Source organism: Shinella zoogloeoides (assembly GCF_033705735.1).
GTDB lineage: Bacteria > Pseudomonadota > Alphaproteobacteria > Rhizobiales > Rhizobiaceae > Shinella > Shinella zoogloeoides_A.
Genome location: NZ_CP131130.1, coordinates 2,851,812 through 2,959,852 on the forward strand (window position 1 = coordinate 2,851,812; position 108,041 = coordinate 2,959,852).

123 protein-coding genes, 3 pseudogenes and 1 riboswitch (2 of these 127 cut by a window edge) are annotated in these 108,041 nt (G+C 62.6%); of the genes and pseudogenes, 40 read left to right on the plus strand and 86 right to left on the minus strand.

Annotated features, from left to right (window positions below; translation table 11 throughout):
• Both ShzoTeo12_RS14090 and cueR read left to right on the plus strand, forming a co-directional pair.
• Positions 1–601, plus strand: the final stretch of a protein-coding gene (locus tag ShzoTeo12_RS14090; protein WP_024899654.1) for a heavy metal translocating P-type ATPase. It extends 1,907 nt beyond the left edge of the window; the window shows 601 of its 2,508 coding nt (coding positions 1,908–2,508); the start codon falls outside the window, past its left edge; the stop codon is at positions 599–601.
• 61 nt (positions 602–662) lie between these two features.
• Positions 663–1,112 carry a Cu(I)-responsive transcriptional regulator gene (gene cueR / locus ShzoTeo12_RS14095; RefSeq protein WP_003500188.1) on the plus strand — a complete coding sequence of 150 codons (450 nt, stop codon included), beginning with the start codon at positions 663–665 and terminating at the stop codon, positions 1,110–1,112.
• Positions 1,113–1,190: 78 nt separating this feature from the next.
• Here cueR and ShzoTeo12_RS14100 read toward each other — a convergent pair whose 3' ends face one another.
• Positions 1,191–2,375: an MFS transporter gene (locus ShzoTeo12_RS14100; RefSeq protein WP_024899653.1), complete on the minus strand. Its 1,185-nt coding sequence runs from the start codon at positions 2,373–2,375 to the stop codon at positions 1,191–1,193.
• 116 nt (positions 2,376–2,491) lie between these two features.
• Here ShzoTeo12_RS14100 and ShzoTeo12_RS14105 point away from each other — a divergent pair, with 116 nt between their 5' ends.
• Genes ShzoTeo12_RS14105 through ShzoTeo12_RS14115 form a run of 3 tightly spaced genes read left to right on the plus strand, consistent with a single transcriptional unit; the run spans position 2,492 to position 4,056 of the window.
• Positions 2,492–2,767 (plus strand): metal-sensitive transcriptional regulator, encoded by a 276-nt coding sequence (locus ShzoTeo12_RS14105; RefSeq protein WP_003500186.1) that lies wholly within the window; start codon positions 2,492–2,494, stop codon positions 2,765–2,767.
• Positions 2,768–2,784: 17 nt separating this feature from the next.
• Positions 2,785–3,546, plus strand: a complete 762-nt coding sequence (locus ShzoTeo12_RS14110; RefSeq protein WP_003500183.1) for a glutaredoxin family protein — start codon at positions 2,785–2,787, stop codon at positions 3,544–3,546.
• A gap of 21 nt (positions 3,547–3,567) precedes the next feature.
• Positions 3,568–4,056, plus strand: coding sequence for a DUF305 domain-containing protein (locus ShzoTeo12_RS14115; RefSeq protein ID WP_024899651.1), 489 nt, complete (start codon positions 3,568–3,570; stop codon positions 4,054–4,056).
• Positions 4,057–4,078: 22 nt separating this feature from the next.
• Here ShzoTeo12_RS14115 and ShzoTeo12_RS14120 read toward each other — a convergent pair.
• The 6 genes and pseudogenes from ShzoTeo12_RS14120 to ShzoTeo12_RS14140 form a co-directional block, all read right to left on the minus strand.
• Positions 4,079–4,515: pseudogene (locus tag ShzoTeo12_RS14120) on the minus strand (YqaA family protein).
• A 257-nt stretch (positions 4,516–4,772) separates the two neighbouring features.
• Positions 4,773–4,988 (minus strand): annotated as a pseudogene (locus ShzoTeo12_RS14125) (MFS transporter); the annotation flags it as partial.
• Positions 4,989–4,995: 7 nt separating this feature from the next.
• Entirely contained in the window at positions 4,996–5,277 is a 282-nt protein-coding gene (locus ShzoTeo12_RS14130) for a metal-sensing transcriptional repressor (protein WP_024899650.1), read from the minus strand.
• Between the two features lie 57 nt (positions 5,278–5,334).
• The gene (locus tag ShzoTeo12_RS28255) at positions 5,335–5,463 is read right to left on the minus strand and encodes a helix-turn-helix domain-containing protein (protein ID WP_003500177.1); all 129 of its coding nucleotides are present in this window, start codon (positions 5,461–5,463) and stop codon (positions 5,335–5,337) included.
• Between the two features lie 31 nt (positions 5,464–5,494).
• The gene (locus ShzoTeo12_RS14135) at positions 5,495–6,916 is read right to left on the minus strand and encodes an MFS transporter (protein ID WP_003500174.1); all 1,422 of its coding nucleotides are present in this window, start codon (positions 6,914–6,916) and stop codon (positions 5,495–5,497) included.
• Positions 6,917–6,941: 25 nt separating this feature from the next.
• Positions 6,942–7,304 carry a DoxX family protein gene (locus tag ShzoTeo12_RS14140; protein ID WP_003500172.1) on the minus strand — a complete coding sequence of 121 codons (363 nt, stop codon included), beginning with the start codon at positions 7,302–7,304 and terminating at the stop codon, positions 6,942–6,944.
• A gap of 150 nt (positions 7,305–7,454) precedes the next feature.
• Here ShzoTeo12_RS14140 and ShzoTeo12_RS14145 point away from each other — a divergent pair, with 150 nt between their 5' ends.
• The 3 genes from ShzoTeo12_RS14145 to ShzoTeo12_RS14155 all read left to right on the plus strand — a co-directional run bounded on the left by ShzoTeo12_RS14145 (position 7,455) and on the right by ShzoTeo12_RS14155 (position 9,455).
• Positions 7,455–8,054 (plus strand): TetR/AcrR family transcriptional regulator, encoded by a 600-nt coding sequence (locus tag ShzoTeo12_RS14145; protein ID WP_003500170.1) that lies wholly within the window; start codon positions 7,455–7,457, stop codon positions 8,052–8,054.
• Positions 8,055–8,148: 94 nt separating this feature from the next.
• Positions 8,149–8,784, plus strand: a complete 636-nt coding sequence (locus ShzoTeo12_RS14150; protein WP_024899649.1) for a LysE family translocator — start codon at positions 8,149–8,151, stop codon at positions 8,782–8,784.
• 125 nt (positions 8,785–8,909) lie between these two features.
• Positions 8,910–9,455, plus strand: coding sequence for an AAA family ATPase (locus tag ShzoTeo12_RS14155; protein ID WP_024899648.1), 546 nt, complete (start codon positions 8,910–8,912; stop codon positions 9,453–9,455).
• 35 nt (positions 9,456–9,490) lie between these two features.
• On the opposite strand, the gene ShzoTeo12_RS14160 is transcribed toward ShzoTeo12_RS14155, so the two are convergent.
• From ShzoTeo12_RS14160 to ShzoTeo12_RS14185, 6 genes are all read right to left on the minus strand, one after another.
• On the minus strand, positions 9,491–10,114 hold the full coding sequence (locus ShzoTeo12_RS14160) for an ATP-dependent Clp protease proteolytic subunit (protein WP_024899647.1): 624 nt from the start codon (positions 10,112–10,114) through the stop codon (positions 9,491–9,493).
• Between the two features lie 44 nt (positions 10,115–10,158).
• A complete protein-coding gene (locus ShzoTeo12_RS14165; protein ID WP_024899646.1) occupies positions 10,159–10,518 on the minus strand; it encodes an SRPBCC family protein in 360 nt (119 codons plus the stop codon).
• Positions 10,515–10,829, minus strand: coding sequence for an ArsR/SmtB family transcription factor (locus tag ShzoTeo12_RS14170; protein WP_003500156.1), 315 nt, complete (start codon positions 10,827–10,829; stop codon positions 10,515–10,517). Before ShzoTeo12_RS14170 ends, ShzoTeo12_RS14165 begins: the two co-directional genes overlap by 4 nt.
• A gap of 48 nt (positions 10,830–10,877) precedes the next feature.
• Positions 10,878–11,723 (minus strand): DUF3363 domain-containing protein, encoded by an 846-nt coding sequence (locus tag ShzoTeo12_RS14175; protein WP_080600487.1) that lies wholly within the window; start codon positions 11,721–11,723, stop codon positions 10,878–10,880.
• Between the two features lie 457 nt (positions 11,724–12,180).
• On the minus strand, positions 12,181–12,525 hold the full coding sequence (locus ShzoTeo12_RS14180; protein WP_035243485.1) for an ArsR/SmtB family transcription factor: 345 nt from the start codon (positions 12,523–12,525) through the stop codon (positions 12,181–12,183).
• Positions 12,526–12,572: 47 nt separating this feature from the next.
• Positions 12,573–13,550 (minus strand): cation diffusion facilitator family transporter, encoded by a 978-nt coding sequence (locus tag ShzoTeo12_RS14185; RefSeq protein WP_024899644.1) that lies wholly within the window; start codon positions 13,548–13,550, stop codon positions 12,573–12,575.
• 207 nt (positions 13,551–13,757) lie between these two features.
• Between ShzoTeo12_RS14185 and ShzoTeo12_RS14190 the strand changes: the two genes are divergently transcribed.
• Positions 13,758–14,702 carry a LysR family transcriptional regulator gene (locus ShzoTeo12_RS14190; protein ID WP_003500137.1) on the plus strand — a complete coding sequence of 315 codons (945 nt, stop codon included), beginning with the start codon at positions 13,758–13,760 and terminating at the stop codon, positions 14,700–14,702.
• Here the strand turns inward: ShzoTeo12_RS14190 and ShzoTeo12_RS14195 are convergent.
• From ShzoTeo12_RS14195 to ShzoTeo12_RS14365, 35 genes are all read right to left on the minus strand, one after another.
• Positions 14,683–14,916 carry a DUF2274 domain-containing protein gene (locus ShzoTeo12_RS14195; RefSeq protein ID WP_003500135.1) on the minus strand — a complete coding sequence of 78 codons (234 nt, stop codon included), beginning with the start codon at positions 14,914–14,916 and terminating at the stop codon, positions 14,683–14,685. The genes ShzoTeo12_RS14190 and ShzoTeo12_RS14195 overlap by 20 nt on opposite strands.
• A 3-nt stretch (positions 14,917–14,919) precedes the next feature.
• Positions 14,920–16,068, minus strand: coding sequence for a TrbI/VirB10 family protein (locus ShzoTeo12_RS14200; protein ID WP_024899643.1), 1,149 nt, complete (start codon positions 16,066–16,068; stop codon positions 14,920–14,922).
• Positions 16,065–17,084 (minus strand): P-type conjugative transfer protein TrbG, encoded by a 1,020-nt coding sequence (gene trbG, locus ShzoTeo12_RS14205; RefSeq protein WP_003500131.1) that lies wholly within the window; start codon positions 17,082–17,084, stop codon positions 16,065–16,067. The genes ShzoTeo12_RS14200 and trbG overlap by 4 nt, the downstream gene beginning before the upstream one ends.
• Complete coding sequence (gene trbF, locus ShzoTeo12_RS14210) at positions 17,081–17,770, minus strand: conjugal transfer protein TrbF (RefSeq protein WP_003500130.1); 690 nt, start codon at positions 17,768–17,770, stop codon at positions 17,081–17,083. The genes trbG and trbF overlap by 4 nt, the downstream gene beginning before the upstream one ends.
• Positions 17,767–19,143, minus strand: a complete 1,377-nt coding sequence (gene trbL, locus ShzoTeo12_RS14215; protein ID WP_003500129.1) for a P-type conjugative transfer protein TrbL — start codon at positions 19,141–19,143, stop codon at positions 17,767–17,769. Before trbL ends, trbF begins: the two co-directional genes overlap by 4 nt.
• Positions 19,144–19,149: 6 nt before the next feature.
• Entirely contained in the window at positions 19,150–19,437 is a 288-nt protein-coding gene (gene trbK-alt / locus ShzoTeo12_RS14220) for a putative entry exclusion protein TrbK-alt (RefSeq protein ID WP_003500127.1), read from the minus strand.
• A gap of 21 nt (positions 19,438–19,458) precedes the next feature.
• Complete coding sequence (gene trbJ, locus ShzoTeo12_RS14225) at positions 19,459–20,223, minus strand: P-type conjugative transfer protein TrbJ (protein ID WP_003500125.1); 765 nt, start codon at positions 20,221–20,223, stop codon at positions 19,459–19,461.
• A gap of 3 nt (positions 20,224–20,226) precedes the next feature.
• The gene (gene trbE, locus ShzoTeo12_RS14230) at positions 20,227–22,677 is read right to left on the minus strand and encodes a conjugal transfer protein TrbE (protein ID WP_003500123.1); all 2,451 of its coding nucleotides are present in this window, start codon (positions 22,675–22,677) and stop codon (positions 20,227–20,229) included.
• Positions 22,678–22,687: 10 nt separating this feature from the next.
• The gene (locus tag ShzoTeo12_RS14235; RefSeq protein ID WP_003500121.1) at positions 22,688–22,969 is read right to left on the minus strand and encodes a VirB3 family type IV secretion system protein; all 282 of its coding nucleotides are present in this window, start codon (positions 22,967–22,969) and stop codon (positions 22,688–22,690) included.
• Complete coding sequence (locus ShzoTeo12_RS14240; RefSeq protein WP_234825348.1) at positions 22,969–23,241, minus strand: TrbC/VirB2 family protein; 273 nt, start codon at positions 23,239–23,241, stop codon at positions 22,969–22,971. The genes ShzoTeo12_RS14235 and ShzoTeo12_RS14240 overlap by 1 nt, the downstream gene beginning before the upstream one ends.
• Before the next feature lie 122 nt (positions 23,242–23,363).
• Complete coding sequence (gene trbB / locus ShzoTeo12_RS14245; protein WP_003500105.1) at positions 23,364–24,296, minus strand: P-type conjugative transfer ATPase TrbB; 933 nt, start codon at positions 24,294–24,296, stop codon at positions 23,364–23,366.
• A 299-nt stretch (positions 24,297–24,595) separates the two neighbouring features.
• Positions 24,596–25,042, minus strand: a complete 447-nt coding sequence (locus ShzoTeo12_RS14250; RefSeq protein ID WP_003500104.1) for a hypothetical protein — start codon at positions 25,040–25,042, stop codon at positions 24,596–24,598.
• Between the two features lie 8 nt (positions 25,043–25,050).
• On the minus strand, positions 25,051–27,036 hold the full coding sequence (locus ShzoTeo12_RS14255) for a conjugal transfer protein TraG (RefSeq protein WP_003500103.1): 1,986 nt from the start codon (positions 27,034–27,036) through the stop codon (positions 25,051–25,053).
• A 31-nt stretch (positions 27,037–27,067) separates the two neighbouring features.
• Positions 27,068–28,807 carry a relaxase/mobilization nuclease domain-containing protein gene (locus ShzoTeo12_RS14260; RefSeq protein WP_024899641.1) on the minus strand — a complete coding sequence of 580 codons (1,740 nt, stop codon included), beginning with the start codon at positions 28,805–28,807 and terminating at the stop codon, positions 27,068–27,070.
• Between the two features lie 244 nt (positions 28,808–29,051).
• Positions 29,052–29,777 carry a lytic transglycosylase domain-containing protein gene (locus ShzoTeo12_RS14265; RefSeq protein WP_003500099.1) on the minus strand — a complete coding sequence of 242 codons (726 nt, stop codon included), beginning with the start codon at positions 29,775–29,777 and terminating at the stop codon, positions 29,052–29,054.
• Positions 29,778–30,113, minus strand: a complete 336-nt coding sequence (locus ShzoTeo12_RS14270) for a DUF736 domain-containing protein (RefSeq protein ID WP_024899640.1) — start codon at positions 30,111–30,113, stop codon at positions 29,778–29,780.
• Positions 30,114–30,160: 47 nt separating this feature from the next.
• The gene (locus tag ShzoTeo12_RS14275) at positions 30,161–30,703 is read right to left on the minus strand and encodes a S26 family signal peptidase (RefSeq protein ID WP_003500095.1); all 543 of its coding nucleotides are present in this window, start codon (positions 30,701–30,703) and stop codon (positions 30,161–30,163) included.
• A complete protein-coding gene (locus tag ShzoTeo12_RS14280; protein ID WP_003500094.1) occupies positions 30,700–31,218 on the minus strand; it encodes a DUF2840 domain-containing protein in 519 nt (172 codons plus the stop codon). Before ShzoTeo12_RS14280 ends, ShzoTeo12_RS14275 begins: the two co-directional genes overlap by 4 nt.
• Positions 31,215–31,469 (minus strand): hypothetical protein, encoded by a 255-nt coding sequence (locus tag ShzoTeo12_RS14285; RefSeq protein ID WP_003500093.1) that lies wholly within the window; start codon positions 31,467–31,469, stop codon positions 31,215–31,217. Before ShzoTeo12_RS14285 ends, ShzoTeo12_RS14280 begins: the two co-directional genes overlap by 4 nt.
• Positions 31,466–32,224: a DNA-methyltransferase gene (locus tag ShzoTeo12_RS14290; RefSeq protein WP_003500092.1), complete on the minus strand. Its 759-nt coding sequence runs from the start codon at positions 32,222–32,224 to the stop codon at positions 31,466–31,468. The genes ShzoTeo12_RS14285 and ShzoTeo12_RS14290 overlap by 4 nt, the downstream gene beginning before the upstream one ends.
• Positions 32,221–32,874, minus strand: coding sequence for a ParA family partition ATPase (gene parA / locus ShzoTeo12_RS14295; protein ID WP_003500091.1), 654 nt, complete (start codon positions 32,872–32,874; stop codon positions 32,221–32,223). The genes ShzoTeo12_RS14290 and parA overlap by 4 nt, the downstream gene beginning before the upstream one ends.
• On the minus strand, positions 32,871–34,067 hold the full coding sequence (locus ShzoTeo12_RS14300) for a replication initiator protein A (RefSeq protein ID WP_003500090.1): 1,197 nt from the start codon (positions 34,065–34,067) through the stop codon (positions 32,871–32,873). The genes parA and ShzoTeo12_RS14300 overlap by 4 nt, the downstream gene beginning before the upstream one ends.
• 12 nt (positions 34,068–34,079) lie before the next feature.
• Positions 34,080–34,367, minus strand: coding sequence for a helix-turn-helix transcriptional regulator (locus ShzoTeo12_RS14305; protein WP_003500089.1), 288 nt, complete (start codon positions 34,365–34,367; stop codon positions 34,080–34,082).
• A gap of 134 nt (positions 34,368–34,501) precedes the next feature.
• The gene (locus ShzoTeo12_RS14310; protein WP_107327474.1) at positions 34,502–35,035 is read right to left on the minus strand and encodes a DUF2285 domain-containing protein; all 534 of its coding nucleotides are present in this window, start codon (positions 35,033–35,035) and stop codon (positions 34,502–34,504) included.
• The gene (locus ShzoTeo12_RS14315) at positions 34,968–35,276 is read right to left on the minus strand and encodes a transcriptional regulator domain-containing protein (RefSeq protein ID WP_174005926.1); all 309 of its coding nucleotides are present in this window, start codon (positions 35,274–35,276) and stop codon (positions 34,968–34,970) included. Before ShzoTeo12_RS14315 ends, ShzoTeo12_RS14310 begins: the two co-directional genes overlap by 68 nt.
• A 122-nt stretch (positions 35,277–35,398) precedes the next feature.
• Positions 35,399–35,665, minus strand: coding sequence for a DNA -binding domain-containing protein (locus ShzoTeo12_RS14320; RefSeq protein WP_003500087.1), 267 nt, complete (start codon positions 35,663–35,665; stop codon positions 35,399–35,401).
• 115 nt (positions 35,666–35,780) lie between these two features.
• A complete protein-coding gene (locus tag ShzoTeo12_RS14325; RefSeq protein WP_003500086.1) occupies positions 35,781–36,035 on the minus strand; it encodes a helix-turn-helix domain-containing protein in 255 nt (84 codons plus the stop codon).
• A gap of 212 nt (positions 36,036–36,247) precedes the next feature.
• Entirely contained in the window at positions 36,248–36,412 is a 165-nt protein-coding gene (locus ShzoTeo12_RS14330; RefSeq protein ID WP_167666299.1) for a hypothetical protein, read from the minus strand.
• A 622-nt stretch (positions 36,413–37,034) separates the two neighbouring features.
• Positions 37,035–37,544: a hypothetical protein gene (locus tag ShzoTeo12_RS14335; protein WP_003500079.1), complete on the minus strand. Its 510-nt coding sequence runs from the start codon at positions 37,542–37,544 to the stop codon at positions 37,035–37,037.
• 447 nt (positions 37,545–37,991) lie between these two features.
• Entirely contained in the window at positions 37,992–38,540 is a 549-nt protein-coding gene (locus ShzoTeo12_RS14340) for a hypothetical protein (protein WP_035242850.1), read from the minus strand.
• Positions 38,541–39,081: 541 nt separating this feature from the next.
• Complete coding sequence (locus ShzoTeo12_RS14345) at positions 39,082–39,486, minus strand: single-stranded DNA-binding protein (protein ID WP_003497247.1); 405 nt, start codon at positions 39,484–39,486, stop codon at positions 39,082–39,084.
• 722 nt (positions 39,487–40,208) lie between these two features.
• Positions 40,209–40,625, minus strand: a complete 417-nt coding sequence (locus ShzoTeo12_RS14350; protein ID WP_003497248.1) for a hypothetical protein — start codon at positions 40,623–40,625, stop codon at positions 40,209–40,211.
• A gap of 165 nt (positions 40,626–40,790) precedes the next feature.
• A complete protein-coding gene (locus tag ShzoTeo12_RS14355) occupies positions 40,791–41,729 on the minus strand; it encodes a DUF2493 domain-containing protein (RefSeq protein WP_024897978.1) in 939 nt (312 codons plus the stop codon).
• A 328-nt stretch (positions 41,730–42,057) separates the two neighbouring features.
• Positions 42,058–43,104, minus strand: coding sequence for a toprim domain-containing protein (locus tag ShzoTeo12_RS14360; RefSeq protein WP_003497251.1), 1,047 nt, complete (start codon positions 43,102–43,104; stop codon positions 42,058–42,060).
• Positions 43,104–47,462, minus strand: coding sequence for a strawberry notch family protein (locus ShzoTeo12_RS14365; protein ID WP_003497253.1), 4,359 nt, complete (start codon positions 47,460–47,462; stop codon positions 43,104–43,106). The genes ShzoTeo12_RS14360 and ShzoTeo12_RS14365 overlap by 1 nt, the downstream gene beginning before the upstream one ends.
• A 259-nt stretch (positions 47,463–47,721) precedes the next feature.
• Here ShzoTeo12_RS14365 and ShzoTeo12_RS14370 point away from each other — a divergent pair, with 259 nt between their 5' ends.
• Entirely contained in the window at positions 47,722–48,120 is a 399-nt protein-coding gene (locus ShzoTeo12_RS14370) for a hypothetical protein (protein ID WP_003497254.1), read from the plus strand.
• Between the two features lie 81 nt (positions 48,121–48,201).
• On the opposite strand, the gene ShzoTeo12_RS14375 is transcribed toward ShzoTeo12_RS14370, so the two are convergent.
• The 10 genes from ShzoTeo12_RS14375 to ShzoTeo12_RS14420 form a co-directional block, all read right to left on the minus strand.
• On the minus strand, positions 48,202–48,624 hold the full coding sequence (locus tag ShzoTeo12_RS14375) for an antirestriction protein (RefSeq protein WP_003497256.1): 423 nt from the start codon (positions 48,622–48,624) through the stop codon (positions 48,202–48,204).
• 97 nt (positions 48,625–48,721) lie between these two features.
• Positions 48,722–49,021, minus strand: coding sequence for a hypothetical protein (locus ShzoTeo12_RS14380; RefSeq protein WP_003497258.1), 300 nt, complete (start codon positions 49,019–49,021; stop codon positions 48,722–48,724).
• Positions 49,018–49,287 carry a DUF6117 family protein gene (locus ShzoTeo12_RS14385; RefSeq protein WP_003497260.1) on the minus strand — a complete coding sequence of 90 codons (270 nt, stop codon included), beginning with the start codon at positions 49,285–49,287 and terminating at the stop codon, positions 49,018–49,020. The genes ShzoTeo12_RS14380 and ShzoTeo12_RS14385 overlap by 4 nt, the downstream gene beginning before the upstream one ends.
• Before the next feature lie 77 nt (positions 49,288–49,364).
• Positions 49,365–49,559: a hypothetical protein gene (locus ShzoTeo12_RS14390; RefSeq protein ID WP_024897976.1), complete on the minus strand. Its 195-nt coding sequence runs from the start codon at positions 49,557–49,559 to the stop codon at positions 49,365–49,367.
• A gap of 9 nt (positions 49,560–49,568) precedes the next feature.
• Complete coding sequence (locus tag ShzoTeo12_RS14395) at positions 49,569–49,970, minus strand: hypothetical protein (RefSeq protein WP_024897975.1); 402 nt, start codon at positions 49,968–49,970, stop codon at positions 49,569–49,571.
• 65 nt (positions 49,971–50,035) lie between these two features.
• A complete protein-coding gene (locus ShzoTeo12_RS14400) occupies positions 50,036–50,233 on the minus strand; it encodes a hypothetical protein (RefSeq protein WP_003497264.1) in 198 nt (65 codons plus the stop codon).
• Positions 50,230–50,895: a hypothetical protein gene (locus tag ShzoTeo12_RS14405; protein WP_024897973.1), complete on the minus strand. Its 666-nt coding sequence runs from the start codon at positions 50,893–50,895 to the stop codon at positions 50,230–50,232. The genes ShzoTeo12_RS14400 and ShzoTeo12_RS14405 overlap by 4 nt, the downstream gene beginning before the upstream one ends.
• A 97-nt stretch (positions 50,896–50,992) precedes the next feature.
• Positions 50,993–53,161 (minus strand): ParB/RepB/Spo0J family partition protein, encoded by a 2,169-nt coding sequence (locus tag ShzoTeo12_RS14410; protein ID WP_024897972.1) that lies wholly within the window; start codon positions 53,159–53,161, stop codon positions 50,993–50,995.
• A gap of 109 nt (positions 53,162–53,270) precedes the next feature.
• Positions 53,271–53,612, minus strand: coding sequence for a hypothetical protein (locus tag ShzoTeo12_RS14415; RefSeq protein ID WP_003497267.1), 342 nt, complete (start codon positions 53,610–53,612; stop codon positions 53,271–53,273).
• Complete coding sequence (locus ShzoTeo12_RS14420; RefSeq protein ID WP_003497268.1) at positions 53,609–54,565, minus strand: ArdC family protein; 957 nt, start codon at positions 54,563–54,565, stop codon at positions 53,609–53,611. The genes ShzoTeo12_RS14415 and ShzoTeo12_RS14420 overlap by 4 nt, the downstream gene beginning before the upstream one ends.
• 276 nt (positions 54,566–54,841) lie before the next feature.
• Here ShzoTeo12_RS14420 and ShzoTeo12_RS14425 point away from each other — a divergent pair, with 276 nt between their 5' ends.
• From ShzoTeo12_RS14425 to ShzoTeo12_RS14435, 3 genes are all read left to right on the plus strand, one after another.
• Positions 54,842–55,441 carry an SOS response-associated peptidase gene (locus tag ShzoTeo12_RS14425; RefSeq protein ID WP_003497270.1) on the plus strand — a complete coding sequence of 200 codons (600 nt, stop codon included), beginning with the start codon at positions 54,842–54,844 and terminating at the stop codon, positions 55,439–55,441.
• 170 nt (positions 55,442–55,611) lie between these two features.
• Positions 55,612–56,574, plus strand: a complete 963-nt coding sequence (locus tag ShzoTeo12_RS14430; RefSeq protein WP_003497272.1) for a hypothetical protein — start codon at positions 55,612–55,614, stop codon at positions 56,572–56,574.
• Positions 56,571–57,098, plus strand: coding sequence for a hypothetical protein (locus ShzoTeo12_RS14435; RefSeq protein WP_003497274.1), 528 nt, complete (start codon positions 56,571–56,573; stop codon positions 57,096–57,098). Before ShzoTeo12_RS14430 ends, ShzoTeo12_RS14435 begins: the two co-directional genes overlap by 4 nt.
• 82 nt (positions 57,099–57,180) lie before the next feature.
• Here the strand turns inward: ShzoTeo12_RS14435 and ShzoTeo12_RS14440 are convergent, their stop codons facing one another.
• From ShzoTeo12_RS14440 to ShzoTeo12_RS14470, 7 genes are all read right to left on the minus strand, one after another.
• Positions 57,181–58,392 (minus strand): AAA family ATPase, encoded by a 1,212-nt coding sequence (locus tag ShzoTeo12_RS14440; protein ID WP_003497275.1) that lies wholly within the window; start codon positions 58,390–58,392, stop codon positions 57,181–57,183.
• 205 nt (positions 58,393–58,597) lie between these two features.
• A complete protein-coding gene (locus ShzoTeo12_RS14445) occupies positions 58,598–60,343 on the minus strand; it encodes a DUF2326 domain-containing protein (protein WP_003497277.1) in 1,746 nt (581 codons plus the stop codon).
• Positions 60,340–60,567: an ABC-three component system middle component 6 gene (locus tag ShzoTeo12_RS14450; protein WP_003497278.1), complete on the minus strand. Its 228-nt coding sequence runs from the start codon at positions 60,565–60,567 to the stop codon at positions 60,340–60,342. Before ShzoTeo12_RS14450 ends, ShzoTeo12_RS14445 begins: the two co-directional genes overlap by 4 nt.
• Positions 60,564–61,307, minus strand: coding sequence for an HNH endonuclease (locus ShzoTeo12_RS14455; protein WP_003497280.1), 744 nt, complete (start codon positions 61,305–61,307; stop codon positions 60,564–60,566). The genes ShzoTeo12_RS14450 and ShzoTeo12_RS14455 overlap by 4 nt, the downstream gene beginning before the upstream one ends.
• Positions 61,297–61,680: an XRE family transcriptional regulator gene (locus ShzoTeo12_RS14460; protein WP_003497282.1), complete on the minus strand. Its 384-nt coding sequence runs from the start codon at positions 61,678–61,680 to the stop codon at positions 61,297–61,299. Before ShzoTeo12_RS14460 ends, ShzoTeo12_RS14455 begins: the two co-directional genes overlap by 11 nt.
• Position 61,681: 1 nt before the next feature.
• The gene (locus ShzoTeo12_RS14465) at positions 61,682–62,050 is read right to left on the minus strand and encodes a type II toxin-antitoxin system RelE/ParE family toxin (RefSeq protein WP_003497284.1); all 369 of its coding nucleotides are present in this window, start codon (positions 62,048–62,050) and stop codon (positions 61,682–61,684) included.
• A gap of 12 nt (positions 62,051–62,062) precedes the next feature.
• Positions 62,063–62,365, minus strand: coding sequence for a helix-turn-helix domain-containing protein (locus tag ShzoTeo12_RS14470; RefSeq protein ID WP_024896899.1), 303 nt, complete (start codon positions 62,363–62,365; stop codon positions 62,063–62,065).
• Positions 62,366–62,610: 245 nt separating this feature from the next.
• Between ShzoTeo12_RS14470 and ShzoTeo12_RS14475 the strand changes: the two genes are divergently transcribed.
• From ShzoTeo12_RS14475 to ShzoTeo12_RS14490, 4 genes are read left to right on the plus strand one after another with little or no spacing between them, the layout of a single operon-like run.
• Positions 62,611–63,204: a DUF6088 family protein gene (locus ShzoTeo12_RS14475; RefSeq protein WP_003497286.1), complete on the plus strand. Its 594-nt coding sequence runs from the start codon at positions 62,611–62,613 to the stop codon at positions 63,202–63,204.
• Positions 63,197–64,213, plus strand: a complete 1,017-nt coding sequence (locus ShzoTeo12_RS14480) for a nucleotidyl transferase AbiEii/AbiGii toxin family protein (protein WP_003497288.1) — start codon at positions 63,197–63,199, stop codon at positions 64,211–64,213. Before ShzoTeo12_RS14475 ends, ShzoTeo12_RS14480 begins: the two co-directional genes overlap by 8 nt.
• A gap of 14 nt (positions 64,214–64,227) precedes the next feature.
• Positions 64,228–65,109, plus strand: a complete 882-nt coding sequence (locus ShzoTeo12_RS14485) for a hypothetical protein (RefSeq protein ID WP_024896898.1) — start codon at positions 64,228–64,230, stop codon at positions 65,107–65,109.
• Positions 65,099–66,421 carry a hypothetical protein gene (locus ShzoTeo12_RS14490; protein ID WP_003497293.1) on the plus strand — a complete coding sequence of 441 codons (1,323 nt, stop codon included), beginning with the start codon at positions 65,099–65,101 and terminating at the stop codon, positions 66,419–66,421. The genes ShzoTeo12_RS14485 and ShzoTeo12_RS14490 overlap by 11 nt, the downstream gene beginning before the upstream one ends.
• Before the next feature lie 33 nt (positions 66,422–66,454).
• Here the strand turns inward: ShzoTeo12_RS14490 and ShzoTeo12_RS14495 are convergent, their stop codons facing one another.
• From ShzoTeo12_RS14495 to ShzoTeo12_RS14530, 9 genes are all read right to left on the minus strand, one after another.
• On the minus strand, positions 66,455–67,339 hold the full coding sequence (locus tag ShzoTeo12_RS14495) for a DUF4231 domain-containing protein (RefSeq protein WP_024896897.1): 885 nt from the start codon (positions 67,337–67,339) through the stop codon (positions 66,455–66,457).
• A gap of 17 nt (positions 67,340–67,356) precedes the next feature.
• Entirely contained in the window at positions 67,357–67,824 is a 468-nt protein-coding gene (locus ShzoTeo12_RS14500) for a TIR domain-containing protein (RefSeq protein WP_024896896.1), read from the minus strand.
• 1 nt (position 67,825) lies between these two features.
• Positions 67,826–68,416 carry a 7-cyano-7-deazaguanine synthase gene (locus ShzoTeo12_RS14505; RefSeq protein WP_024896895.1) on the minus strand — a complete coding sequence of 197 codons (591 nt, stop codon included), beginning with the start codon at positions 68,414–68,416 and terminating at the stop codon, positions 67,826–67,828.
• A complete protein-coding gene (locus tag ShzoTeo12_RS14510) occupies positions 68,413–69,120 on the minus strand; it encodes a hypothetical protein (RefSeq protein ID WP_024896894.1) in 708 nt (235 codons plus the stop codon). Before ShzoTeo12_RS14510 ends, ShzoTeo12_RS14505 begins: the two co-directional genes overlap by 4 nt.
• Complete coding sequence (locus ShzoTeo12_RS14515; RefSeq protein WP_003497299.1) at positions 69,117–70,520, minus strand: toll/interleukin-1 receptor domain-containing protein; 1,404 nt, start codon at positions 70,518–70,520, stop codon at positions 69,117–69,119. The genes ShzoTeo12_RS14510 and ShzoTeo12_RS14515 overlap by 4 nt, the downstream gene beginning before the upstream one ends.
• A 44-nt stretch (positions 70,521–70,564) precedes the next feature.
• Complete coding sequence (locus tag ShzoTeo12_RS28260) at positions 70,565–71,743, minus strand: carbohydrate kinase family protein (RefSeq protein ID WP_003497300.1); 1,179 nt, start codon at positions 71,741–71,743, stop codon at positions 70,565–70,567.
• A gap of 15 nt (positions 71,744–71,758) precedes the next feature.
• Entirely contained in the window at positions 71,759–72,532 is a 774-nt protein-coding gene (locus tag ShzoTeo12_RS14520) for a hypothetical protein (RefSeq protein ID WP_199777866.1), read from the minus strand.
• A gap of 87 nt (positions 72,533–72,619) precedes the next feature.
• Positions 72,620–73,114: a TIR domain-containing protein gene (locus ShzoTeo12_RS14525; RefSeq protein WP_024896892.1), complete on the minus strand. Its 495-nt coding sequence runs from the start codon at positions 73,112–73,114 to the stop codon at positions 72,620–72,622.
• 518 nt (positions 73,115–73,632) lie between these two features.
• Positions 73,633–75,036 (minus strand): tyrosine-type recombinase/integrase, encoded by a 1,404-nt coding sequence (locus ShzoTeo12_RS14530; RefSeq protein WP_003497302.1) that lies wholly within the window; start codon positions 75,034–75,036, stop codon positions 73,633–73,635.
• 464 nt (positions 75,037–75,500) lie between these two features.
• On the opposite strand from ShzoTeo12_RS14530, the gene ShzoTeo12_RS14535 reads away from it, so the two are divergent.
• From ShzoTeo12_RS14535 to ShzoTeo12_RS14555, 6 genes are all read left to right on the plus strand, one after another.
• Positions 75,501–75,917 (plus strand): hypothetical protein, encoded by a 417-nt coding sequence (locus ShzoTeo12_RS14535; RefSeq protein WP_318910133.1) that lies wholly within the window; start codon positions 75,501–75,503, stop codon positions 75,915–75,917.
• A 525-nt stretch (positions 75,918–76,442) separates the two neighbouring features.
• Positions 76,443–76,598 (plus strand): helix-turn-helix transcriptional regulator, encoded by a 156-nt coding sequence (locus tag ShzoTeo12_RS28265; RefSeq protein WP_413251152.1) that lies wholly within the window; start codon positions 76,443–76,445, stop codon positions 76,596–76,598.
• Between the two features lie 83 nt (positions 76,599–76,681).
• Complete coding sequence (locus ShzoTeo12_RS14540) at positions 76,682–76,942, plus strand: hypothetical protein (RefSeq protein WP_318910134.1); 261 nt, start codon at positions 76,682–76,684, stop codon at positions 76,940–76,942.
• A 429-nt stretch (positions 76,943–77,371) separates the two neighbouring features.
• Complete coding sequence (locus tag ShzoTeo12_RS14545; protein ID WP_318910135.1) at positions 77,372–78,103, plus strand: hypothetical protein; 732 nt, start codon at positions 77,372–77,374, stop codon at positions 78,101–78,103.
• Between the two features lie 875 nt (positions 78,104–78,978).
• Positions 78,979–79,173 carry a hypothetical protein gene (locus tag ShzoTeo12_RS14550; protein ID WP_162911541.1) on the plus strand — a complete coding sequence of 65 codons (195 nt, stop codon included), beginning with the start codon at positions 78,979–78,981 and terminating at the stop codon, positions 79,171–79,173.
• A 64-nt stretch (positions 79,174–79,237) separates the two neighbouring features.
• Positions 79,238–79,441: a hypothetical protein gene (locus ShzoTeo12_RS14555; protein ID WP_119258942.1), complete on the plus strand. Its 204-nt coding sequence runs from the start codon at positions 79,238–79,240 to the stop codon at positions 79,439–79,441.
• Positions 79,442–79,454: 13 nt separating this feature from the next.
• Here ShzoTeo12_RS14555 and ShzoTeo12_RS14560 read toward each other — a convergent pair whose 3' ends face one another.
• Positions 79,455–79,685, minus strand: coding sequence for a hypothetical protein (locus ShzoTeo12_RS14560; RefSeq protein WP_318910136.1), 231 nt, complete (start codon positions 79,683–79,685; stop codon positions 79,455–79,457).
• 335 nt (positions 79,686–80,020) lie between these two features.
• Between ShzoTeo12_RS14560 and ShzoTeo12_RS14565 the strand changes: the two genes are divergently transcribed.
• Positions 80,021–80,461, plus strand: coding sequence for a hypothetical protein (locus ShzoTeo12_RS14565; protein ID WP_318910137.1), 441 nt, complete (start codon positions 80,021–80,023; stop codon positions 80,459–80,461).
• A gap of 404 nt (positions 80,462–80,865) precedes the next feature.
• Here the strand turns inward: ShzoTeo12_RS14565 and ShzoTeo12_RS14570 are convergent, their stop codons facing one another.
• A complete protein-coding gene (locus ShzoTeo12_RS14570; protein WP_318910138.1) occupies positions 80,866–81,432 on the minus strand; it encodes a recombinase family protein in 567 nt (188 codons plus the stop codon).
• A gap of 273 nt (positions 81,433–81,705) precedes the next feature.
• On the opposite strand from ShzoTeo12_RS14570, the gene ShzoTeo12_RS14575 reads away from it, so the two are divergent.
• The 3 genes from ShzoTeo12_RS14575 (at position 81,706) to ShzoTeo12_RS14585 (ending at position 84,994) form a co-directional block, all read left to right on the plus strand.
• The gene (locus tag ShzoTeo12_RS14575; protein ID WP_162911543.1) at positions 81,706–82,602 is read left to right on the plus strand and encodes a transferrin-binding protein-like solute binding protein; all 897 of its coding nucleotides are present in this window, start codon (positions 81,706–81,708) and stop codon (positions 82,600–82,602) included.
• Entirely contained in the window at positions 82,602–83,771 is a 1,170-nt protein-coding gene (locus tag ShzoTeo12_RS14580) for a tetratricopeptide repeat protein (protein WP_318910139.1), read from the plus strand. Before ShzoTeo12_RS14575 ends, ShzoTeo12_RS14580 begins: the two co-directional genes overlap by 1 nt.
• A 125-nt stretch (positions 83,772–83,896) precedes the next feature.
• Complete coding sequence (locus ShzoTeo12_RS14585; RefSeq protein ID WP_318910140.1) at positions 83,897–84,994, plus strand: helix-turn-helix transcriptional regulator; 1,098 nt, start codon at positions 83,897–83,899, stop codon at positions 84,992–84,994.
• Positions 84,995–85,335: 341 nt separating this feature from the next.
• Here the strand turns inward: ShzoTeo12_RS14585 and ShzoTeo12_RS14590 are convergent, their stop codons facing one another.
• Positions 85,336–85,569, minus strand: a complete 234-nt coding sequence (locus tag ShzoTeo12_RS14590; protein WP_119258948.1) for a BrnA antitoxin family protein — start codon at positions 85,567–85,569, stop codon at positions 85,336–85,338.
• Between the two features lie 144 nt (positions 85,570–85,713).
• Here ShzoTeo12_RS14590 and ShzoTeo12_RS14595 point away from each other — a divergent pair.
• Positions 85,714–85,818 (plus strand): annotated as a pseudogene (locus tag ShzoTeo12_RS14595) (Maebl); the annotation flags it as partial.
• Positions 85,819–85,930: 112 nt separating this feature from the next.
• On the opposite strand, the gene ShzoTeo12_RS14600 reads toward ShzoTeo12_RS14595, so the two are convergent.
• The 5 genes from ShzoTeo12_RS14600 to ShzoTeo12_RS14620 all read right to left on the minus strand — a co-directional run bounded on the left by ShzoTeo12_RS14600 (position 85,931) and on the right by ShzoTeo12_RS14620 (position 90,874).
• On the minus strand, positions 85,931–86,605 hold the full coding sequence (locus tag ShzoTeo12_RS14600) for a hypothetical protein (protein WP_318910141.1): 675 nt from the start codon (positions 86,603–86,605) through the stop codon (positions 85,931–85,933).
• A gap of 73 nt (positions 86,606–86,678) precedes the next feature.
• A complete protein-coding gene (locus tag ShzoTeo12_RS14605) occupies positions 86,679–87,866 on the minus strand; it encodes a tyrosine-type recombinase/integrase (protein WP_318910142.1) in 1,188 nt (395 codons plus the stop codon).
• Between the two features lie 292 nt (positions 87,867–88,158).
• Positions 88,159–88,953 carry an outer membrane protein gene (locus ShzoTeo12_RS14610; protein ID WP_318910143.1) on the minus strand — a complete coding sequence of 265 codons (795 nt, stop codon included), beginning with the start codon at positions 88,951–88,953 and terminating at the stop codon, positions 88,159–88,161.
• Positions 88,954–89,156: 203 nt separating this feature from the next.
• A complete protein-coding gene (locus ShzoTeo12_RS14615; RefSeq protein ID WP_318912460.1) occupies positions 89,157–90,044 on the minus strand; it encodes a LysR family transcriptional regulator in 888 nt (295 codons plus the stop codon).
• Between the two features lie 2 nt (positions 90,045–90,046).
• On the minus strand, positions 90,047–90,874 hold the full coding sequence (locus ShzoTeo12_RS14620) for an acyl-CoA thioesterase (RefSeq protein WP_318910144.1): 828 nt from the start codon (positions 90,872–90,874) through the stop codon (positions 90,047–90,049).
• Positions 90,875–90,971: 97 nt separating this feature from the next.
• Positions 90,972–91,177: riboswitch (cobalamin riboswitch) on the minus strand.
• A gap of 327 nt (positions 91,178–91,504) precedes the next feature.
• Here ShzoTeo12_RS14620 and ShzoTeo12_RS14625 point away from each other — a divergent pair.
• The 5 genes from ShzoTeo12_RS14625 to ShzoTeo12_RS14645 all read left to right on the plus strand — a co-directional run bounded on the left by ShzoTeo12_RS14625 (position 91,505) and on the right by ShzoTeo12_RS14645 (position 96,584).
• The gene (locus tag ShzoTeo12_RS14625) at positions 91,505–92,488 is read left to right on the plus strand and encodes a DUF1852 domain-containing protein (RefSeq protein ID WP_318910145.1); all 984 of its coding nucleotides are present in this window, start codon (positions 91,505–91,507) and stop codon (positions 92,486–92,488) included.
• A gap of 27 nt (positions 92,489–92,515) precedes the next feature.
• Positions 92,516–93,544: a methionine synthase gene (locus tag ShzoTeo12_RS14630; RefSeq protein ID WP_318910146.1), complete on the plus strand. Its 1,029-nt coding sequence runs from the start codon at positions 92,516–92,518 to the stop codon at positions 93,542–93,544.
• Positions 93,545–93,670: 126 nt separating this feature from the next.
• Positions 93,671–94,186 (plus strand): flavin reductase, encoded by a 516-nt coding sequence (locus tag ShzoTeo12_RS14635; protein WP_318910147.1) that lies wholly within the window; start codon positions 93,671–93,673, stop codon positions 94,184–94,186.
• A gap of 411 nt (positions 94,187–94,597) precedes the next feature.
• Positions 94,598–94,861, plus strand: a complete 264-nt coding sequence (locus tag ShzoTeo12_RS14640; RefSeq protein WP_318910148.1) for a BON domain-containing protein — start codon at positions 94,598–94,600, stop codon at positions 94,859–94,861.
• 73 nt (positions 94,862–94,934) lie between these two features.
• Positions 94,935–96,584, plus strand: coding sequence for an AMP-binding protein (locus ShzoTeo12_RS14645; protein WP_318910149.1), 1,650 nt, complete (start codon positions 94,935–94,937; stop codon positions 96,582–96,584).
• 51 nt (positions 96,585–96,635) lie between these two features.
• Here ShzoTeo12_RS14645 and ShzoTeo12_RS14650 read toward each other — a convergent pair whose 3' ends face one another.
• The 3 genes from ShzoTeo12_RS14650 to secA all read right to left on the minus strand — a co-directional run bounded on the left by ShzoTeo12_RS14650 (position 96,636) and on the right by secA (position 102,175).
• Entirely contained in the window at positions 96,636–97,907 is a 1,272-nt protein-coding gene (locus ShzoTeo12_RS14650) for a GNAT family N-acetyltransferase (protein WP_119258960.1), read from the minus strand.
• Complete coding sequence (locus ShzoTeo12_RS14655; RefSeq protein ID WP_318910150.1) at positions 97,897–99,324, minus strand: oligosaccharide flippase family protein; 1,428 nt, start codon at positions 99,322–99,324, stop codon at positions 97,897–97,899. The genes ShzoTeo12_RS14650 and ShzoTeo12_RS14655 overlap by 11 nt, the downstream gene beginning before the upstream one ends.
• 130 nt (positions 99,325–99,454) lie before the next feature.
• Positions 99,455–102,175, minus strand: a complete 2,721-nt coding sequence (gene secA / locus ShzoTeo12_RS14660) for a preprotein translocase subunit SecA (protein WP_318910151.1) — start codon at positions 102,173–102,175, stop codon at positions 99,455–99,457.
• A 237-nt stretch (positions 102,176–102,412) separates the two neighbouring features.
• On the opposite strand from secA, the gene ShzoTeo12_RS14665 reads away from it, so the two are divergent.
• The 6 genes from ShzoTeo12_RS14665 to ShzoTeo12_RS14690 all read left to right on the plus strand — a co-directional run bounded on the left by ShzoTeo12_RS14665 (position 102,413) and on the right by ShzoTeo12_RS14690 (position 106,516).
• On the plus strand, positions 102,413–103,312 hold the full coding sequence (locus ShzoTeo12_RS14665) for a peptidylprolyl isomerase (protein ID WP_119258963.1): 900 nt from the start codon (positions 102,413–102,415) through the stop codon (positions 103,310–103,312).
• A 50-nt stretch (positions 103,313–103,362) separates the two neighbouring features.
• On the plus strand, positions 103,363–104,601 hold the full coding sequence (gene argJ / locus ShzoTeo12_RS14670; RefSeq protein WP_318910152.1) for a bifunctional glutamate N-acetyltransferase/amino-acid acetyltransferase ArgJ: 1,239 nt from the start codon (positions 103,363–103,365) through the stop codon (positions 104,599–104,601).
• Positions 104,602–104,681: 80 nt separating this feature from the next.
• Positions 104,682–105,440, plus strand: coding sequence for a GNAT family N-acetyltransferase (locus ShzoTeo12_RS14675; protein WP_318910153.1), 759 nt, complete (start codon positions 104,682–104,684; stop codon positions 105,438–105,440).
• A complete protein-coding gene (locus ShzoTeo12_RS14680) occupies positions 105,437–105,859 on the plus strand; it encodes a (deoxy)nucleoside triphosphate pyrophosphohydrolase (RefSeq protein WP_318910154.1) in 423 nt (140 codons plus the stop codon). The genes ShzoTeo12_RS14675 and ShzoTeo12_RS14680 overlap by 4 nt, the downstream gene beginning before the upstream one ends.
• Positions 105,860–105,972: 113 nt before the next feature.
• Positions 105,973–106,293, plus strand: coding sequence for a hypothetical protein (locus tag ShzoTeo12_RS14685; protein ID WP_119258966.1), 321 nt, complete (start codon positions 105,973–105,975; stop codon positions 106,291–106,293).
• Between the two features lie 46 nt (positions 106,294–106,339).
• Positions 106,340–106,516, plus strand: coding sequence for a Flp family type IVb pilin (locus ShzoTeo12_RS14690; protein ID WP_119258967.1), 177 nt, complete (start codon positions 106,340–106,342; stop codon positions 106,514–106,516).
• Between the two features lie 3 nt (positions 106,517–106,519).
• Here ShzoTeo12_RS14690 and ShzoTeo12_RS14695 read toward each other — a convergent pair whose 3' ends face one another.
• Positions 106,520–107,389, minus strand: a complete 870-nt coding sequence (locus ShzoTeo12_RS14695; RefSeq protein ID WP_119258968.1) for a methyltransferase domain-containing protein — start codon at positions 107,387–107,389, stop codon at positions 106,520–106,522.
• A 61-nt stretch (positions 107,390–107,450) separates the two neighbouring features.
• Here ShzoTeo12_RS14695 and ShzoTeo12_RS14700 point away from each other — a divergent pair, with 61 nt between their 5' ends.
• A protein-coding gene (locus ShzoTeo12_RS14700; RefSeq protein WP_318910155.1) for a ComF family protein crosses the window boundary here: on the plus strand, positions 107,451–108,041 show its 5' portion. It continues 201 nt past the right edge of the window; 591 of the gene's 792 nt are visible here — the first part of the coding sequence; its start codon is at positions 107,451–107,453; its stop codon lies off the right edge, out of view.

Below are 108,041 nucleotides of genomic sequence, written 5' to 3' on the forward strand. Positions count from 1 at the left end.
CGCGATCGAGGGCAGGCTCGCGACGATCATTGCCGTGGCCGACCCGATCAAGGCGACGACGCCGGCCGCGATCAAGGCGCTGCACGATCTCGGGCTGAAAGTCGCGATGATCACCGGCGACAACCGGCGGACGGCCAAGGCCATCGCCGCGCGTCTCGGCATCGACGAGGTGGTGGCGGAAGTGCTGCCGGACGGCAAGGTCGAGGCGATCCGTCGCCTCAAGGCCGAGCACGGTAAGGTCGCCTTCGTCGGCGACGGCATCAACGACGCTCCGGCGCTCGCCGAGGCGGATGTGGGCCTCGCCATCGGCACCGGCACGGATATCGCCATCGAGGCGGCGGACGTGGTGCTGATGTCGGGCAGCCTGACCGGGGTGCCGAACGCCATCGCACTGTCGAAGGCGACGATCGGAAACATCCGGCAGAACCTGTTCTGGGCCTTCGCCTACAACACGGCCCTGATCCCGGTCGCCGCCGGCGCGCTCTATCCGGCCTACGGCATCCTGCTGTCGCCGGTCTTCGCCGCCGGCGCCATGGCCCTGTCGAGCGTCTTCGTGCTCGGCAATGCGTTGCGGCTCAAGACCTTCAAGGTCCCAACCTAATGAACCGAAGCAGCCGACCCTATATTCGGGGTCGGCTGTCGTACCTTACGGGAGAAAACGCATGAATATCGGACAAGCTTCGAAAGCGTCCGGCGTCTCGGCCAAGATGATCCGCTACTACGAACATACCGGCCTCATTCCGGCCGCCGATCGGACGTCTTCCGGCTATCGCGACTATTCGGACACGGACGTTCACATGCTGCGCTTCATCCGGCGCGCGCGTGATCTCGGCTTCTCGGTGGCCGAGATCGGCGATCTCCTCGGCCTCTGGCGCGACGAGTCGCGGCAGAGCGCGGAGGTCAAGCGTCTGGCGCAGGGCCACATCGACGCGCTGGAGAAGAAGATCGCGGACTTGCAGGACATGGCGCACACGCTCACGATGCTGGTGAAAGCCTGCACGGGCGACCATCGCCCGCATTGCCCGATCCTCCAGCGTCTGGAAACCGATCAGGACGATGAGGACCTCACGGTCCAGCCGCGCAGCGGTGCGATTACTCGTTCCGTGCAGTAGAGTAACACTCGGCCCGTTCGCCTAACCGAAGCGGCCTGATGTTTTCGTCCCTGCCAGATATGGCGGGGACTTGTCGTTTCAGGCTTGGGGTTTGCGCGCCGCCTGCCAGAGCAGCGGCACGAGGATCAAGGCGACCGGCGGAAACAACAGCCAGTTGATCGCCGCCCAGCCCGAGTTGTGCAGGACGCTGCCAGCCAGAAACGATACGGCGGCGGTCGTGCCGAAGACCATGAAGTCGTTCGCGCCCTGCGCCTTGGCGCGCTCGCCCGGCGTATGGCAGTCCGTGACCATAGCCGTCGCGCCGATGAAGCTGAAATTCCAGCCGAGCCCCATGATGGCGAGAGATCCCCAGAAATTGATCAGCTCAAGCCCGGCCAGTGCGACCACGGCCGAGACGGCGATGAGCAGCATCCCCGCAGCGGTGACCCGCTCCTTGCCGAAGCGTGTCATGAGACGGCCGGTGACGAAACTTGGCGCGAACATCGCCAGTAGATGCCACTGGATTCCGAGTGCTGCACTGTTGACCGAATGGCCGGTGTTGACCATCGCGATCGGAGCCGCCGTCATGACGAAAGCCATGAGGCCGTAGGAGACGACGCCGGCTGCGACGGCGAGCATGTAGCGGGGCATCATCAGGATCTGAATCAGGGAACGGCCGGAGCTTTCGGACTCGGATTGCGAACCAGATTGCGGCGCGCGTAGCATCAACAGAATCGGGATGGACAACAGCGGAAGCGCCGCCTGGCTGAGAAAGCTGCCGACATAGGGCGTGCCGGGGAAGGAATCGCGTGTCCAGATGACGAGCTGGGGACCGATGACAGCCGCGATCAGTCCGCCGACCATCACCCAGGAGATTGCGCGTGCCTTCAACGCGCCTTCGGCAGCGTCGGCGGCGGCGAAGCGATAGCTTTGAACGTAGGAGCCGTAGAGACCGGCGGTAAAGCAGCCAACGCAGAACAGCAGAAACGATGCCACAAAGATACCAAGTGCTGCGATGAGACCCGCCGCGAGGCCGAAGAAGGCGCCGAACAAGTAACCGCTCCGGCGTCCCCAAGCGCGCATGACGAACGCGGCGGGCAGCGTGCCGATCGCCAGGCCGACGCCGAACAGGCTGACCGGCAGCGTCACCCATGCGGGGTTGTCGGCGAGCTGCTGGCCGACCAGGCCGCCGAGCGACATGACGATTGGCGCGCTCGATCCGCCGAGCGCCTGAGCGGCGGTCAGCACGGTGATGTTGCGCCGGACAGTTGCAGTATCGTCCATGGGAACTCCCACAATTATTTGCTTCGACGTTGACATGCCGGCAAAACTTTTGGGTTTTGCGGGAACGAAACCTTTCCTGAAACGTATATATACCCATACCGGGTAGGGGTAGCTGGATGTGCAATAAAAACTCGAAGCAGATCATTGCGTCACTCAACCGGATCGCCGGCCAGGTTCGCGGCGTCGGTCAGATGGTGGAGGACGAGCGATACTGCATCGACATTCTCAACCAGATCCACGCGGTCAAGGCCGCCCTCTCGAAGGTGGAGAACCAGGTGCTGCGATCGCATGCCGCCTGCTGCGTCGAGGAGGCGATCGCCTCGGGCGATGGCGACCTGCAAAGAGCAAAGTTCAACGAGCTGGTCGAGGTGTTCGCAAAGGCGAAACTATAGATCGAAGGGATCAGACAATGGCGACCCATGCTGCCAAACGCGCCGAACTTCATCGAATGGTGATGGAAAACCATACGTGTCCCTACGGGCTGAAGGCGCTCGATCTCCTCAAGCGCGAAGGCTACGAGGTCGATGATCACCATCTGACGACTCGCGCCGAGACGGATGCTTTCAAAGCAAAGCACAATGTTCAGTCAACGCCACAGACCTTCATAGGCGGCAAGCGGATCGGCGGCTACGATGATCTCGTCCGGTTCTTCGGCGGCAAGGTCAAGGACAAGGACACCGTCACCTACAAGCCGGTGATCGCGCTGTTCGCGATGGCAGCGCTGATGGCGTTGGCCGCGAGCTGGGCGGCGTTCGGCAACCTCGCGACGGTCCAGGCGGCCGAATGGTTCATCGCCATCGCGATGTGTCTTCTTGCCCTTCAGAAGCTGAAGGACGTGGAAGGCTTCGCGACCATGTTCCTGAACTACGACCTTCTGGCGCAGCGGTGGGTCCGATATGCCTACATCTATCCCTTCGCGGAGGCGCTCGCCGGCGTCCTGATGATGGCTGGCGCCCTGATGTGGGTGTCGATCCCCGTCGCGCTGTTCATCGGCGGCATCGGCGCGGTCTCAGTGTTCAAGGCGGTCTATATCGACAAGCGCGAGCTGAAATGCGCCTGCGTCGGAGGCGACAGCAACGTGCCGCTCGGCTTCGTGTCGCTCACCGAGAACCTCATGATGATCGGCATGGCGGTCTGGATGATCTTCAAGCCGATGGGCATTGGACACTGACAACCGCGAAAGGACGATCAAATGGCGAGCGACCACACATCTCATGGCGGGCATTCGAGGGGCTCCCATGGCCGTCCCTATCTGATGTTCTGGATCAACATGATCCTCTGCCTCATTGTGATGTATGTCGTGATGTTTTCGATGATCGACGGCTGGGGCGACTTCCGGAATAATCTGAACATGCTTTACATGGCGATAACCATGTGGGCGCCGATGGGCATCTTCATGCTGGCGACAATGCCGGGCATGTTCCCGAACCGGAGCGCGAATATCGCCCTTTACGTCGTCTTCGCGCTGCTGACCGCCGGTTCCTTCTGGGCGACGCGGAGCCAGACCCTGATCGATGATCGCCAGTTCATCGATTCGATGATCCCGCACCATTCCGGCGCGATCCTGATGTGCCGCGAGGCGAAGCTTGCCGACTCGGAACTGAAAACGCTGTGCGACGAAATCATGGCAGCTCAGCGTGAGGAGATCGACAAGATGACGAGCATTCGAAATCGTCTCTAGTGTAGCGGCGGCGATAAAGACTCTACATCACGCACGCCGTCGCCGCCGCCAGAACCAGATATCGCCCGAGCTTGGCGACGCCAACTAGGAGGAGAAAGACGGGTAGCGGCTCCTTCATGATCCCGGCCGCGAGGGTTAGCGGATCGCCGATGACCGGCATCCAGCTTAGCAGCAACGACCATTTCCCATAGCGGCGATACCAACGCCGCGCCCGCTGGAGACCGGCTTCCGACACCGGGAACCAGCGCCGGTTACGGAAACACTCGACGCCGCGCCGATGATCCAGTTGACGACCGAGCCGGCCACGTTGCCAAGGCTCGCTGCGGCGACCAATGCCCAGGCCGCGAAAGAATCGGCCAGCAGCAGCCCGATCAGCGCGGCTTCCGACTGCATCGGCAGCAGGGTGGCAGCAAAGAAGGCGGTGAGGAACAGGCCCAAGCAGGCCGCCAGTGTGCTCAAGCACCGGCCCCGCGATCGCGCGGCGAAGCCGGCCATCTTGTATGATGGCGGTCGATGACGAAGGCATGGCGGTGCCGATATCCGCCATCGGCGGCAGCCGCATCGGACAGATGCGGATGGCTCGCCTCGAGCGTGTCATGCATATGGTCGAGTTCGTCGGGATCGGCCGCGGGCCAGAGGACCGCAGCGGCCGATACGGCGGCGGCGGCCAGCAGCCCCAGCGCAACGAAGGTGATCGGGAGGCCAAACGCGGCGCCCAGGCGCTCCGCGAAGGTCGCTGCGATAGGGGCCACCCCCACATAGGCGACCATCTTGATGGCGAGCGCCGTTCCCAGCACCGCATCCGCATCGGGACCGGCGAGATCATAGGCCAATAGCCCCAGCGCGATCGTGGCAAGCCCTGTTCCGATAAGCGCGATAACCTGTGCCAGGAAGAGGTGGCGATAGGTGCGGTTTCCAAGAACCTGCAACATAGGAACCTCACAAGTACTTGGTTATTTCCTTGAATTCGTCGATCGAACGACGATCGTCCTTAACAAGCGGCCCGACCACGTCGTCGAGACAGTGGTCGAGGTGGTTCTGAATCAGCGTCCGCTTGGCTTGTGCGATGGCCTTTTCGACCGCGTGAAGCTGCTGCGCGATATCGAGGCATGGCCGACCAGCTTCGATCATCTCGACGATCCCGCGCAAATGGCCGTCCGCACGCTTGAGGCGCATTGTGATCGCGGCGTGGGATCTGTGGGCATCGGATTGTTCGCTCATCCAGATATCCTATCCCCCTGGAGAGGATATTGTAACGAGCCTGCCGCCGGCGTCGCCTCAACCCCATGATCGTCGATAAGCCGTCGGCGTCGTCCCGAGCCAGCGCTTGAACATGGCGGTGAGAGAAGCCTGCCTTTCAAATCCCAGCGACGACGCCACCGTGCCGATCTCGTAGCCTTGGACCATCTTTCAGACGCCGCCGTCGCATGGTGGCTGGCTACTTTCTCGTTGCCACGCCAGCGGCGAAGATGCCCAACAGGGTAAGAAGCGCGATGCCGAGCGTAACATAGCGTGCGGAATCCACCGCAGATTCCCCGCCTGCCGCCATCAGCGTGCCAGCGAGTGCGGAAGTGATCGAGAAAGCAATAAGCTGTGTGATGGTGATCGCAGCAGCAGCCTTGCCTCCTTCGGCGGGATCATGTGTGCTGCTCATCGCTGCAACACCGAGCAGCGGCCACGCCAGTCCGATGCCGACGCCGGCAAGCGCGAGGACAGCCGCCCAAATCAGCACCATCCCGATATCGGCACCGAACACTTGTAGAAGTCCATAAGCGATCAGCCCAGCCGTCAACAGCAGTGGGCCGACGCGGATGGCGCGGCGGCGGCCGCTCTCACTCTTGACCGAAACAATGAAGAGCTGGGCGATGACCCATGCCAGCGAAAGAACTGCGCCAAGGAAACCGGCGATCAGCGGCGAAAGGCCCGCCAGTTGCTGACCAAACAGGGGGATGAAGTTCTCCACCATCACGCCCGCGCTCAGGGCAGCGACCGTGAGATAGACCCATTTCAGGGAGTTGCCACGCCGATAGGTGATGTGCGGAAGGATGGTCTCTTTTGCTCGCCGCTCCACGACGACGAAGAGCCAGAGCAGCACGATGCCAATTCCGACCATTGCCAGCGTTGGCCAGCCTATCGGCACGATGGCGCTGAGGCTGATAGCGATGGTCGCAAGCACAAGCGGAATGAGGGAGGCGACGGGAACAGGTGAACGATGCCCCGATCCAGCCATGCGGCCGAACGCGCGTTGAGCGATGATTCCGAACAGCAGCGAAACGACCGCCAGCGCACCGTAGGACCAGCGCCAGAGGCCCAGTTCTGCGAACACGCCGCCAAGCGCCGGCCCGAACAGCGTCCCCAAGCCCCACATGGCCGACACGACGCCGGTTGCCCGCGCCCAATGGCGTTCGGGAAGTGCTGCACGAATTACCGCATAGCCGAGTCCTGCCAGCAAACCGCCGCCAAGTCCTTGCACGACGCGACCGACGATCAGCGGTTCCATCGTTGGGCTGGCGGCATTGGCCGCTGCGCCGAGAGCGAAGACGACGAACGCCGTAACATAGGCAAGCGCCGGCCCCTTCCAGTCGAGAATGCGGCTGACGAACAGCGAGGCTACGATTGCCGAGATAACGAACGCAGTCGTCACCCACGCATAATATTGCTGCCCGCCAATATCCGCGACGATGGAGGGCATCAGTGCGGCGGTGAAATAGAGGTTCATGGCATAGAGCAGCACGCCGCTTGCCATGACCAGAACAATGGCGAGGTGGCGGCCGGACAGAAGATCGGACCATCCGTCCAGATGCGCCGCAGGCGCATTTGCGGGATCGGCCGAACCGGCCGGGGTTGGTGAGCTATTCATCGGGGATTCTCCGAAAGGGGGAAGTTCAGTTGGCTGCGCGCCGGACGGCCAAGGACAGCCCCAACACGACTAGCGAGACGAGCAGGACAATGCTGGGAGCGACCGCATGGCCGTAATCAGCGTTCAGCAGTGTCGTGAGGGAAGCAGCGGCCATCACGAGCGCGCCAAGGCCGGCTCCATAGGGCCGCGAGCCAGCGCGGATCAGCATCAGCCCAGCCGCCAGTTCGAGAATGGCGGTGATGTAGTGGAACCAGTCGGGGTAACCCCAAGCCACATAGGCCGCCGCATTTTCCTCTGAGATGAAGATGTTGCCGTAAGCGCCGAAGAGAAAGAAAGCTGCCAGCAGCCAAGCCAGGCTGGTCGCTATGATCGGAAGGGGTCTGTTCATGTGGCCTCGCATCTTGGAAATCGGACCGGCTGAGGCAGCATAGGACTGGACCAACCAGCCGTTCCGACATAGATTGAATGCTCACTCTAGTTATGATCGACGTGTGGTCAAGCTATATTAGAGCGATCATTCTATGTTTATGGAGGCCCCATGGTCCGCAAGCGCGTTCCCGAGCAGCATGAAGGCAGAAGGCAGGAGATTCTCGCAGCGGCGCATAGGTGCTTCCTGCGCCATGGTCTGCAGGGCGCGTCGATTTCGATGATCTGCAAAGAAGCGGCGATGAGCCCCGGCCACCTCTATCACTACTTCCCCAGCAAGGACGCTATCATTGAGCAGATGGCGGATGATTACCTTGCCAGTCTCCACAGCCATTTCAGCGGCCACCCCGAGGACGAACAGACGGCGACTGTTCTGCTATCGGAATTGTGGAGCATGAAGGGGTGGGACGATCTCGGTCATTGCCGCATTCTGTTCGAGTTGCTGGCAGAAGCGGGGCGTAACGAAAGAATCAGGGCCATCCTCAAACAGAACACTGATGGTGTTCGAACATTGCTGGCAGAAGCGCTGACCGCAGGTCAGGCGCGTGGCGAAGTCGATTCCGGCCTTGACCCTAAGCACACCAGCGCGGTTCTGGTGGCGGTCCTTGATGCCGCGCCGATGCTGCCGTTGATGACAGCGGACCTTGACTTCGAGGAGAGCCGCAAACTGGTCACGACAATGGTTGGCCGATTTCTGAAGCCTCAACAATGAAGCGGATTATGAAAATGGGGGATGGCGGCCGGTCGAAGCATTGGTGCCAGTCGCGCCAAAAACTTCCCTTTGATGTCGCGGATCGCGTCAAGTCATGACAGATGTTTCACAGCTAACCTCGCCCGACTTGTCCGGGTTGCAAGCATTTCTGGCGCTGTGTCTCTATACAGCCGTAACATCGGTCACGCCCGGACCGAACAACATGATGGTGCTGGCATCCGGTGTTAATTTCGGCATTCGGCGGACATTGCCACATATTGCGGGCATCAGCATTGGTTTCGCCGCGATGATCGTCATCATGGGGATGGGCCTTGGAGTGATTTTCGAGGCGTATCCCATGCTCAACACCATCCTGCGATGGGTTGGCGGCGCCTATCTTCTGTATCTGGCATGGAAGATCGCCGGGGCCGCAGCACCGGAGAATGCAGAAAGATCGGCTGCCAGACCCTTGGGCTTCATTGGCGCTGCTGCGTTCCAATGGGTCAACCCCAAGGCATGGGTCATGGCGCTCGGTGCCGTCGCCACCTATCTTCCGGGCTCTCCCTCGTTGTCGTCCGTCGCCGCAGCTGCACTGCTGATGGCAGCGATCAACGCACCCTGCGTCGGCATCTGGGCGGCGTTCGGTGTTGGCCTCCGCCGGCTTCTTACGGAGCCTGCGAAGCTGCGCGCCTTCAATCTCACCATGGCAGCGCTGCTGGTTGTCTCGCTCTATCCAATCTTTGTGACGTAGAGCCAGCTGCTGTTCGCTAAATCGGCATCGAAACACTCCGCAGCGCCAGTCGGAACGGATGACGATCCCGGCTACGCTTCATTCCTCGAATTCAAGATAATCACGTTAAATGCGGATGGAATCTGATGGCAAATACTGAACACATGATCGTCGTAACCGGTGGCCCCGGTTCCGGCAAAAGCAGTCTGATCGATGCCATGGCCCAGCGCGGCTTCCGCACCATGCCCGAGGCCGGCAGGGCGATCATTCGAGACCAGATCAGGATCGGCGGTAAAGCTTTGCCTTGGGCGGATCGCGCACTCTTCGCCGAACTCATGTTGGGCTGGGAACTGCGTTCTTATCAGGAGGCACTTGCAAGTGACGCGCTTGTCTTGATGGACCGTGGTATGCCGGATGTTGTTGGTTATCTCACACTCTGCGGCCTGCCTGTGCCTGCTCATTTCGAGACGGCGGCCAAAACCTACCCTTACAACAAGCGGGTTTTTCTCGCCCCGTATTGGGATGCCATCTTCACGCAAGACACTGAGCGCAAACAGGACAGGCAAGAGGCCGAGGCGACCGGTATGGTCATGGCTGAGACTTATGGCAGGCTTGGCTATCAGATAGTCGAGCTGCCGCTGGTGGGAATCGAGCAGCGGGCCGACTTCGTTGCTGAAAATTTGAGAGCTTAGAGCGAAGTGACAGTCCTCATCCAATTGGCGCTAACTCATCCAGCAACTTCCGAGGCCGCGCCGGTTTCGCGCTCCGTCAAGACGCGATCGATCAAACCCCATTCCAACGCTTCTTCCACCGTCATGAAGCGGTCGCGGTCCATGGCTTGTTCGAACTCTTCATAACTGCGTTTGCAATGCTCCGCGTAGAGCCGGGTCATGCGCTGCTTGGTTTTCAGGATCTCCTCGGCATGGATCAGCATATCCGACGCCTGCCCTTGGAATCCGCCTGATGGTTGGTGAATCAGGATGCTGGCGTTCGGCAATGCCGCGCGTTCGCCGGGTTCGCCGGCCATCAGCAGGAATGACCCCATCGAGCGGGCCGTCCCCATACAAAGAGTATGCACCGGAGCGCGGATGTATCGCATGGTGTCATACATGGCGAGCCCGCTGGTAACGACGCCACCGGGAGAATTGATGTATAGCTGAATTGGCTTCTTGGGATTCTCGGCTTCCAGAAACAGTAGCTGCGCGCAGACGAGCGCGGAAACGGTGTCGTTGACCTCACCGTTCAGGAAAATGATCCTCTCGCGCAGAAGGCGGGAATAGATGTCGAAAGAGCGTTCGCCACGGCTGGATTGCTCGATGACCATAGGGACGAGTTGCATCGCTTCGCGCATAGGCGAACTCCTGTCTTCTAGATTTTGATGTGTTGTTTGAGGTGCTATGCTGCGAGCATAAGCACGGGCCAATTGTTGTTCGCGGCAGGGGGTGTTCGCCGAACGGATCGGGCGTCCACAAGATGATGGATGATCCTCAACCTCGTGCCGCCATAGACATTGGGACCGACTTGGAACGTCACAATGCTTTCGAGGAAAGGCGATTCTTCTTCGCGCATCCGATAGCGGACTTCCTCTCCCGGTTCTGCCGAGATCGGGACAGCATCGGCCAAGTCTTTTTCAGGCAGCCATTTTTCTCGAAGCTCTGGAATACTAATCGCCCGCCAAACCATTTCAGGGGGAGCGTCGATTTCATATTCCACGACGAGATTATCCTTGGGCTTCTTTGCCTCCGTGTCGCTCATTGGTCCATGTCCCTTAGTAAGCTCTTCAAAGCGTCAATTCTCGCAGGCCAATAGGCCCGATACTTCGCCAGCCATTCCGCGATGAGTGCCAGCCCCTCTGGATCGACCTCATAGTTCACAAAGCGGCCCTGACGTTCTTCCCGCACCAGCTTGGCGTTGCGCAGGACAGAGAGATGTTGCGACATCGCCGGCTGACTAATTTCCATACCCTGCCGCAGTGTGACGGCGTTCATGCTGCCGGACGCCAGCTTCTCGAAAATCGCGCGGCGTGTCGGATCGGCCAGAGCTTTGAATATGTCGTTCGGGATCATAACAATAGATAAGCGCACACTTATCTGATTCGCAAGGGCGAACCATCATCACAACATAATCCCTCGTTGCCGCCCTAGCTGCCACGACACCGATCCGCCCTGAACGACGCCCATAACCTCGCGACCGAGCTGTCGGTCTATGACCGGCCGCCATGGGACCAAGGTAAACTCGTGGGACTGCTCGACCACGGCGAACTTGCCGCTCGATAGCTGCACGGTGCCGGTGAATTTGCCGCTGATGTTCTCGCCGTCCGTGGCGGCACGGAAAGGCAGGCCCTTGCTCTCGGCCATCTCCCCGCCAACACGGGCAACCTCGCGCTCGCGCAGGGTGGCGAGAAGGCTGCTCCGGTAGAAGATGCGGCCATTCCGTGCTCGGGTAGCGTCGCCTTGCTCGATATGATGCTCGCGGCGCTGGTCCATGGCCTCGCGCACCTGCTGGCCGAAACCGGCCGGCGCAATATCGGCGGTTTCGCTGTGGATCAATCGCCGGTCCAGCCACGTCGCGCCGTCCGAATGTATCTGCCTTTCCAGATTGATGGGTGACAGGACGCGAACACTGGCCTGCCGGTCTCGGCCGGCATCGTAGTCGGCGGCGCGGCTAACCAGATCATTGGGGATGCGCCATTGGTCGGCGTCGATGCGCTCGACGATCCCGGCGCGGCGCAATGCCTCCAGCCGACGAACATGGGCATCGACATAGCCCTCATAGTCGCCACCGGGAACGCGGCCCTCGAATTTCGCCTGTTCCAGGGTCGATAGATGCCGTCCTCGGCGATGGCGGTGATGGTGCGGTCGGACGGCCGGGCTGTCGCCTCGGCCGGGCCGATCTGGATGACGCCGCGGATACGGGCTTCCGTTGACGACCCTGATGCAAACGCTGGCGGTCGATTCAATTGCCCACCGGAGATGACAGCGTCATTGTTGAGGCAGGCCATCGAATAAGGATTGAGAAAACTATATGGCCAAATGGCCTGCCTGGACGCTTTGAGAGAAAGATCACCATCAGCCCGGTTGAGCTTGGTGACGCACAGTAGCCATCCTGAACATCATACGGACCTCGGCTTCCGGATCGTCTCGAACCCATAGCAATGCGTGAGGGAACGAACGCTGGATGAAACGCCGAGGCGGATGCGACTAACGCTCGTTTAGAGTGCTATAGCGTAAACGTAGTTGTCATCTTCACCCGGTGCAGCGCTCCGCCTTCCTCATCGGCCAGAGTTTCAAGACGGCCACCGAAGAAGTCGATGCAATTTGCGGCCCCTCTCATCGTCGAGAATCCTTCGTTCAGCGCGGCTCCGATGCTTTGTTTGCCGCGTCGCAACTCTGTCATCGTTTTCCGTGCTCACGACGATCAGGAGTGTTGAACGCTGGCGTCGCGTTCGGCGACGCCTTCTCGTTCCTCACGGACATGGGAGAGCATATCGAGCAGGACGTCGCCCACATGCTGATCGGAGATTTCGTAGAACATCTGCTTCGAATGTCGGACCCGCGTTACCAGCCGCGCGCCGCGAAGCAGTCGCAGGTGGTGGCTGACGAGCGACTGCGACAGCTCAAGCGTTTCGGAGATATCGGTGACCGACTTCGGGCCTTCCTCGCAATGGAGGAGAATCCTTAGCCTGCTGGGGTCACCCAGCAGGCGGAATGTTTCGGATAGGAAGTTCAACTCCTGGGTCGAAAGGGGATCTGCCTTGTTCAACGGTTTTCCTTTCCAGCTTTCCGAGTGAACCCATGAAGAGTGGACGGTCAGTGCGAATGCCCTGCGTGGGACACAGCCGCCTTGCTCGGCTCCTCCAGGGTGCAACTGGCCACGCCGTCCCAGTCGATCCCGATCGTCGGGTGCTCGATCTTGAACTGCGTCTTCAGCTCGTGGTCGACTTGCTGCATGACGGTGCGCACATCGACGCCTTCCATCGGCTGCACCTGAAGGGTTGCCAGCACACGGCCGGAAGTCAGCGACCAGACATGGACGTGGTGGACGCTCTGGATGCCGGGAACGGTCTTTCGAAGATGCTCGGAGATCTTCTCCGCGCCGGCGTTGTCGGGCGCACCTTCGAGCAGGATATGCAGCGTGTTCCTGAGCAGGCTCCAGGCGCTGCGCAGGATCAGCAGCGACACGAACACCGACAGGATGGGATCGATCGGGGTCCAGCCAGTGTACCAGATGACGATGGCGGCAATGATCGCGCCGACCGAGCCGAGCAGATCGCCCATGACATGCAGCACGGCGCCCTTGACATTGACGTGATCGGAGTCGCCGCGCGTCAGATACCAGAGGACGAAGAGGTTCACGAGCATGCCGATGATGGCGACGACGAACATCGAACCGGCCATGACCGGCTGCGGCTCTTGGAAGCGCTCGATGGCCTCGTAGACGATCCAGGCGACGATGCCGAACAGGGTAAGGGCGTTGATGAGGCCCGCAATCACCTCGAAGCGGGCATAGCCGAAGGTGCGCTGGCTGTCGGCGACGCGGCGGCCGAGGCGGAAGGCAACGTAGGCGAGACCGAGCGCGATGGCGTCGGTCAGCATATGTCCCGCATCGGCAAGCAGCGCGAGCGAACCGGAGATCACACCGCCGACTGCCTCGACGACCATGAAGATGAAGATGATGAAGAAGGAAATGAGGATCTTGCGCTCGTTTTCCTTCGTTACGGTCGGTACGTGTGAGTGATCATGATCGTGGCCGTGGTGGTCGCTGTGGGAGTGAGAGTGGTCTGCCATAGGTCGGTCCAGTGGTTGCGTTCAGTCTAAACACTTGAATACATGTTCAAGTGTTTCATTGTCAACCGGCCCGCGTAAGAAATTTGAAAGCTATTCGAAGGCACCGCAAAATCACGTAAATTTCCCGACAAGTGGGCTTGACCTTGTCACCGTTGGAATCTGCACGATGCCCCCTCGAATGGGTGACGCATGCGGAGGTAGAGGTGATTGCTCAGACGTGACCGCGAGCCTGAAATCCAGATGCGGCAACTCCACTATGTGATTGCAGCGGCCGAGCATGGCAGCTTCCGACAGGCGGCGATAGCGGTCGGCGTTCGAGAATCGGCGGTCAGCCGCCGCATCCGCGATCTGGAGGATCAGGCCGGTGCGGCGCTGTTCATTCGATATCAGCGGGGGGTGGTCATCACCGAGGCGGGACGGAAGTTCCTGACGCACGCTCGGAGGGCGATCGCGGAAATCGATCTGGCCGTGAAGGAAGTGAGAGCTGCGGGCCGCGCCGAAAAGGGCGTGCTACGCATCGGCATATTCTCGTCCCTCGCCTCGGGCTTCATCGCCGATCTGCTGGAGCGATACGCAGGGGAGCATCCCGGTGTTCGCACGAGATTCATCGAAGGCACGCCTGCCGACCACAAGGCCGCTGTCCGGCACCACGAGATCGACATCGCCTTCCTGACGGGCGAGCCGCACGTCGCGGGATGTGAGGTGACGCGGCTGTGGGCCGAGCGCGTGTTCGTCGTCCTGCCGGAAAAGCATGAGCTTGTGGCAAGGGAGGAGATCGAATGGGCCGACCTGCGCGACCGGCATTTCATCGTCAGCGAGGCGGAGCCTGGTCCCGAGATCCACGACTATCTCGTCAAGCATCTCGCCGAGCTGGGCCACCATCCGAGCGTCGAGCAGTGCCCGGTCTATAACCGGGACACGCTGATGCAGTTGGTGGCTCTGGGAAAAGGTATCTCGCTCACCAGCGAGGCCACGACGGGGACCAGATTCCGGGGCGTGGCGTATCGGCTTCTGGTGACGGAAGAACTGCCGTTCTGCGCGGTCTGGTCGCAACGCAACGACAATCCGGCGCTGCGCCGGATGCTGAGCCTCGCCCGCAACCTGTCGGCGAAACGGTTCGGGACTCGCCCGATCAGCGACGATCAGGCGTGACCGAGCGGCGGGCCTTGGCGAACCCGCGGTCGGTGGCGATGAAGCGCTCCAGCATGGGCACGATGAGCTTCATCGGATCGGCGACCGGCTGGCCGGTGTCCCGCCCCAATATCTGCGCGTAGGTGGCAAGGTCATCGGCGAGCGCAGCCGGCAGCTCAAGCGTGACCTTGACCGGCTTGTCGTTGGCGAGCGGACCGAGTTTCAGCTTGGTCATGGATCATCCCCTGTAGGGTTCGAGGACCAGATCGCGGGTCACGATCATCCGGACCGGGAAGCCCGGCCGGATGGTCAGCGTGGGGGCGACCTGCAATTGCCGCTGGATGATCTGCTGGCCCGCCTGATTGATCGTATCCTGCGAGCCGTCGCGGATCGCGCGGATCAGGCGGTCCTCGTCGCTCGTCGCGAGTTCGGCGCCGACGGCAAGCAGGGTGGAGAGCCCGGCCGCCTTGGCGAGATCCCACCAGTGGTAGTCGACACCATCCTCTAGCCCGGCATAGCCTTGGCTGTCCGCGCCGGGCTGGCGCTCCAGCACGATCGAGCGACCATTGGGGAAGATCAGCCGGTTCCAGACCAACAAGACCCTCCTTTGGCCGAACTGCACGCTGTTGTCGTACTGACCGATGATGCGCGTGCCCTGCGGCACGAGGAGAACGCGGCCGGTCGGGCTGTCATAGATGCTTTCCGTGACCTGCGCGGTGATCTGGCCGGGAAGGTCGGAGCGGATGCCGGTGATCAGTGCTGCCGGGATGACCGCGCCCGCCTGAAGCACGAAGGGCGATGCCGGAGCCATGACGCGGTCGGTCGTGGTGGTCCGGCGATCGACGGCGGCGTTGAGGAAGGCGTTCTGCCGGTCCTGCGCGGTATTTCCGCCGAGGCCGAGCCCGGCGAGATTGGGCAGACCTGCGCCGGCGGCCGAATCCGCGCCTGCGGTTGGGTTCGTGCGTGTCTCGGTCTGGAAAAAGACGCGGCTCGTGCGTGCGGCTTCCTCCTCGGCGCGCCGCCGCTGCTCTTCCTGATCCACGGTTGGATCGGGGACGGTGGGCGGAACGACGGGCTTGCCCTCGTTCTGCGCGCTGAGGATCGGCCGGCCGAGATCGCCGGGCAGTGCCGGGCCGAGGACCGGCCCGGTATAGTCGCGTGGAAGGCCGGCGAGCCCATCGGCCGTCGCCCGGTTCTCGGTCGAATAGAGTTCCTCGCCATCCGCGCCGCGATCGCGGGTCTGGAGCGCATAGATCAGCGCGCCGCCGATACCGAGCGAAACGATGAGGCCGGCTCCGGCCAGCGCCTTGCGCGATAGGCGCGTGACGCGCGGGGCTTCGGCGCGAAGGCGCATCGGGGCAGCATTGTTGTTTCCGGTGTCTGTCATGACGACTGCCCTCCCTTGTCCTGGCGGACATTCGTTGCGCGCGAGGAGCCGTCGATGCGTTCGATCCTGACGGTCTGCTGACGCTTGCCCCCGCCAAGCCGCAGCTCGGCCGCGCCGAACAGGCGATCGACGATCAGCACGTTGCGATAGGTGCGCGTATTGGCGATCTGGGCCTCGCCTTCGGGGCCGATCACGAAGATCGGCGGCAATTCGCCCTGGACGATGCCGCGCGGAAACTCGATGTAGACGCGCCGCCCGTCGTCATAGACGGAGACCGGCTTCCACGGCGGATTGTCGCCGGATGCGAAGCCATAGCGATAGTTCCGCGCCGCCACGGCCGGGATAACCGGCGTTGTCGGTATCGCCTGCGCCGAGCCTCCGCGGGCGCGCGGATAGGACCAGGCGACGGACGGCATGTAGGGTTTCTCGCGCGAGCGCAGCTCGATCATGTAGGTGCGCCGGTCGGTGGTGATGACGAGATTGGTCGAGATTTCCGCGCGCGACGGTTTCACCAGCACATGCACGCGCCGCGTCTCGCCGGAGCCGCTCTCGGTGTCGCCGATGATCCAGCGTGCTGTGTCGCCGGCGGCGATCGGGCCTGCGCCGGTCAGGCTTTCACCCGGCTCAAGCGCGATGTTGGTGATCTGTCCGGGCGAGGCATAGATCTGATAGAGGGCGCCGTCGCTCCACGGATAGACCTGGATAGCGTTGTAATAGCCCTCGCGTCGCGGCTCGACGCGGGCGGCGAGATTGGCGTTCTCGACACGGGCGGTCGGCGTACTGGCTCCGCCGCCGCCCCGGCTCACCGTCCAGGCGGGCGGGATGTGGAGCGGCTTTGGCGTGGTGTCCGTCACAGCCGGTACGGCCGGCAGCGGCGGCACGTCGGAATCGTAGGTGATTGCAGGCGGCTTCTTCGCAGAAGCACATCCGCCGAGCACCGCAGTCGATACCAGCAAAGCCGTGATCACGGATTTACGGAAAGCCGGGTTTGCGGCATTGCGGAAGTGCGGCGTCATTGTCCCAACTCCCGCGACCAGTTGATTGCATTGACGTAGATGCCGAGCGGATTGGCCTTGAGCCGTTCGGCGTCGCGGGGCGGCTGGACGACGATGGTGAGAATTGCCGTCCATCGCTCGGTGGTCGAAAGCTGGCCGTTCTCATAGCGCCGCTCTATCCACGCGATCCGGAAGCTCTCCGGCGAGGCGCGGATGACCGAGGAAACCTCGACGGCAACCTGCTGCTTGCCGACCTTGGTGAAGGGGTCGTTGACGCGGGCATAGTCGTTGAGCGCGGCCGCGCCCCGGTCCGTCGTCCATTCATAGGCGCGCAGCCAGTTCTGCCGCACGATGATCGGATCGGCCGGGACGGAGCGGACCTGTTCGATGAAACGGGCGAGATGCCATGCGATCTGCGGATCGGTCGGACGGTAGTCGGCGGTTGCCGCGGCGACGGTCTGGGCCTGTCCCAGCTTGTCGACCTGAACGATCCAGGGAACGACGGTGCCCCGCGCCGACTGGACGACAAGAGCGGCGGCGAAGCCGGCCGACAGCGCCAGGCATCCGAAAGCCATAAAGCGCCAGTTGCGCGCCTGGACGCGGGCGGAGCCGATACGCTCGTCCCATATCTGGGCAGCCTTCTGATAGGGGGTCTCGGGTTGCGGCGTCTTGCCGTAGTGGGTGGCGGGTCGTCGGAAGAGGTTCATGAGCGGTCGCTTTCGGAGAGATTGACGGAAGAGCCGGAGCCGTGGCTGTCGCCGGAGCGGACCGCGTGGGCGGCCGCGGAAACGCCATGGCTCATTGCCTGGCCGCGCTTCATGCGCTGCGCCCAGGCCGGCGGGGTATTCACAGATCCGGCCGCGGCAGCGCCGGCGGAGGCGTCATTGGCGGCCTGCCCGCCACCTCCGACGGTTCCCATGGTCGAAGAGCCGCCCGTCGTTTCGAAAGCGCCCTTGACGCCGCCGGTGTGGCTCGACTTGAGGCTCTCAGCGGCGCGGGCGAGACCGCGACGCAGCGGCGAGGCAGCGCCCGAACCGGCGGCGCGCGCCACGCCGCCGAGACCGGAGGCGATGCCCGACATGCCGGACTGTCCCATCGAGCCGAGCGTATAGGCCGAGGAAGCCGCGCCGGCGGCGGCAGCGCCGCCACGCGCGGCGGCCGCACCTCCAGACAAAGCGAGCGCTCCGCCCTTGGCGGCCAGCACGGCTCCGCCGCCTGCGGCGAGCGCTGCGCCTCCGACCGCCAGCCCTGTGCCTACGGCGGCGCCCGCGCCGAGTTGAGGTCCGCCGGAGACGAGGCCGTTGGCGATGCCGGGGCCGAATATGCCGAGGCCGAGCAGGGAGAGCGCGGCGAGCACGATCGCCATGGCCTGGTCGATGGTCGGCGTCGCGCCGCCGAAGCCGGCGGTGAACTGCGAGAACAACGTCGAGCCGATGCCGATGATGACGGCGAGAACCAGGACCTTGATGCCGGAGGAGATCACGTTGCCGAGCACCCGCTCGGCCATGAACGCGGTCTTTCCGAACAGGCCGAAGGGGATCAGGACGAAGCCGGCCAGTGTCGACAGCTTGAACTCGATCAGCGTGACGAAGAGCTGGATCGCCAGGATGAAGAAGGCGAGGATGACCAGCACCCAGGCGAAGAACATGCAGGCGATCTGGATGAAATTCTCGAAGAAGGCGATCCAGCCCATGAGGTCGGAGATGGAATCGAGCAGCGGCCGTCCGGCGTCGAGTCCGGTTTGCGCCACCTTGCCGGGGCGCAGGAGATCGGCGGTGCTGAAGCTGGTTCCGGAGCCCTTCAGGCCGAGTCCGGCGAAGCTGTCGAAGACGATCTTCGCGAGGCTGTTCCAGTTGGAAATCAGGTAGGCAAAGACCCCGACGAAGAGCGTCTTTTTCACCAGCCGCGCCATGATGTCGTCGTCAGCGCCCCAGCTCCAGAACAGGGCCGCAAGCGTCACGTCGATCACGATGAGGGTTGAAGCTATGAAGGCGACCTCGCCGCCGAGCAGGCCAAAGCCGCTGTCGATGTAGGACGTGAAGACCGAGAGGAAATTGTCGATGACGCTGGTGCTGCCCATCTGCGCTCACCGTGCGTCATTCGCCGCGGGCGCGACCGGCTGCGGCGTGCGGCCGAGAAAGCGATCGCGGGTCTCGGCCCAGACGCGCAGGCATCCGGCATCCTTGCCGGCGGCCTCGCCAAGCTGCTGGCACCGTCGCTGTTCGACGCGAAGCGCATCGATCGAGCGCTCGACGGCCCGCGCCGGCTCCGGGACATTTACCTCGTCCTTGCGGGTCAGCTCGATGGCCGTCGCTGTGATCGCGACAGCCACGAAGACGACGGCGCCCAGCCGGGCCAGCATCTTGCCGTCCATGGTCGTCCCCCTTCCTGCGTCTCAGTTGCCGTTGAACATCTTGGCGTTTCCCGGCTGGTAGCCGGAGCCGGGCGTGAGGAAGCGGCGGCGCTGCTCGCGTCCCTGCTCGGCGGCCGCTGAACGCTCGGCGTCGGTGAGCGCCTGCGCCCGGCCGTTCGCGGCGATCACGGCGGTCAGGTCGGCGAGCTGCTGCGCCTGAAGGGCGAGGAGCTGGTTGCCGGCCTGGGTTGCCTGAAGTGCGCCGGTCGCGCCCTGGCTCTGCCCGACCAGCGCCGACATCTGGGTACGGTTGGTGTCGATGTTGCCGACAACGGTGGCCTGGACGCGCATGGCGTCCTGCAGACCGCCGACGGTGTTCTGCCAGCGGGTCTTCGCGTCCTCGATCAGCTTGGCGTCCGAGGCGGTCAGCGAGGCGTTGCCGTATTGCGTCTTGAACGCCTGATCGATCTGGCCGACGTCGAATGCGATGTTCTGCGCCTGGCTCAGGAGCTGCTGCGTGCGCTGCACGGACTGCTGGAGCTGCTGGAGCGAGGAGAACGGCAGGCTCGCCAGGTTCTTCGCCTGGTTGATGAGCATCTGCGCCTCGTTCTGGAGCGACGTGATCTGGTTGGTGATCTGCTCCAGCGCGCGGGCGGCCTGAAGGACGTTCTGGGCGTAATTGGTCGGATCGTAGACGATCTTCCAGGCGTGTGCCGGGGTGGTCAGGACCGGAGCGACGGCGAGCGGTACGGACAGCACGGTGGCGGCAAGCAGGGCGGCGGAGATGCGAGGCGAGGTGGGCGTCATGTTTCAGTTCTCCTGTTCGGGCTGGGGGTCGAAGTTGACGAGATCGGGGATGAGGTCCGCGGCCCATGCGACGTCGCGCGCCGCGAGCCACGCGGGCAGGAAGCCGTCGCGGCCGTGTTCGGCGACGATCTGGTCGATGAGGGTCTGGTCGGATTTCGAGGAGGCCGCGCAAAGCGCGAGCCCGACTTCCGACAGGCCCAGCTCGAACATCCGGTTGCCGCGCCGCGACTGGCAGTAGTAGTCGCGCTTCGGCGTGGCGCGGGCGATCAGCTCGATCTGGCGGTCGTTGAGGCCGAAGCGCCGATAGATCGCCGTGATCTGGGGCTCGACCGCGCGTTCATTCGGCAGGAGCAACCGGGTCAGGCAGCTTTCGATGATGGCGGGCGCAATGCTGCTGCCATCGATGTCGGACAGCGATTGCGTGGCGAAGATCACGCTGGCGTTCTTCTTGCGCAGCGTCTTCAGCCATTCGCGGAGCTGGCCGGAAAAGCCGTCGTCGTCGAGCGCCAGCCAGCCTTCGTCGATGATCAGGAGCGTCGGCCGGCCGTCGAGCCGGTCGCCGATGCGATGGAAGAGATAAGCCAGCACCGCCGCGGCGGAGCCGGTTCCGACTAGCCCCTCGATCTCGAACGCCTGTACGGACGCCGAGCCGAGATGCTCGCTCTCGGCGTCGAGCAGGCGGCCATATGGACCGCCGACGCAGTAGGGGCGCAGCGCCTGTTTCAGGTCGTTCGACTGGAGCAGCACGGCAAGGCCGGTGATGGTGCGCTCCCCGACCGGCGCGGAGGCGAGCGAGGTCAGCGCGGTCCAGAGGTGCTCCTTGACCTCCGGTGTGATCTGCACGCCCTCGCGCATCAGGATGGCGACGATCCAGTCGGCCGCCCAGGCGCGTTCCGGCACCTCATGGATGCGGGCGAGCGGCTGGAGGGAAACCGAGGTTTCCGAGCCATCGGTCAGGTCGCCGCCGAGATCGTGCCAGTCGCCGCCCATGGCGAGCGCCGAGGCGCGGATGCTGCCCCCGAAATCGAAGGCGAAGACCTGCGAGCGCTTGTAACGACGGAACTGCAAGGCCATGAGCGCGAGCAGCACGGACTTGCCTGCGCCGGTCGGGCCGACGACGAGCGTATGGCCGACATCGCCGACGTGAATTGAAAGCCGGAACGGGGTCGAGCCTTCGGTCCTGCCATACAGCAGCGGGGGCGCGCCGAGATGCTCGTCCCGTTCCGGCCCCGCCCACACGGCGCTGAGCGGCATCATGTGGGCAAGGTTGAGGGTGTTGACCGGCGGCTGCCGGACATTTCCGTAGACGTGGCCGGGCAGGCTGCCGAGCCAGGCATCCACGGCGTTGATGGTCTCGGGCATGCAGGTGAAATCGCGGCCCTGGATCACCTTCTCGACCAGCCGCAGCTTCTCGTCGGCCACGCGGGCGTCGCCGTCCCAGACGGTCACGGTGGCGGTGATGTATGCTTCTCCGGCGAAGTCCTGGCCGAGTTCCTGAAGCGCGAGATCCGCATCCTGCGCCTTGTTCGCGGCGTCGGTGTCGACGAGCACGGATTGCTCGTTGGTCATCACCTCCTTGAGGATCGCGGCGATCGATTTGCGCTTGGCGAACCACTGCCGCCTGATCTTGGTCAGGAGGCGGATGGCATCGGTCTTGTCGAGGAGGATCGCGCGCGTCGACCAGCGATATTCGAAGGCGAGCCGGTTCAGCTCGTCGAGAATGCCGGGCGTCGTCGCGGTCGGAAATCCGACAATGGTGAGGATGCGAAGATGTTGCTCGCCCAGGCGCGGCTCCAGCCCGCCGGTGAGCGGCTGGTCGGCGAGCAGCGCATCGAGGTACATCGGTGCCTCCGGCACGCGGACGCGGTGCCGGTTGGTCGAAATTGTCGAATGCAGGTAGGTGAGCGTCTCGCCGTCATCGAGCCATGCGCATTCCGGCATGAAGCCGTCGAGCAGTGCCAGGATGCGATCGGTGCGGTCGGTGAAGGCGCGCAGCGCCTCATGAGGATCGACGCCGGAGCGCTCCCGGCCTTCATAGAGCCACGCTTCCGTGCGGGCGGCTTCCTCGGCGGGCGGCAGGTAAAGCATGGTGAGGAAATAGCTGGACACGAAATGCGCGCCCTCTTCCTCGAAATCGGCCTTGCGCTCGGAATCGACCAACGATGAGGCGGGATCGGGAAAGCGGCTGTCGGGATAGGTCGCGGCCTCGGACCGCTGCGCCTCGACGAAGATCGCCCAGCCGGAGCCGAGGCGGCGGAAGGCGTTGTTGAGGCGGGCGGCGACGGCGACCAGTTCGGCCGCCACGGCGGAATCCAGATCCGGCCCGCGAAAGCGCGCCGTGCGCTGGAACGAGCCATCCTTGTTGAGGACGACGCCGGCGCCGACGAGCGCGGCCCAGGGCAGGTAATCAGCGAGGCGGGCGGAGGTGCGGCGGTATTCGGCAAGGTTCATCATGGCCGCGCCCTCACACCGACAGGTGGCCGGGGATGCGCAGATGTCGGCGCCCGACCTCCACGAAGAGCGGATCGCGCTTGGCCGCCCAGACGGCGGTGAGATGGCCGATCATCCAGATCGCGAGCCCGACCAGCCAGAGCCGCAGGCCAAGGCCGACGGCGCCGGCGAGCGTCCCGTTCATGATGGCGATCGAGCGCGGCGCGCCGCCGAGCAGGATGTGCTCGGTCAGCGCGCGATGGACGGGAACCGAGAACCCCGGCACGGCGTCGAGCTGTTCGAAGCCGGCCGCCATCAGATGAGCGCCCCGCCGCCGAACGAGAAGAAGGAGAGGAAGAAGGAACTGGCCGCGAACGCGATCGACAGGCCGAAGACGATCTGGATGAGACGGCGGAAGCCGCCGGCCGTATCGCCGAAGGCGAGCGTCAGACCCGTCACGATGATAATGATCACGGCCACGATTTTCGCGACCGGCCCTTCGACGGATTCGAGGATCTTCTGAAGCGGCGCTTCCCACGGCATCGAGGAGCCGGAGGCGTGGGCGGACGGCGCGGCCGACATCATCATGATGGTGACGAGCGCGGTCGAACTGGCGAGCCGGTCGTATGCTCCCCGCAGCACGGAGGACCTGGGCGGCTTGGCCGGAACCGGCGGAACGGTCGTGATCGGGGCGGAAGCGGGCGACTTCATCAAGGTTCTCCTGTGGGGGGCTGAGTTGCGGGAATGACGTGGTAGTCGCCGTCGGCGGTGAGCCCTTCGACGCGGGCGAGCTGGGCGAGACGGCGGCCGGAGCCTCGGCCGGCGAGCACGGCGACGAGATCGATGGTCTCGGCGATCAGGGCGCGCGGGACGGTGACGACGGCTTCCTGAATGAGCTGTTCGAGGCGGCGCAACGCGCCGATCGCCGTGCCGGCATGGATGGTGCCGATGCCGCCGGGATGTCCGGTGCCCCATGCCTTGAGAAGATCGAGGGCCTCGGCGCCGCGCACCTCGCCGATGGGAATGCGGTCAGGGCGCAGGCGCAGCGACGAGCGCACGAGATCGGAGAGGGTGACGACGCCCTCTTTGGTCCGCATGGCGACGAGGTTCGGCGCGGCGCATTGCAGCTCGCGGGTGTCTTCGATGATGACCACGCGATCCGCGCCCTTCGCCACTTCGGCCAGCAAGGCGTTGGTCAGCGTCGTCTTGCCGGTCGACGTGCCGCCGGCGACAAGGATGTTGGCGCGTGACTGGACCGCCATGCGTAGCGTCTGCGCCTGGTCGGCGGACATGATGCCGGAGGCGACGTAATCGGCGAGGGTGAATACCGCGACGGCCGGCTTTCTGATCGCGAAGGCGGGCGCGGAGACCACGGGAGGAAGAAGGCCCTCGAACCGCTCGCCGCTCTCGGGCAGCTCGGCCGAGACGCGCGGCGCTCCGGCATGGACCTCCGCGCCGACATGATGCGCGACGAGCCGCACGATGCGCTCGCCATCGGCCGCCGACAGCCGCTCCCCCGTATCGGCCAGCCCTTCGGAGAGCCGGTCGATCCAGAGCCGCCCATCGGGATTGAGCATTACCTCGACAACCGCGGGGTCCTCCAGAAACCCGGCGATTGCGGGTCCGAGCGCGGTACGGAGCATCCGCGCTCCCCGCGTCGTCGCCTCGGTCTGTTGGAAGGATCGCGCCACGTCGTCCCCGTCCGGTAGCGGGCACGCCCCATGCGCAGCCCTGGATCGGGGATGAGTAAAAGAGCCCGAAGTCGGGCCGATTCAACAAGTATCGGTCGTAGTAGTGCGGTGGCGTGCAAAGACAGGAAAACGGCGGAGTCCGCTCGTGACGGTGATCCCGGTGGGCGCGCGCGAAAACCGAATCAGTTGCTTGGACTTATCTGTTTTCGCGGCGCGGTGGTCAGATTGCGGACTGTATAATTCGCCTCGGCCTACGGCGTGCCGCCCTCGTCCTTGCCCGCCGCGTCCATGTCCTCCGAAACCTCCTGCCGGAGCTTCGGGCCTTTGACGAGCCGCTGGCCGAGGACGGCGACGAAGGCATCGTAGCGTTCGCCGGCCTTCGCCTTCGCGGCCTGCGCGGCAGGCTCGGGCAACGCGGGCGTCGTCGTGAGCCAGAAGCGGACGAAGACGGCCAGCGTCTCGACGGCGATGCCGAGATCGCGCTCCAGGCGCGTCATGCGGCGGTCGAGCTGATCGAGGCGCTTGGCGACGACCGCCTCCCGGCGCTCGGCATCGTCGGGTGACAGGAAGGACGCGATCGCGGCTTCGGCGATCAGCGAGCGCGACTGGTCGCGCCGGGCCGAATAGGCAACGAGCGCCTGCATGACATCGGGATCGAGATAGACGGACAGGCGCTGCTTTTTCGGTGTTCGGATCATCGCGGGCCTCACAGGTCGATGCCGTCATTGGGATCGAGCGAAGCCTGCCGCGCGACCTGCCGCATAAGCCGGTTCATCCGGCTGTTGCGAACGGTATCGTCCTCGCTGTCGTCGCCGGGATCGCCGCCGAACTCGTTGTCGATCGGCTCCTTTTTCTCGACGGTTTTGACGCGGCTGAGTTCAGGCTGGTGCCGCCGCTCGGATTCGGTCGGATCGTCGTCATCCTCGCCAACGCCGGAGACCGGGGTCAGATCGACCTCCGGCCGCTGCGGCAGGGGCAGGCTGCTCCAGTCGTCCGGCTCGACATTCTCGGAGACCAGCGCCGGGGGCGGCAGGACCCTTTCCTGAAAACGCGGGTCCTCGAAGTAGCGGGCCTTCTTCGCCCGGATCGGCGGCGTGCCCGCCACCATGACGATTTCGTCGGCGGGCGGAAGCTGCATGATCTCGCCGGGCGTGAGCAGCGGTCGCGCCGTCTCCGAGCGCGACACCATCAGGTGGCCGAGCCAAGGGCTCAACCTGTGCCCGGCATAATTCTTCATCGCCCGCATCTCGGTCGCCGTGCCGAGCGCGTCGGAGACACGCTTGGCCGTCCGCTCGTCATTCGTGGCGAAGGCGACGCGGACATGGCAGTTGTCGAGGATCGAATTGTTCGGCCCGTAGGCTTTCTCGATCTGGTTCAGCGACTGCGCGATCAGGAAGCTCTTCAGCCCGTATCCCGCCATGAAGGCTAACGCACTCTCAAAAAAATCCAGCCGGCCGAGTGCGGGAAACTCGTCGAGCATGAGGAGCAGACGATGGCGATCGCCCCTCGTCTCCAGCTCCTCGGTGAGCCGGCGGCCGATCTGGTTGAGGATCAACCGGATCAGCGGCTTGGTCCGGTTGATGTCGGAAGGCGGGACCACGAGATAGAGCGTCGTCGGGCGCGCAGCGCCGACGATATCGCCGATCCGCCAGTCGCAGCGGCGCGTCACCTCGGCCACGACCGGATCGCGGTAGAGGCCGAGGAACGACATCGCGGTGGAGAGCACACCCGAGCGTTCGTTATCGGATTTGTTGAGCAGCTCGCGCGCCGCGCTGGCGACGACAGGGTGCGGCCCGGCCTCGCCCAGATGCGCCGTTCGCATCATCGCGTCGAGCGTGGCTTCGATCGTCCGCTTCGGATCGGAGAGAAAGGCGGCGACACCGGCGAGCGTCTTGTCCTTCTCGGCATAGAGGACATGGAGGATCGCGCCGACCAGAAGCGCGTGGCTGGTCTTCTCCCAGTGGTTCCGCTTCTCCAGCGAGCCCTCCGGGTCGACGAGAATGTCGGCGATGTTCTGGACGTCGCGGACCTCCCACTGGCCCTTTCGCACCTCGAGCAGAGGATTGTAGGCCGAGGAGCGCGCATTGGTCGGATCGAACAGGAGGACGCGGCCGTGCCGCGAACGGAAGCCGGCGGTCAGGCTCCAGTTCTCGCCCTTGATGTCGTGGACGACGCAGCTTCCCGGCCAGGTCAGCAGGGTCGGCACGACGAGGCCGACGCCCTTGCCGGATCGGGTCGGGGCGAAACACATGACATGCTCCGGCCCGTCATGGCGCAGATAGGAGCGATCCATCCGGCCGAGCACCACGCCATCCGGGTCGAGAAGACGCGCGGCGGTGATCTCCTCCGGCCGCGCCCATCGCGCCGAGCCGAAGGTTTCGACCTCCTTGTTCTCGCGCGCCCGCCAGACCGACATGCCGATGGCAACGGCGATGGCGATGAAGCCGCCTGATGCCGCGACGAGGCCGCCTTCCATGAAAACGGACGGCGCATAAGCGTCGTAGAAGTACCACCACAGGAAGAAGGACGGCGGATAGTAGACCGGCCATCCGGCGAGTTCGAACCATGGGGTGCCGAGCTGCGCCTGAAACCCGAGCCGCCACGCGGTCCACTGCGTCGCCGTCCATGTCGTCGCGAGGACGATCAGGAAGACGGTGAGGATCTGGCCCCAGAGGATTTTCGTGGCGGACATTGCGGGGTCCTTTCTTGGAAGGGTGTGATGGTCAGAGGCCGAGCCCGCGCTTGCGGCCAAAACTCCAGTCGACGCCGCCGTCCCCGCGCGCGACGCCGGAGACGTGCCTGGCGAGCTGCTTTTCGAGCGAGGGCGACCAGGGCACGAGCTGGAAGCCGAGGCCGTCGTCGATCATGGCGAAGCGGCCAGAGGCGAGCGTGAAACGCTGGCGATAGGTCCCGGCGACGTATTCGCCGCCGGCGGAATGGTTGAACACGCGCCCCGTCTGCGCGGCGATCTGCTCGCCGAGCGCGTCGACCTCGCGCTGTCGCAGGGTACGCAGGAGGTTGCGGTTGAAGATCACGCTGCGGCCGTGCCGCTCGGCAAAGCCCTGCTCGATCAGGCGCTCGGCGCGGCGGTCGAGCGCGTCGCGCACCTCCGCGCCGAAGCCGCCCTCCGAGAGCGACGCCGGCTCGCGGGCAATGTTCTGCCGGTCGAGCCAGGTCGCGCCGGTCGCCGTGACCTGCCGGCCGATGTCGAGGTCGGAGCGGACGGCGAGAGCGACGCGGCGGCGCCCCTGCGCGTCGTCGAACTTGCGCAGCTCGACGATCGATCCCGGCGCGCTGTCGCCGGTCGAGTCGAGATCGGGGAACTTGATGTGATGGGTGCGGCCGTCGACGCCATCGACCACGGCATAGGCTGTGCCCTTCAGCTCGTCATCCAGGCCGCGCTCGACCAGCCGGCCGACGATCGGGTCGTCAAGGCTCTCGGCCGCGAGCACATAGCTCGCCGTGCCACGCTCGATGCCGCGTTCGGCGAGCGCACGGTGCATGCGCTTGATGATGTCGCCGCGCTCTCCGAGTTCGCGCAGCGTCGGCTCGGCCTTGTCCGAGATCGTCCACTGGCCGGGGCCGATCTCTTCGGCGAGGCCGAGGGATTCGAGCTTGCGCAGCCGGCCGACCTTGAGCGGGAGATATTCGTCGGGCTGGCGGTCGGGATGCGGCGCGACGTCGATGACGCCGGTGCGATAGCCGTCGCGCGCGAGCTGCCGGTCGAGATCGGTCCAGCGCTCGGCCTCGACCTGCCGCTCCAGATGGCCGCGGATTTCGAGATCGCTGCGCAGGCCGAGGTCCTGCGTCACGAGATCCTGCGCGCGTGCTCGCATCCCCTCCTTGATGTAGTCGCGGGCGATCACGAGGTCCTGCCCGTCGTCCGTGCGGCCGCGCAGGATGATGTGGACGTGCGGGTTGTCGGTGTTCCAGTGATCGACGCCGACCCAATCGAGCTTCGTGCCGAGGTCCTTTTCCATCTGGCTCATGAGATCGCGGGCGAAGTCCCTCAGATCGGTCATGCGCCCGGCGTCTTCGGGTGAGACGATGAAGCGGAAGTGGTGCCGGTCGTCCTCGCAGCGCTCGGCGAAGTCGCGGGCGTCCACCTCGTCCAGCTCGGCGCCGAACAGGCGGGCCTTCTCGCCGTCGCGGGTCACGCCGTCACGCTGGAGATATTTGAGATGGGCGGCGAGCGGAGCGGCGCGCGCCGAGTGCCGGACCACGCGGGTCTTGATCACCACGTTGCGCGAGCGGCGCGTGAGCACGCGGTTCGCCTGCACGCTGGCGCGCCGGCCGCGCCCGAACTGCGAGCGGTTGCCGGGCGTGATCCGGCCGGAGCGCGAGACGCGCCCGCCGGCCTTCTGCGCGGCAGCGAGCGCCTGAGCGATGAACGGTCTGGCGCGCTCCGCCTTCGAAGAGCGGATGCGGCCAGGGCGGATGCGGAAATCGTCCTCGGCGCTCATCACATGAGCCCCGCACATCGCGGCAAGTCATGGAAAAGACGGCGAAAGCCGGAAAATCGCGAGGTTCGCCAGAACCGCGCACATCGCGCAGACGGCGCGTAACTCCTTGAAAAACCACAACCGGAATCAGGCGCACCTCGCGCCTTTTTATCTCGCCATCGTCCGGTTGTGGTTCTGCGCCTCCCCGGCCACCCCGCCGATCCTCGCCGGTTGCACGCTACGCCGACCGAGACCGCGAACGCCGTCATCTCGGACCTCCAGCGCCCGAACGGGCGATGAAGAGGTCGCCGGACTGCGGCGCGACGGCAGGCTGACGGCGCGCCGGTAGGGAGGCGGCCGCATCGCCGGGCGCGCCGACGAAGAGCGGCGCATCCCGCCATCCGCGGCGCTTGCCGCGCAGCATGGCGGCGGCGCGGAGGTCGGCTTTCACGCCGATTGCCGGCAGGATCGCCGCGACATAGGCGCGGGTTTCGGCGGGCAGCGCACGGCCGGTCGCGAGATGCTGGTCGAGCCGCGCCGGCCCTGCATTGTAGGCCGCCAGCATCGCCGCGACATTGCCGTAGCGGTCGAGCATCTCGCGCAGATAGGCCGTGCCCGCGAGGATGTTGTCGCGCGGCGCGAACGGATCGCGGCCGAGGCCATAGCGACCGCGCAGCTCGGCCCAGGTCGCGGGCATGATCTGCATCAGGCCCATCGCACCGGCCGGGGACACGGCGCGCATGTCGCCGGCGCTTTCGGCGCGCTTTACCGCGACGATCCACGCCTGCGGAATGGCGAAGCGTCGCGACGCCTCGGCAACGTGGGCGGCATGCGGATCGGCGGCCGCGTTGCGCGCCGGCTGCACGGTCTGCGCGTAAGCCGGGAACGCCGAGGGCGCGGCGAAGATCAGGCCGGAAAGAAGAAGGAGGAGTGCTGGGCGTCGGGCGGCGGAAGGTGGTCCGACGCTGGCGGAAGGTTGGACCGGCACCATTCAGTCCTCCGCCCGCTTCTTCTTCGAGGGAGTGACGTGCAGGCCCCAGACCGTCTCGTCGTCGGGGTCGCGGAAGAGATTGGCGCGCAGAATGCCGCCAAAGAGCGGGCTGTAGAGGTCGACGGAGACGAACTCGCCAGCGCGTTCGCCGACATGCGACCAGCCCGCGCCAATGTCGAGACCGTCCTGATCGCCGAGCAGGATGCGGTATTGCGGCGCGTTCTCGGTCTCCAATGGTTCGGCTGGAACGAAAGTGAGCGGCTCGTCGATGCCGAGCGCGTGGAAGCGCCCTTCGAAGCCGGTTTCTGTGCGGGTGAAGTGGCCGAGATGCGCCATGGTTTTCGTCTCCTGTGCGTTGCGGTGAGGATGAAAGGAGCGCGTCGTCACCGCGTCGGCGCGCGCCAGACGAAGCGGCCATCGCCGTCGTCATCGGTGTAGAGAGGCATCGCGCGGCCGATGACCGCCGAGGCGGGAAGCGCGCCGAAGTAGCGGCCATCGAGGCTGTCGCGGACGTCGTTCATGAGGAAGAGTTCGCCGTCGCCGATCACCCGGCAGCCCTGCCAGGCGGGCAGGTCGCGGCCCATACGGTCGCGCTCCAGCGCCTCGCCCATCTCCACCGCGTCGACCGTGATGGTGCGCCCGGTGCGGCAGACCCTTTGCCCCGGCAGGCCGAGCACGCGCTTGAGGAGCGGCACGCCGCGACCGACATAGCCGCGCGCGACCATGAAGCTCGCGAGCGGCTCGGGCGGCAGCACGGCGACCAGATCCGGTACTTCCAGGGCAACGGCGGGCTCGACCGTGTAGAATCCGACTGGCGCGCTGGCGGTCGCGTTCCAGATCAGCCGTGTCGGCGCCGGGACGATCGCCGCCGCGACCGCGCCCGTGGCCGCGAGGCACGTCACGACGGCGTAGCCGAGGCGGGTCATGGCTCCGCCCTCCGGCGCAGGAGAAACGCCTTGTGCCGGGTGACGGTGTAGGCGCGCGGTTCGTGACCCGCGGCGAGCCGGTTGTGGACGTGCCGCCAGTGGTCGGGCGAAACCTCGGCGGGATCGATGCCCTGCGCCTCGATCGCGTCGACGATCTGGAGCACGCGCTCAACCTTCGGCCAGCCGTCGATCTTGAGCAGGATGTCGCCGCCGGGCCGCACGAATGGCAGCGTCTGGAACGGCTCGCCTCGGTCGACGGCGCGCACGATGTCGACGCGCGAGATGATCGTGCCGTGCTCGTTGGCGGCCCAGCGCACGAGGCAGAAGATCGTCTCGGGCGCGAAGCCGACGAGCCTGCGGCGGCGGTCGAGCTTCTGCTCGTAGCTCTCCTGGCCGAACCTGATCCAGCACTCGATCCGCTTCTCGATCCAGGTGAGTTCGACGAGCGTGGTGAAGGGCGCCGGTCCGTTCGGCAGCGGACGGCCGCGCAAGCGGTAGGCCGCATTGCCGGTCATGGCATGTCTCCTTGGCGGTCGGGAAATTCGCGTTCGAGCAGCTCGCGGAGCATGTCGGACGCCGTGACGCCGCGCCGGAAGGCGGCGATCTTGATGCGGCCGCGCAGCTCGGGCGTGATGTCGATGGTGAGGCGCGCGGTGAAGGCGGCGGCATCGCCACTGCGCGCGGGCGGCGTCTCGCCAGCCTTGATCCAGCCTTCGGCGTCGCCGGGCCGGGAGGCGAAGCCGCGCTTTTCCGTGCGGACCGTCATGGCGCGGCTCCCGCGTCGAATGGCAGCACGGAGGCGATGCGCGCGCGGGCACGCTCGGCCATGGCGGCGTCGATCTCGCAGCCGAGATAGCGGCGGCCGGAAAGCCGGCAGGCTTCGCCCGCCGCGCCCGAACCGGCGAACCAGTCGCCGACCAGGCCGCCAGGAGGGCAGCTCGTGCGGATCAGGATTTCGAGAAGCGCGGACGGCTTCTCGGTCGGATGGATGGCGCGGCCATGCGCGTTGCGCACGTAGATGACCGAGCGCATGAGGCGCGGCCCGCCGTCCTGGCTGACATAGTGGCCGGCGTCGATCTGGCCGGTAAGGGGCGGCCGCTTCTTTCGCCGCACCGTGCGCGCCAGCGCGTCCGGCGTCGTCTGGACATCGTTGTAGACGTCGCGCCAAGGCGTCTCGGCGGGATAGAATTGAACGGCCAGCTCATGCACCCGCTTGAAGCGGTCGGCATGGAAGCTGGAGCCGTTCTGCTTCTCCCAGACGATCTCCTGCGCGATGCGAAAGCCTGCATCCGCGAACCGGATCGCCGTGACCATGAAGCTGCGCAGCGAACCGAACACCCACAAAGAGCCGGTCTGCTTGAGGGCGGCCCGCGCGAGCGGAAGCCAGCCTTCGACGCGGCGGTCCCAGGAGAGCGAGGTGTCGCCGTAAGGCGGATCGGCGAGGATCATGTCGAACGGGCCGCGTTCCGGCATGAGGTCGCGGCAATCGCCGGCCAGGAGGGTTTCGGAAAGCACCGTCATGGCGCGGTCCTCCCGACGCCGAGCCGCGCGATCTCGGCCGCCAGCGCCGAGATCTCGCGCGCGGCCAGGCTGTCGGCGGCGATCTCGCAGGCAAGCCGTCCGGTCTGCGCGGCGTCGGCGAAGATGACGCGCTGGCCGATCGTCGTGGCGAGCACCGGCGGATCGTGCTCGGCCAGCGTCTCGGCCGTCTCGCGCGCGATCACCGTGCGGGCGGCGCAGCGGTTGAGGACGAAGCGGGCGACGAGCTGAGGCCGGTAGATGCGCGCCTCCGTCAGGAGCGCCAGCATCTCCGCCGAGGCCCAGCCGTCGAGCGGCGACGGTTGCACCGGCATCAGCACGAGGTCGGCGGCGAGCAGCGCGGAGCGCATGAGTCCGGCGACACGAGGCGGTCCGTCGATGACGATGTGGTCGGCGTCGCGGGCGAGTTCCGGGGCTTCGCGATGCAGCGTGTCGCGGGCGAGGCCGACGACGCCGAAGGCGCGTGGCAGGCCCTCCCGCCCGCGCTGCTGCGACCAGTCGAGCGCGGAGCCCTGCGGGTCGGCGTCGATCAGGGTGACGCGCTGGCCGCGCCGCGCCCATTCGCCGGCGAGATGGAGGGCGAGCGTCGTCTTGCCGACGCCGCCCTTCTGGTTGAGCACGGCGACGATCATGTGTGCCCTCCCGGCTTTCGGGATCGGGGCGGCGTCGGCGCGTTTGAAGTATCGTCGGCCGTAAGGGAGGATTTACGGAAAGACGTAACCGGACTAGCCTGCGGCCCATGTCCGTGTTTCGTCTTCGTGACGCCGGCATCGAGACTTCTGGCGGCGCTGCGGATGAGGTTTTCCACATCGCGCGCGCGCCCAACAATGTTAGATTCTCTATTAGACTCTAAGTTAAGGCCGGGAATCGTGGTTTCGGGCCAGAGACTTAACTGTGGTGCGTGCGTGCGAAGTCCCGATACCGCCTGCGTGCGAAATCCCGATAGTGCTGCGTGCGAAATCCCGATCGCGTCCACAGCCTTGTCCACAGGGGCCGCTGACGGGCTGACCGGTACGATCCTTAGCAGTTCGCGGCGGCCCTCCCGCTCGATGCGCAGGCGGTAGCCGGGCAGCGGCTGGCGCAGGGCGATGCGGCGGAGCTGGAGCGCGAAGTCGGAGACGCGCACCAGGCTGCCGGATTTCTCATGGAGGTGCGGAACGTCGAACAGCCAGCCGCCGGGCTGGCGTCCGGCGTGCTTGCGGGCGACGCGGTAGAGCCACCGCTCGATGCCGCCGCTCAATCGGAAGTAGGCCGGATCGATGGTGAGGACCAGCGAGCGGTCGACGACGCCCCGGTAGAACCAGTCGGGCAGGACGAACTCCATGCCCTCGACGCGGCCGTCGGCGCGGGAAAGTTCCTCCCACTCGTTGATCCACGAGAACTGGTGCCGCCGCCAGTTCTCGCCCTGGCGGATGTTGGTGCGGATGACCGTCGACTGGAGCCGCGAGAGTGCGCCCTTGAGGAGCTTGTAGTCGCGCGCGCCGGTCTCGCGGCCGATCGCGGTGAGAAGCTGATAAGGGGTGAAGCGCAGGAAGCGCGAGGTTCGAAGGCCGAGATTCTCGGCTTCGACGATCTGGCTCGCGGCCCAGATCAGGACGTCGGCGTCCCAGATGGTCGCCATGCCGTGCTCCTGCACGGCAAGGACCTCGACGCGCACGTCGCCGGCCTCGTAGAGGATCGGCACGACGCGCTTGGCCTTGGCCAGCGAGAAGAACGGCCGTTCCATGAGATCGCGCTGGTCGCGCGGCCGCGCATCGCCGGTCGCGACGACGAAAGGATCGAGCGTGTTGCGTTCGCTGGGCGTGATGAGGCGGCGGCGCTGCATGCCGGGTCCGCCTCAGCGATGCCGCCGCACGCCGTTGTAGGCGGGCGACACCAGGGAAGCGTGGCGCTTGGCGGGCAAGACCGAGCCGCGTGGATCGGCGGTCGAGGTGACAGCGCCCCGCTCGGCCCAGGCTTTGAGGTCGTCGATCGCGTAGACGACGCGGCCGCCGAGCTTGCGATAGGCCGGGCCGGTGCCGTAGGTGCGATGCTTTTCGAGGGTCCGGCCAGACAGGCCGAGGTATAGCGCGGCCTCGGGCGTGCGAAGATAGCGTGGCGGCAGGTCGGAAATGTCGGGCGTCATGATCGGGCCTCCGTGGGGTTCGCGAGGCCGCTGATGGTCAGCGGCGGTCGAAGGCCACGGTGGCGAAGAAGCAACGGCAGGGGGGAGTGCGAAGATGGCGATGCTAAAATCGCACCCCCTGGCCCGACGCCGGATTATTTGCGCCGGCGCCGGCGCAGGAGGCTGAGATAGCCGCCCTCGATCATGGAGAAGGCGTCCTTGACGAGATCCATGACGGCATCGCGCAGGGCCGACGTCTTCCAGGGCTCGTCGGCGATCCGGGCCTGTCCGTAGATGACGCCCGCGATCTCGCGGTAGGTAGCGCCGTTCATGCGGCCATCGACAGCCTGGAGCATGTGCCGCGCCCGCCGGCGTTGCTGGCGGGTCAGACGCCGGTCCTCCGGCACGCGCCGCCGCAACAGCCGGCTGAACAGGCGTTGGACGGCATCGGCGCGGTCGAGCCCGTCCGTATCGATCGGAATGACGATCGAGAGCGGTCCGCCGGCGTCAGCGCCGGAAAGGCGTACGAGATTGAGGTAGCGGCCGCCGCCGAGGTCGTACCGGAAATATTCGCCGTCGTCGCTCGCTCTGGCCTCGGCCGACCCGAGCGCGGCCGAGAGATCAAGTCCGCCGGAAAGGATTGGCGGCGTGGCGGCGAGGACGAGAGCGCCGGTGTCGTGGCCGGGCAGCCAGAATACCGGCGTTTCTACGGCCGAGAGGCCGGGCCGGACGGGGAAAGCAAAGCCCCCAGTTGTTGATCAGGTCTACGGTGGCAGGCGTATCGTCGACCGCCGCGTCCGCCACGGCCCGGTAGTCGCCCTGATATTTCGCATTGCGGCGAAGCCACTCCCAGGCGATGTCAGGGGAGTCGATATCGTCCAGGAAGTCGTAGGTGGAGGAAGATCGCCACTGCGATATGTCGGGTTTCATCGCCTCCTCCTCGCAGTCGTAGAATTAGGGCGTGCAGAGGAGTGATGATTACAATTGCCGCTTGCTCGCGGAAGCCCGATCGCTGGCAACGGATGTTGCCGCGCAGGCATCACGGTGATCGCTTATTTCCGGTATCCTTCGCGCACGAGATGGCGATAGCCCTGCTCGGTCAGCCAGCGCGCCCGCGCCAGGTGGGTGTCGTAGACGTGCCGCGCGCGTTCAGGCTCGCTGTCCGCGTCGAGGCCGAACAGGATCGAGACCGCCTCCCGCCAGCACGCGCCGTCCGCAGCCGAGTCGTGCAGGCGGAAGTAGCGCTTCATGTTCTTGCGGTCGTAGGGTGTCAGTTCCGGGCAATCCGGCGGTGCATCGAGAAAGGCGTTGTCGGTCACGGCAGGGTCCGATCATGGCTTGTCCCCTGGGATTGCGCTCCAGCGCGCCGCCAATGTGCCAGCCCGGCATGGCAGAATGACAAAGGAAGGTTTGCTTCAGAAGGAAATAGCGGCATCAGTATTCTTTGCGGTGCTGTTGTTTCGGCCGAACAAGCATCAAGCCCTCACCCTGATCGGTGCTCAGAAACATGATGCCGTTGTTTTCGAGAGCCCGGCGCACCTGATCCCGCGTGCTTTCGTAGACCTTGAGGCCGCTCTCGGACTCAAGGCGCTTCAGCGCGGTCAGGGAAACCTGGGCCTTGTCAGCGAGCGTCTCCTGCGTCCATCCAAGCAACGCGCGCGCGGCCCGCGACTGTCGGGCGGTGATCATGCATGATCACCTCCTACAGCCACGAATGCGCACGCCAGAACTACGACTAATTTAGTCGCTCTTGGCAAAAAGAGCCAGCGGTAATCGAGTGAAATTCACGGGTTCTCTATAGGTTAGGCCGAACTGATTCGGTCGCCGTGCGCCACGCTCGCCCGGTATGTGGTGCCTTCCCGTCGGCGAGCCGGAAAGAGGGCGAGCGCCCCCTGGCCGGATCAGGCGAACGGGTCGATCTCCCCGACGATCGCATCCTCGTCGCCGTCATATTCGGCGAAGGGCATCACGGCCATCGTGCCATCCCCGGCCCGGAAGATGACGATGGAGACCATCAGGGTAGAGGCGAGGCTGAAGGCGTAGGCGTTTGCATCTGGAAGGGACATTTCTCGGCTCCTGTGCGGGAGCGGGACCATCTCCGCTCGACAGGCTCCCGAAATGTTTCGGCATGGCCGCGATCACCTTGCAGGCTGCGCCGGCAAAGGCCGCACGCATTGCGTAGCGGACCCTTCACGGGTTGATCGTGGAAGGGCATGGCGAAACCAGAGTGGAGCATTCAAGAGCAGGGTGGCGTCCGACCGCGAGCCTCGAACGCCTTCCTGATGCCACCGCCAGGCCGAGCACGCGACGGGTGATCGGGCGCCTCACTCGGTCCGGCGTCGGCAACGAAGCTGCGCACCCGCCGTTCTGCCGGGCGGATTCGCGCCATCGCGGCGAATGATCAATGCCAGGGCTGCGTTCCCCTGCGCGGAGGTAGTCCGCTCAGGGCGCAGCGGAAAGCGGCTTCCGGGAGAGGGAAAGGGGTTTGGGGAAAGGGAGGAGGGAACCGTCCCCTTTCCCCATGGGAGGATGTTTGAAGGAGGGGCTTGCCCTTCCTTCATGGGGAGAGCGCGAGAGGGGGCAACGCCCTCTTTTCGCAAGCAAAGGCGGCCGGTCGAACCGGCGGCCTTGGCTCCCGGCTCAACGGAAAGGCGACAGGCGGCCGAAGCCGCCTGTCGCCTGATGACGTCATCCGTCCTGCTCTTCGTCCTCGAAGGCCGGATCGGTGGTGTAGGTATTGAACCGGATGCCGGTCTCGGCGGCGATCTGGCGCAGGATGGCGCAAAGGCCGTTCAGTCGGTCGTCACCGACTTCGACGCGCGGCGGAGGGAAGCCGTCGAGGAAGCGCCACGTCCCGGTGCGGCTGTCATAGTATTCCTTCGTGGCCCAATCAACGTGAACCTCGCAATGAAGAAGATCGATGCCGTCCGGTTCGCGCCAGTTGTAGGTGAGGTCCTGCCCGGCGCCCCAGATCTGCTCGCCGAGATCGTCTGCATCGGGGCCATCGGGGTTCAGCGCCAGCGCATGCTGAGCGGCGAGCGTCCCGCGCGCCAGGTCGATGAGCTGGTCGAGCTTGGCCACCAGCCTGTCGTGAGCGCCGCGGCTGAAATCGTCGTCGCAGGCAAGCCGGTTGGCAAGCACCATGATTCGGAAGCCTGCGAACTTCGCATAGAGTTCGACATAGTGGAAATCAGACATATCAAGTCTCCTTTCGTTTCTGACGAAAGGTGTCCACGCCTCAAGCACAGAGGGGTCAGGGACCGCGGAACGCGGCCGCCGTGCGGCAAGCGGAGGAACCGATTTTGTGGAGTCGGCCTCTGGCCGGCGGAGGAAAATTGGAGGGGCCGCGCAGTCCTTGACGCCGGATGGGCTGGCGTACAATGCGTAGTCAGAGAGAGATAGCCCGCGGCCCCGACAGGGGCCGCGTCCGTATGGGCCGGGGTGGTTTGGAGGGGGTGTTTCACCCCCTTCATGGGTGGGGGAGCTGGAGGGGGCGGGGCTCTGCCCTGCCCCTTCCGGGGTGAGTTTGAGAGGGGTGGCTTGCCCCCTTTCATGAGCAAGGTCGAGCGGTCGATCCGCTCGGCTTTGCAGCCAGGACGTCGCAAAGGCGGCAGGCGGTTGCCGCCGCCCGCCGCCTCTCCGGCACTATCGGTATCTGTCGTTTCTGATCGGGGTCTCGTAGATCGCGGGTTCGATGCCCGCCGCCCCGTCCGGCCCGATGCAGTCGTAGTAGAGATAGGTGGTGAAGCGGATGCCGGTATCGGCCGCGATCCGCCGGATGATCCCGCCGAGGCCGCACAGGTGCTCGTCGCTGACCGTGAAGCTCTCCGGGATCGGACGAGGGCACCACATTTCCGCGACCGGATCTCTGTAGCCGCCCCAGTCTATCTCCGGATCGATGCAATCCAGGAGATGCCAGGGATAGAAGCCGCCGCCGCTGGTTTCGAGATCGCCGACGCAGAAGTCGATGGTCATTTCCAGGGCCTCGCGCGCGGCCGGATCGGTTTCGGTCCGAAGCAACGCTTCCGCCCGATGGCCTTCCCGGCAGAACCCGGCAAGCTGCTCGAGCGCATCGGCGAGCCGGTCATGGACGACCTCGGCAAAGCGCGTGTCGCACTCGGCGCGGTTCGCACGAACCTGATTTCCGAAGGCGATGAACTTCGCATGGAAGTCGAGGAAATCGAGCTTGGACATTCTAAGTCTCCTTTCGTTTCTGACGAAAGGTGTCCACGCCTCAGCACAGAGGGGTCAGGGAACGCGGAACGCGGCCGCCGTGCGGCAAGCGGAGGAACCGATTTTCTGATCCGGGCCTAGCAAGGAACGGAGTCGAAAATTGGAGGGGCCGCGCAGTCCTTGAGGCCGGATGGGCTGGCGTACAATGCGCAGTCAGAGAGAGATAGCCCGCGGCCCCGACAGGGCCGCGTCCGTATGGGCCGGGGTGGTTTGGAGGGGGTGTCGCACCCCCTTCATGGGTGGGGGAGCTGGAGGGGGCGGGGCTTTGCCCTGACCCTTCGGGGTGAGTTTGAGAGGGGCGGCTCCGCCCCCCTTTCATCAGGGGAGCATCGGGCCAAAAAGTGGATGCCGGTTTTTGGACCTGCCCGATGCCCCGGCGAAGACCTCGGACCGTCGCGCCGCAGCGCGGGGCGGTTCGGGCCGGTAAATCTTCCGGCGGCGCGATCGGTCGCGAACATGGAGAAACCCGGCGGCTTGCGCCGCCGGGCCTTGGGCCTCCCGCTCAAAACGGGATGTCGTCGTCGTAGTCGGTCTGTCCGCCCCGCTCATTTTCGGTCTGCTTTGCCCGGCTCAGGAAATCGACCGTCTCGGCGATGATCTCGCATCCGTAGCGGTCGTTGCCTTCCTGGTCCTTCCACTTCGTGTAGTGGATGCGGCCGCGAACCAGCACCTTCATACCGCTCTTGCAATAGTCCTGGACCGTCTTGCCGAGGCCGTTGAAGGCAGTGATCCGGTGCCATTCGGTGTCTTGAACCCGGTAGCCCTTCTCGTCCCGGACAACCTTGCCTTCAGAGTAGCGGGGGCGCGAGGTGGCCAACGTGAAGTGGGTGATCCGGGTGCCGCCCTGGGTGGTGCGGGTTTCGGGGTCCTGACCGATGTTACCGGCGAGAATGACGATGTTCTGCATTGTAAGTCTCCGTTGCTTCTCCGAGGGACCATCCCTCCGACGAGACCCGGCCAAGGCCGGCGGGAGACGCCTGCAACTGCACGCTCGCGGGCAGCTCGCCCATAAGGCCCGGAGTGGGGCGGGCAGCCGCGCTTGCGCGGCAACACGGTCCGGAGCCGCGTGGGTTGCGGCCGGAAACCGAACGGTCTTAGGGGATCAGTCAGTCGGAGGGATTGGTGCCTCTGAACGCACACGGGATCAGACGCACGGCAGACCATCGCCATTCTCGCCGGCAACAGCGAAACGTCAGGCCCGATGATTCCGCGCCGCCGGGACGACACCTCCATCATCCGCTTCCGGCCACCCGCGTCTCGCTGCTCGGAGGGCATGGGCCTCCGGGAAGGCAATGAAGAGGGCTGACGGGTGCTGAAGGCACGGAACGGCGCTGCGTCCCCCGGTTCGACGGCCGGCAGTGCGGTCCATTAGCATCGTGGCGAGGCGGAAATGAAGGTGGTCGCGGCCAGCCTTCACGACACGAGGGGAGTTGGCCAGCGGGCGAAAGACGCTCGCGGCCTGCGGGCTCATGCCGATGATCGGCCGCTCCTGACCGGGCGAAGCAGACCCGAAGCGGGCGCATGGGCCGACCGGCGCCGACGCTGCATCGCGTTCTGAGCGGGAGGCCGAAGGGCGGGCGGCGCAAGCCGCCTCAGTTTGTCCTGGGAGCGGCGGATCGCGATGCCGGATCAGCGCGAGAAGACCGAGACGCCGAGGGCATTGAGATTGACCATGGCGGCGATGCCGATGAACAGGCCGCCCGTGCCGCCGAGCAGATTGAGCACGATCGCAGAGTCGACCGCATTCTTCGTAACGCCGTGGACAAGGGCATAGCCGGCAATGGCGGCGGGAACTGCGAAGATCGCGAGTGCGATCAGGCGCAGGGCCGGGTTCTTCGCGAAGCCGAGAACGCCGATCACCAGCGCGATCGCCCCCAGGGCGGCGGCGATGGCGGCGAAGCCGGTCATGAACAGGCCCGCGCCGGCGGCCCAGGCATATTGTGCGGCCGTGAGGCCGACCATGAAGGGCAGTGCATAGATCGCGAGATTATAGGCGATGATGCAGAGCATGATGGTCAGGGAGATAGCGAGCAGGATCAGCGACATGGAAGCCTCCGCATGAACGGTTGAGGATCACGACAGGCTTCCGGTGAATACGCTCCGCCTGCGACTATGCTGCTGTGCCGGTTCTGCAAGGATGTTCAATCAAAGCCATCATCATCTCCCGTAGTCAAGTATTCGGCCGGTGAAGGGTTGCCGGAAGGCGGCGCTTTACGCGCCGCCCTCGAACTGCATGGTCGGGATGCCGAGCTTGCGGGCCTTGTCCGCGAGGTTTCCCTGAATGCCGCCGCCGCCGAAGACGAGGACGCCGACCGGCAGGACTTCCAGCATCGTGTCGTTACGCTTGTAGGGAGCCTGCTTTGCCGGATACTTCTGGAAGTCGGGCTCGAAGGCGATCTGCGGCACCTTGCGGCTGGCTGCCCAGCGGGCGGCGATGCGTTCCGCGCCCGTCTTCGCGCCGCCGTGGATGAGCACCATGTCGGCGTGCTTCGCACGAACCTGATCGAGTTTCGCCCAGATCAGGGTATGATCGTTGAAGTCGGTTCCGCCCGAGACGGCAACTTTCGGACCGGCGGGCAGCAGCACCTCCTTCTCAGCCCGGCGCTTCGCGGCAAGGTAGTCTCTGGAGTCGATCATCGCGGCGGTCAGATTGCGATGGCTGACCTTCGAGCCGGTGCGGGGCCTCCAGGCGCTGCCGGTGTGGTGCTCGAAGGCTTCGGCGGCGACATCGCGGAAGAGTTCCATGCTGTTGCGCCGTTCGATCATGGTCTGGCCCTCTGCCGTGAGGCGTTCGAGTTCGACCGACTTCACCTCGCTGCCGTCCTGTTCCGTCTGAAACCGGCGCTGCGCCCGCTCGTTGTCGTCCAGCTCGCGCTCCACCCGGCCGGTGGCGCGGTGGAAGAGATTGACGGCTCCCCAGAGCAGCTCTTCGAGATCGGGTTCGAGGCGGGTGTCGCCGAGGGTCGCGACGAGGGCATCGAAGATATCTGCGACGGCTGCGGCGACGGCATTGCCCTCCGGAAGCGGCCTCGGATCTGGTTCGTCCTGATATGGCCGCCAGCCGTAGAGCTGGAGTTCGTTGAGGACATGATCGGTGGGGGATGCGGTGTGGATCGGCTCGTAACCTGCGTTTTCGTCTTCGTTCGTCATCGTGAGCGTCCTTGTCTGGAGACCGCGCCCATCGCGGCCTTCGCAGGCGTCGACGCCCACAGGCGGACCGGACTGGCAGCCCTCGCCTCTCGCGAGGGCCTCGATGGCCAAGCCCGGCTATTTTGTTTCGCGCTGCAAAGGCGGGGCTCGCCCCGCCGGCGGAAAATAGCCGCGCGCCGCGCCATTGCCCGGCCGGGCCGTTTGTGGGCCGATCGCCCTCTCAGAAGGCCGTGGGCGTGGGCTCTCCGACAGCAAAGGTCGCTTGCGATGATGAAGGGAGACGGCAAGTGGAGACGCCTGATCCACACCGCATCCCCTGCCGATCGCCTCAGCCCTCCACGAAACGGCGGACGTCATCGGGATGAACCTGCTCCAACAGGGTCGCCCGGAGGGCGTCGACGCCGCGCCAGCGCAGATCATCGTTGAAGTCCTCAAGCTTCGGCGACAGGGAAATCGCCTCGATCCCGAGGCTCGTTGCTCTGGCGACCAGGCTGTCTCGCGCACCGTCCCCTGCCGGATCGCGATCCCGGAGGACATAGAGCCTGCGCAGGCTCAGTGGGAACAGGATGGCGGCGAGGTGTGCGGCCGAAAGCGCCGCCATCATTGGCATGTGGGGCAGGACCTGACGGGGCGATAGCACGGTCTCGATGCCTTCGCCGGCCGCCAGCACCTCACCGGCGGCGCCGAAGCGGACACCGTGCCCGAGAAGATCGCCCATCGCCCGCCGCGGTGAATCGACGGGCGCCTTGCCCGAACCGTCCGGTGAAAGCCAGGTGCGGTGCGCGCCGGTCTGCTTGCCGTCGAGGTCGGTGACGGACGCGACGATCGCCGGCCAGATCTCGGTGGGCGAATGCGCATCCGGTTTATAGTAGCACCGCCCATGGTAGCGCAGCGCGGCGACGCCGGAGAGGGACGTGATCGCCCGCCCGTTGAGGTAGATTTCCGCAAGCGTGCCGCCGATCGGCTGCGACATCGCGAAAAGCCGGCGCGAGGCTTCCGGCGACCCCGACGGCGCGGGGCTGGAGGTCCTGCCGGTCGGTGCCCCCGTCGTCGCAGGCTCGGGATGCGGGAGCGAGAGGAACCGGCGCGCTTCCTCGGCTACGTCCTTGAAGTCGACGAGGCCGAGCGCCTCGCGGATGACGTCGAGGAGATCGCCATGCTCCCCGGTCGATGCGTCGGTCCATTTGCCTGCCGCGCCCTTGCCGGTTTCCGGCCCGGTCAGGCGCACGAACATCGAGCGTCCGGGGCTGTTGCGCGCATCGCCGACCTGCCAGTACCGTCCGGCGCGCCGGCCGGACGACAGGTATTCGCGGCAAACCGCTTCGGCGTGATGGCCGAGGCGGATCGCCAGCTCGGAGGCGTCGGGACGGGGCATCACGCCGCCTCCCGCTCGCCGATGCGCTCGACCGGCCAGCGATCGAGCACCCTGGCAAGCACGTCCGGGCCGCTGGCGTCGCTCGGCACGAACATGCGCAGCTTCCACGAGATGATCTCGTGGAACAGCCCGTAAGCCGTCAGGCGCTCGCGCATCGTGTCGTCGAAGCCCGACAGTTCGATGCGGTTCGCGCCCATGACGCGCACCCGGCGAAGCTGAAGGCCCTCGGCGAGGTCGAGGATGGTGCGGCCGTCCATCAAGGCGGCGAAGGCGTCGTCGGGCGCGATCGACGCGGCGCCGGTCGTGGTCGCGGTTGCGGCCCAGGCCGGAGAGACCTGCCGGCCGATGATGCGCTCGCCATCGTCCGTCTGGAGCCGATAGACGCGCGTCGAGTCGTTGGGCAGGCGCTTCCAGATCGGCAACAGCAAGCCCGTAACCATGTGAAGCCTCGCATCGGTGAACTCCGGCACCTCGGCGATCTCGGCTTCCCAGGCCGATGCGAAGGCATCCCGGTCGGCTTCGGCCCAGTGCGTCCCGCCCATGAGGCGGATCGGGATGTTGTGCGCCTCGGTCGGGCGGATCAGGCGGACACGGCGGTCGATCTCGCCGTCGTCGAGCATGACGCTGCTCGCTGGTATCTGCACGGCGGCCCGGCCGGAGCGCTCGTTGACGAGCAGCTTCGCGCGCGGATCGGCAAGTTCGGCAAGAGCTGCGTCGAGCGTCACCGGCCGGTTGCGCCTGCGTTCGTTGATCGTGAGCAGGCTGGTTTCCGCGCCGGTGCGGGGGTGGGTGTAGATCGTCTGGCGATCGACGACGACGAAGCTTTCGGCGCGCAGGGTCTCCAGCCCGGCGTCATAGGTGCCGGACGCGATGGCACCTTCGATGCGGGCCGTCAGCAGCCCTTCAAAGGCGGTGAACAGCACGCCTTGAAGCTCGATCGTCAGCGCCAGCAGCCTGTTCAGGAAGGTCGTGATCGGCGGCAGCTCGTCCTTGAGGCCGTTCGAGTCCATCAGCTTCAGCCCGGTGGCCTGCTCGAAGCGGTCGAGCGAGCATCCCTCGACCTTGCCGCGCACCAGCAGGAAATAAAGCTGACGCAGCGCGTCGCGGGCGTAGGGGCTCTCCAGATTGTCCTCGGGCCGGAACAGGCCCTGGCCGCCGGTCTGGCGCTGGCCGCGCGTGATCGCGCCCAGCGTGTCGAGGCGGCGTGCGATCGTGCTCAGGAAGCGCTTCTCCGCCTTCACATTCGTCGAGATCGGCCGGAAGAGCGGCGGTTGTGCCTGATTGGTGCGGTGCGTCCGGCCGAGGCCCTGAATGGCGGTGTCCGCCTTCCAGCCCGCCTCGAGCAGATAGTGGACGCGCAGCCGCGTGTTCTTCGCCGACTTCTCCGCATGGTAGCTGCGGCCGGTGCCGCCGGCGTCGGAGAAGACGAGCACGCGCTTCTGATCGTCCATGAACGCCTGTGTCTCGGCGAGATTGGCGGCGCCTGCGCGCGTCTCGACGACGAGACGGTCGACGGTGACGCTGCCGCCGGGCTTGCGCACGATGCGCCGCGAGCGGCCCGTCACCTCGGCAACCATGTCCGTCCCGAAATGCTGGACGAGCTGGTCGAGCGCGCCGGGAACCGGCGGCAGGCTGGCGAGCTTGGCGATCAGCGCGTCGCGTCGGGCGACGGCCTCGCGGCTTTCGACCGGCAGGCCGTCGCGATAGACCGGGCGCGACGACAGATTGCCCTCCGAGTCCGTGAACGGCTCGTAGAGCTGGACCGGGAAGGAATGGGCGAGATAGTCGAGGACGTATTCGCGCGGCGTGATGTCGACGCGGACGTCGTTCCACTCCTCGGTCGGCAGCTCCGCCAGCCGCCGTTCCATCAGCGCCTCGCCGGTCGAGACGATCTGGATGACGGCCGAATGGCCCGCCTCCAGATCGGCGGCGATCGAGCGCAGCAGGGTCGGCGCTTTCATGCTGCATAACAAATGGCCAAAGAAGCGCTGCTTGGCGCTTTCGAAGGCCGAGCGGGCGGCGGATTTCGCCTGCCTGTTCAGCGTGCCGGAGCCGCCTTCGCCGCCGCCGGTGATGTTGGCGGCCTGCATCGCCGCATCCAGATTGTTATGGATGATGGCGAAGGCGGCGGCATAGGCGTCGTAGATGCGGACCTGCTGGGGCGTCAGCTCATGCTCGACCAGCTCGTATTCGACGCCGGCGAAGGAGAGCGAGCGGGCGGTGTAGAGGCCGAGGGCGCGCAGGTCGCGGGCAAGCACCTCCATCGCCGCCACGCCGCCGGCCTCGATCGCCTCGACGAACTCCGCGCGCGTGGCGAAGGGGAAATCCTCGCCGCCCCACAGGCCGAGCCGCTGCGCATAGGCGAGATTGTGGACGGTGGTCGCGCCGGTGGCGGAGACATAGACGATGCGCGCGTTCGGCAGCGCATGCTGGAGGCGCAGCCCGGCGCGACCCTGCTGCGAGGCGGCAACGTCACCGCGTTCTCCCTTGCCGCCAGCGGCGTTCTGCATCTGGTGCGCCTCGTCGAAAATGATCACTCCATCGGCGTCGGAGCCAAACCATTCGACGATTTGCCGGACGCGCGAAACCCTCTCTCCGCGGTCGTCGGAGCGCAGCGTGGCATAGGTTAGAAATAGGATGCCCTCGTTCAGCGTGATCGGCTTGCCCTGCGGGAACCGCGACAGCGGCGTGACCAGCAGGCGCTCCATGCCGAGCGCGCCCCAATCGCGCTGCGCGTCCTCGATCAGCTTGTCGGACTTCGATATCCAGACCGCCTTGCGCCTTCCTTGCAGCCAGTTGTCGAGGATGATCGCGGCCGACTCGCGTCCCTTGCCGACGCCGGTGCCGTCGCCGATCATGAAGCCCTGGCGGAGGCGGACGGCGCCGCTGGCGTCCTCGGCCGCGGCGCTCAGCTTGTCGAAGGTGTCGTCGACCGTCCATGCGCCGGCGAGGAAGTCGGAATGCGCCTCGCCGGCATAGATCACCGTTTCGAGCTGCGCGTCCGACAGCAGGCCGAGCACGTCCGCCGGCAGCATCGGGCGATAGCTCGGCTTCGGCGGGGCGACGCTCGCCATCGACGTCGACTGGACGAGCTGGGTGGGATGCGCGCAAGCCCCGGAAATCCGGATGGTCTGGAGACCGTATTCCTCATAGATCGCATCCGACAGGCGACCGGCCTGGGCAGGCTTCCAGTCGACCGTCTCATAGGCGAGCGGAACGCCCTCCGGCTCGCGATGCGCCACAGCCGGCGCGGCCTTCGCCGCCCGGTTGATATAGGCGCGCACGGTCCGGGGCGCGGCGGTCGCGGCCATGGGCACGGCGATGGAAGGGTCGACCGGCGGGCGGGCCGGGAGATGCTCGGCCAGCCATCCGAGAAGCGTGGCGACGTCCGGCGCGACGCCGGGCGCGGTCGGGAACGCGGTCGGATCGTCCGCCGGCAGCTTGTCGATGACGGTGAGCCGCGTCGGGATGGTCGTGCCGTGCTTGGCATAGACCGACCCGTCGATCGCGGCGGAGAAGACGACGCGGCCGCGTTCCTGCAGACGGGCATAGGCCGAGGACCAGGCCGGTGCGTCCGGCGCGAAATTCGCCCCGGTGATCGCCACCAGCCGGCCGCCGGGCGCAAGGCGCGCCAGCGCCGAGGCGACATGGCGGAAGGCGGCGTCGGCCATGCGGCCCTCGACATTCGCCATCACCGAAAAAGGCGGGTTCATGAGAACGACGGTCGGAAGGAGAGCCCGGTCGAGGTGATCGTCGATCTGGGCCGCGTCGAAGCGCGTGACGGCAAGGGCCGGAAAGAGGTGGGAGAGAAGATCGGCGCGGGTGTCGGCCAGCTCGTTGAGCAGGAGCGAGCCGCCGGCGATCTCGGCCAGGATGGCGAGAAGCCCGGTTCCGGCCGAGGGCTCCAGCACGCGGTCGGCCGGCGTGATGGCTGCGGCGAACGAGGCTGCCAGGCCGAGCGGGATCGGGGTGGAGAACTGCTGGAAGGTCTGCGCCTCCTCGGAGCGGCGCGTATGCGTCGGCATCAGGCCGGCGATCTTGGAAAGCTGCGGCAGGACCGCGGCGGCGGAGCCGGCCTTGCGGAAAAGCGGCTTTCCGTATTTGCGCAGCATGAGGACGGTCGCGACCTCGCAGGCTTCGTAGGCGGTCTTCCAGTCCCAGGCGCCGGCAGTGTCGGAGCCGCCGAAGGCGGTTTCCATCGCGCCGCGCAGCATGGTGGCGTCGACGCGCTGGCCGCGTTCGAGGTCAGAAAGGAGGATCTGCGCGGCAACGACGATCGCCGAGGGCGTGGCGGACGCAGCGACGGGCGGAAGCGATGCGGCGACCTCGGCGGCCGCGGTTGCGGATATCATGTTCATGATGGGGAACCTCGGGAGAGCGGACGGAAACGAGCCGCGCAGCGCTCTCTCTCGACCGCACCGGCTCAAATCCGTCCCGGCCCCTCTCTTCCTCTCACAGCTTCCGCGAAATCGCCGAGAGCAGCCGTTCGCCGCCGGAGGTTTCCGGCCGTCACCTCGTTGAGACGACGGCTTTGATCTACAATTGAGCGGGCTGGATTTTGCGCCGGTTTGCTTGCGCAAATCCCGAAACAACCGCGATATTGGAAGGATTAAGCTCGTGAGGACATGGCTGCTTCCGCGTGCGCCGAGATTCTACTGGCTCATCATCCTGGCGTTCGCGGCATCGACGATCACGTCCGATTTGCCGGATTTCGGAGAGGGGCATTGGTCGACCTCGACCGCCTTCCGTGCCTGCATCATCGCGATCGCGCTTCTCCTCGCCGCCCTGTCGGAGTTCTGGGACATCGCGCCCGCGATCATCGTCAGCGCGGAGGCCCGCTACCAGAACCGGCAGGCGCAGGCGGTCTACACGATCCCCGTCGTTTTCGACACCGCACCGACCGTCGTGCCGAGGATGTCGCGACTGCGCGTGACGCGGACGGATGACCATCGGCCCGTCAGGCCGTGGACCTTGCGCTTCGACTATGCCGCCGAAGGACAGAAGGGCGAATGGTAGGACGGCCGCCCCCGCCGCGCCGAACGGGCCATCGCGAACACGACGAGAGCGCCCCGCCGTGAGGCGAGGCGCCCGGTCAAGTCAGTCGATCGCCGCGAAGATAGCCGAAGCTTCGGCATGTCCCTTCGAATAGGCTGCGAGGCGATGGTAGGCTTCCGCCAGATGGTCGGAATCGTGGCGCAGCGCGAGGTTCGAGAGGACGAAGAGGGTCGCGATGATGCCGGCGGCCTCGGCCGACACCTCGCCGCGAAACTCGGTGAGCCCGCTTTCGATCCGCATGGGCGATCGCGACGCGGGGGCGAGGAACAGCGGGCGGCCCCCATACTCGTAGAAATTCCAGAAGCCCCCGCGATAGTCATAGGGGCTGAGCCGCTCCATCACATGATAGACGGTGTTTTCCGCGATGATGAGGAGCCGCAGGCCGAACAGGGTCGGCAGGAAGGTTTCGCGGCAATCGTCCGCTACGATCGTTGCGGTCTGGCGGGCAGTGGCTTGAAGGGTCATGGCCTGGTTCTCCGGAGAGAGGAAGGAGACAGGTCCGGGCGGCGCTCTCTCTTCAACCGCCCCGAACCGTCCAGGCCCCGTCCCTTCTCTCCCTCGCTCACAGGCGCCAGAGGCCGCCGGCGATCTCCCGCACCAGCATGTCGCGCGCCTTCGCCATCACCTCGCGGCCGCAGGTCTCGGGGTGATCGAAGAAGCGCGCGGCCGGGCCGTTCTCGGTCCAGTCGGCGTAGTAGCAATAGGACCGATCCTGAAGCCGGAAGGCCGTCATGTCGGCGGCCCAATGCGGCTTCGGCTCGACGACGACGGTGACGCCATCGCGCGTTTCGGGCCAGGGCAGCGAGCGCTGCGAGGGCGGGCAACGAAGGTCCGCCGCCAGTATCTCGTCGACGGTGATCATGACGCGGCTCCCTCGCCCGACCTGGCGATGAAGCCGTCCGGATCGTCGGGATCGGGCGGCAGGTAGGCGTCGTAGGGATTGCCATCGGCCAGATGGCCGAAGGGCGTCATGACGAAATCGCCGTCCTCCGCGCGGCCGACGGCGCAAAGGACGTAACGGCGCTCGCCGGTGACGGCATCCAGGCACTCCATGAGTGCGAGATTGCCGTCGCCGGCGGCGCGGAGAAGCGTGTTGAAGTTGGTGCGGGCGTGATCGGGAATGGCCATGTCAGGCTCCTGAAACGAGAACGCCCGGCGCGATGGCCGGGCGATGGATGGGGATTGCGATCGGGGAGACGCAGGCGTCAGAGGCGGAAGCGCGCGACGAGGCGTTGCGCCTCGGCGTGGTGGCGCAGCATCTTGCGATAGAAGCGCTTGCGCGCGTCCCGCCTGTCGGGATCGCGCAGGGCGGAGCGGGACAGCTTGCGCCGCGCCGCCCCGACGACCGTGCGGCCGCGTTCCCACACGGGAACAGCGAGACGGAGATAGGTGGCGTACATCGCGGCCACCTACACGTTGATGCGCTCGCACAGCGCGTCGATCTCGGGGAGATCGAGCCCGGCGTGCGCGCCGTCGTTGTTGTAGATGTCCAGGAACACCGGATCGAGCGGCCCGTTGACAAGGGCGAGCTGAAGGGTGCGAAGACCGGCGAGCACCGCATCGCGCTCGTGGGCGGTCATGGCGACGATCAGGAACGCCTCGACCGTCTCACCCTTTTCGAGAAGACGGACGCCGGTGGATTCGTCGATTTCATAATCGTCGAACTCCTGCACCTCGCCGGTGGCGATCCATTCGCCATCGTAGCGGACGCTTTCGGCGACGCTTCGCGCCTCTGCGGGCGTGCCGGCCTCGACGACGGTTTCGTAATAGACAAAGGCATCGTGGCCCTTGCGGACAACAAATCTGGGCATGGGAAGCTCCATAGGGAAAGCACCGGGCGCGACGGCCGGTCTGGTTGACGGGATGGTGGGAAGGCTCAGTGCCAGGTCTGCCACGCGCCGCTTTGGGCCGCGGCGTGGCAGCGCAGCATCTCGCGGTAGAACTTGCGGCGCAGAAGGCGTTTGCAGCGGTCCCGGCGGACCCAGGCGGGAAGCATTCGCGCCGCCGCCCGCAGGACCGCCCGGTCGGTGTCGATCACCGTGATGCCGAGATCGGCATAGATCGAGTGCATCATGGCCGGCCTCCCTTGGTGTTGCGCCACAATGCCGGTCCGAGGGCGGTGAGCACCGCGCGGATCTCGGCCGTGCCGGTCCGGTCGTCGGGAGCGGTCGATCTGACGACAGCCAGGCATGCCGAGCTGATCTCGCAGTCGGTCACGGCGTCGGGCGACAGGCCGCCGAAGTCCGGATCGGTTGCGAGGATCGTCGCGATGCGATCGCGAACTCGATCTTCCTCAAGCCATGCCAGGACATGGCGACGTCCGGGAAGATCGGCGGCAGGGTCGGGATCGCGCGCGCCGGCGATGATCGCCTCGCCGCGTGCGACCTCCCAGGAGGCGCGCGAGATCCAGTCCCTCTCCGTGGCGGTATTCGCGCAAACGTCTGCGACCAGCATCTTCAGCAGGCCGAGAACGATCTCGAACTGCGCGATCTTCCGGGCGTCCGTCTCCGCGAACTGCGAGGGAACGGCAATGGATGACCGTGCGAGGGGCGCATCCGGTCCGGGCCAGATGCCGGTGACGTAGGTCTCGCCGGCCGACTCGTAGGCGATCGCATCGCCATCCCGATCGTCGTCCTCGATGGCGAGCCGGCAAGCCAGCTCGGGCGTGTCGGCCTCGTATGTCCGCGTCCGGTAGGCCGGGAGCCGGTAAGCGGTCTCGATGGTGAACATCGGCATGATGTGCTCCTGAAACGAAAACGGCCCGGCGAGCGCCGGGCCTGGAGGTGGAAGGGGGAAGATGCGGGGCGACCGCGGCCGCCCCGCGGATGTGGGACTATTCGGCGGCGACGAGCACCGCCGGATCTTCGCCGGTGCCGGCTTCGGGGGCCTCGTCGTCGCCGGCGAGGAAGTCGGGAAGCGCCACGTCGGGCTCGTCCTCTTCGGCTGCACCCTCGATCGCGGGCTCTTCGCTGGCGAGACGCAGCGGTTCCGGGAGCCAGCCGGTATTCGCCAGCCGCTCCTCCGCCTCGGACGCCATCCACATCTTGTCCTTCTTCTGGTTGTCGAGGAGATTGGCGGTGCTCTCGCCGACGGCCTCGGCGATGGCTTCGAGGATGCGCTGCTTGGTCACGCGACCGAAGTAGTTCGCGACGGTCGGCCGGAATCCGGCCTCCGCCATGTCGAGGCCGGTCACGCGGGCCAGGCGGTCGGCTTCCGCCATGCGCGCCTGGAGCTGCCTTTCGGAGATGCCGGTGGCGCTCATGGGATTGGGCCGCTCGTAGAGCGCGTTGATCCCGAGAGACATGCAATGCGCCAGCAGCGCCATGCGGTTCTCGTCGTCGAGCGCAACGAGCCAGTCCCAGAGCGCATCGTCGTCGGTCGGCACCTTGGCCTTCCATGCGGCGTGGCGCTTGTCCACGGCCTTCGCATAGGGCGTGGTCTTCAGGTCGGTTCCCTGATTGCCGCAAAAGACCTCGTGAACCGAGACCTGGACGGTCGCGCCATGGGTGGATCGCCTGAAGGCGTCGCGGGCGAGCTTGTGCAGCAGCGCCGTCATGGCGACATGGGGATTGCTGCCGACCGCGTTGCGCAGCGCGATGGTACGATGCGCCGACAGCTCGATCACCAGCTTTTCGGGGAGCGGCCGGATGACGTCCACGTCCTCCTCTGGCTCGACCGGCCGGCCGTTGACGGCGATGACGGTGCGCGGTCCCTCGGGCGAGAGATCGTCATCGTCCTCGCCGTCGATACCGGCATCCGGCTCGACGCCTTCGGTGTCGACGGTCTCGACCGGCTCGTCCTCGGGGCGCACCCAGCCGCGATTGACGACAAGCTCGCCGTCCTCGTCGACGGTGACGAAAGCGCCGGCGATGGCGATCTCGACCGGATCATAGACGGTCGGGCGGCGCTCGAAGGCTTCGAGCTGCCTTTCGATCTCGCCTAGGCGCCGGTCGATGTCCTCGGGCAGCTCCTGATCGGCCGGGTACTTGGCCTCAAGCCGCTCCTGCTGGCTGCGCAGCTTCTCGCGTTCGCGCCGCTCCTTCTTGGACAGTTCCGCCGGCGTGCCGACGACGCCGCGCAGGCCGTGGTCATAGCCGTAGGGAAGTTCGAGGTCTGCTTCGACCCACTTCCAGCCTTCGGCGGCCACAGCATCCGCGGCCGCCTTCAGCTTCTCCCCGACCAGCCGGTCGAGAAGCGGCACGTCTTCCAGCCATCCCTCCTCGTCATCGTCGAAGAGATAGCGCGGCAGGAGAGACCCGCTCGCCGCCAGATAGGCGTCGAGGCCGACGAAGCGCGCACGCTTGTCGGATGCGGGAACCTCGGTCTCGGTGAGCATTTCCCGGATCTGCCAGGGCTCCTTGTTGTGGGACTGCCGGACGGCATCCCAAACCTGCTCCTGGCGTTCGTGATCGGGATGGGCGGTGAACGCCTCCAGCGTCCGGAGCGTCATGCCGTTCGCGGCATAGACCTCGTGCAGCTTGGGCGAGACCTTGGCGAGCACCAGGCGCTGCTCGACATAGCGCGTCGTCGTGAAGTAGGCGCTGGCGACCTCCTCGTGGGTCATGCCGCCATCCACCATCCGCTTGAAGGCGCGGAACTGGTCGAGCGGATGCAGCCCGACGCGGAAGGTGTTCTCGGCCAGCGAGTCGTCGACGGCCGAGGTCTTGGCATTGGCCTTCTTGACGAGGCAGGGGACCAGGCCGTCCTCGGGGAAGCGACCCTTTGCCACCAGGCGGGCGATGACGCGGTAGCGGCGACCGCCGGCCGGGGTCTCGAAATCGCCGGTCTCGTTGCCGTCGGCGTCGAGAACGGCGCGGACATTGATGCCGAGGATCAGGTCCTCGCGGCGCTCGACATCGAACTCAAGCTCATCGAGGCCCGCATCGGCGTCGACTTCGCGAACATTGTCGTTCGACAGATGGATGCGGTTGAAGGGAATGTCGCGCGACCGCGAGAACTCGATCATCGCGAGGGCGGGCTTCTTCTTGGCAGCTCGGGCCATGGTGGGGTACTCCGTGACGGGCGCCGAGAGCCTCTCTCTCCGCTATCAACCCGTCACGAAATCCCCATCCCCTCTCTCACTCTCTGGAACGCCGATGCGGGCGCCTGCCTCACCGGGCGGGGAGCGACGGCCGCGGCGCGTCCACCCCGTATTTCCGCCGCAGCGTGTCGATCGCCGCCTCCTGCCGGACGATCCTGCGACGAAGCCGGTCGAGATCGGGACCGGACGCCTTGAGCAGATCGTCGAGGATGCGGCGGTATTCCGCCTCGTCCGCGCCGGTCCAGCGGCTCATCGCACGATGGTAGTGCCGCGCTTTCGGCCGCCGGCGGATCGCCTCGGCTTCGGCCCGGCGGCATACCGCGCGCTCGGCCAGCGCGAGATTGTCCCGGCTTCGGGCGAGGCCGGCTTCCATGCGCACGAGAGCGGCGTGAAGTCGCGCGCGGTCAATCACGCCGCCCGCCTGTCAGGCTCGGCCTCCACCGGGCGCAGCCCGTCATCGGGGGCGAAGGACAATATCCAGTCGGCCGCCTTGCTGGCCTGGCTGGCGGCGCGGACCACGGCGCGGGAATCCTCGCGCAGCACGTCGAGCCAGGAGCCGATATAGTCGGCATGGCGCACGGTCGGGACGATGCCGAGCGACGCGCAGCAGAATGCGGCGCTCATCTCGGCGATCAGTTCCTCGAAGGCATATTTCTTCGTGCCGAAGGAGGAGGAGAAATCGCGGTTCAGCCGGCTGCGATGGCCGCTGGCGTGACCCAGCTCGTGCAGGGCCGTCCGGTGCCAGTTGATCGGCTCGAAATAGGCTTGCGGCGGCGGCACGACCACATAGTCGTCGGCCGGTACATAGAATGCCCTGTCGCCGCCGATGCGGAAGTCGACGCCCGTCGCCCTGATCAGCGCCTCGACCCTCGGCTCGATCAGGCCGGGGGGCGGCGGCGGAACCGCGACGGTGATGTCGTCGGGCAGCCGTTCGCATTGCGCTGCATTGAAGACGGTGAAGCGCTTGAGGAAGGGGATGGCCTGGGCTTCCTCGCCGGTCTCGCGCGCCCGGCGCTTCTCGTCCTCTGGGACGAAGCGGTCGGCATAGACGACGGTGGTGCCCTGCTCGCCCTTGCGGACATTGCCGCCGAGCGCGGCGGCCTGCCTGTAGGTGAGCCAGCCCTGACCGGGAAAACCGTGCTGCACGACGGCGCCCCAGAGGATCAGGATGTTGATGCCGCTGTAGCTGCGGCCGGTGGCGGCGTTCCTCGGCAGGCCGAGCGGCGCTTTCGCCGACGCCGTGCCCCAGGGCTGGACCCAGGGGAAGCGGCCGACCTCGAGCTCGGCGATGATCTTGCCGGTGATCTCGTCATAGAGGTTCGTCCGGTCCGAGCCGGCGCGAGGGGTGCGGTCACGTCTGGACATCGCGGTTCTCCGCGACGGGCGCCGGGAGCCTCTCTCCCAGCCCTCAACCCGTCACGGCAAACCCCGTCCGCACTCTCACTCTCGGGGGGCGTTGCGGGGTCTCCCCGCAGAAGGGGGTGTGTCGGCAACGAAGTGCCGACCAGGGGGAAGGCTTTCCCCCGCAAGACCGTAAAACCGTGGAAGCGTATAAATGCAAAAGCATAGATACGGACCGCCGGAAATCGCGAAGGACCGCCAGCCTCGAAATCGCTCCGGTCCCGCCCTATCTTGCCATCCATGTGCAACGCCTATGAACAGCATGTGAAATGGGTCGAGTATTGCAGGATGATGCAGGCGCTGGAGCTTGGGATTCCGACGCAACAAAGCGACCTTGACCTTCCCGAACATGACGACATCCGCATCAACCAGATGGGTCCGGTGATGCGGGCGACGGCGAACGACCGCGAGGTCGAGCTGGAGCGGATGAATTTCGGATTGCCGTCGAACCGGCCCGAGGGCGGCCCGGTGTTCAACTTCCGCTCGGAAGGGCGCGATTTCTCCAACACCCATCGCTGCCTCGTCCCGGCCTCGGCCTTCTTCGAGTTCACCGGCACGAAATATCCGAAGACCAAGCACCGCTTTACGCTGAACGGAGCGCCCTTCCTTGCCGTCGCCGGCATCTGGCGCGAGGCGCAGGGCAATCACCCGGCCTCCTTCGCCATGCTGACGACCGATCCCGGTCCCGACGTGAAGCCGATCCACGACCGGCAGATCGTGGTGCTGCGGCCGGAAGATTGGGCGGCCTGGCTATGGCTGACGAAACCGGAGGCCGAGTTATTACGGCCGCTGGAGCAAGTCTCCCTCTCGGTCGAGACGGTGCGGAAGGGTGCCGACTAGCCCCATCGCCGCTTCCATCCGCCACTATGACAGCGGCATCCGACGACGAAAGCGGCCGTCAGCTTCTCCAACATGCGATAGTGCGCTCGACCGCTTCCCGGCCGAGGTGACGCCTTTCCTTGAAGAGTCTAGGGTAGATTTGTGGAAGTTTCGGAGCTGTTGGCGGGGGCATGGCGGATATATTTGAGAATGCGGTAACTTCGATTGTGCTCGGTATCGAAGATTTCCGAGAGGGTTCCGACGCGCGCATGTTGAGTGCGGCGCGCAACTACTATGCGGGCGTGCTGTTACTGGGCAAGGAATGCCTCGTCCGTGCCGCCCCTGACGCCGATCCGATGGAGATCATCGGCGCGAAATTCGAACCCGTCCCCGATGGTGACGGCGGCGTTGACCATGAGGTTGTCGGCTATGCGACGGTAGATCTCGCCCAGCTCAAGAGCCGATTCAAGAAATTCGGCTTGTCCTGGCCTGACGTGAACATCGAAAAGCTGCAACGATTCCGAAACAATCTTGAGCATTATCACCTGGCCGAACCCGTTGGAGCGCTGAAGGAGGCGATCGCCGCCTCATTTCCGATGGTTATCGACTTCCTGGAGACGCTGAAAGAAGATCCGCAAGACGTCTTGGCGGACGTCTGGGATACAATCCTTGAAGAGACGAATGCCTTCAATAAGGTCCAGAAGAGCTGCATGGACAGCCTTCTGCGCCTGAATTGGCCCGGTGAGATCGGGCAACTGGATCGTATGTCTTGCACCAATTGTGGCTCGTCTCTTATCGGTCAGACCGACCGCGACAATATCGAGAGCGAAGCGGCCGATGCCAAATGCTTCCAGTGTGGCCATGAGTACGATCAGCGGCAGCTTGCTGAGATGGTCGTGTCGGCGAGCTACGAGATCGACGCCTATTATGCCGCCAAGAACGGTGACTCGTCACCGATCGCGACATGCCCCGAATGCAGCGCCGACGCCTATGTCGAGAATGGAGAAATGAGCATTTGCTTTGCATGTAAGGAAACGATCGGTGGCGAGTGCAGTCGATGCAGTGCCGACATCACGGTCCATGAGTACAATCCAGACTATCCCGGTTTGTGCAGCTACTGCGCTCACACCTGGGAAAAGGTTATGCGAGAGTGACGAAGGATATTGTCATCCGCACCGCCGTCGAGACGGATAATTTGATGGAGATGGTGCGAGCCTCTGCCGCACGGGCTCAACAATGGATGGCGTCGCAATCGGGGGACCCGCTGGACCTGTTGCGCCGGATGAAGTTCGATCCAATTGGCTTCCATCCCCTCGAGGATCGGCCGTTAAATCTGATCGAGCAAATCAATCAGACTTGGACCTTCGCCGTCGCCATCGCGGCTGCCCGCCAATTGTTGAACCTACATCCAGACGTGAGCGGGTTTCGGCTCGCCCCTGGCGCGCACGCATCGCTTGAACTCGACATCATGAGTGAGGAAGCCGGCTATGTCGGCGCCGAGACCTTTGCGGCTGTCAATCCACGCAACAACGGCAAGCTGGCAGCCGATCTTGTTAAGCTCGCATCTCGCATGGAGCGATATAAGTACGTATTCTTCATGTCACCCTTGTTCCCCGGCAACGAACGCCGACCGCAGTTCGAACGCAATGGGATAGAGGTCTGGTCTGTCGATTTCTGACCAGGACGAAAGGGTTGTCCGACAGGGTGGTCGTCGGTGGTTGCAGCAGACTGAGAGAGGCGATGAACCCAAACTTCTTGGGTCACGCACGCGGTGATGCGACTACTGTCCCTTTCTCTCCTGGTCGTCCGTCCACCATGTAGATCTGCCAGCCGAGCATCTCGACGTCGCTGGGTAGTTCCCAAGATGTCAAGACAGTTTGGTATAGGCACTCGGGACTGCCGAAGAAGTCCAAATAGGGCTGGATAGCACCCCAATCCATTCCAAGCGACTTAAGCTCGACCAATAGCAGCGTCGGCCCGAATTGGGTTCCTTCACGGGCTAGCGCCATCGCGAGTTCAAGTAGAACGCGCCCCCTTTCGCCACCCGATAATTGCTCGAACCTCATCACTCGACCATTGGTCAGATGACTTTCCAACACGTAGACAGGTGCGTCAAGATCATCTCTCTGAAGCTCGTCCTCGTCGTCTTCCTGCTGCGTCCGCTGGACAAATTCCACTTTCTTTACGAAATCACCGGATACGCGAGTGCCCAAGCTGCGCAACGCGAACTCATCAATCTGGAGCAAGTCCATGATTCGACGAAGATCGCACACAATGCGGTTGTCACCGCGTCCGCTTAGATAAACCGCGCTTGATCGGGCGTGGTTTCGGCTAACCGTTTTTCCATCAAGGTCTAGAGTGAGGATGCCTTCTGTTTGAACGGAGAGCCGATGTTCGGCGGGGGCGTCGAATATGATATCGTAGTGGACGTTGTTGTTTGCGAGCCAACGCCGGATATTGTCACTCGCCTCAAGTATGCTCACCCACTCGCAAATAGCGGATTTGCCACTGCCATTAGGCCCGATTAGAAATGTGGTCTTGGCGAAATCGATCTGCGTGCCGGGCGTGAAGAGCGGTGAACGCTCAAGCCTTAGAGTTCGCACGAATCCGAAAGCTGCCTGATTTCCGCTATGTTCAAACGATGTGCGGTATTCGTGGAGCGCTTTCCAGCTCTGCAACACATTGACGGGAAAGCGCACGCCGCTTTTCTTGTCGATCAGGTTCTCGTGCGCTCCGCACATCCAAATACCATTGGATGCGTGTTTTAGTTGCGCAGGCTTTAGCCCGCCCTGCCCACGGGGGCCACGAAGAGAGGCGGCGTGAATATGGCTGGCGAAGCCGGTGTCCTCGTACTGGTCAGGTGCGACCGCTGGCCCGAGGGTCAACTTCTGGCAGCCCGGATAGGAACAACGATAGCCTGCCCTGGAAGCGATGACATGGCGCGTCGTTGATGTAAAACCGTGCCGCGTCACGTAGATCGTACTCCGATTTGCGAGGCCCTAAGATACACAACTGAATAGACCAAATTACCTTCATTCACTTAAAATCGCGCGTTTTCACGCGAATTTCTCCGATATGCCCATATCCGTCCGTGAGCGTGCGCCCCCGGAATGGGCGCGGTGGCAACCGAAGCGTTCCGAAAATGAAGAGCCAGACCCGACCATGTGCGCCCCCCAATCAGTACCGGAATCCGAGCAGACTACCGCTCGCGTCGGTATCCGTCAGACGCAGCCGAACGAGCGCTTCATAGTCGAAGCCCGGCGAAAAGTCGCTGACCGGGACCATGTCGGTGTTGAGGGTGCAGATATATTGAAAGTCGTATTTTGCGGCCATCGCTGCCGCTAGTTCGAGCGCGTGGGCTCGCTGACGGGGATCAACGCCGTCGAAGATCGTGCTGTCGTGAATCAGGAAGTCGATCCCGAGACCGCGCTGCCGCGCGAATGAGATCAGCATGAGATCGTAGCAGAAGATTTTCATCTTGCTGATACCCTCGCTCGGGCTACCGGCAATCTCTACGTCGAACTTGTAGCCCGTATCATCGATGTCGATGACTAGGCGACCGGGCGATTTGTAGAGACTCTCGGAGAATTCAGAGAACAGGCTGAGCGCCTGTGACCAGAGTGCGCGCCGTTCTTCATAATCGAGTGCTGTCGCTCGCTTCAACTCCACGGTCTCGACCTTGATCGTGTCCGCCTTCGTGGTCATCTGGCGAAGCTGGGTGATCCTGTTGGTCAGTTCATCGACCTTCAGCCGGGTGGCGGCATGCAGCTCCTGTAGCTGCGTCAGTTCCTCCAGCGCGCCCTGTCCGGCAAGCGCGCTAAGGTAGCCGGCACGGCGATCCGTGAGAGTCGCTATGTTCGTCTCGCGCTCGCTGACAGCAGCCTCAAGCGCGGCAATCTCGCTGGCGATGAACTCGCGGCGGTTGGCGATAATCTGCGCATTGAAAGCCCGCGCATCCTCCAGCGTCTTCTTGACGGCGCCAGGCAGGGCGATGCCCGCCTCACCGTAGAGAGCTTCCAGCCGGTCTTCGGTCGGGACATCTTCGCTGACCAGCGAGTCGCGGTAGCGATCGAGCCGGCGCTTATCCACGATATTGGCGTTGACCAAGCCGTGGATTTCGCCGGTCAGGACGTTCGCCTGGCCCTCGATCTCACGGTACTGGGGAAGCACGCGGAAGCTTGAGAGAGCATCGCGCTCGCGTTCGAGCTGTGTCGACAGGCGAAGGCGTTCGGCTTCGAGTTCACCGAGGGACGCCAGTTCGCCGTCGACCGCTCCGGTCTTGATCGCCTGTTTGAGCGCATCGAGTGCGTTCTTTTGATCCTTGAGCTGCTGCCAGGTCGCAGCTTTCTCCCAGTTCAATCCGAGAAGGAATGCGTTGTGGACCTGGATATCCCAGGTCTTCTGATTATCGAAATACTTGAAGGGGATGTTGTACGCGGCTGTCTGGTTACGCACGAAATAGGAAAGCAGCGACCGCGCCGAGGGCTTGTAGCCCGACTCGGCAGACAACTCGCTGATGCCGAACAGCGCCCAGGCGAGGACCGCTCGCCATTTCTTCGCGTCGAGACCGGGCACGCCTTCCTTGTTAGGGGTCGGGCGGACAGGCCAGTCGTCGGTCGCGCCTTCGATCGCGAAGAAACCGGGCGTGTCGGTGGCTCGCGTTACCGCGACGTCGCGGCCGGACAGGGAAAGCTCCAGCGTGAATGCCCAACCCTGCAAAGCCTCGATGCGAAGTCCCTTTCCGGGTGAGGTATTGCTTGCGAGACAGAAGTCGATGATCTCGATGAGCGTCGATTTGCCAAGTGCGTTCGTCGTGTCCTTGTCGCCGGCCGAGGTGGATCGGTCGGCCAGTATGAGATTGACTCCTGGCTGAAGCAGAGCGGCGTGGAAGCCTTTGTGATTGGCGCGAACAGCTCGGATCATGAGGCGGTCCTGACGATGAGGCCGTCTCGAATGTCGATGGCGCCGATGAGATAGAGGAGATTCGAGGCCAGCACGAACCGCTCGAAAGTTCCGACGTTCGGCTCCGTGCGCAGACGCTCCCAAAGGCCCGAGACGGTCATGGGCATGCTGAGGTGGGCAAGCAGCGTCGCGCCGACACCGATCAGCGCCTCGTTCTGCGGGATATGTTTGGTCGGAAGAATCATTTCTCAAACACGTCGCAGATTTCGAAAAGATAGATCAGCACCGCGATACCAGCAGTCTTGTCCGCCTGCCGACGCAACCCGCGTTGGGCAAAGGCGCACATCAGCTCGAACAGCTCGTCGCCCTTATGGCCCTCCTTCCGACGCGCGTAATATTCCTCAAGGAAGCCGGCTTTCAGGCGTTCGGGAAAGTCCGGATCGAGCTGCGCTTCGGCCTCGACATAGTCGCCAACGGTAGCTCGCGAGGTCAGACCGGCAGCAATGATATGCCGAGATCCGTTCGATAGAGCGTTCTTCTTGATCTTCTCGTCGGGCGCGGTGAGATCGAACGATCCATTGCCTACAGGAGCTTGGCTGGCGACCCACGACACAGCGTTCTGCAATTCGGGAAAGGCAACGTCCGCAAAAGCCGCCTCCATCGCCTGGCGAACCTGCTCTTCGTGGCTTTCCTTCAGTTGCTGCAACGTCGCGGTGGGCCAATCAGCCTCGACCTTGTCGATGATCGTATGGTGGTCGGTGCAGAGATAGATAAGGTTGCGGACGTTATCGCGCTCCGCATCGGTCATGGAGGCGTCGTAGCGCGCGGCGGTCGGCTTTTCACCCCGAATATGTGCCGCCTCGCCGACATAGGTGTCGTCTCCCACCTGGGCGTCGTAGGTGAGATGCTTGCCGCATTTCGGAAAGGCGCAGACGCCGCCGCTTCGAAACGCCAGGATGATTCTCGTCGGATAACTAGCGCCCACGCCGACCGCCCATCTGCGCGCGCGTGCCAGGACGGCGGGTCGTTATCTGTGGAGGAGCGCTGGCATCGCCGAGCTGGTGAATCCGCAATGCGGGCCGCTGCGGCAGCTTGACCGTCAATTCGAGCTCTCCCCCCACAGCTTCCACATAGCTGCGGAGAGTGGAGAGATACATATCGGTCTGTCGCTCGATCTGAGAAACCGAGGGCTGCTTGATGTTGAGCGCGGATGCGATCTCAGCCTGGGCCTTACCCGCAATCTGCCGCAACTCGCGAAGGCCCTCGACTTCCTGCTTCAAATCCTGATAGCGGGCGTCGATCGCTGCCTGCTCTTCGGCAGGGAGCGCGGCAATGATGTCATTCAGGCTCCGACCCATCTCATTTGCCCTTCTTTGCGGATTTCAGGCTTTCCAGATGCTCGGAAAACCGTAGATCCGCCTTTGCGATCAGCGTTTTGTAGAAGCGCTTCTGACTGACGCCCGATTTGTCACCCGCTACAAGAACGATGGCTTTGCGCTCGGGATCGAAAGCGAAGGCCGCACGCCATTCGCCATCGCTGCCTTCGAAGCGCAGCTCCTTCATATTGGCGTGTTTCGATCCTTTGAGCGTGTCGGCGTGAGGCCGGCTAAGCTGCGGTCCGTAATCGGACAGCAGCTTGGTGGCGGCGATCAACGCGACCCGGACATCACGCTCAAAAGTCAGAACCTCAGCCTCGAAGGCGGAGTGGAATTCGACCTCCCATTCCATATAGGTTAGAACCTATATCCGGTCAATGGGAAGGATGCGGGGCGGTTCTGGCGATACCGTCGTGGTGCGACGGCAGCTCTTAGCCCAAGCGTCCAGATCATCGACTGCATAGCGGACCCATTTGCCGAACTTATGATAGGCGGGGCCTCCTCCTCGCGAGCGGTAGCACTCCAACGTATGTGCTTCGAGGGCGAGGTAGCGCGCCGCCGCCTCAGTGTCGACGAAACGAACTGGTCCCGCCTCGTCGACGAACCTGGCGCGCTTGAGGATGTCCGGCGTTGGCCAGCGGCGATCCGGCTTTGCTCTATCGGACATGACCGGCCTCCATCGCTTCGGTGCGCTTCGAGCCAGGCGGAACCGAGCGGTTTTCGCCGCTGCGGTGACGATAGGGTCTGTAATTGCCGAGACGGGTGGGGGACTAGCGCCCCGACCGCAGATAATTCGAACATCCCTGACTCCGCGCGACAGTCCGGGGAGCGGGCGTAAACATGAGTCATGGCGTTCCCACATAGATTGAAAACTGTCAGAAAACTGCGTATATTTCTGACAGGAGATTTATCATGCAGCGACTGACCGAACAGATTCTGGCGCATACCGAGGGTTTGCCCGAGGGCGCTCCGATCGCCGCGAAAAGCCTGCTCCATCTCGGCAACCGCCCCGCATTGGACCAGGCATTGTCGCGACTGGCAGAACGTGGCCGGCTGATACGGGCCGGGCGCGGCGTTTACCTACGTCCGGTTTCGAGCCGGTTCGGCGTTCGCGCGCCCTCCGTCGATAAAGCCGTTGAAGCCCTTGCGACGCAGCGTGGTGAAATCATCGTGTCGAACGGAGCGGCGGCTGCCAATGCGCTCGGGCTCACGACCCAAGTACCGGTCCGGTCGGTCTATCTGACCTCGGGCCGAAGCCGGACCATGACTCTGGGCCAGCAGACTATTGAGCTGCGCCATGCGCCACGCTGGCAGTTGGCGTTGGCCGATCGCCCTGCCGGGCAGGCCGTGCGCGCACTCGCCTGGCTGGGACCGGAGAAGGCGGAAGCGGCCTTGAAGACGCTGAAACACAAGCTGCCGTCTTCTACGTTCGGCGAGCTTGTCGCGGCCGCGCCGCAACTACCGAGCTGGCTCGCCAGATCGGTCGGCAAGGTCGCTCATGGCTGAAGCCTTCGTCACATTGTCAGCGAACGATCGGCGCGAGGCTCTTGCCGTTGCCGCCGATCGATCCGGCCGCCCGGCCCATCTGCTTGAAAAGGACGTGTGGGTCGTCTGGACTCTCGCAACGCTGTTCGGGTCAAATTTCGGCGAACATCTCGTGTTCAAGGGCGGCACATCACTGTCAAAGGCTTATCACGTCATCCGGCGTTTTTCCGAGGACGTGGATCTCACCTACGACATCCGCGCCATCGCCCCCGACCTGGTGGGCGAAAACGGCGAGGGCCTGCCGAAAAACCGGAGTGAGGAGAAGCGATGGTCGAAGGCAGTCCGCCACCGGCTGCCAGAATGGGTCGACGGAACAGTCCGACCTCTCCTTGCCCGCGCGATCGACGCGCAGTCGTTGCCTGCAACGTTCAGGGCCGAAGGCGACAAGCTGTTCATCGACTATGAGGCGACCTCTTCGGGATCGGGCTATGTGGCTCCGAGCGTGATGCTGGAATTCGGCGCCCGCTCGACCGGGGAGCCGGCCAGCCCGCGCGATGTTGTATGCGACGCGGCCGGATTGGTCGACGGCGTCGAATTCCCAACGGCTCGTCCCCGGGTCATGCATGCCGAGCGAACCTTCTGGGAGAAAGCGACGGCAATGCATGTTTATTGCCTCGAGGGCCGGTTGCGGGGCGATCGGTTCGCCCGTCATTGGCACGATGTCGTCCGACTGGATGATGCGGGGGTCGCCAACGCCGCAATATCGGATCGTGAGCTCGCCGACGCGGTTGCCCGCCACAAAACCATGTTCTTCGGGGCGAAGACGGTTGATGGCGAGGTTATCGACTACGAAGCCGCCGTCGGTGGAAAGCTGCAACTCGTGCCGGACGGAGATGCGCGCGCTGCGCTGGCAACGGACTATGCGCACATGGTCGAGGATGGGTTGCTGCTTGACGACGCGGAACCCTTCGAGGCGCTGATCATGCGATGTGCGGACATCGCCGGGCGAGCCAACCGTGCTGCGAAGTGATGATGGGAGATAGGGTGTCGAGCTATTTTACGGATCGTGAATATGGGGCACGCCCTGCAACAATCGATGTCATTGGTGACCGTCTGTGGGCGGGTCTTTTCACCTTGATCGAGACGAGGATTGGCGATGGCTCGTTTGGCTTTCGCTTTCCGGAACAGTGCCCCGACGGGAATGGTCCGTGCGGATGTGACGTCCAAGCCTTCAGCCGGGTGCTGGGCGCCGAGGTGCCGTGGATCGAATGGCCGTTCTCTGTGAACGAAGTGCCCGATACGCCGGTGATCCTCGATCTGCTCGAGTTTTGCGCCAGCGCCGTCGGCGAGCCGATTCAAGGCAGTTATCATTCCTACTTCGGTCACCATCACTTGAGCTGGAACCGGGACGGCGGCCTTGCTCGGTTCGTAGCCGACGTAAACCTCCTGTTTCGCCGGAACGCGATTGCGTATGAACTCACATCGAGCGGACAGGCCCGCCGGCTTCTCCCACAGCCGGTCGCCGATGTTCTCGGTTGGGCGATGTTTCATACCGGTGATGCGGAGACGGACCGCCTGCTCGAAGCCGCTCGCCAACGGTTTCTATCGCCCAAACCTGAAGACAGGCAGGACGCGCTGGAGAAACTGTGGGATGCCTTTGAACGGCTGAAGACACTGGAACCCGGCGCCAACAAGCGCGCTCAGGCCGAAGCGATGCTGGACCGTGTCGCCACGCCGGACTCTGGATTCCGGGAAGCCCTTGGGCGGGAGGCCGCTGAGCTGACCTCCATAGGGAACAGCTTTCGCATTCGTCATTCCGAGACGACCCAAGAAACCCTGACCTCTCTGGATCAGGTGGATTATCTGTTTACGCGGATGTTTGCATTTGTGCGTGTGATCCTGAGAGGGACCGGGCGTGGCGGATGATCTTTATCGGCTTATCTTCGGAATTCTGCACGGGATGAGCCACGCCCAAATGAGTCAGGAGCCGGGGCTGGTCGCTGGGCTGGTCGTGCCGGCACCAGAGGGCTTCTCAAAACGGCAGCGTATCGAACTTGCGCTCGAAAACCTCACGCAGGCGGACTTGGCTCGACTGGCGCTCAAATTCGCTGCTGCTCGCAGCGACATCCCGCTTGATGAGGCGGGCCGCAAGGTGCTTGAGGCTGATGATCCACCGCTGACGCAGATCACACGACGAGACGTCGCGCGGATTCTCGGCAACGACCTCGCCGGCGAGCGTAGCACCGTGGAGGTCGTCGAGAGCTACTTCCCGCTTTCCTCACCATTCGAAGCCCTTTTTGGCAGCAAAGGCCAGAGCCTGCGCGACCGCATCGCCCGGCACATGGATCACAATCCCGGCGATTGGTCGGTCGAACAACTGTTTGGAGAAATCGGGGCCTTCGATTGTTCCAGGGCCAGGTTCGGCGCCTTGCTCGAACAAGCTGTTCACCCCCTTTCCCGATCAGGTGATGAGCAGACGAAGACAGTCGAAGCGTTGAACAGGGTGCTCGCGCGGGATGGATATGAGCTTGCGCAGGATGGCGAGGTATCCGGCCATCCGCTTTTCAGTTTCCGCTCTCTGGTGCGGGGGGTTGGCGGCCGGCCGAAAAACCTGATCTTTGCGTCACGAGGACCGAAGCCGGAAATCGGCTTCGCCGATGCGATCAACAACGACATCGTCATTCTGTCCGGCGAAGAGAGCTGCCTGATCTACGACCGGCCGATCAGCGCGAGCGGCCTTCTGTGGTCGGAACTCGTTTCCTGGTGGGGCGACGTTACGCCCGGTGCTGATGCCGCAAGACTCGGAGCGCGTCTCCAGGAATCCCTGGCCTCGGATGCGGAACGCAAGCTTTTCGCGGCCTACTTCAAGGCTTATCGGTCTACCCTCGGCGAGGCGCTGCCCGCGCTGCTGCCGCAGGTCTACCTTCACTATGATCCTGCCGTCGTAAAAACCCTGCGTCACCGGCTTCCATTGCCGCGTCAACGCATGGACTTCCTGCTTCTGTTACCCAGCCGTCAGCGCGTCGTGATTGAGGTCGACGGTAAGCACCATTTCTCGGAAAACGACCTTCCTTCATTGAAGGTCTATGCCGATATGGTGTCGGCCGACCGCGAGCTGCGCCTTGCGGGATATGAGGTCTATCGGTTCGGTGCAAATGAACTGGTCGGTGACGGCGCCGAAGCGAAGATCAAGGATTTCTTCGACAAACTTTTTCGCCTGCATCGCATTCGCCAATGAACTCACTCGCTGATCGGTTGGCGTATGATCAAATCAGGGCGCATTCTCGATCTGGCGGGCAACCCATTGGGTATGTTCACGAGAGAACGCTCGCTCGGCTTCATTTACGAAGGCAGAAAACTTCTCTTCGCTGTCAATCGTGCCAAGCCGCGTCTGCAAGATGCCGATCTCGTGGGCGGTGAGGCTGTAGGCAGAAGCGAGTTCGTTGAATTTCTTCAGTTGGATCCAACCTATGGCGGAAGACGCTATCACCAGCAAAGGTTCGGTTGGCCAAATCATCCATGGTGGATCATGGCGGATTCGGAGGAGAGCTAAAGCGATTGCGGCACCTTGAACGAGGACGCATATCAATATCCATAGGCGAAAACGCTGCCTATTCCAGGTAACCTTTGCTACATACCATTCGCGTTGGTCCGTAATCCGGTCAGTATTATATCGTTGAACACGCTCTGCGAGAGGCAGAGCACGAACCGCATTCATTTCGTTGGTGATCTGATCGCCGGTTACCGGCCGACGGCTTATCGAGTCGCGGACGTGGCTGTTGGCATCCAGAATCGCCCTCAGAAACTCCGAGAATTTCTCTGCTACTGTTGAGAGTTTCGGGGCATCTTCGAATGGCTCAGCTCGCATCATGTAACGCCAGGTTGATGTCTTGATCGACTCCGCCAGCGCTCGGCACCCGTACCACTCTTTCTCAGGTTTTTGGACTGCCATATATAGTAGGAGACCCGTAGAGGCGGCCAGAACTAACGCATAAGCGATGTATAGATCAGGAGACGCTCCAAACCAAATAGAGATCGTCGCTGCGACAGTGAGCAGAAGGTACTGCAGCCGAATAAGCCTTAGATAGGTGGACTGGGCATCGGCGGCGGAGCCGTCTGCCGAGCGGTACAGGGCGGGAAAACTATCAGGCGTCATATCGACGGATCTCCGGGCTATTTCAGTTCAGCGGCCAATTGATTCCACTGGACGACTTTCACGCCGTGCTTCGCCACCCAAGGCGGATTTTGCCGTGGGGCGCCCCCCTTGGGGTGAACCGCCACCACCTTTTTCCCAAGAGCGAGGCTGGTCTCCACTTCCCAAGTCACCCAACGGCTTTGCGCAGTATTGTCGGAGATGTAGACGACACAAACAGATGAGCGCTCTATCCGCTCGCTGATCTTTTGTTTGATATATTCTGCGCGTTCGCTGTCGTAGGGCTCGCGAACAGAATGATCGTTGAACTCGATATCACTGTTCTCGTTCTTCGCATGCGCGCGCAGAAGATTGACCTCGTCCATATCTTCGGTTGCAAAACTGATAAAGACATTTCGTTTGCCGCCCTGAAGCGCCGCCTTGGCTTTCTCCTCCAGGGACCGAATGTCGCCTAACCTGCTCCAGCTCCCGCTACTCCCGCCGCCCATATCAGACCCCCTCAGCCTTGAATTCATTACATGCTATGCACGCTCCACAAGGTGTTTCACCCCCGAGATGACAGGAATAAGTGCCCTCGATGCCTTTAAGCGTCGCGAGTTCGATGACTTCCTGCTTGTGGAACGACGAGAGCGGTGCAAGGACCTTTATTTCACGCCCCATGCTCCTTGCGATCATTGCCTCCGCCTCCTGCAAGAACGCCGATGTCTGGTCAGGAAACAGGCTGGTTTCCTCATGGAGGAGTCCAATCGATATCGCATCGGCGTCGCGCTGAAATGCGTAGGCTGCTGCTACAAGCAGAAAGAGGAGATTTCGACCAGGAGTAAACGCATCCTCCAGCACTCGCTGGTTCGGGTCCGTCAACCCGGACTTAATGAGGCGGCCATAGCCCGACAGGTCGGCCACCTCCAAATCTGGTAGCTGCAACTTGGCCATCGCTGACCGGCAAGCCGCGTGCTCTCGATCGCGGGATCGCTGCCCATAGTCGATGAAAATCGGATATTGCTGAATCCCTTCCTCTTTTGCGAGGTAGGCGACCAGCGTGGAATCAAGCCCACCGGAAACGAGAGTGACAATGCTCATGCTAACGCGCGCTCCGTATCTTGAGAACCCGCAACCCGCATCACTATCCAGATCGCCCAATCCATAAGGCCGACTGCAAATCCGAGCCTATTTGCATGTGAAATCAGTTTATCTTCTTGCATGTGATAGTGTGAAAGCTTCGAGATGGCTCGGCCGGCCCCTGTGTAGAGTCCAATAATCGTCATGTAGTTCAATACGTGGCGATCCAGGACTGCGAGATCGTAGCTGATACCTGCGTTACGCAGGAACATACTCGCCTGCTTTGGCCCGATTCCAGCTACGTTCGACACAAGCCACGAGCGAGCGGTTGCCGCATCTCCGAAGGCATGCACGAGTGAGCACAGGTCCCCGCTTTCCTGCGAGACCGATTCGCGCGCAGAGGCCAATTGCATCGACTTTGATCGAGGAAAGCGATAATTTCGAAGGCTGCCGTTCACCAGTACAGGTTGACGGAGAACCCCGAGGATTTCATCGGCGAGTTCGGCCCGGGGTGCCGATGTGTTGAGGAGAAGCTGCCGTTTATCCAAAGCATCGGCGGTGGCTACGGCAAGCCCATACGGTACTTGACTGCTGAGCAGGCAGCATGAGAGTTCCCACCAGAGATTTCGCTCGTCAAGCGCACTCTGAGAGCGCTTAGCCCGCTCTTCAATCTCCGGGCATATTGCGGCAACGGCGTGCTCCAGCCTGGCAGCATCGTTTCTCATCTGAACAAATCCGGCATTTGATCCCTAAGTTGTTTTGAATTGGATTGGCCCAACAGGCCGACGGCAAATGCTTCTAAGCGATTTGTTGAAGCGGCAGCCTGCAAGTCGTGGGTTAGCTCCCGATAGTAGTCCAAATTATGGAAGGCAACTTTACCTGCGTAGTCTATATTATCGTCGGAGAGCGCAGAAACAGTGATGGCCGAAGCCGCCATCTGCGCCTGGTATGCGAAAAAATCGAAATGTTGGTAGTGATTTAATCTGTGCTGCTGTCGGTCAACGGCAACCCGGCACCACTCTAACCCATCGAAGCTGTCTGCTCCAGCTGCCGTTAGGATCGCTATACTCCATGGATTTCCCGTACCCAAGAGATGGATCGGCTGATAAAAGGATAAGCGATCAAGCTCGTTCCGGACGCGCCTCATGGTCTGTGCGCGCTGGATCAGCCCTCGGCCCAACTCGCGCTCCGCCAGCGCGATCATCGGTGGCTGGAGCTGGTCGGCGACATCCCGCACGACCTCGGGGAGAATAGTAAGATCGTACCCTTTCGACCTAGTGGCGGGAGCATGAATGATTGGAAGGACGGGGGCTTTGGTGAACTTCCTGTCTCGTTCGACCGCTGCAATGACTTGCCCAACCGCACGCTTTCTGTCCCTCGACGGATCCATCTCGTCGAAGCAATACACCCAATCGTGTGAAATCCCTTCCAGCGCCAATTCGAAATCTTGGGGCTTCCAGCTGTCGTCGTCGCGTCGCGTCGCTTCATAATTGCCTGAATCGACGAGGACAAATCCGCCTTGCGCGCGGATACGCTTCAGCTCCTGCTGGATACCTCGAGGGCGGCGGGGTGGAAACAGGTCGTAGGCGGAGACAAGGACCGTCGATGTACCGAAGAGACGAAGAGCCTTAAGAGCTTCGAGAGGAACGAGTTGTGTCTCGTGTGATGACACGGAGAGGAACAAGCTCGGAAGGGGGACTCTACCCGCAGCGATGGCTGATGGGCGGGTTGGCGCCATCCTCGGCGGGACGACAGTCGAAATCTTGCGCATCAGGTGCTGGATACCAGGATGATCGTCTTCTCCGGTCCAGCCCAGAAGATCAACCGCACTATAGCCGTTAAAGCCGTACGGCGCATTTGTCGGAATGATCTTAGCGGGAATAATCGGAATATTATATTGCTCAGCTAAGCGGAGTTCGTCCTTTACATTACTCTTGTCCTTAGCTGTCGGCGACCAGAGCGGAACGACGCATTTTGTATTCTGGATTTCACGTTCGATCACGGTCGAGAAGTCGCCGACGATTTTATCGTCCCACCAAACATCCCATCGGGTTGAAAGTGTTTTTACTAATCTCTCCGCCTGTCCGACATCTTCTCGTGAATAGACTATGTAGACGTCTGACATACGTAATTACTCCCCCCAGAGTAGTGAATCAGAAGTCTCACAAATTATGCGTCGCCGCAACTGTCTAGGCTACGGCAAGATGCACGAGGCCAGGCAGCTCGGTACAAAGACGAGGCGAAGTCGGGAACAATCGTAACGCCGAGATCGGAGAGTGCAGCGATATCGGACCGCTGCTCCTCGTCCAGTATTACAATATTTTGGTGAGATCGCGTTGCGCAGAGTCGTCGAATTTCCGTTGTGCTCAATCCGTCCGCCACTAGAAGTGAAGGTGCATTTTCGAGGAATGAATCTGGGACCTCATCGAGTTGAGGTGAGAGCACTTCAACACCAAGCTCTTTCAGGCGGAAGCGCGCCTCCTCAAGCGTATACCGCCTTCCGATTGTAGATGTTGAGCCATGCAGAACAATCCGGTTTGGTGCCTGCCCTGTTATGGGCTCGCGGCTACTGAGCAAGTCGGTTTGCACCGGAAGGGTCATTGTCTCACAGTAGGCGGACACCGATCGGGAGGCGAGGTCCGCGGCTTCGGCCGCGGAAGTTCCGGCTTCGCCCCAATGATATGCAAACACGGCACTGAAGACATCCCCTGTTCCGATCTTGAAGACCCGAGATGAATAATATGCGGGAATGGTATTAGGTTCGGCATGACGCTCAAAGACGGTGACCCCCCGCACCCCTCTTTTTACGACTATCACAGTCACCCGATCGCCATGCGACATGGCTTTCGCGGCGGCAGTCGCCAAGTCGGTGCAACCCGCATAGCGGCAGAGCTCTAGCTCATTCATAACCAAAGCAAGCCGTTTCGCTGTCGAGCCATTGGCTCCAAATGGCTCAGGACGGACAGCTGTCTGAGGATCGTAAATCGCGCGGACAGCGTGCACGATGGCAGATCCTTCCAGGAACCCGAATCTCAGGACCACATCTCCCGAAACATGTATCGGAGGCTGCTGAGGAAATGACCCAGGTCGCGGCTCGATGTGTGGTTGAGACAGTGGGTGGAAGTACGCAAATGCGATCGCAATATCGGAATGGGTGCGGGATAGCCGCACACCGAGGTCCGACAGTTCGTCCGCTCCCGGGCTGCTCTCGTCCCGTGCATAGGTGTGAAGAGTGCTCCCTGGCGAAAGAGCACTGACGGCTGCCGCCGCGCGCCCGCCCGAGCCAAACTGTGCGTTCCACTTCGGCGTTTCGCACAATTCGCGATATAGTCCACCTGCGATTTGCATGATGCATACGTCCAGCTAATGGCCGATGATTGTCTGCATGCGGGCTAGTAGCGTCGCGGACAACTCGGCCCGACCTTGGTCGTTGTTGAGGTAGCGCACATATCGGAGATGGCGCAGGTCGAACGGGATATCGTGATCGCTTTGTGCAATGAGGATGACCTCTCGACCTAAGGTGTGTGCAATCCCGGCTTCGTAAAATACATTCGGATTTCGACCTGAGCAGTCACAGATCACGATGCGCGAACGATCAATCAGGGAAACGACATCCTGAATAATTGACGCATTCTCCCAGATGTCGTCCGCCCGTCGGCAACGAAGTCCGACACCTTGAGCAGCGTTTCGGATAGCATCAAAAACAGGATTAAACGCCGCATCGAAGGGCATCATGGCGGATGCAAGATGGGGGTCTAAATTCTCATGCTCGGCCAATGGGAAGACCGTTGGCCGCTGTCGCCGGGGGCGTACCTGGCGAAGTAAAAAGCGGTACAAGTCGACCTCTTTCACGGCCCAATGGTTGCGAGAGAATTCGAAATCTCGGGGCATGTCCAGTTCAGCCCGGCTATCATAAAGCAGCGAGTTTGTTAGGGGAGGAACGTCGGGGTCAAAGCTTACCTCGAGTGAGACTTCGCCCCCTACGATGCGCGCCCGGTTTATCTGCCCGACATACGCGGACTCATCGCCGGTCCCCTCTTCGCAGAAGAGACAAGGCAGAGCCGTAAGTTTGTCCAGAAGTGGCGTATTGTTCAATCTGAATAGTTCGGCGATATGCGCTTCCGTATATTCGAACATCCGGCCGATCGGCACAGTGACTCTTCCCGATGGCCAATCAGCATTAAACATCAAAAGATTGAAAATCGACGTCCCCTCCGCGTTAAATTACAGGCCCCAGCTACGATACTGATCCGTGCCGTAGTGCCGTGCTCCCCCGGCCCTTTCGGTGCGGCTCAAATGTTGGAATTCAGTTGGCCAATGTCTTATAGCATGTTCTATGGCCTTCAGTTTGAATGGTACGTGTACAACACAATGATCCCTAATGATCGGCGGGCACAAACTGTCCTGTACGCGGCTTTCATTGAGGTTGACGGCAATAATCGGCAGATCCAAGCTCAACGCGAGTTCTAGCTCCCACCTTACAAAGCGGAAAAGATTCTTGGTCGAGTTTCCAATCAACACCATAACTGCTGTCGATTGTCGCATTCGCTCCCGCAATTTCGATTTTACGTAATCCTCATTCTGAGCACGCGACGTCATGTTGTCGAGATCATGAGAGTCCACGAACTGGAACGGTATTCTGGGGTTGGCATGCCACCCCCGGACATACCGGTAAGCCCATTGGTCGTTATCGCCATCGAAAACGACGTAAGTCGACATTTTCCGTTCCCCCCAAGACTACTTAACGCTGAACCCGATCTACAAAACTCAGAAGCTTCCTTCGCCGCGTGCGAACCCCAACGCGATTCAGAACTCTCGGTCAAAGGCTCGAATCTCATCCTCGAAGGAAGAGTGAGCGTGCCCCTCCAAGAGACATAGCCTCAAACCTATGTTCGATTAAGAGGGAGAATGCGCGGTGCTTCCGGAGAAGCGGTCGTCGAACGTCGGCAGCTTTCCGCCCAGGCATCAAGGTCGCCGACCGCGTACCGGACGTAGCGTCCGAACTTGTAGAATGCCGGCCCCGTATCGAGAGATCGGTAGCATTCGAGCGTATGGGCATCGAGCGCCAGATATCTTGCCGCTGCGTCTGTATCGACAAAGCGGACGGGGCCAGCATCTTCCACGTAGACCGCGCGCGCGAGGAGGTCTGCGGACGGCCATTTTGCTCGGTTGTTAGGTCGCGACATGACGCACCTCCGTTCGTGCTTCGGCAGGGATCGATGTGAAACGGGGCGCGCTCATCGCGTTGCCTCCCTGTTTTCATCATGTCGGGCGCCGGGCGGGGTGGCGCGATTGGCCCCGTTGCGATGGCGGAATGGCCGATAGTTTCCGACCTTGGTGCGCGACGAATACTTGCCGTCTTCCAGGCCGGGAGGCGGCGACGCGGGCTCGGCAACGTCCGCTGTTTCCAGCGCGGCGCCGACCTCGATCTCGACCTCTGTCGACGGTTCCTCAGCGACCGGGGCTTCGGCGCCGACGACGATGCGCCTGCGCGCGGCGACCGCATCCGCAGCCATGCGCACCGGGTCTTCCTCGTTGTGAACGTAGCGCATGAACATGGTGACGGTCTTATGCGCCGTGAGCGCCATACCGACCTTCAATGGCACGCCCGAGTTCGCGATATCGGTTGCGGCGCGATGGCGGATGCCGTGCGTACCGACATGGGGGACGCCCGCTCGGGCAAGGATGCGCCGCCATCCGTGTTGATAGGTATTGTCCGTCATCGGCTTCGAGGGATCGAAGATCGACGGGCACACATAGGGCGACGTCTCGAAGCGCGGAGCCTTGCTGAGCAGCCGGTGAGCCTCGTCGCTGAGAGGCTTCGTCATTCCTCCCGTCTTGCTGTCAGGCCAGGTCACGCGCCGGCGTTCGAGGTCGATCCAGGCCCATTCGAGCGTAAGCACCTCGGACTTGCGCGCCGCCAGCTCGAACTGGAGCCGGATGGCGAGGGTGATGAAGGGATGCTCCAGGCCCTCCCGGTCCGAGCGGTCGAGATAGGCGAAGAGCTTGCGCATCTCCTCGTCGGTGATGAACCGGGTCGATCCGTTCTCCGCGAATTTCTGGACGTGCCTGCACGGATTGGAGCCGTCTGGCCGATATCCCCACAGTTCGGCGAGGTTGAACATCTTCCGAAGGGCAGCGAGCGTTCGATTGGCGTTCACCGGCCGGTCGGCCATGCCGGTCATCAATTCCGAGATGTGGGCGCGGGTGACTTCATGAGCCTTGTAGCGGCCCAGGCGCGGAAGGATGTGGTTCTTGATGTTCAGTTCGTTCGTCGCGACGGTGGAGGGCTTGTTGTGAAGCTTCGAGTGCTCCTCGATGAACTTGGTGCACAGCTCCTTCATGGTCGGTGCTGCGCGCGCGGCTGTCTTCTCCGCGCACGGGTCGCGTCCATAACGAACCTCCGCGAGCCAGTCCTGTGCCAGGTTGCGGGCCTGATCGACGGTGAGTTCTCCGAATCGACCTAGCGCGGGCTTCCGGCGGACGCCGGAATTGGTCACGTAGGCGAGCATGAAGATCTTGCCGCCGAACGGTGTGACTTTCAGCATGAAGCCCGGTACGATCGTATCGCGGAGTTCGTATTCGCGCTCCTTCGGGCGCGCGGCGTCCACAGCCGTCTTGGTGAGTTTGATTTTGGCCATCAGAGGTCTCCAAACACGTTAGTCGTAGGAGTCGCGCGAGGGTGTCTAGGAGCACGATTCCCGGCTATTGCCGGCAAGTATGGAGAAGTTTGAAGCCTACGATGGTCAAGCTAAATCATTGATCGTAGTAGGTTTTCGCGCTTTTACTTGCAATCGGCGGTGTTTAGAATATCGTCCTTTGGGCCGCTCAAAATCGAGTTCCGAAAGGAGTGCTGGTTCGATTCCGGCATGGGGCACCATATTTCTTAGAAAAGCGCAATAATTTCAAGAAGATAGCACTCTGACTGAGGGCGCCATCCCCTTTTTATCCCCCATTGACAATGTGCTACCTGCGCACTTTCTCGAAGCCGCGCACTTCCCTACAAGGGAGTGACGAACCATCGAGCAACCCGCGTCGACTCACCGTATTTCCAATATCCATTCTGGAATACGGACATGAATCAAACGCTTTAGCAGGTAGCAACTTGTCCGATCAGAAGCCTATTACATCTGTCCGAGTTCAACTGAAAAAACCAAAATCAGAGAAGGCCCTTCGCGCTGAACGTGTCCGGGAGTGGGAGCTCCGCGAGGGCCGATCCTTTGAAGACACCGTTGCTCACATGATCGCCATTACTCTGGCGTGTTTTGGGGAAAACCCTAAGCATTTTTCTCGTGAGATCGAACGAGCACAAAGAAATTTTGAGTTTTTCTTAAACCAAATTCAAATGGGCATGAGCGACAGCCTGCATGAATGTATAGATCGAGAACTTGGATATTCAGATTCAATACGAAAAGTTGATGCCGAAGAATGGAAAGAATACTATAATATTCTTATGAAAATAGATAAATTGCTTGGTAGAATTCCAAAAAAAGAAACTAGCAATTATCTCCAATCATCTTGAGAATTACGGCTATGCCAATCTCACAAAGATCGTTCGCCCATCGATCAGAAGAAGTAGAATAACGTCACTAAACTGGAAGAGGCGTTATGAACTGCGCGGAAGCAAACGAACGCCAGTATCCACATTGGCATTGGCACTATTCGACAATTTAGAATGGCGACTGAATTGTAATCTTGCACGCTCTTTTGCTATAGCGCCATCGAAGGAGGAGCTTAAGCGCCATCCGGAGCGCAAATCCGTCCACGATTTTGTCGGCCTCGGCGCAAAACTTATTTTTCGGGTAGTGTGCACCGTAAAACCCAATGCAGTGATAGATACCGTTCAAAGCGCGCTAAAGGCCATGCCCTCTCAAAAGTCCGAGAAATAACACCAATTTGACGTTTTTTTGCCGATCCAGATGTTGTGGCATCAGGCCCATTTTTGTTGTGAATAGGGGGTCCCAGCAACAACGGGACACACTATGACACAGGCATCAATGAAACTCTCCGACTGCTGCGCGTGCGGCAGATCGTCAAGCCGGACGGCATGCTTCCCATTTGCCGTTCCACTTTCTACCAAATGGTGAATCGTGGCCTTATTTCCGAGGGCATTCGCCTCGGTGCACGTACCCGTGTTTGGCGGGCTTCCGAAATCGCTAACCTGATCAATGGCCTCGAAAGCAAGGCAGGTGGCGATGTCTAAGCTGAAGCTGAACCTTCGCGGGACTTTCACGTCCCGCCCCTTCGTGAAGGCTGCCGGAATACGTCCGTGCGGAGGCCAGAACGATGGCTAAGAAATCGGATAATCCGAAAACTAACGAGGCCGCATTGTCCACTGTCGAAGCCATAAACATGCTTCGCGCCGACTACGCAGCCGCAGATAAGGCACACCGCAAGCGTGTGCGAGCAAACATCTGTGAAGCGTACGAACTGGGTTTGCAACTCAAGAAGAGCCCGCGCATGCCCGCCGGAGCCTCGACTGAGGTGAGCGTTATAACAATGGCGCCACCGGTACTCGGACAGGAGTATGCCCCCGATACCGTTTAAGGCAGCCACGGCCCAGGACTTGTTTGCTCAGTTGGTGTTCCAACCGGAAGAGCCGATTGTTATGCTCTTCATGGTGTTTGGCGGAGGACAAGCGGGCGTTTTCCCTCACCAAGCGACCTTTCGGTTCAAGGGAAACGAACCTGACTGGATCGTACCAGCCACATCACCGTCTGCATATCCGGCGCTCAGCCGGGCCTTTCTGGAATGTCGCACTGAGCTAAACAAGTTCGGACACCGCATCTTTAGCTCTGTTGAAAGCAGCGCGACGTCCCCGTTCGCCATGGACCAAAACACATCGACTAACCTAAACGCCGCGATGCCTTTAGGAACAGAGCATGGAGCGGCCGACGAGAAATCGGACGACACAGAGCTCTCAGCCGGGAGTACCACATCAGGCCGCTCACGCACCACGAGGAAGACTGGGGTAACGTGTGCGTCGTCGAGGTGAAGAGGGATAATCTCCAGATCGGTTTCATGGCCACACCCGGCTTGGAGAAGATCGCCTATATCGAGGGCCTAGATGTCCAATCTGCGAATGCTGTTTGGCAGGTAGACGCCAACAAGGCGTACCCCCTTAGAGGCGAACGTAGCGACTATTTCGGCTTCTTTGCATTTGATGTTCCTTCGCCGAATTTTATCGAAGAGCTGATGCAGGGTACCACGCTCAACATCTCGGTGATCGGCAAGGCCAAGTATGCGATCGACGTTTCTTCCGCTCGTAAGGCGTTTACGCAGTTCGTTGATTGTCATTCGAAGGGTGGGGCAACGGCAAAAGCCGGGGCGGCCGCGTCTGCCGCAGCGTGTTTAGATGTTCGCGACCAAGCTCAGCTGGTTTTCTCCGGTCGGTTGACGCAAAGCGTATTTCCAGGGCCGCCAAACTACGAATCCATCGACGCCGGCGACAAGGCCGAGACCGCTTTTCTGTTGGGCTTGACCCAGCCTATCTGTGCTTCCGGAGACGAGTTTCTTTCCTCAAATGAGGAGATCAGCACGATACACGTCTATTCGGACGACCCGCAGACCGCTGTCGAGCTGGAGCGGCTGGCTGATCAAGAGGTGCGTATCGTTGGGTCCGAAGCTTTTGGCTCGCATACTGGACACCATCGAGCACGGCTGGTGGTCCACGTCAGGTCCGCAGAACCAATCCAACTCAACCGATGAATGAAGTGCTGGGTACCGTGCTTGGTCCAGACCAGCACAAGTCCACGCAGTGGCTCCAGAAACGAGTGAATGCTGGCTTTGTTCTGAGGAGCCATGCTCACGCCACTGCTGGAGGCGTGGAAGCGATACAGCCCTCCCTAGCGCGATGTAGATTCCGCGAAGGGTGAGTTGACTCCACCGCAAAACAGAACATATTAGGAACAAACCGGCGATGCCTGCCGCTCACTTTAATCCGACTTTCCCCCCGACTGTGGTATCTCACAGGAGAGTAACGACGTGCGCCCGCTCGAAAGACAATATGAGAACCCAAGCGAGATCGACGATACGCTGGCATGGCATAACGGTGACGCCCGCGCTGCTATAGCCACACTTCTTGCCGATTGCGCTTATCTACGTTGGCAACTCGACCTAGCGAGGCGGGCTATGAGCCATGGTTTCAGCAGAGGTTGGCACCCCAAGCTATTGCGCGATTGAATGTGGTAATCTCTGGCGCCGGACGGTGAGACTCTAATGTCCCACTTGGCAAACGCAGGTGCTACCTTCGGCAATCGCCCTCAGTGGTGTAGGCGGCCTCCGCACGTGCTTTGATGCGTGGGATACGGTAACAAGGGACAACAACAGGTGGATCGTTAGGAAAATGCCGCGATGACGCTTTTCTACGCTGTATCCGCTGCAAGAATCATATCGGCGATCCTCGCTTTATCTCGTCCCACAATATGAGCGATGCTCCTTGCTGGCAGCATGAATATTGCGGCGGCCATCTTGGCATGGAGTGTCTATTTCACCGCTGAATAATTCCTCGCGATGTCATCTCTTTACCGTTTACGAATATACAACTCATGCTACAGTCGCCTTGGGATGAAGAGGACGCTGGGATGCAAAAATCAAACGACAACGCCGACAGCGCACTCTGGCTGAAAATGCGAGAAACAGCCGAGCGAATGATGAGGGCCGGAAAACCTGCTGCTGAAGCAAAAGAGGCCTTAATCGAGATCATACAGGACCACCTTGATCCCGCCGCGAAGCCTTTGGGCTTGTCGTCTCCACACCCTGCAAAAACCAACCATTAACAATCAACAATTGTCAGGGCGGCTATCCTAACGCAACGTAAGCTGCTCAACGGAGGCTGGCTTCATGCCCCATCGCACCAAGAAGGACGCCCAAGTGAGGCTTGATCTCGGCGTGGCCCGAGTTAGCGCTCTCGAAGGGGATACCCCCCGTGAATCGCTCGAAGCGCTCAAGACGCATCTTGAGAATGTCGATGCGCTTGAGCGCTCAGAAAAGCTTGCGGCAAACGATGAATCTGCCGGCCTCGCCCGCAAGAAAACCTGCGAGTAGATAGGTAACCGCATTATCGGCCACGGTGCTTTTGAGCCTGCTTCACACCGGTTTGCAGATCAAGGACGTGGGTTCGCGCCATGTCGAGAAGGTGAGCGAGAAACCAGTCAACCTCCGCTGCCTGACTGTGCATGTCCTTCAAAAGTGATGCCTGGAAGGCAAACACTTCCAATGCAGTAGGCGCCGCACGTTCTCGTGACTGGCCCCCGGCCCTTACCTGTTTAAGTCTGGGCATCTCATTCATTTTTTCCTCCTCGGAATAGCGAGATCCGACAACCTTAACGGTACAGAAGACCTAACAGTCATCAATTCCGATTAATGAAGGATGAAATATTGCACGCATAGGGATTGTAATAACGCGCGACACAACTATCGTATACAGATGCGCCAAAGTTTCGTTAACAATATGAGGATGCGAGCAAGCTTACCCGGACTTAGAACTTAAAAGTCACACCAATCCGAAGGTCACTTGTCCGAAGATTGATCCTGCTCTCCTCCGCAGGAAAACCCCGGATGTCATATCGCGCCTTGCCGAAGTCAGCATATCGGTAGATCAGCGAAAATCAGAGGAATTTACGCATGTCTGATACGATGGTTGCCAAGTTATCTGCTGAAATTAGTGCCCGAATGATTGATGAGCCTGCACTACCTATTGAATACGCCTCCAGCAGCAGTCTGGAAACATTGATTGCCGACTTTGTAGAACAAGGCGTTGCAGAAAGGGGATACCTAACATCCGGCGACCTGAAACGGGTAGCGTTCGTGAAAAACGGTGAGAAACTCTCGAATAAGACGAAAGATGCTCTGGCTTCCAATACGGAAGAAGCTGTTCGTCAATTCACAAAAATGGCTCTTAGTGCAAATGATCCAGAGTTTTCCGTTCGAATTCTACTAGGACTTGATGGTGTACACCTTCCAACCGCCTCTTGCATACTCGCGTGGACGCTGCCTCATAAGTGGCCGGTGATTGATGTGCGATCATGGAGAAGTATCGCACGGCTAAGCCATGGACAGGTGTAGGAAAAGATGATCGGTGGCCTGAAGGTAAGGCATTGGATTGCTTACAATAAAATTGTTCAGTCAGCGGCCATTATTACCAATCGGACACCGCAAGAAATTGATGTCTGGCTTTATTCATATGATAAGAAGGCCAAGAAGACAAATAGGAAAGGAATATAGAACTGGAGATTTCTTACGAGAGGGTATTTAGCATCCTTCGTGCGACCTTTTTCCCCATGGGTACTTTCGGTCTGACGACCTCTAAACGTCGCTCATCTCTGCAGATAATCTTTTTAAACAACTTTCGCCATCTCCGAAGGACCTAAAGGGGATGGGAATTTTTCCATAAGGATATACCTTGTCGAACATCGGAGCTGTTCGAAATTAATGGGTCTATATGGCTCGAAGATTGCAATCGGACGGCGTCACGTGGAATTTCCGGTTACTCTGTGGGCACTCAAAATCCGATACACCTGCATACGCGAGCACGAAGCGCGCTCTGCGATTGCCGTGACACCCAGACCATGACGGTCTAGGTCACGGATTAGCGTGTAATCAATACGCTGACGACCGCCTTTGTAGACGCCCGCAGACTTGGCTCGCTCAATCCCCTCCTTTTGCCGCTCCTTTATGAAGCGGCGCTCCATTTGGGCGACCATGCCAAGGACCGTCAGAATGATGTGCCCCATCTCCCCTCGGGTGGACACATGAGGATCGAGCACCGTCACGAATGCGCCTCGCTCCTGACACTCGTGCACGATGCTCAGAACGTCGCGCGTGTCGCGGCCAAGGCGATCCAAGCGTGTTACAACCAGTTCGTCTCCATGGCGAAGGAATTCTAAGACTGTCGAGAGCTCGTTACGGCCTTCGCGGCTTGCGCCCGACATTTTTTCTGACCGAATGATTTCGCAGCCCTCGGCCCGAAGCCGGTCAAGCTGCCCTTCTAAATCCTGATCGCCTGTGCTGACGCGTGCGTAGCCAATTCGAGCCATGTGTGTAACCTCGACCTTTAGGCCCGAGGCTACCCTGTCACAAATAGCCGACGTCAACCCAGATGTGACGGCGGCGGGTGTAACGCCGAAGCGGTCACGCGCGGGTATACCTTGTTGCTAGCCATCAAGGGGCTTTTGGTACTCGCATTCCGCTCCATTAAGTTTTCCTTGTGCAAATAAATAAGTCGCCTCACCCGATCAGGTGAGGCATCGCGGAAAAATACAACTTCTATTTGGGTACTCAGGTTGAAAACGGTACCGATAGGAGCAGGGATGTATTCTTACCGTAAAATCGCGCTACTCAGCTGTTTTGTAGCGCCACTGGCATTAGTGGGATGTGGAGGCGGATCTGGCGGACCCGGCGCAAAAACGCTTGATTTCCAATCGTTCTCCGCGATTTCCACGAATCCGAAGAATCGTACCAAGTTCGAGGGGAATGGACTTGAGACGACCAATCAGGGAGATGAAGATCTGAGCACTCAGACTTCGTCGCCGGTAACGGCTTATGTTACTGTGGACGGGAACCGGGAAATTACGTCTGTATCCTTGAAGACCGCTAATGATCCCCAGGAAAGCGTTTGGAACGCAAACAACTCGACGGCCGATTATTCGACTGATGGGAAGTTGTTAATTGCCACAACCAACAACGGAAAGCGCACCGTCGTCGTTGGGTCACCGGACGATAACGGGTTCGAATACCAGACTTATGGTGCCTGGGTGGACACTAACTTTTCGCCGGATGCCCATATGGGCGGCTTCAGCGTTGGCAAGGAAACGACCCAAGCGGAGTTGGATGCTCTTAACCTCAGCTCGACTGAAACCTTCACAGGTACTGCTGGCGGCATTTACTACGATGGCACCAACTATGACGTGATGAGCGCCGACGCCCAGCTGAATGTTAATTTTGCTACCGCAAAGGCAGATTTCACGACGTCGAGCTCCAAGCTTGAGAATGGCGGTTCAAACAACGGTTTGAATATGTCTGCCACTGGCATGGATGTCGTGGGGCGCTCCTTCTCCGGAACTGTCGGTACCACGGGGGGAATGTCGGGCACAGTTGATGGCCGCTTCTACGGTTCGGGAGCCGAAGAAGTCGGCGGTGCTTTTGTTCTGAATGATGGTTCCCCAGGTGGCGCGGTGCTGACGGGCGGTTACGGCGCCAAGCGATAATGAAGTACACGAGCACCATTTCGGCGCTCTTGCTTACCTGTGTGGCGGCGAACGCATTTGCCGCCACACAGGCGGAAGTAGATGTCGAATTCAAACGAGCGATGTTCGAGGCCTCGAAAGGGCATAGCGCGAGCGCCATTAAGCGTCTCAACCACCTCAAAAATCAAACAAATGCCCCGCGCATCCGGCTTGAGTTGGCGCGCCTTCTCATGCGATCAGGCGCATACTCTGAAGCACTCGACATTTTTCGGCAGATTTATCTGGAGCCGGAAACGCCCCAGATTGTGAAGCGGAATATCCTGCCCTTCATCGAGGAGGCGGAACTGCGCGTGCTGCGTATTCGTTACGGCGCGCGAATGGTTACCGACAGCAACCCGTCAAAGGTGGGCGAAGGTGGGACAGTCTATTTCAATGGCATCCCGTTGGAGTATCAACCGCCGGCCCAGAAGAAGGTCTCGTATGGGATCGAGCCGTGGTTCTCCGCCGAGAAGCTTTGGAACAACGGCTATCTGACGAAATTCAACGCTTCGGCACGGCTTTTCAAGGAGGACACGCTCAGAAGTGGCACGGTTCAGGTTGCCGTGGCCAAGCAGGTTCCCGCGGTGCCCGGCCTTTTCCTGCAGGCCGCGTTGGAGAGCGAAGTCGTCAAGGACGGCTCCTATGTCCTGCCGAACGTGGAGAGCTGGAAGCGCTTCCGGCTATCGGATCGTGCCGGCGTCGGACTGGGTGGTCAGGTTGGCTACATGTTTTCTGAGAACAAGGACGTGTCCGGACCGTTTTATCGTGGCTATGTCTTTGGGGACTGGACCTTCAGCCCCAATGCGACGGTCTTCAGCCGGCTCTCGGCCGAAACGCTCGACAGCCGAAACGACTTCTACCACTATTTCTCTACCAAGGCAGAGGTCGGTTTCAACATCGACATCGCTAGCGTGCAGCTTGTGCCAAAGATAAGTTGGAAACAGACCAGTTTCACACAAACAAACCCGCTCTGGGGCGCCAAGCGCAAGGATGTAACGGTTCGCCCGGAGCTTACGCTTTCGAGTGAGGTTGTCGAATGGAACGGTATCCGGCCCGAGGTGAGTGTCTTTTATGAATGGCGCGAGAGCAATATCGATATCTATAAATACGATCAGATTGGTGGATATGTAAATTTTAAGAAATTATTTTGATTATTTAAGAAATATATGAAATATTTCTTGGGGAGTGCGGAGAAGGCTCTCCAGTACGTTGTTTATTGCCAAATTTACTCGCTTCAGCGATCGGCAAGCACTAGAAGAAAATATCGGGGAAGGGCATGAATCCGCGGGATTCTACCGGTGTGATTGACGCCATTTATGAAGCAGCATTGATCCCCGAAAAATGGGAGGATGTCGTCACAGCGCTGAGTAGAAACGCCGGCACGCTTGGTGGTGTAATCTTCACACAGTCTGGACCGGACACGAAATTCATTACTAATCCGAATTCAGCGGCTTACTTCCAGCGTTTTGTGGACGAAGGATGGGACAGATTTAATACCCGGCGGGAACGTGCCGACCGGCTAAATCACAGTGGCTTTCTCACGGACCTCGACGTCTTTGAAACACATGAGCTTGCGGCGGAGCCGCTCTATCGAGATTTTCTTTATCCAATGGGATTGGGATGGTCAGTTGGCACGCACTTGATGACGGCGGATGGTGACGCGCTGGCAGTAAGTCTGGACGGAGCATACGTTGACGGACCGGTCCCTCGAGAAGTAGTCGTTTGGCTTGACGGCATCCGCCCTCATCTTGCTCGTGCGCTGAGTATGACCGCAAGGCTGAAGACTACAGCGGCCATTCAGGTTGCAGAGGGCTTGGGTGCCTTTGGGTTGCCCAGTTGCGTGATCAATTTCCAAGGGAGAATGCTGGCAGCAAATGGTCTTATGCACCCGCTTGTCCCTTCCCTTATTCTTGATCGGCGTGACCGTGTGATGCTTCGCCATCCCGAGAGTGATCAGTTACTGATGAGAGCATTGAAATCGCTCTCCGAATCGCTGGCGGAAAGGCAAGTCATGTCGATCCCGGTTCCGGCCAACGAGGAGCAGGATGCGTGTGTTGTTCACGTTATTCCCGTGCGAAACAATGGGCGCGATCTGATCCCCGGAGGCCTCTGCATTCTCGCGGTTAGTATTGTTTCGTCATTAGCCGTACCGGATTCGTCGCTGCTTCGCGGCCTGTTTGACCTAACCCCGGGCGAAGCGAGGGTCGCCCGCCACGTCGCAAATGGGGTCGCACCAAAAGATATCGATGAACTCGTCGGAACTAGCGCAAATACCGTCAAGACGCATCTCAAGGCCATCTATGCGAAAACCGGTACGCATCATTACGGCGCGCTTGTGCGCCTGCTTTCCGGTACCTTGATGCTTTCTTCTTAGGTCACTGCATGTTCCGAAAATGTTTCGCTCCTTGCGGACATCTGGATTGGCTTTGACTCGAATGTCCGCGTTTGGCGAAATAGAAACACCACAGTTTCGACTATAAGGTCGGTTACTGAACGGCAGCTACTTGCCGGGCCGATCTGAAGCCAGAAGGTCTGGATAAGGCCCCATTGCCGTCCGTCGTGCCCCTGACGAACGGTGGGTTTTCGGGTGGCACCCGAAGCCTGTGAAAGATGACAATGGGGTCCGGCGATCTATGATCGTGGTCTCAGCGCTCGGTCGCCTCAAACTCTTGCCAATGCCGAACCATCCGCGATCATCGAACCATGTAAGGAAAATCAGGGCAATTGTTTCATAGCGGCCCGCAGGATATCGTTGATGCGATCCTGCCATCCAGGCCCGTCCGCCTGAAAATGCGCCAGCACGTCGCTATCGATTTTCAGCGATACAAGTTCCTTGGCGTTCGGAATAGCTGGACGCTCGACTGCCGGGGCCGTCGCTTTCTTCGTAGGCTTGAACAAAGCCTCGGCGGCGTCCTTTGGATTGGCCGGTCTTCGGGAAGTTGATGCCATTATTGATTCCTTTGGTAGCTATCCAGTTGTGCCTCTTTCCCTACGGCATGTCGAGCAGCGCTCGTGTCTCCTCGCCAAGCCAAACTATCGACCTTCCGTCACGGGTCGATATATTTATTGCCGATTCCTTTGACAGGAGGCTTCATGCCGTCTGAACTCCGTTCATGCCGGCTTGCCGTTCTCGTCGACGCGGACAATGCCTCCGCGAAGATTGCAGATGATCTGTTCGAGGAAATTGCCAAGATCGGCGGGGAGCAGAATTTATGTGTTCGGAAAGCAGGTCGGTGCTGGCCGAGTTCTCCAGTTGTTAGGCGGCCTGCGGCAACTCCCATTTGTCCTGATCATCATTCATAGAATGCCGTCAATGCCTCATCGCCATCCACAAGACATGGCGCGCGCCACTGTTCCTGTTGCTGGCGCGCACGCTCACCTCGTCCGTGGCAAACCCGACCTCGCGCAATCGACGTGTGAACGCCCGATCCGGCGCAGAGGACCAAACTGCCAACACACCGTTTGGGCGCAGTGCAGACTTGGCGGCTCTAAGACCGTCATGGCTATATAGACCATCGTTGGAAGCGCGCGTCAGCCCATCGGGGCCGTTGTCGACATCAAGCAGGATCGCATCATATGCGGCCGTCTTCGATCGGATGAGGGCGCCGACGTCACCGAGATGAATATCGACACGCGGATCGTCGAGCGCACCGTTATGGAGTTCCGCCAAAGGTCCACGCCCCCATTCGACCACAGCCGGGACGAGCTCGGCGACAACGACGTGGGCATCGTGTGGCAGCGCAGCCAAAGCGGCCCGCAACGTAAATCCCATGCCAAGGCCACCAATAAGCATGTTGGGGTTCTTCCGGCCAACGATGCGCTCGCAGCTCAAGGTCGCCAACGCCTCTTCCGAGCCGCTCAACCGGCTGTTCATGAGCTCTGTCGAGCCGAGCATGATGGAGAATTCGCTACCGCGCTGTTTCAGGCGGAGATCACCGGCCTCGCCGGGAATGGTCGCGCGATCAAGTTGGATCCAGGGAAGCATCGGGGTATCTCGTTACATTGTTCGACGGCCTCGTACCATGGCAGCCGTCCCGACGACATCCCATCTCGATGAATCAAGGAACCACCACCGATCCTTGGCGCGGCTTAGTTACGTGAGCCGCCCATAGCTCCAAAAGGCTTCGCCGCTGCTCAAGATAGTCGGTGCGCCTGTATGCGCGTTCCACCTTGCCGCCCACGGTATGCCCCAACGTCGCCTCCGCGATCTCATAAGGTGTATTCGTCGTCTCAGCGATCCAATCGCGCAGGCTGGAACGAAAGCCGTGTGGGCAAGCCGCCATCTCGCGGCGTTCCATCAACCGCGCCATGGTGGCATCCGAAATTACGCCCTTCCTGATGCTTGGAAAAAGATAGCCGTCGCGAGCGAGCGGCTTCGCCTGCTCGATGAGCGATAGCGCTTCCGGCACGAGGGGAACCCGGAAATCGGTTGTTTTGTCTTTGCGCCCCTTCTGCTTTTCGCCGGGGATCGTCCAGACGTCGCCCTCGATCTGCTCAAGCCGGAGAAAACGCAGAGGCGCCGAGCGAACTCCCGTCAGGATCAAAAGCCGCAAGGCTAGGTGTGTCGTCGTGCCGTCGGAGAGGGAGGCATAGAAAGCCGGAACGTCTGCCCAAGGAAGCGCCGGGATGTTCTCCGCCTTATGCCTCTGCTGCCCCAGCAGCGCCCTCGCCTTCTCGGTCGCCTGCAGATCCACCTCATGCCCCAAAGCGGCTGCATGACGCAGGCAGATGGCAAGGCGGTTCAGAGCCTTTCGCGCCGTCTCGGCCTTCGAATGCCAAATCGGCAACAGGGTATCGCGGATATCGATCTGGTCGATCTCTCCGACGGGCTTCTTTCCGAGTTTCGGCAGAACGTGGATTTCCAGCGGACTGAACCAGCGGCCGGATTTCCCATCGTTCTTGAGTTCAGCCTTGCGGCTCTCGAAGGCGTCCTTGGCGACATCCTCCAGCAAGTGAAGACGCTTTTCAGCCTGCCGGCGCTCTCGCTCGCGTTCGTTGATCGGATCGAGGCCTTTGGCAACGGCAGAACGCCATCTGTCCGCGGCCTCTCGGGCGTCCTTCAAAGATACGTCCTGAACGGAGCCCAGCCCCATTTCCCGGCGTCGGCTATGCATCGTATAACGGAGGACCCACTGGCCCGGTCCCTCGTCTCGCTTGTAAAGCCAGAGACCGCCGCCATCGGATAGTTTACCGGGACCGGCATTCTTTACGGCAAGCGCTGAAAGCTTGTTCAGTGCCCTCGTCAATTTGATCCCCCTTTTGATCCCCCTTTCGCTTTTCGCTTCAAGTGAACAAAGGCGTACTACAGTGGACGCGACCTCACAAGAAAACGTAGGAAAATCAGCCGATCCACGCCATTATTGAGCAAAATTGTACCTAGCCGGACAAGCATTCAATGCTGGCATGGGGCACCAATTTATAAAATCACCAGGCAATTTCAGGAAATAGCGCCCCTCAGGGGCCGACGGCGAGCAACTGTCCCGTGGCAGGCTGCATGGACCCGTTCCGATGGAGGCTTCCGCTCGGAAAGCGTTCTTCTCAGAACTTGTAAGCTACACCCAACTTGAATGTCCCAACGGTCAAACTGTCCTTTGTCCCCGCATACCATGAGTTTCCCTGATCATCCGAGAAGTCGAGATCGCGGGTCTTGCCGTAATCGGCGTAAAGGTAGTCTGCGCGCATCACCCAGCTTGGGGACAAGCCGTATTCCACGCCCAGTCCCGCAGCCCAGCCTACTCTCGTCTGGGACTTGCTATAGGTATTTCCCGCGATATGCGTCCAACCGTCTTCAAAGTTGGAAACTGCCACACCGGCGGTGACATATGGAAGAAAAGCGTCGAAGGCGTAGCCCATTCGCACAAGCGCCGAGCCTTGATTTTTCAGTTTGCTGTAGCCGACGAAATTGGGATCAACACTGCCGGAATTGGTGCGGTGGGGAACATTGTCCGAATCCGCAAAGCTGTACGCGCCATTGACTTCGACGCCAGCTACGATGTTGTTGCTGAACTGGAAATTATACCCCGCATAAGCTCCGATCCCGGCACCTCGCGGGTCATAAATGAAGTACTCATGGTTGTTTGGGTCAAAGGACGCGTCGTCGTTCCTGGTCGCAGCCTTGCTCCGACTATAGCCGGCATTCAACCCGATATAGAATCCGCTCCAATCATATCGAGCACTTGATCGAACGCTGGCCTGAGATGCTTGAAGTGCAGCATCGTCAGCGAGAGCATCAGACATCAGCAATGGGAAAAACGCCCCAAGGAGCGGGAGGCATTTCATTGCGACCCCACGATAAATCCGCACGCGATTCATTTTGCGCCCCAAAATCAGCATCTAAAGCCACTTTGGGTATTAACCTTGCCTAGCGCTGACTACACTTCCCACTGTGCGCCAACTGACAGCCTTAAATGGCAGAAGAGAAATCTTCCCCCATCAATGGGACGGAAGCCAGCTCATTTCGATTGCTAGTCACAAATAGCTGGCTTCAATCCAGATGCGATGGCGGCGTCGCTACGGCAAGGTAGACGATGATACCGTCAAGCTGATGTCCGCCGCGATGTCGCTAGGAACCCGGAGATGAAATCGACGGCCTCGTCGCCGCTTCTCAGGCCGAGATGAATGCTCTTGGCTATTCCGATCTTCCCGATCCGGACTGGGCGTACGCCGAGTTTGGCTGCCTCCTGGCGAACGAGCCAGCTTGGAATTGCGCTGACGCCGCGGCCTGCGGCGACGAGCTGAAGCATCATCTCCGTGGTCTCGACATTCCGGTGGTGTCGCGGACGGCAGTTGGCGGGAACCAGGAATTGCGTGAACACATCCAGCCGCTCCGGCGGCACCGGATAGGTGAAGAGTGTTTCCTCCAGCAGATCCGCAGGTTCGGCGTGATCCTTGAGCGCAAGCGGGTGATCCGTCGGTACGGCGAGTATGAGTTCGTAGTCGAACACCGGCAGATAGTGGATGCCCGGCGCCTCGATCGGGTCCGGGGTGATCAGGATATCGATCTCGTATCCTGCCAGCGCCGCAACCCCGCCGAAGGCAAATGATGTCGTCAGCTCCAGGTCGACGTCCGGCCAGTCCACCAGGTAGGGTTTCGTGACCCCCATCAGCCATTGGTGGCAGGGATGGCATTCCATGCCGATTTTGAGCGAGCCCCGCTGTCCCTGGCGATAGTCGGACAAGACGTCTTCGGCCCTCTCCATCTGGGGCAGGACGCGTTGCGCCAGTCTGACGATGTAGCGGCCGGCCTCGGTGAGGCGAAGATTGCGGCCGTCCTTTTCCCACACGGCCACGCCATAGCGCTCTTCGAGCTTTCGGATCGTGTGGCTGAGCGCGGACTGGGTCACATTCAGCCGTTCCGCCGCCGCCGTCAGGCTGCCCATGCGGTCGACTTCCCGCAGGATCGACAGATGTTGTCTGTCCAGCATGCTCATGCCCTCCCTTGCTCGAGGGCGACGACCCCGTCGTGGACTGGAACCGGCCGGTGGTCCTGGTCAACCGCCACCATGCTGAAATGCCCGGTGGCGGTAACGTGCCGCTCGCCCGTCAGAAGGTTTTCGGACCAGAGTTTTGTCTCGATGGACATGGAGCTGCGACCGACGCGCTCGACACGTGCCTCCGCCTCGACGATTTCACCGATCTCGATTGCCCTTGCGAAGTCGATGCGCTCGGATGATGCCAGCACCACCAGCTTGCCGGAATGGCGCGATGCGGCGACGAAAGCGGCCTTGGTCATGTAGGCGATTGCCTCGCCCCCGAACATGCGGCCGACGCTGTTTGCCTGATCCGGGAAGACGATATCGACCATGGCGATGGCCTCGCTCGGTTCCGGTTCCTCCGCAGGAAGGAGTTCGGGCAAGGCATAGCGCGCCGCATCCTCGCCTTCGGGTATGGCGACCATGTGGAAGATGCCACGCGTGCAGGTGTGCCGCCGCTTGCGGCCGACAATAGTCTCTGCCGCCATTTCGACCTCGACGGTCAGGGAACGGCGCCCCGCCTTGATGGGTATCGCTGTGAATTCCACGATGTGCCCGATGCGTGCTGGCTGCTTGAAATCGATGCGCTCGCAGGAGGCGGTCACGAAGGGCGCCCGCCCGAAGCGGGTCGCCGCGATGAAGGCGACGCGGTCCATGAGGGCAAGGCCGGTTCCCCCGAAAAGGGTGCCGTGATGGTTGGTATCTCCGGGAAAGACGATGTCGACAAGACGGGTTGTCGGGCCGTTCCGGGCGGGCTTTCCTGTCGTCGTGGTCTCTGTCATCGGCGCTGCCATCGGGTTGCGGCAGGGCATGGACATGACGCAGAGACGACGGCACGGGAGTACCGACGCGAAAGCGGCACTCCGGGACACCCCGCCCGTGGACGTTATCTATCGCGGCAGGTCTCCTGGCTTGCGGGTCGTTGCTTCCGTCCGTCTTCCCGAGGAACGCCTCAGTGACATGAATGGACTTTCGCTCGCCGCTTACAGTTGCGGGGGCAGCTTCGGATTCGGGCCATGTCCCTCACCGAGATTCCCTCTTAGCTCCGGACTTTCGCCCGCAGAACCACGATAGCGAACCAATGTCGCATGACGCCGAGGGGGTCAAGGCACCTGTCACGGGAATGTGCCGGAGATGCCCGTCGCGCTGAAGCCTGCCTTCTTGAAGCGGCGGCTCATGTCCACGGCGTTCCGTGGCCGCGGGAGCGTTGTGCAGAACCATGAGCATGTCTCATGCTTCAATGAGATAAAACCATTTTTTGCCAATGCTTTCGTCAGGTACATAGCACGCACCGCCGTTAGCTCCAGAGAGTACGAAGACTGCTGACTGAGAAAACCGGAAAAGAAAATTGGAAGCCCTGATTATCGGAAAGCAGATGCAGGGTTTTTCTCGGAAATCAGGATACGATCGCGATGAGAAACGATTTTACATTTATTATAAAGAGTATTCCCTTCGATGAGGATTACCTTCCGTCGGAAAATACACGGATCACGACCAATTTTGCCAATTTGGCCCGAGGGGAAAGTCGCCAGGAAAACCTGCGCAATGCCTTGCGGATGATCGACAATCGTTTCAACGCCCTGGCGCATTGGGATAACCCTAACGGCGACCGGTATTCCGTCGAACTCGAAATCATTTCCGTCGAGATGAACATCGACGCGGGGGGCAGAAACGAAGCCTTCCCGTTGATCGAGATATTGAAAACGAACATCGTCGATCGAAAGACGAACGAGCGCATTCAGGGCGTTGTGGGGAATAATTTCTCTTCTTACGTGCGGGATTACGACTTCAGCGTCTTGCTGCCGGAGCACAACAGGAACCGCCCTGAATTCAGCACGCCGGAGAATTTCGGCGAGCTGCATGGAAACCTGTTCAAGGGCTTCCTGAATTCAGAGGCCTACAAAGAGAATTTCCATAAGCCGCCGATCATCTGCCTGAGCGCTTCCAGCAGCAAGACCTATCATCGGACTGACAATCATCACCCCATACTGGGTGTCGAGTATCATCAGAACGAGTTCTCCCCGACCGACCAGTATTTCAAGAAAATGGGCCTGCAGGTTCGCTATTTCATGCCGCCGAACAGCGTTGCGCCGCTGGCGTTCTATTTTCTCGGCGACCTGCTTGGCGATTACACCAATCTCGAGCTTATCAGCACCATCAGCACGATGGAGACGTTTCAGAAGATCTACCGGCCCGAGATCTACAACGCCAATTCCGCCGCGGGCACCTGCTACCAGCCGAACCTGAAGCACTCGGATTATTCATTGACGCGCATTGTCTATGACCGGGAAGAGCGCAGCCGGCTGGCTGTCGAGCAGGGAAAGTTCGCCGAAGAGCATTTCATCAAGCCATACAAGACCATTCTCGAGCAGTGGTCTGCCAACTGCGTTCTTTGACGAACGGAAAATACAAGGTCGCCTGCCATGAAAAAACTGTTGCCCACTTCCACCGCCGGCAGCTTGCCGAAGCCCTCCTGGCTCGCGCAGCCCGAGACGCTCTGGTCCCCCTGGAAATTGCAGGACGAGCAACTGACGGAGGGCAAGCAGGACGCCCTGCGCTTGTCTCTGGACGACCAGCGACAGGCCGGGATCGATATCGTCAGTGATGGCGAGCAAACGCGCCAGCATTTCGTGACGACATTCATCGAGCACCTCGACGGCGTCGATTTCGAAAAACGCGAGACCGTGCGCATTCGCGATCGCTACGATGCGAGTGTCCCGACGGTCGTCGGCGCCGTATCGCGCCAGAAGCCGGTTTTCGTTGAAGACGCCAGGTTCCTGCGCCAGCAGACGAAGCAGCCGATCAAGTGGGCGCTGCCGGGCCCGATGACCATGATCGATACACTTTTTGACGACCACTATAAAAGCCGCGAGAAGCTGGCCTGGGAATTCGCCAAGATTCTCAACCAGGAAGCCAGGGAACTGGAGGCTGCCGGCGTCGATATCATCCAGTTCGATGAGCCCGCATTCAATGTCTTCTTCGACGAGGTGAATGAGTGGGGTGTCGCCACCCTGGAAAAGGCAATCGAAGGCCTGAAATGCGAAACCGCCGTGCATATCTGCTACGGTTACGGCATCAAGGCCAATACGGACTGGAAAAAGACGCTGGGGTCGCAGTGGCGACAATATGAGGAATCGTTCCCCAAGCTGCAGAAATCCAGCATCGGCATGATCTCCCTGGAATGCCACAACTCTCATGTTCCGATGGATCTGATCGAGCTGATCCGAGGCAAGAAGGTGATGGTCGGGGCCATCGACGTGGCGAGCAATACCATCGAGACCCCGGAGGAAGTTGCCGCCACTCTGCGAAAGGCCCTTCAGTTCGTGGATGCCGATAAGCTTTGCCCTTGCACCAATTGCGGCATGGCGCCGCTGTCCCGCCGCGTGGCAAGGGGCAAGCTGCAGGCCTTGAGTGCCGGTGCAGACATCGTCCGAAGAGAGCTCTCCGTCTAGTCTGGACGATTTCTCGGCCACCGGGGTGCGCAATTCTCGGGCGTGCCGGGGCGTATCGCATACGAACAGTGGACGCAGCGCGACCGCCTTGGTTGCGCGCGTTCCGAACGCACCTGAGAGGCCGACATGGGCATGGTGGACCACCGCTTCGACATTGTGGACAAGGCCGCGTTTCGCAGCGGCATGTCGCGCCTCGGCTCGGCGGTCAGCATCGTCACCACGCGATCCGGCGGCGAGCGCTACGGGTTTACGGCCTCCGCGGTCTGCAGCGTCAGCGATACGCCGGCAACGCTTCTCGTCTGCATCAATCGTGCGAGTTCGTGTTTTCATGCCTTCGAAAGCGCGCGCCATTTCTGCGTCAACACGTTGATGCCGGGCCAGGAAGACATCTCTGACGCCTTCGGTGGCAAGACGCCGGTAAGGGACCGATTTGCGCTTGGCGAATGGGGAGAGGGCCTCACGGGTATCCCGGTCCTGGCCAATGCCTCGGTCAGCTTCGAATGCGAATTCACCAATGCTGTGGACGAGGCCACCCACCGCATCGTCTTCGGGCGCATCATCGATATTCGTGAGAACGAGGAACGGGCGACACTGCTGTACTGCATGCGTCGCTATCTTGGCGCCTGGGCCCGGAATCTTTGATGAGCGGAGTTTGACGGTATTCCGCTGGTATTGATTCCGGCTTTTCCTCTCACGCAGGCACGGCGCGATCGGCATGTGCTCAACCGCGTCCGATACATGTTGGACGGTGTGTGCGGAGATAGCAGGCGAGACGATCGTGGCCGCATCGCATCGAAAGGGCGCTGCCAGCCGTCGCTCCGAAAATTTGTTCTTTAGCGGGAACAAATTTTGCGAAGCCGCATTTAATGTCGGCAGCCGCAGACACCCCCGGATGCGGTTGTGAGGGGGACCCGAGAGCGATGTGCACGCTCTTGGGTCTCATCCGTTTCAGGGACTTCCACTATGATCCGAATGCGGGCAGGATCGCGCAGGCTGCGCGAACAAATTCGCCCGGTCCACGTTTCCCTGCAAAGCCTGCCATAGGAGCGCATCATGGTTTTCAAGGAAGGCACCTTCAAGGGCGAGTTGCCCGAGCATTTCGACGGTCCGCATCCCGCCTGGCTGGAGACGGCGGTAGCGGATGCGCTTTCGCTCGCCGGCGATGTCGATGCCTCGGACATCACCGTGACCTGCAAGGGCACGCGGATCCTGCTTTCCGGCAGCGTCACCTCCCCGGAGGAGGCCGACCGCGCGGTGGCCGTGGCCGCCGCGATCAAGGACGTCACCGAGGTCGACAACCGCCTCTCCTGGCTCTGACCTTCGAAAGCCGCCATTGCGGTGCGGCCCTCCGGAATGCTAGTTGCAATGCAGCAAACTGGAGAGACACCGGATGCTTGCCGAAAGATCGACCTACGACGCCCTGTACCGGGATTTCCGCTGGCAGATCCCCGAACGCTTCAACATCGGCACCGCCGTTTCCGATGCCTGGGCGGCGCGCGAGCCGCACCGCGTCTGTCTCCAGCATTTCCTGCCCGACGCCCTGCCACTCTCCATGACCTATGGCGAACTTGCCGCCCGCTCGGACGCCTTCGCCGCGGCGCTGCAGGCGGAAGGCGTCGGCAGGGGCGATCGGGTGGCGATCCTGCTGCCACAGAGCTTCGAGACGGTGATCGCCCATGTCGCGATCTACAAGCTCGGCGCCATCGCCCTGCCGCTGGCCCTGCTCTTCGGCGCGGACGCCCTTTCCTTCCGGCTGAAGAATGCCGAGGCGAAGGCCATCGTCACCAACCGCTTCGGCCTCGAACGCCTGAAGCCCATCCGGCAGGACTTGCCGACGCTCGACATCGTCATCGTCATCGCGACCGAGGCGGCCGACGATGCCGCCACGAAGAACTTCCACGACCTTCTTGCCCGGCACGCCGGCCCCTTCGCCTCCGTCGACAGCGGCCCCGACGATCCGGCCATGATGATCTATACGTCCGGCACGACGGGCCCGCCGAAGGGCGCGCTGCACGGCCATCGCGTGTTGCTCGGCCATGTGCCCGGCTTCCAGATGCACCACGAATTCCTGCCGCAGCCCGGCGACCGCATCTGGACCCCGTCCGACTGGGCCTGGGCGGGCGGGCTTCTCAACGTTCTCCTGCCGGCGCTGCTGCTCGGCGTGCCGGTCGTCTCCTCGCCGGGCCAGAAATTCGATCCCGACATGGCCTATCGCATCATGCAGGACATGGACGTGCGCAACGCCTTCATTCCGCCGACGGCGCTACGGCTGATGAAGACGGTCGCCAATCCCCGCGAAAAATACCGGCTCAACCTGCGCACCATCGGCTCGGCCGGCGAATCCCTCGGCCGCGAGACCTGGGAATGGGTGCGCGACACGCTCGGCATCACCATCAACGAATTCTACGGCCAGACGGAGTGCAACATCGTGCTCGGCTCGATCGGCAAGCTCGGCGTGTCGCGCCCGGGGCCGATCGGCAAGCCGGTGCCGGGCCATGTCGTCGCGATCATCGACGCCGAGGGCCGGGAGCTGCCGCGCGGCACCGTCGGCCAGGTCGCCGTGAAACGGCCCGATCCCGTGATGTTCCTCGGCTACTGGCGGAACGACAGGGCGACGGCGGAGAAATTCGTCGGCGACTGGCTGATGACCGGCGACCTCGGCCGCATGGACGAGGAAGGCTACGTCACCTTCTTCGGCCGCGACGACGACGTCATCACCTCCTCCGGCTACCGGATCGGCCCGAGCGAGATCGAGGATTGCCTTGCCGGCCACCCCGCCGTGCAGCTCGCCGCCGCCGTCGGCAAGCCGGATCCGGTGCGCACCGAGATCGTCAAGGCCTATGTGGTGCTGCGCCCCGGCGAGACGCCATCGCCGGCCCTTGCCGCCGATATCCGCGAATGGGTCAAGTCTCGGCTTTCCATGCACGAATATCCGCGCGAGGTGGATTTCGTCGATTCCCTGCCGCTCACGACCTCAGGCAAGGTCATCCGCCATCTCCTGCGCAAGCAGGCGGCGGAAGAGGCGGCCCGCGCCGCCTAGTTTAACCGCATTGGCTAACGCCGGAGCGACGCCGCTTCGGCCGGAAATGCCCTAGCGCCTGGCGAGCGAGCGAATCTTGTCCCGCAGCAGCCGCGCGACATTGCGGGTATTACGGTAGAGGTGAAGCTGCGTCGCCACCTGTCGCACGTCGCGGTCGCGGTTCTGCTGCAGGCCGATGATGAGCGTGCCCATGTCCTCACGCTCCTCCCAGAAGCGGCTCATCACCGGATGGTCGGGGATGGCGCAGGAATCCGAGCGCGCGATATTGGCGTCGTCGAGATGCCATTCGGTCAGCTCTGCAAGAAGCAGCTTGCCGGGCGAATAGCGGGCATAGTCCTCGTTATAGGCCGTCTTCCATGTATAGGCCTCGCCGCCGGTGAGGAAGACGATCATGGAGGCGATGGCGCGGCCGTCGAGGTCGAGCGTGTGGATGCGCACGCCGTCCGTCTCGGCGAGGTTGGTGATCGCCTCGCGGGCGAAGGCGGCGCGGTAGCGGTCGTTGATCATCGCCGTGCGGCCGCGGCCCTTCCAGCCGCCCGCCTCCAAAAGCAGGAACTCCTCCATGCGAAGGCGGATATCGGCGGGCTGGCGTGCGACATTGTAGCTGAGTGCGCCGAGGCGATCGAGCTTGCGCCACTGCCGGCGCAATTCGCGGAAATGCTGCTGCGAGATCGCCTTTTGAAGATAGGTCTGGCCGTCGAGCAGGCTTTCCAGCATCGGCCGGCGATAGGTGTCGGTCACGGTGAGCGGCAGGTTCCGGCTGATGGCGACGGCGCGCATCAGCTGCGCGAAGGGACCGTTGAGGCGAAGGTCCGGCAGGACGAGCACCGGCGGCAGGCCGGTGGCCGGCCCCGCAAGGGCTTCCAGCAGGTTGTCCAGCGTTTCGGCGGCATCCTCGGCATCGACCAGCGGCGTGCCGAGCGGGCCGAACGGGTTCGACCAGGCGCGCAGGATGCTGGTGCCGATGGAAAAGCCCGGCTTCTCGACCGAGAAGGGCATGAGGAAGCGCATGCGGCTGCGCCCCTCGCTCTCGTCGCGGATGACGGAGAGGCGCACCGTACGGTCCTCCAGCCGCGGCATGGCCGGCGCGAGGAAACGGCCGGTAAAGAAGATGTTCGGATCCATGACGCGGTTCGACAGGAAGTCGAGTTCCTGCTGCAACTCGTAGCCGGCCGTCGCCGGATAGAGCGACAGCGAGCGGCCCGGGCGGCCGACGGGAATGCGCTGGTCTGCGGGCGGCTGCGCAAGCGGCGCCGCCGGCGGAATCACGGCCTGGGCGCGGCCCGCCGCGATCGCATGGTCGAGGCCGTGGCTATCGGTCATGGTTGTCCATCCCGTTGGCAAGGTTCGCCCGCACCGGATCGGCGAAGGCGAAGAGAATGATCGAGAGCTTTCCGCGCACGGCGAGATGCAGCAGCACCGCCTCGACGACCATGGCGCCGGCCGTGGCGATGGCGGCGCCCGTGACGCCGAAGAACGGAATGAGCGTGACGTTGAAGGCGATGTTCGCCGCGAAGGCCACGGCATAGACGCCGACGCAGAGCCGCTGCTCGCCCGACATGGTCAGCAATACCTCACCGGGGCCGACGAGGGCTTTCGCCATGATGCCGGCAAGCAGGATCGCCATCAGGCTGTGGCCGGCGGTGAAGGCTGGGCCGAAGAGCGACAGCAGGAAATGGCCGAGCGCCAGCACGCCGAGCCCGACGGCAAGCGACGGCCAGAAGCTCCAACGCACCGTCTCGCCGGCAAAGCGCGCCAGCGCCAGCCGGTCGCCGGAGGAAAACAGCGCCGAAAAGCGCGGCGCCGCGGCGGCCTTCACCGAGAAGAAGACGAAATGCACCAGCGCCATCGTCTTGGCCGCCGCGAAATAGATCGCCACGCTCTCGGGGTCGAGGAAGAGCCCGACGATGATCACGTCGGAATTGGTCAGCAGGAAGCCGAAGCCCTCGATGAGGAAGATCGGCAGCGCCGCCTTCACCCAGAGCGACATCTCGATCTTGCGGGGGCCCGCGACATAGCGCCTGCCGAGCCGCCGGATGATGTTGAAGAACTGCACGACGGTCGTCAGATAGGTCGCCGCGAGGGCCGCGACCATCGCCGTCAGCGCGGTATGCGGCGCGCCCGTCCGCACGGCCAGCACCATGAAGACGAGGATCAGCAGCGGGCGGATGATATAGGTCGGGCTCAGCGCCGCCAGCGCCCAGCTATGCGCCCGCGCGGTGCTGTCCAGCACGTCGCCAAGTGCGATCATCGGCATGCAGAAAAGGCCAATGAACAGCGGCACGACATAGTAGCCGGCAAAGCTCTCGTGGAAGAGCCAGAGCACGAGGAAGCCGAGGATCGCCAGCGCCGTGGAGGACAGCATGGCGAAGATCCGCGCCGTCGAGGTGAGGCCGCGGATTTCAGCATGGGCGTTGCGCCCCGCATAATCCGGCAGGAAGCGCACGACGGTGGTGTGGAAGCCAAGACAGGACATGTCGCCGCAGATCACGACGAGCGCCCAGGCGAAGACGAAGACGCCGTATTCGAACTCGCCCATCACGCGGGCAAGGACGATCTGGGTGATGAAGGCGATGGCGGCGCTGGCGACGCGAATGGCGAAGGTGACGAGCGCCATACGCTGGGCGAGCGTGCGGGGGTCGTTGCCGGCGGTAAGGCTCGCGAGCGTTCGCACGAACGGCTCGGCCTTGCCGCGCAGACCCGCAGGCAGCAATTTCTCCGCCGTCTGAATGACCGCCATCAACACAGGAACCCGAACGCTACGCAAAACTGATGAAGCCAGTCTTGTCAGATCAGGGTTAACAAAGGGTTGGGCGGCGCCCTCCATCCCCCGAAAGAAAATGCCGCCCGGAGGCGGCATTTTCGGATCGTCACGCCTGCTCGAAGGCGCCGTGGCAATGCTTGTATTTCTTGCCCGAACCGCAGGGGCACGGCTCGTTGCGCGCGACGCGGCCCCAGGTCGACGGATCGTTCGGATCGCGGTCTTCCGGATCGACCGCGTCGGCCATCAGGTTGCCGCCCTCGCCGAAATCGTCCTCGCCGGTCGTGCCGTCGATGTGATGGCCTTCCATGGACGGCGGCACCGGCGCGGGCGCATCGGCGGCCTGGCGCACCAGCTCGACGCGCATGAGCTGCGCCGTGACGGTCTGGCGAAGGTTCGCCAGAAGCGCCTGGAAGAGCTCGAAGGCCTCGGCCTTGTATTCCTGCAGCGGGTCGCGCTGGGCATAGCCGCGGAAACCGATGACGGAACGCAGGTGATCGAGGTTGACGATATGCTCGCGCCACAGGTGGTCCAGCGTCTGGAGCAGCACGGAGCGCTCGACATAGGCCATGATTTCCGGGCCGAAGCGCTCGGCGCGGTCGGCGGCAGCGCCGTCGGCGGCGGCGCGCAGGCGCTCCAGGATGTCCTTCTCGTCGATGCCTTCCTCGGCGACCCACGCCTCGATGGGCAGGTCGAGGTTCAGCTGCTCGGCGACGCCCTGCTTGAGGCCGGGGCCGTCCCACTGTTCGGCATAGGCGTTTTCCGGGATGTGCAGGCGCACGAGGTTCTCGACGACCTCGTGGCGCATGTCCGAAACGATCTCCGACAGGTTCTCGCTGTCCATCAGCTCGATGCGCTGCTCGAAGATGACCTTGCGCTGGTCGTTGAGCACGTCGTCATATTTCAGGAGGTTCTTGCGGATATCGAAGTTGCGGGCTTCGACCTTCTTCTGCGCGCGCTCCAGCGCCTTGTTGATCCACGGATGGACGATGGCCTCGCCTTCCTTGAGACCGAGCTTCTGGAGCATGGAGTCCATGCGCTCGGAGCCGAAGATGCGCATCAGGTCGTCCTGCAGCGACAGGAAGAATTTCGAGCGGCCCGGGTCGCCCTGACGGCCCGAACGGCCGCGAAGCTGGTTGTCGATGCGGCGGCTTTCGTGGCGCTCGGTAGCGAGAACGTAGAGGCCGCCGGCGGCAAGCGCCTTCTCCTTGAGCTGCTTGACCTCGGCGATGATCCCATCGCGCTTCGCATCCCGCTCGGCGCCCGGCTCCATCTCGGCGAGCTCACGCTCCAGCCGCATGTCGACATTGCCGCCGAGCTGGATGTCGGTGCCGCGGCCGGCCATGTTGGTGGCGATGGTGACCGCGCCCGGTACGCCCGCCTGCGAGACGATATAGGCTTCCTGCTCGTGGTAGCGGGCGTTGAGAACCTGGAAGTCCTTGAAGCCCGACTTCTTGAGGAGTTCGGCCAGAAGCTCGGACTTCTCGATGGACGTCGTGCCGACGAGGACCGGCTGGCCCTTCTCGCGGGACGCCTTGATCTCCTCGATGATCGCCTTGTACTTCTCTTCCGCCGTCCGGTAGACCTCGTCGTCCTCGTCAAGGCGCTGGATCGGCAGGTTGGTCGGCACTTCCACGACCTCGAGGCCGTAGATGTTGCCGAATTCCTCGGCTTCCGTGGAGGCCGTGCCCGTCATGCCGCCGAGCTTGTCGTACATGCGGAAATAGTTCTGGAAGGTGATCGAGGCCAGCGTCTGGTTTTCCGGCTGGATCGTGACCTTTTCCTTGGCCTCGAGCGCCTGATGCTGGCCTTCCGAATAGCGGCGGCCCGGCATCATGCGGCCGGTGAATTCGTCGATGATGACGATCTCGTCGTTGCGGACGATGTAGTCCTTGTCGCGGGTGAAGAGCTTGTGGGCCTTCAGCGCGTTGTTGATGTGGTGGACGATGGCGACGTTCTCGACGTCGTAGAGCGATTCGCCCTTGAGCAGCCCGGCCTCGCGCAAGAGGTTTTCCAGCTTCTCCGTACCGACTTCCGAGAAGTTGGCCGAGCGCTGCTTCTCGTCGATCTCGTAGTCCGCCTCTTCCAGCATGGGGATGAAGGCGTCGATGGTCGTGTAGAGGTCGGAGCGGTCGTCGAGCGGACCGGAAATGATCAGCGGCGTGCGCGCCTCGTCGACGAGGATCGAGTCCACTTCGTCGACGATGGCGAAGAAGTGGCCGCGCTGGACCATCTGGCCGCGCTCGTACTTCATGTTGTCGCGCAGATAGTCGAAGCCGAGCTCGTTGTTCGTCGCGTAGGTGATGTCCGAGGCATAGGCCGCGCGGCGCTGGTCGTCGTCGAGGCCGTGCACGATGACGCCGGTCGAAAGACCGAGGAAGCCGTAGATCCTGCCCATCTGGGCGCTGTCGCGGGTGGCGAGGTAGTCGTTGACCGTCACGACATGCACGCCCTTGCCGGCGAGCGCGTTGAGATAGACGGGAAGCGTGGCGACGAGCGTCTTGCCTTCACCGGTCTTCATTTCGGCGATCGACTTCTCGTGAAGGATCATGCCGCCGATGAGCTGCACGTCGAAGGGACGAAGGCCGAGGACGCGCAAGGCCGCCTCGCGGGCGACCGCGAAGGCCGGCACCAGGATATCGTCCAGCGTCTTGCCGGCGGCCAGTTGTTCGCGGAATTCCACGGTCTTGGCGCGGAGCGCCTCGTCGGAGAGCGCCTTGATCTCGGGCTCGAGCGCGTTGATCGCGTCGACGCGGGATTTATAGGAACGGACACGGCGATCGTTGGAAGAGCCGAACAACTTGCGGGCGATGCCGCCGAGGCTGACCATCAGGATGGTCCTTTCTTTGTGGGCGCCCGGCGCGTGACAGGTCGCACGATAATTGCGCGCAAAGCCGTGAAACGCCCGGAAACTGTTCTGGACGCGGGATTGCGTGACAGATAAGAGGGGGGTCGAATGATGTCAACGGCTCAGGCGGTTGCACAACGGCCACATTCTGGTGCTGTTGAGCCGTCTGGCACCGGATATCGGCCCGATTCCGGCGAGGATGTGAAAGGTCTTTTCGATATGTTCAAGTACAGCAAGCTCGCAACGGTCGCTCTTGTCGCGATCGTCGCCGCCGGCGGCATCGCCCGTGCGCAGGATGCGGCAGCCGATCCGGTCGTCGCCAAGGTCGGCGCGGTCGAGATCCACGAATCGGAGCTGAAGCTCGGCATGGCCGGCCTCGATCCGCAGCTCGCCAACCTGCCGGACGACCAGAAGCGCGTCGCCGCCCTCTCCTCGATCATCGACGTCAAGCTGCTCGCCGCAGACGCCGACAAGGAAGGCCTCCAGGACACCGCCGACTTCAAGCAGCGCCTCGCCTTCCTGACGGATCGCGAGCTGCACAACGCCTACTTCAAGAAGCACGTCGTCGACGCCGTCACGCCGGAAGAAGTCAAGGCGCGCTACGAGAAGGAAATCGCCGCCATCGAGCCGCAGGATGAGATCCGCGCCCGCCATATCCTCGTCAAGACCGAGGAAGAGGCCAAGGCCATCATCAAGGACCTCGACGCCGGCAAGGACTTCGTGGAGATCGCCAAGGAGAAGTCGACCGACCCGAACAAGTCGGAAGGCGGCGACCTCGGCTATTTCGCCAAGGGCCGCATGGTGCCGGAATTCGAAGCGGCCGCCTTCGCGCTGGAAAAGGGCGCCTATTCCAAGGAGCCGGTGAAGACGCAGTTCGGCTATCACGTCATCAAGGTCGAGGACAAGCGCAAGCAGCAGCCCCCGGCGCTCGACCAGGTCGAGCCGCAGGTCCGCCAGCTCGTCATGCGCGACAAGTATCTGGAACTGCTCGAAAAGGCCAAGGCCGCAGCGCCGATCGACATCACGGACGCCGCCCTGAAGACCGCCTATGACGCGGTCAACAAGCAGGAAGCGGAAGGCGCGGAAGACGCCGCCCCCGCGACCGAAGGCCAACAGTAAGACGACCATGGCCCGGCGCAAGCCGGGCCTCCACCCTTCAGGAAAGCGCCATGTCCGGTTCCATCTCCCCGCTCGCCCCGAAAACCTATGCCGAAATGCCGCCGGTGCGCGGCGTGCGCATGGCGACCGCCGCCGCCGGGATCAAGTACAGGAACAGGACCGACGTGCTGATGATGGTCTTCGACCGTCCCGCCGCCGTCGCGGGCGTCTTCACCCGCTCCAAGTGCCCTTCGGCCCCGGTCGATTTCTGCCGCGCCAACCTTCCGGGCGGCGTCGCCCGCGCCGTGGTGGTCAATTCCGGCAATGCCAACGCCTTCACCGGCCGCAAGGGCCGCGAATCAACGAAGCTGACCGCCGAGGCCGCGGCCAAAGCCGTCGGCTGCGGCGAGGGTGAGGTCTTCCTCGCCTCGACCGGCGTGATCGGCGAACCGCTCGACGCCACAAAATTCTCCGGCGTGCTCGACGGCCTCGCCGCCGCCGGCACGGAGGATTTCTGGTTCGAGGCCGCCAAGGCGATCATGACGACGGATACCTATCCGAAGGTGGCGACGCGCACCGCCGAGCTCGGCGGCGTCACCGTCCGCATCAACGGCATCGCCAAGGGCGCCGGCATGATCGCACCCGACATGGCGACGATGCTCTCCTTCGTCGTCACCGATGCCGACATTCCCGCCGGCGTGCTGCAATCGCTGCTGTCGGCCGGCGTCGGCCCGACCTTCAATTCCGTCACCGTCGACAGCGACACCTCTACCTCCGACACGCTGATGCTGTTCGCCACCGGCGCTGCCGCCGCCGACGGCCAGAAGCCGGTCACGGCCGACAATGCATCCCTCGATGCCTTCCGCGCCGCCCTGGGCGATCTCCTGCGCGACCTTGCCCTTCAGGTCGTCCGCGACGGCGAAGGCGCGCGCAAGATGGTGGAGATCACCGTGGAAGGCGCCGAGAGCGACGAGGCGGCCAAGCGCATCGCGCTTTCCATCGCCAATTCCCCGCTGGTCAAGACCGCCGTCGCCGGCGAGGACGCCAACTGGGGCCGCATCGTCATGGCCGTCGGCAAGTCCGGCGAGATGGCCGACCGCGACCGCCTCGCCATCTGGTTCGGCGACGTGCGCGTCGCCGTCGACGGCGAGCGCGACCCGTCCTATTCCGAAGCGGCCGCCACCGCCGTCATGAAGCGCGAGGATATTCCGGTGCGCGTCGAGATCGGCCTCGGCCAAGGCCGGGCGACGGTCTGGACCTGCGACCTCACCAAGGAATATGTCGAGATCAACGGCGATTACCGTAGCTAGGCAGTTCCGGAAAAAGCGCGCAGCGGAACTGCGCCAGAATGGAGGCCCGGAACGTGACCCCTTCCGGACAGAAGACGACGATGAGCGATCTCCCGAAAGTCCGGCGGCTGGAAGCCGTCGGCTTCCGCGCTTGGCCCGCGGCCAGCGTGCAGTATGACGGAAGCTGGCTCTGCCGGCTGACGGCGGGCCATCCCTCGCGCCGGCTGAACTCCGTCAATCCGCTCGATCCCTCCGACACGCGCGACATCGATATCCGCCTCGAAAAGGCGGCCAAGCGCTTTGCCGATTACGGCCGCCCGCTGCTGGTACGCCAGACGCCCCTTACCCCCGAAAAGCTCGTCGCCTTCATGGACGAGGCCGGCTGGGCGAATGTCGGCCGGACCATCGTCATGATGGTGGATCTTGCGGACCTCTTGCGCGACGAAGGCCTCGACCACCTGCCGAGCCGCGACGTCGGCCGCTTCGTCGATGCGCGCATCCGCGTCGCCGGCGACGATCCCGGCCTCAAGCCGGGTCTTACCGAGATCATCAACGCCATCAAGCCGGAGGCCGGCCTCTTCATCTTCGAGGAGCCCGATTTCGGCCCGACCGCCGTGACCATCGCCGTGCAGGACAACGACCTTGCCGGCATCCTCCAGCTCGGCGTTGCACAAGAGCGACGCGGCCGGGGCCTCGGCACGGCGATCCTGCATGCCAGCCTGCGCTGGGCCAAGCTCAAGGGCGCCCGCCACGCCTGGGTGCAGGTCGAGGCGGACAACGCGGCCGCGCTTGCGCTCTACCGCCGCGCCGGCTTCCGGGACGTCTACGAATACAGCTACCGGGGACCGCACGCGGCATGACCGAGACCAACGCAAAACAGCGCCGCATCCTCCTCGTCGCCGCCTGCGCGCTGGTCGATGCCGACGGCCGCATCCTTCTTGCCCAGCGCCCCGAGGGCAAGCAGCTCGCCGGCCTGTGGGAATTTCCCGGCGGCAAGGTCGAGCCCGGCGAGACGCCGGAGGAGACGCTGATCCGCGAGCTGGACGAGGAACTCGGCATCGCCACGAAGATCCCGTGCCTCGCGCCGTTGACCTTCGCCAGCCACACCTATGACGACTTCCACCTCCTGATGCCGCTCTATGTCTGCCGGCGCTTCGAGGGCACCGCACGAGGCCGCGAGGGGCAGGCGATCAAGTGGGTGCGGCCGAAGGCGCTGCGCGATTATCCGATGCCGCCGGCCGACGAGCCGCTCATCCCCTTCCTGATGGACCTGCTCTGAGCCTCGAGGCAGGGAATAACCTCGCATTTTCCGGTCTGCGTTAAGCAATCATTTAGCACCCTCGTTCAAAGATTGGGCCTAAACGTTGCAATGAATGCTTACGAGACCCTGTGATGCGTGACGAAGACTTCTGGAAAGCCGTTCAGGAGAAGGATTTCACCCCGGCCGGCGACACCCGGACCGGTGCGCTGAACCTTGCCCTGTTGTTCGGTACGGCGGTGATCGCCCTTGCACTGGTCCTCACCCCGGTCCTGTCGGCCAAGACCGACAAACGCATAATGGCGAACGTGCCGGACGAGTTCGACATGATCTCCACGGGCTCCGTCCAGCCCGCGGAAACCGGCAAGCGCTACACGGTCCGCCGCAGCGTGCTGCAGGAAATGCCGGGCGCCGTCTGCATCGTCGACGGCCCGGGAGCGGGCAGCGGCTGCTGAACCGCGCGCGAAAGTCACGTGCCGCGTGGCACACGGGAGAGGTGGAATGATTGCAGGACTAGTACGATCGTTCCTCTCCGACGAAAAAGGGGCGACCGCCGTGGAATACGGCCTTCTCGCAGCCCTCATCTCCGTTGGCCTGCTCGCGGGCCTGACGGCGTTCAGCGACAGCCTGAACAACACCTTCATGACGCTCAACGACAAGATCAAGTCGCCGAACTGACGGCTATTCCTGTCCACCCTGCTTGAGCGCATCGGCAAGGCGCATCTTCGCCGAGCCGGGTTTCAGCGGCTTCTGCTGACTTTCATGCGGCGCCCAGCCCGAGACATAGATGATCGAGAATGTCGCCCGGATGCGCCCGTCCGGATCGGAAAACCGTTCCGCATAGAGCTCCGCCGCCCGAAGCAGGATGCCCCGCGTCAGCGGCCGCCGGCTGCGGCCGGTGAGCGGATTGGCCATGCCCATGGCGCGCAGGTCCTTCATCAGCGGGAAGATCGAATCGTAGCGGACCGTATAGCTCTCCTTGTCCGTCACCGGCAGGGCGAAGCCGCCGCGCTGGAGCAGCGCGCCGACATCGCGCACATCCGGGAAGGGAATGACCCGCGGGCTCGCCCCGCCCGCGATCTCGCTCTCGGCGGCAAGCAACACCTCGCGCAGCTCCTGCAGCGTGCCGCTGCCCGGAATGGCCGCGAGGAACAGCCCGTCGGGCTTCAGCGCACGGCGGATCTGCACGAAGACGCCGGGCGTATCGTTGGTGAGATGCAGGGAAAGCGGCGAGACGATGAGGTTGACCGACTGCGGCTCCAGAGGCACCGTCTCGAGCGGCGAGACGACGACCGCCTCCCCTTGCCCGGCAAAGCGCCGGTCGCTCTCCACGCGCTCCAGCGCATCCACCTTGCCGGTCTCGACGATGGCCCGCGCCGCCGCCCCCGTATGACCGTGCAGCTCGACGGCGCGCTCGAAGCGGCGATCGATGACGCTGAGCCGTTCGGCAAGCTCCCGCGCCACCACGTTGAGGAGGAAGTCCGCCGGCTCGCCGCGCAGCGCCCGCAGGCGGTTGGCATCGATGAGGGCGTGGTCGAAGAGCGTTTCCATGAGAGAAGTCCCGTTCGGATTTCCTTCGCTTTGGCCGCGAACTGCGACTATTGTCAACCGCATGGGCGAAATCGAGGCGGATCCATTGCCGGCAGTCCCCTTCCGGCAGGCTGCCGCCCGCCGGTTTCTCGCCCTTGCCGGCGCCGCGCTCGACATCGTCTATCCGCCAGCCTGCGCGGGCTGCGGCGTGCTCCTCGGCAGCAAGGCGAGCCTGTGCCCGCATTGCTGGTCGAAGCTGGCGCTGATCGAGCGGCCCTATTGCGACGTGCTCGGCACGCCCTTCTCGCACGATCTCGGCCCCGGCATCCTCAGCGCCGACGCGATCGCCAATCCGCCGCCCTTCGACCGACTGCGCTCCGTCGCGCTTTATGACGACCTTGCCCGCATCCTCGTCCAGTCGCTGAAATACCGCGACCGCACCGATCTCGCGCCCATGATGGCGGGATGGATGCTGCGCGCGGGCGACGGCAGCGTGCAGGCCGCGGATGTCATCCTGCCCGTGCCGCTGCACCGCTCCCGCCTCATCTGGCGCAAGTTCAACCAGGCGGCCGAGCTTGCCCGCGCCATCGGAAGGCTTGCCGGCAAGCCCGTGCTTGTCGACGCGCTCCGCCGCACGAAGCGCACGCGCCGGCAGGTGGGCCTTGGCCCGCGC

Coding starts and splice junctions, on each gene's coding strand:
- cueR (WP_003500188.1), top strand. CDS start 663: ATGAATATCGGACAAGCTTCGAAAGCGTCCGGCGTCTCGGCCAAGATG.
- ShzoTeo12_RS14100 (WP_024899653.1), bottom strand. CDS start 2,375: ATGGACGATACTGCAACTGTCCGGCGCAACATCACCGTGCTGACCGCC.
- ShzoTeo12_RS14105 (WP_003500186.1), top strand. CDS start 2,492: ATGTGCAATAAAAACTCGAAGCAGATCATTGCGTCACTCAACCGGATC.
- ShzoTeo12_RS14110 (WP_003500183.1), top strand. CDS start 2,785: ATGGCGACCCATGCTGCCAAACGCGCCGAACTTCATCGAATGGTGATG.
- ShzoTeo12_RS14115 (WP_024899651.1), top strand. CDS start 3,568: ATGGCGAGCGACCACACATCTCATGGCGGGCATTCGAGGGGCTCCCAT.
- ShzoTeo12_RS14130 (WP_024899650.1), bottom strand. CDS start 5,277: ATGAGCGAACAATCCGATGCCCACAGATCCCACGCCGCGATCACAATG.
- ShzoTeo12_RS28255 (WP_003500177.1), bottom strand. CDS start 5,463: ATGGTCCAAGGCTACGAGATCGGCACGGTGGCGTCGTCGCTGGGATTT.
- ShzoTeo12_RS14135 (WP_003500174.1), bottom strand. CDS start 6,916: ATGAATAGCTCACCAACCCCGGCCGGTTCGGCCGATCCCGCAAATGCG.
- ShzoTeo12_RS14140 (WP_003500172.1), bottom strand. CDS start 7,304: ATGAACAGACCCCTTCCGATCATAGCGACCAGCCTGGCTTGGCTGCTG.
- ShzoTeo12_RS14145 (WP_003500170.1), top strand. CDS start 7,455: ATGGTCCGCAAGCGCGTTCCCGAGCAGCATGAAGGCAGAAGGCAGGAG.
- ShzoTeo12_RS14150 (WP_024899649.1), top strand. CDS start 8,149: ATGACAGATGTTTCACAGCTAACCTCGCCCGACTTGTCCGGGTTGCAA.
- ShzoTeo12_RS14155 (WP_024899648.1), top strand. CDS start 8,910: ATGGCAAATACTGAACACATGATCGTCGTAACCGGTGGCCCCGGTTCC.
- ShzoTeo12_RS14160 (WP_024899647.1), bottom strand. CDS start 10,114: ATGCGCGAAGCGATGCAACTCGTCCCTATGGTCATCGAGCAATCCAGC.
- ShzoTeo12_RS14165 (WP_024899646.1), bottom strand. CDS start 10,518: ATGAGCGACACGGAGGCAAAGAAGCCCAAGGATAATCTCGTCGTGGAA.
- ShzoTeo12_RS14170 (WP_003500156.1), bottom strand. CDS start 10,829: ATGATCCCGAACGACATATTCAAAGCTCTGGCCGATCCGACACGCCGC.
- ShzoTeo12_RS14185 (WP_024899644.1), bottom strand. CDS start 13,550: ATGGCAGACCACTCTCACTCCCACAGCGACCACCACGGCCACGATCAT.
- ShzoTeo12_RS14195 (WP_003500135.1), bottom strand. CDS start 14,916: ATGACCAAGCTGAAACTCGGTCCGCTCGCCAACGACAAGCCGGTCAAG.
- ShzoTeo12_RS14200 (WP_024899643.1), bottom strand. CDS start 16,068: ATGACAGACACCGGAAACAACAATGCTGCCCCGATGCGCCTTCGCGCC.
- trbG (WP_003500131.1), bottom strand. CDS start 17,084: ATGACGCCGCACTTCCGCAATGCCGCAAACCCGGCTTTCCGTAAATCC.
- trbF (WP_003500130.1), bottom strand. CDS start 17,770: ATGAACCTCTTCCGACGACCCGCCACCCACTACGGCAAGACGCCGCAA.
- trbL (WP_003500129.1), bottom strand. CDS start 19,143: ATGGGCAGCACCAGCGTCATCGACAATTTCCTCTCGGTCTTCACGTCC.
- trbK-alt (WP_003500127.1), bottom strand. CDS start 19,437: ATGGACGGCAAGATGCTGGCCCGGCTGGGCGCCGTCGTCTTCGTGGCT.
- trbJ (WP_003500125.1), bottom strand. CDS start 20,223: ATGACGCCCACCTCGCCTCGCATCTCCGCCGCCCTGCTTGCCGCCACC.
- trbE (WP_003500123.1), bottom strand. CDS start 22,677: ATGATGAACCTTGCCGAATACCGCCGCACCTCCGCCCGCCTCGCTGAT.
- ShzoTeo12_RS14235 (WP_003500121.1), bottom strand. CDS start 22,969: ATGGCGGCCGGCTTCGAACAGCTCGACGCCGTGCCGGGGTTCTCGGTT.
- ShzoTeo12_RS14240 (WP_234825348.1), bottom strand. CDS start 23,241: ATGATGATGTCGGCCGCGCCGTCCGCCCACGCCTCCGGCTCCTCGATG.
- trbB (WP_003500105.1), bottom strand. CDS start 24,296: ATGCTCCGTACCGCGCTCGGACCCGCAATCGCCGGGTTTCTGGAGGAC.
- ShzoTeo12_RS14250 (WP_003500104.1), bottom strand. CDS start 25,042: ATGATCCGAACACCGAAAAAGCAGCGCCTGTCCGTCTATCTCGATCCC.
- ShzoTeo12_RS14255 (WP_003500103.1), bottom strand. CDS start 27,036: ATGTCCGCCACGAAAATCCTCTGGGGCCAGATCCTCACCGTCTTCCTG.
- ShzoTeo12_RS14260 (WP_024899641.1), bottom strand. CDS start 28,807: ATGAGCGCCGAGGACGATTTCCGCATCCGCCCTGGCCGCATCCGCTCT.
- ShzoTeo12_RS14265 (WP_003500099.1), bottom strand. CDS start 29,777: ATGGTGCCGGTCCAACCTTCCGCCAGCGTCGGACCACCTTCCGCCGCC.
- ShzoTeo12_RS14270 (WP_024899640.1), bottom strand. CDS start 30,113: ATGGCGCATCTCGGCCACTTCACCCGCACAGAAACCGGCTTCGAAGGG.
- ShzoTeo12_RS14275 (WP_003500095.1), bottom strand. CDS start 30,703: ATGACCCGCCTCGGCTACGCCGTCGTGACGTGCCTCGCGGCCACGGGC.
- ShzoTeo12_RS14280 (WP_003500094.1), bottom strand. CDS start 31,218: ATGACCGGCAATGCGGCCTACCGCTTGCGCGGCCGTCCGCTGCCGAAC.
- ShzoTeo12_RS14285 (WP_003500093.1), bottom strand. CDS start 31,469: ATGACGGTCCGCACGGAAAAGCGCGGCTTCGCCTCCCGGCCCGGCGAC.
- ShzoTeo12_RS14290 (WP_003500092.1), bottom strand. CDS start 32,224: ATGACGGTGCTTTCCGAAACCCTCCTGGCCGGCGATTGCCGCGACCTC.
- parA (WP_003500091.1), bottom strand. CDS start 32,874: ATGATCGTCGCCGTGCTCAACCAGAAGGGCGGCGTCGGCAAGACGACG.
- ShzoTeo12_RS14300 (WP_003500090.1), bottom strand. CDS start 34,067: ATGCAGCGCCGCCGCCTCATCACGCCCAGCGAACGCAACACGCTCGAT.
- ShzoTeo12_RS14305 (WP_003500089.1), bottom strand. CDS start 34,367: ATGACGCCCGACATTTCCGACCTGCCGCCACGCTATCTTCGCACGCCC.
- ShzoTeo12_RS14315 (WP_174005926.1), bottom strand. CDS start 35,276: ATGAAACCCGACATATCGCAGTGGCGATCTTCCTCCACCTACGACTTC.
- ShzoTeo12_RS14325 (WP_003500086.1), bottom strand. CDS start 36,035: ATGATCACCGCCCGACAGTCGCGGGCCGCGCGCGCGTTGCTTGGATGG.
- ShzoTeo12_RS14330 (WP_167666299.1), bottom strand. CDS start 36,412: ATGTCCCTTCCAGATGCAAACGCCTACGCCTTCAGCCTCGCCTCTACC.
- ShzoTeo12_RS14335 (WP_003500079.1), bottom strand. CDS start 37,544: ATGTCTGATTTCCACTATGTCGAACTCTATGCGAAGTTCGCAGGCTTC.
- ShzoTeo12_RS14340 (WP_035242850.1), bottom strand. CDS start 38,540: ATGTCCAAGCTCGATTTCCTCGACTTCCATGCGAAGTTCATCGCCTTC.
- ShzoTeo12_RS14345 (WP_003497247.1), bottom strand. CDS start 39,486: ATGCAGAACATCGTCATTCTCGCCGGTAACATCGGTCAGGACCCCGAA.
- ShzoTeo12_RS14350 (WP_003497248.1), bottom strand. CDS start 40,625: ATGTCGCTGATCCTGCTCGCTATCTCCCTGACCATCATGCTCTGCATC.
- ShzoTeo12_RS14355 (WP_024897978.1), bottom strand. CDS start 41,729: ATGACGAACGAAGACGAAAACGCAGGTTACGAGCCGATCCACACCGCA.
- ShzoTeo12_RS14360 (WP_003497251.1), bottom strand. CDS start 43,104: ATGCCCCGTCCCGACGCCTCCGAGCTGGCGATCCGCCTCGGCCATCAC.
- ShzoTeo12_RS14365 (WP_003497253.1), bottom strand. CDS start 47,462: ATGAACATGATATCCGCAACCGCGGCCGCCGAGGTCGCCGCATCGCTT.
- ShzoTeo12_RS14375 (WP_003497256.1), bottom strand. CDS start 48,624: ATGACCCTTCAAGCCACTGCCCGCCAGACCGCAACGATCGTAGCGGAC.
- ShzoTeo12_RS14380 (WP_003497258.1), bottom strand. CDS start 49,021: ATGATCACCGTCGACGAGATACTGGCGGCGGACCTTCGTTGCCCGCCC.
- ShzoTeo12_RS14385 (WP_003497260.1), bottom strand. CDS start 49,287: ATGGCCATTCCCGATCACGCCCGCACCAACTTCAACACGCTTCTCCGC.
- ShzoTeo12_RS14390 (WP_024897976.1), bottom strand. CDS start 49,559: ATGTACGCCACCTATCTCCGTCTCGCTGTTCCCGTGTGGGAACGCGGC.
- ShzoTeo12_RS14395 (WP_024897975.1), bottom strand. CDS start 49,970: ATGCCCAGATTTGTTGTCCGCAAGGGCCACGATGCCTTTGTCTATTAC.
- ShzoTeo12_RS14400 (WP_003497264.1), bottom strand. CDS start 50,233: ATGATGCACTCGATCTATGCCGATCTCGGCATCACGGTGATCGACACC.
- ShzoTeo12_RS14405 (WP_024897973.1), bottom strand. CDS start 50,895: ATGCCGATGTTCACCATCGAGACCGCTTACCGGCTCCCGGCCTACCGG.
- ShzoTeo12_RS14410 (WP_024897972.1), bottom strand. CDS start 53,161: ATGGCCCGAGCTGCCAAGAAGAAGCCCGCCCTCGCGATGATCGAGTTC.
- ShzoTeo12_RS14420 (WP_003497268.1), bottom strand. CDS start 54,565: ATGTCCAGACGTGACCGCACCCCTCGCGCCGGCTCGGACCGGACGAAC.
- ShzoTeo12_RS14425 (WP_003497270.1), top strand. CDS start 54,842: ATGTGCAACGCCTATGAACAGCATGTGAAATGGGTCGAGTATTGCAGG.
- ShzoTeo12_RS14430 (WP_003497272.1), top strand. CDS start 55,612: ATGGCGGATATATTTGAGAATGCGGTAACTTCGATTGTGCTCGGTATC.
- ShzoTeo12_RS14445 (WP_003497277.1), bottom strand. CDS start 60,343: ATGATCCGAGCTGTTCGCGCCAATCACAAAGGCTTCCACGCCGCTCTG.
- ShzoTeo12_RS14450 (WP_003497278.1), bottom strand. CDS start 60,567: ATGATTCTTCCGACCAAACATATCCCGCAGAACGAGGCGCTGATCGGT.
- ShzoTeo12_RS14460 (WP_003497282.1), bottom strand. CDS start 61,680: ATGGGTCGGAGCCTGAATGACATCATTGCCGCGCTCCCTGCCGAAGAG.
- ShzoTeo12_RS14465 (WP_003497284.1), bottom strand. CDS start 62,050: ATGGAATGGGAGGTCGAATTCCACTCCGCCTTCGAGGCTGAGGTTCTG.
- ShzoTeo12_RS14470 (WP_024896899.1), bottom strand. CDS start 62,365: ATGTCCGATAGAGCAAAGCCGGATCGCCGCTGGCCAACGCCGGACATC.
- ShzoTeo12_RS14475 (WP_003497286.1), top strand. CDS start 62,611: ATGCAGCGACTGACCGAACAGATTCTGGCGCATACCGAGGGTTTGCCC.
- ShzoTeo12_RS14480 (WP_003497288.1), top strand. CDS start 63,197: ATGGCTGAAGCCTTCGTCACATTGTCAGCGAACGATCGGCGCGAGGCT.
- ShzoTeo12_RS14495 (WP_024896897.1), bottom strand. CDS start 67,339: ATGACGCCTGATAGTTTTCCCGCCCTGTACCGCTCGGCAGACGGCTCC.
- ShzoTeo12_RS14500 (WP_024896896.1), bottom strand. CDS start 67,824: ATGGGCGGCGGGAGTAGCGGGAGCTGGAGCAGGTTAGGCGACATTCGG.
- ShzoTeo12_RS14505 (WP_024896895.1), bottom strand. CDS start 68,416: ATGAGCATTGTCACTCTCGTTTCCGGTGGGCTTGATTCCACGCTGGTC.
- ShzoTeo12_RS14510 (WP_024896894.1), bottom strand. CDS start 69,120: ATGAGAAACGATGCTGCCAGGCTGGAGCACGCCGTTGCCGCAATATGC.
- ShzoTeo12_RS14515 (WP_003497299.1), bottom strand. CDS start 70,520: ATGTCAGACGTCTACATAGTCTATTCACGAGAAGATGTCGGACAGGCG.
- ShzoTeo12_RS28260 (WP_003497300.1), bottom strand. CDS start 71,743: ATGCAAATCGCAGGTGGACTATATCGCGAATTGTGCGAAACGCCGAAG.
- ShzoTeo12_RS14520 (WP_199777866.1), bottom strand. CDS start 72,532: ATGTTCGAATATACGGAAGCGCATATCGCCGAACTATTCAGATTGAAC.
- ShzoTeo12_RS14525 (WP_024896892.1), bottom strand. CDS start 73,114: ATGTCGACTTACGTCGTTTTCGATGGCGATAACGACCAATGGGCTTAC.
- ShzoTeo12_RS14530 (WP_003497302.1), bottom strand. CDS start 75,036: ATGGCCAAAATCAAACTCACCAAGACGGCTGTGGACGCCGCGCGCCCG.
- ShzoTeo12_RS28265 (WP_413251152.1), top strand. CDS start 76,443: ATGCTTCCCATTTGCCGTTCCACTTTCTACCAAATGGTGAATCGTGGC.
- ShzoTeo12_RS14540 (WP_318910134.1), top strand. CDS start 76,682: ATGGCTAAGAAATCGGATAATCCGAAAACTAACGAGGCCGCATTGTCC.
- ShzoTeo12_RS14550 (WP_162911541.1), top strand. CDS start 78,979: ATGCAAAAATCAAACGACAACGCCGACAGCGCACTCTGGCTGAAAATG.
- ShzoTeo12_RS14555 (WP_119258942.1), top strand. CDS start 79,238: ATGCCCCATCGCACCAAGAAGGACGCCCAAGTGAGGCTTGATCTCGGC.
- ShzoTeo12_RS14560 (WP_318910136.1), bottom strand. CDS start 79,685: ATGAATGAGATGCCCAGACTTAAACAGGTAAGGGCCGGGGGCCAGTCA.
- ShzoTeo12_RS14565 (WP_318910137.1), top strand. CDS start 80,021: ATGTCTGATACGATGGTTGCCAAGTTATCTGCTGAAATTAGTGCCCGA.
- ShzoTeo12_RS14570 (WP_318910138.1), bottom strand. CDS start 81,432: ATGGCTCGAATTGGCTACGCACGCGTCAGCACAGGCGATCAGGATTTA.
- ShzoTeo12_RS14575 (WP_162911543.1), top strand. CDS start 81,706: ATGTATTCTTACCGTAAAATCGCGCTACTCAGCTGTTTTGTAGCGCCA.
- ShzoTeo12_RS14580 (WP_318910139.1), top strand. CDS start 82,602: ATGAAGTACACGAGCACCATTTCGGCGCTCTTGCTTACCTGTGTGGCG.
- ShzoTeo12_RS14585 (WP_318910140.1), top strand. CDS start 83,897: ATGAATCCGCGGGATTCTACCGGTGTGATTGACGCCATTTATGAAGCA.
- ShzoTeo12_RS14590 (WP_119258948.1), bottom strand. CDS start 85,569: ATGGCATCAACTTCCCGAAGACCGGCCAATCCAAAGGACGCCGCCGAG.
- ShzoTeo12_RS14600 (WP_318910141.1), bottom strand. CDS start 86,605: ATGCTTCCCTGGATCCAACTTGATCGCGCGACCATTCCCGGCGAGGCC.
- ShzoTeo12_RS14610 (WP_318910143.1), bottom strand. CDS start 88,953: ATGCTGATTTTGGGGCGCAAAATGAATCGCGTGCGGATTTATCGTGGG.
- ShzoTeo12_RS14615 (WP_318912460.1), bottom strand. CDS start 90,044: ATGCTGGACAGACAACATCTGTCGATCCTGCGGGAAGTCGACCGCATG.
- ShzoTeo12_RS14620 (WP_318910144.1), bottom strand. CDS start 90,874: ATGACAGAGACCACGACGACAGGAAAGCCCGCCCGGAACGGCCCGACA.
- ShzoTeo12_RS14625 (WP_318910145.1), top strand. CDS start 91,505: ATGAGAAACGATTTTACATTTATTATAAAGAGTATTCCCTTCGATGAG.
- ShzoTeo12_RS14630 (WP_318910146.1), top strand. CDS start 92,516: ATGAAAAAACTGTTGCCCACTTCCACCGCCGGCAGCTTGCCGAAGCCC.
- ShzoTeo12_RS14635 (WP_318910147.1), top strand. CDS start 93,671: ATGGGCATGGTGGACCACCGCTTCGACATTGTGGACAAGGCCGCGTTT.
- ShzoTeo12_RS14640 (WP_318910148.1), top strand. CDS start 94,598: ATGGTTTTCAAGGAAGGCACCTTCAAGGGCGAGTTGCCCGAGCATTTC.
- ShzoTeo12_RS14645 (WP_318910149.1), top strand. CDS start 94,935: ATGCTTGCCGAAAGATCGACCTACGACGCCCTGTACCGGGATTTCCGC.
- ShzoTeo12_RS14650 (WP_119258960.1), bottom strand. CDS start 97,907: ATGACCGATAGCCACGGCCTCGACCATGCGATCGCGGCGGGCCGCGCC.
- ShzoTeo12_RS14655 (WP_318910150.1), bottom strand. CDS start 99,324: ATGGCGGTCATTCAGACGGCGGAGAAATTGCTGCCTGCGGGTCTGCGC.
- secA (WP_318910151.1), bottom strand. CDS start 102,175: ATGGTCAGCCTCGGCGGCATCGCCCGCAAGTTGTTCGGCTCTTCCAAC.
- ShzoTeo12_RS14665 (WP_119258963.1), top strand. CDS start 102,413: ATGTTCAAGTACAGCAAGCTCGCAACGGTCGCTCTTGTCGCGATCGTC.
- argJ (WP_318910152.1), top strand. CDS start 103,363: ATGTCCGGTTCCATCTCCCCGCTCGCCCCGAAAACCTATGCCGAAATG.
- ShzoTeo12_RS14675 (WP_318910153.1), top strand. CDS start 104,682: ATGAGCGATCTCCCGAAAGTCCGGCGGCTGGAAGCCGTCGGCTTCCGC.
- ShzoTeo12_RS14680 (WP_318910154.1), top strand. CDS start 105,437: ATGACCGAGACCAACGCAAAACAGCGCCGCATCCTCCTCGTCGCCGCC.
- ShzoTeo12_RS14685 (WP_119258966.1), top strand. CDS start 105,973: ATGCGTGACGAAGACTTCTGGAAAGCCGTTCAGGAGAAGGATTTCACC.
- ShzoTeo12_RS14690 (WP_119258967.1), top strand. CDS start 106,340: ATGATTGCAGGACTAGTACGATCGTTCCTCTCCGACGAAAAAGGGGCG.
- ShzoTeo12_RS14695 (WP_119258968.1), bottom strand. CDS start 107,389: ATGGAAACGCTCTTCGACCACGCCCTCATCGATGCCAACCGCCTGCGG.